The following is a 115,343-nucleotide window of genomic DNA, read 5'->3' as shown; positions in this document are numbered from 1 at the left end:
ATCGTGCCCGTCACGAAGGCTTCCTGACCGTCGCCCACGCCGGTGAAGAAGGCCCGCCGGAATACATCTGGGAAGCCATCGACCTGCTGAAAATCCAGCGCATCGACCATGGCGTGCGCGCCATCGAAGACGAGCGTCTGATGCAGCGGATCATCGACGAACAGATCCCGCTGACCGTGTGCCCGTTGTCCAACACCAAGCTCTGCGTGTTCGATCACATGTCCCAGCACAACATTCTCGACATGCTCGAACGTGGCGTGAAAGTGACCGTGAACTCCGACGACCCGGCGTACTTCGGCGGTTATGTCACCGAGAACTTCCACGCGCTGTATACCGACTTGGGCATGACCCAGGATCAGGCCAAGCGTTTGGCGCAGAACAGCCTGGATGCTCGACTGGTAAAGCCATAAGCATCACCGCATAACCATTGTGGGAGCGGGCTTGCTCGCGAAGGGGCCGTGTCAGTCAATATCAATGTCGACTGACACACTGCTTTCGCGAGCAAGCCCGCTCCCACATTTTTAGATCGGTGTCGCTTCAGTCAACTCTTCAAGCGTCTTGCCCCGCGTCTCCATCCCGAACACCCAAACCACCGCCGCCGCAATCGCAAAGCACATCGCCCCCAAGGCGAACACCCCGCCCTGCCCGGTTATCGGGAACACCAGCCCGGTCACCAACGGCCCAAGCAACGAACCGATGCGTCCAATCGCCGAGGCAAATCCTGAGCCCGTGGCCCGCGCCGAGGTCGGGTACAACTCCGGCGTGTAGGTGTAGAGCACCGCCCACATGCCGAACAGGAAGAATTGCATCAACAGCCCCGAGGTAATCAACAGGCTGACGTTGCCGCCAAATACCGCACTCTGGCCATAGAGAAACGCCATCACCCCGCCGCCCAGCAGCGTCACCACGCACACCGGTTTACGTCCCCAGCGCTCCACCAGCCATGCGGCCATGAGGAACCCGGGAATCCCGCCGAGGGAAATCAGCACCGTGTAATACACCGACTGGGTCACGGCAAAACCTGACTGTTGCAGCAAGGCGCTGAGCCACGACGTCAATCCATAGAAACCGAGCAAGGCGAAGAACCAGACGCTCCAGATCATCATCGTGCGCTGGCGGTACAGCGGCGACCAGATCTGCCGCAGCGCGGAAAAGAAGTGGCCCGGCGTACTTTCCACGCGCGGCAGGCGTATCGGCTCCGGCAAATCAGCACGCCCCAGCGACGCCCGGACTCGATCTTCAATGCGCAACAAAACCTTGTCCGCCGCCTCATGCCGCCCAGCCTGTTCCAGCCAGCGCGGGGATTCGGGAATGAAGAAGCGAATCGCCAGGACAAACACCGCCGGCACCGCCAACACCAGGAAGATGTCGCGCCAGCCGATCACCGGCAGCAAAAAGTACGACAGCACCCCGGCCGCGACAAAACCCAGCGGCCAGAACCCGTCCATCAACGCGATATAACGCCCACGCTTCTTGGCCGGAATCAGTTCCGAGAGCATCGACTGGGCGATGGGAAACTCCATGCCCATGCCGATCCCCAGCAGGACTCGGAACAAGGTCAGTGTTTCCACGTTTTGCGCCGTCGAGCACAAGTAACTGGCGATGCCCCACAACACGATGCTCCACTGGAACACCGGTTTGCGTCCGAAGCGATCGGCCAACATGCCGGACAACGACGCCCCCAGCACCATGCCAAAAAAGCTCGAACTGGCCAGCAACCCGGCCTGGGCGCTGCTCAGGCCGAACTCGGTTTTGATCGAGCCGAGCAGGAAGGTCATCATCGCCAGGTCCATGGAGTCAAAGAAAAACGCCAAGGCAATGATGATGAAAATGATGCGGTGATAGCCGCTGATGGGCAGCCGTTCCAATCGTTCTGCCGCGCTGAAGCCTCGTGTTTCCATGCCACATCCCCCCGTCCGAAAGTCCCCGGAACGAGTGTGCGCGATAGCGGCTGGGGGTTATTGCTGGATGCGACCTGCTCGCATCCCTGAACGACGCCCGAGACCTCAGACGTCGGTCTCGACGTGTCTAAAACGCCATTTCCAGCTCGGCCTCCTTGGCAAAGCGATGAACTTCACGCTGCCCGGCAGCGGTGATCTGCAACGACCGCGAGTCATTGGGCAGGCTCAACCAGCCAGACTGCATGAACAACTGCAACAACGCCGCGCCCAGCGAGCCTCCCAGGTGCGGGCGGCGTTCACTCCAGTCAGGGCAGGCGCAGGCGATTTGCGCGTTGCGGTGGGCCAGGGCCTGGATGAACACCCCCCGGCTGGCCAGTTGCGTGGCGCCCTTGTGGGTGACAACGACCCGCTGATCGAACTGCTCGATCCAGCCAGCATCCAGCAGACGCTGGAATAGATCGGCCGCCAACGTGCCACCCAAATGGTCATCGCAGAGCCGGGCCTGCAACAGCGACGACGGCGCCGCCTGGCGCTTGGCCATGAGGCTGCCACGTTTGATCGTCTGCGCAATATCCCGAGGCATGCTGGCCAGGGAAGCGCTGGCCAGCGCTTCGACCGCCGCGCCGACTTCGGGGGCCGCCAGGCGGAAGAACCTTTTTCGCCCGCGCTCTTCGACTTTCAACAGACCTCCGGCGGACAAACGCCCCAGGTGTGCACTGGCCGAAGACGGCGACAGCCCGGCTAGCAAGGCCAGCTCTTCGGTATGCCGCGCCGAGCCATCCATCAAGGCCCACATCATTGCGCTGCGCTTGGGGTCAGCCAGCAACGTGGCGATCTGGCTAATGCAAGGTGCATGTTCCATGTATTCACTCCCTGTTGAATCATTTCGTCTACTGCTCACAGACATCTTGACCAGTAATATGTCGTCGGCCAAGACGCGTAAACCGCCATGAACCGGGTCAGGCAAACCACCCTCGCAATGTGTTCTGTCGAACAACCCGGGCCGACTCCCGGGCAAGGACGACAGGATTGTGAACGCGTCAGGGCCGATTCGACCGTGCAGGCATGAAGCGGGCGCTAGTATAAGCGGGTTAACCGCTGGTTCCTGCCCTTGGGACGCTTCCGGTGCTGATAGTTCCTGACAGAAATTTCGCTATTTGCCTGCGACTATTGATCTACACCCGGTAGGGCTGGAAATTGACGCCCCAAATGCGCACATCGGCTGGCAAGCATTTCCCGCAAAAGGTTCACCGGCTTACTCAATTGCGCGCGATGAGCACACAGTAAATTCAGTGGTGCGCGCTCACAGAGCAACTCCGGCATCAGCACTTTCAAGCGACCGGCCAACACATCGGCAGCCACATCGAGCCAGGACTTGTAGGCAATCCCCGCCCCCGCAACGGCCCACAGGCGCACCACGTCAGCGTCATCGCTGAAACGGTCACCACTGACCGTCAACCCGACTTCGCGCTTGCCATCGTGGAAACTCCAGTGATCGTGAACCCGGCTGCCGAGCATGAACAACAGGCAATTGTGTTGCGCCAGTTGCTCCAGTTGGCGCGGCTCGCCGTGCCGGGCCAGATAACCGGGCGAGGCGCAGAGGACCCGGCGGTTTTGCGGGGCGATGGGCAGCGCCACCAGGCTCGAATCTTCTGGCTCGCCGTAACGCAGGGCAATGTCCACCGGTTGGCGGAACAGGTCGGCGATGCGATCCCCCAACAGTAAACGCACAGTGAGTTTCGGATGTTCACGCTGAAATTCATCCAGCCATGGCAGCAACAGGTTGCGTCCGAAATCCGACGGCGCCGACAGTTGCAGCACACCGCTGACCTGATCCTGTCCGCTGGCCAGCAGACGGCGGCCCTCATCCAGATTGCTCAGGGCCGCCCGGGCATATTCCAGAAAGCCTTCACCTTCGGCCGTCAGGCGCAGACTGCGGGTGGAACGGGCTAGCAACCGCGCGCCGAGTTGCTGTTCGATACGCTTCAGCGCCGCGCTGGCCACTGCCGCCGACATGTCCATCACCCGCGCCGCCGCCGACAGGCTGCCCAGGTCCGCCGCCCGGACAAACAACTGCAAGTCATCGAAACGCAGCATCTTCAGCCTCGATTATCAAAAAAATATTGAAAGAGAGTGCTCTTTTAGCGGGTTTTATCTTGCAGAGAAATAGCCAATCATCTGTCCCATCGAAATCATGCCTTGTTCATTCAGATTCTGGAGTCACCGATGAAAGCCATTGCCTATTACGCCGCCCTGCCGATCAGCGACGCAAAATCCCTGCAAGACATCGAACTGCCAGAACCGGTCCCCGGTCCCCGCGACCTGCTGGTGGAAGTCAAAGCCATCTCGGTCAACCCGGTGGACGCCAAGGTTCGGCAGAACGTCCAGCCTGAAGGCGGCGCGGCCAAAGTGCTGGGTTGGGACGTGGCGGGCGTGGTCAAAGCTGTAGGCAGTGAAGTGACGCTGTTCAAGACCGGCGACAAAGTGTTTTACGCCGGCTCCATCGCCCGGGCTGGCGGCAATAGCGAACTGCATGTGGTGGACGAGCGGATTGTCGGCCATATGCCGAAAACCCTCGGTTTCGCTGAAGCCGCCGCCCTGCCGTTAACCGCGATCACCGCGTGGGAATTGTTGTTCGAGCGCCTGCAAGTGCGCGAAGGCAAAACCGATGAAGGCCAGAGTCTGCTGATCGTCGGGGCTGCCGGCGGTGTCGGCTCGATCCTGACCCAACTCGCCAGGCAACTCACCGGGCTGAAGGTCATCGGCACCGCATCTCGCCCACAAACCCAGAGCTGGGTGCGTGAGCTGGGGGCCGATCTGGTGATCGATCACAGCCAGCCGTTGAGCGAAGAACTCAAGCGTGCCGGCGTTGGGCAGGTGACCCACGTCGCCAGCCTGACCCAGACCGATGAACACCTGGATCAACTGATCGAAGCCTTGGCGCCTCAGGGCAAACTGGCGCTGATCGATGATCCAAAGGCGCTGGACGTGACCAAGCTCAAGCGCAAGAGCATTTCGCTGCACTGGGAATTTATGTACACCCGTTCGCTGTTTGAAACGGCCGACATGATCGAGCAGCACAACCTGCTCAACCGCGTGGCCGAGCTGATCGATGCCGGCACGCTGAAAACCACAGTGGGCGAACACTTCGGCACCATCAACGCAACCAACCTGCGCCGCGCCCATGAACTGCTGGAAAGCGGCAAGTCCAAGGGCAAGATTGTGCTGGAAGGGTTCTAACCGCTCCCGCAGGAGCGAGGCTTGCCCGCGAAAGCGTTCTTGAGATCGCCATCGTGGGTAAGCCCGGCTCGACAAAAGGCTGCGATCTTTTGATCTTGCAAACCGTCAGTCCGAAGGTTGACCCTTGTCACAATTGCGATCGTATTCAGGTCTACAATCGAAACCTCTGCGACACCGTCTTTTACTGAAGGAGGTCAGCAATGAAGATCCTGATAAAAGAAGTGGCAACATCCCAATGGCAGGTCCGCCTGGACCAACACGCCGTCACGTTCCGCAGCGAAGCTGAAGCGCTCGCTTTCACCCGCACCCTTGAAGCGCGGCTTCTCGCCCCTCATAAAATCCCAGACCGCCAGCAGCGTGCCGCTGGCTGAGTCCTCATCACGCCTCTGCTTGGGCCAGCGCCCGGGCATTTTGCAAACGCCGGGTGAGCATCGCGACGCTCACCACCAGAATCCCGCACAGGCTGATGACCGTAGCCATCGGCATGGCGCTGCCATCGTGTAAAACGCCCACCAGTGCCGACGCCCCGGCGGCGATGCTGAATTGCAGGCAGCCGAGCAGCGCCGATGCACTGCCGGCGCGGGCGCCCTGTCCGTTCATGGCGCAGGCTGAAGCGTTGGGGAGGATGCAACCGAGGCTGGCGATGCAGACAAACAATGGAATCAGCAGCGGCCAAAGCTGTTCGGTGTGCAGTGAGCTGACAGCGAGCAATGTCAGGCCCGCGCCCAGATAAATCCAGACTGTGCGCGCCAGCAGGAACGCTGGGCCACGCTTGGCCAACAGTCGCGCGTTGACCTGCGCCACCAGAATGAAGCCCGCCGCGTTGGTGCCGAACAGCCAGCCGAAATGCTCGGCCGGCACGCCATAAAGCTTGATGAAGACAAACGGCGAACCAGAGATGTAGGCAAACATCCCGGCGACGGCGAGACCGCCGGTCAGGGCGTGGCCGAGGTAAACCGGGTCGGCTAATAAGCGACCGTACTGCCGCAATGCCCCTTTCAACGGTTGGCGCGGCACATAGTCCGGCAGGCTTTCCGGCAACCCGAGGGCCACGGCCAGGGCGGCCAAGGCGCTGAAGCAGGTCAACACCAGGAAGATCGACTGCCAGCCCGTGGTGTTGACCAACAATCCGCCGAGCATCGGTGCAAGAATCGGCGCCAGGCCCATCACCAGCATCAGTTGGGAAAAGACCTTCGCCGAGCCCACCGCATCACATTTATCACTGACCACCGCCCGGGAGATCACCATTCCCGCGCAACCGCCCAGCGCCTGGATGAATCGCGCACCCATCAGCCATTCCAGATTCGGCGCAAATGCGCAGGCCAGGGAAGCAGCGGTGAACAAGCCAACGCCAGTCAGCAACGGAATACGCCGCCCGAAACGATCCGCCACCGGGCCGTAGAGCAACTGACCAATGGACAAGCCAAGAAAATACGCAGCGAGCGTCATTTGAACGTGTTTTTCGTCGGTGCCGAACGCTTGCGCGATGGCCGGGAACGCCGGCAGATAGAAATCGATCGCCAGCGGACCGAAAGCGGTCAGGGCGCCAAGAATCAAAATGGTACGCAAGTTCATCGGGCATCCAGTTGGGCGTGGTTCGACAGCTCGACAGTCTAGCCGCGCGGGGACGCCTTGAACATTCCGATAGGTCGCTAACTATTAAAAACTGCTGGATGAACTCAAATCAATGTGGGAGCGGGCTTGCTCGCGATCGCGGAGTGTCAGTCGACATCGATGTTGAATGTGCCGGCCTCTTCGCGAGCAAGCTTTGCTCCTACAAAAGCAAATGTTTCAGGCGACTTTGGCTTCGTAGCCTTCTTCAGTGATCGCGGCGATCACCTGCTCGGTGGTCAGTGCGCTTTCGACGCCGACTTCCTTCGCCCCCAGATCCACGCGCACGCTGGCGGCCGGGTCCCTGGCTTGCAGGGCTTGGGTGATGGCCTTGACGCAGTGACCGCAGGACATGCCTTGAACGTTGAACACTTGCATGGGATGACTCCTGTAATGAGGCTTTTGGATGATCTGCCGGCAGTCTCGAGCTTGCCACCATGGCAAGGTCAAGTTCTGAAATAGACTGCCGGGCTGGCAATCGGCCGCGCGCTCGGCCAAGCTGCGTCCATCAATGACTCGACCTCTGGAGATTCAGCCATGCGCTGGTCAACTCTCAGCCTGTTTGGCTTCCTCAGCCTTTTCGCCGCCCTGCCTTCGGCCAACGCCGCCGGCGAGGATTACGCGGTTCTGATCATCTCGCGTGAGCGCCTGGAAGTGGCGACCTCCTGCGAGATTGGCGTGTACATACAGGACCAGCCTGTGGGGCGATTGCTGCAGGAGCAGACCATCTCGTTCAACCTGCCTCACGGCACGATTTCCGTACGTCTGAAGCTGGAACCCGGTCAAGTCCCGGGCTGCAGCCCTGGCATGCTGGCACCGCCCGCGCAGGAAATCACGCTCAAGGCCGGCGATGTCGTGAAGTACCGGATTGCGACGACGGCGAGAGGGATGTACCTGCGGCCGGCCGCTCTCGAGTATTGAGTCGCCTGTAAAAGATCGCAGCCTTCGGCACCTCCTACAGGATTGGGTTACCACACCATCAATGTAGGAGTTGCCGAAGGCTGCGATCTTTTGATCTATTGATCTGGAACATGGCGCTTGACCTTGCCAGCATGGCAAGGTTGATCCTGTAGACACTTTCTACAGGGAGCGTGACCGATGTCCGAATCCACCACTTTCGACCTGCCGATTGCCGGCATGACCTGCGCCAGTTGCGCCGGGCGTGTCGAGCGCGCCTTGAGCAAAGTCATCGGCGCCACAGCCGTCAGTGTCAACCTGGCCACCGAGCAGGCGCGTATCCAAGCGCCCAGCGACAGCTTGCCTGCATTGATGGACGCGGTGCAGCAGGCCGGCTACAGCGTGCCGCAGCAAAGTCTGGAGTTGAGCATCGACGGCATGACCTGCGCGTCCTGCGTCGGCCGGGTCGAACGGGCGCTGACCAAGGTGCCAGGGGTGAAAAGCGTCAGCGTCAACCTGGCCAACGAACGTGCGCACCTCGAACTGCTCGGCCACATCGATCCGCAAATCCTGATCGCCGCTGTCACCAAGGCGGGCTACAACGCCAGCGTCTGGGAAGTCGAACACCCCACCGACAATCAACAGGCCCGCCTTCATCGTGAGCGCTGGATCTTGCTCGCGGCCATCGCCCTCGCCCTGCCACTGGTGCTGCCGATGCTGCTGCAGCCCTTAGGCGTGCACTGGATGCTCCCGGCCTGGGCACAATTCGCCTTGGCCACGCCGGTGCAATTCATCTTCGGCGCAAGGTTTTACGTCGCTGCCTGGAAAGCCGTGCGCGCCGGGGCCGGCAATATGGACCTGCTCGTCGCCCTGGGCACCAGCGCCGGTTATGGCTTGAGCCTCTACGAATGGGCCACCGCCGCCGGGCGTATGCCGCATCTGTATTTCGAAGCGTCAGCGGTGGTAATCGCCCTGGTGCTGCTGGGCAAATACCTGGAAAGTCGCGCTAAACGCCAGACCGCCAGCGCCATTCGCGCACTGGAAGCCTTGCGTCCGGAGCGGGCGATTCAAGTCATCGACGGCCGTGAACAAGATGTCGCCATCAGCGCCTTGCGCCTGAATGATCTGGTCATGGTCAAACCCGGCGAACGCTTCCCCGTGGACGGCGAAGTGGTGGAAGGCCAGAGCCACGCCGACGAAGCGTTGATCAGCGGCGAAAGCCTGCCAGTGCCAAAACAACCCGGCGATAAAGTCACCGGTGGTGCGATCAACGGCGAAGGTCGGTTGCTGGTTCGCACCTTGGCGCTCGGCGCCGAAACCGTATTGGCGCGGATCATTCGTCTGGTCGAGGATGCTCAAGCCGCGAAAGCGCCGATCCAGAAACTGGTGGATAAAGTCAGCCAGGTGTTCGTGCCGACGGTATTGGTCCTGGCCCTGGCGACGTTGATCGGTTGGTGGCTATACGGCGCACCGATCGAAACGGCATTGATCAACGCCGTCGCGGTGCTGGTGATCGCCTGCCCTTGCGCCTTGGGCCTGGCCACGCCGACCGCGATCATGGCCGGCACTGGCGTGGCGGCGCGCTACGGGATTTTGATCAAGGACGCCGAAGCGCTGGAGCGTGCCCATGAAGTCAGCGCGGTGGTCTTCGACAAGACCGGCACCCTGACCTCCGGTACCCCGCGCATCGCTCATTTGAGCGCGGTTGACGGTAATGAAGCGCCGCTGCTGCAAATGGCCGGCGCGCTGCAACGGGGCAGCGAACACCCGCTGGCCAAAGCTGTTCTGGATGCTTGCGCCGAGCGTGGGTTGATCGTGGCCGATGTCAGCGACAGCCAGTCGCTGACCGGACGCGGGATTGCCGGCACCCTCGACGGGCGTCGGTTGGCGCTGGGCAATCGTCGTCTGCTGGAGGAAAGCGCTTTGAGCGCGGGCTCCTTGGCTGATTCCGCAAAAGCCTGGGAAACCGAAGGCCGGACGCTGTCCTGGCTGATCGAGCAAAGCCCCGATCCGCGCGTGCTCGGCCTGTTTGCCTTTGGCGACACCCTCAAGCCCGGTGCCTTGCAAGCGGTGCAGCAACTCAACGCACGCAATATCAGCAGCCACCTGCTGACCGGCGACAACCGTGGCAGCGCCAAAGTAGTGGCCGACGCTTTGGGGATTAAAGATGTTCACGCTGAAGTCCTCCCGGCGGACAAAGCCGCCACCGTCGCCGAATTGAAGAAAACCGGCGTGGTGGCGATGGTCGGCGACGGCATCAACGACGCCCCTGCGCTGGCCGCCGCGGATATCGGCATCGCCATGGGTGGCGGCACTGACGTGGCGATGCACGCCGCCGGGATCACCCTGATGCGCGGTGATCCACGGCTGGTGCCGGCGGCGCTGGAGATCAGCCGCAAGACCTACGCGAAGATCCGGCAAAATCTGTTCTGGGCCTTCGTCTATAACCTGATCGGCATTCCGCTGGCGGCGTTCGGCTTCCTCAACCCGGTACTGGCCGGCGCGGCCATGGCGCTGTCGAGCGTCAGCGTGGTGAGCAATGCGTTACTGTTGAAAACCTGGAAACCCAAGGATCTGGAGGACAACCGATGAACATCGGCCAAGCGGCCCGCCACAGTGGCCTGAGCGCGAAGATGATCCGTTATTACGAATCCACAGGCTTGCTCAAGGCTGCCCATCGCACCGACAGCGGCTACCGGGTCTATGGCGATGATGACCTGCACACACTGGCCTTCATCAAGCGTTCCCGGGACTTGGGGTTTTCACTGGAAGAGGTCGGTAAACTGCTGACCCTTTGGCAGGACCGCCAGCGGGCCAGCGCTGATGTGAAGGCACTGGCCCGTCAACACATCGACGAGCTGAACCAGAAGATCCGCGAACTCGGCCAACTGCGCGACACCTTGCAGGATTTGGTCGAGCACTGTCAGGGCGACCACCGCCCCGACTGCCCGATCCTCAAGGAGCTGGCGTCGGGTTGCTGCGCCGAGCCTGCTCGCGCCTGAGCGACAAGCCCTTCACCACCAGCAACGTGGTGAGGGGAATACCGTGGAACAACATCACCACCGCGCCGGGCGTCCACCAGGCATAGAACGGCGCGGCGATCAGCATGCCGATACCGAAGCCGGTCATTTGCAACAGCGTAAGGAAGCTGAAGATCGGCAGACGCAGGTGGTCCGGCTCACGTTGCAGGCGCGACATCAGACCGACTTCGGAAAAACCGTCGCCCAGCCCGGCCGGCAACGAGAACAGCAGCAAACCGTAAAGGGTCTGTTGCTGGAACATCAGGATGAAGCCGCAGGACATCAGCAGCACGCCGAAGAAAAACCGCCGCTCCAAATTGATGTTGTCCGAGCCTTTGAGACGGCTGGCAATCCGCGCGCCGATGAGTTTGCCGCTGGCCCAGACCGCCAGCATCAGACCCAACGTGGTACTGGCCGATTCCGGCGTCAACAGTCGGGAGATGATCGGGAACCCGACGTTGTGCGCCGCGCTGCCGAGGGTGTCGGCCATGGCGACTGCAAGCATCGCCGCCAGCACCGGAGCGGACCGTAACCCCTGAAGCAGCGCCGACCATTCCCCGCGTTCGGAATTCGATTCTGCAGCAGGAACGATTGCGCGAAATCGCAACGGCACAATCAACAACGCCGCCAGCAGATAGGTGACCACATTCAGTGCGAACACCGCTTCAAAGCCAAACGCCGCGACCACCAACCCCGCCACCAGACTGCCACCGACCATCGCAATGGACGCTGCCGAAGTGATCCAGGCGTTGGTCTTGAGCAAGTGTTCGCGGTCGATCAGGTTCGGCAATTGGCTGTTGAGGCCGATGGCGAACATCGAATTGCCAAACCCCAGACCAAACGCAATTACCGGCAGCAGCAATGCTTGCAGACTGACCGGCGTGATCAGCAGCAGGCCGAGCAAACCGGCGCGCAACAGATCGAACGCGATCAGCGGTACGCGGCCATTCCAGCGTCGGTAAAAGCGAGTGCCCACCAGACTGGCAAAAATCCCCCGCCGACGCGACTGGCGAGGAAAATCCCGACGCTCATGGCGCTGTTGCTCAGCAGGTAGACGTAGGTGGCCAGCGCAACCATGTTGAGGAAGGCGCCGAAATCGGAAATCAGCCGAGCGGTGATGATCAAGTGGGTGTTGCGTAAAGTACTCACATACGATCCTTGTAGGAGCTGCCGCGGGCTGCGATCTTTTGATCTGGCCCTTTTATATCCACTGCAGGAGCAAAGCTTGCTCGCGAAGGGGGCGTGTCAGTCACCATCATATTGGCAGACGAAGCGCTTTCGCGAGCAAGCTCTGTTCCTGCAAGGGATTTCTGCTGTTCTGCACACAAAAAACCCGGCCTGCGCCGGGTTTTTCGTTAACCGATCACTGCATCCAAGGTGGAGGCGGTTCTTCGGTTTTGCCCGGTGGCGCATCATCAGCCGCGCGCACCGCTTGTTTACGCTCTTCATCCAGGCGTGCGGCCTCGATTTCGCGTATGACGCCGCCAACGTCCGCCAGCTCTTCCGGCTCGTCGAACTCGCCGGTCAACACGCTGGCCGGGTGTAAGGTGCCGGCTTCGTAGAGCGCCCACATTTCCTTGGCGTACTTGGTCTTTTTCAACTCCGGCGCAAAACGCCCGAAGTAGGACGCCATGTTGCCCACGTCCCGCTCCAGCATGTTGAACGCGTGGTTGTTGCCCGCCGCATCCACAGCTTGCGGCAAGTCAATGATGACCGGGCCGGTCGGGGTCAACAGTACGTTGAACTCCGAAAGGTCACCGTGCACCAGACCGGTACACAACATCAGCACGATTTGGGAAATCAGGAACGCGTGATATTCACGGGCCTGATCCGGTTCCAGCACCACGTCGTTCAGACGTGGCGCGGCATCGCCGTATTCATCGGCCACCAGCTCCATGAGCAGTACGCCTTCGAGGAAGTCATACGGCTTGGGCACCCGCACACCGGCGCCGGCCAGACGGAACAGGGCCGCGACTTCGGCGTTCTGCCAGGCGTCCTCGGTTTCTTTCTTGCCGAACTTGGAGCCCTTGGCCATCGCCCGAGCCTGTCGGCTGTTGCGCACCTTGCGGCCTTCCTGGTACTCGGCCGCCTGACGGAAACTGCGTTTATTCGCCTCCTTGTAGACCTTCGCGCAACGTAGCTCATTACCGCAGCGCACCACATAAACAGCTGCTTCTTTACCACTCATGAGTGGGCGCAGCACCTCGTCGACCAGACCGTCCTCGATCAGGGGTTCAATGCGTTTTGGAGTCTTCATCAGCTTTTATTGTGGGTCCTTTATTACCAAACACGCGAAAGTCATTCGTTATACGGCAATCCTTGCGCGTCGGGGAGGGGTTGCCGACCTATGAACATTGCAGATGCACACAATGTGCCGAAAATCTGACCGCGGCGAATCATAGCCGAGGCGGTGGTAAATGTTGCTGATCGGTGTTGAGGGCATTTGCGACAGAATCTGACATCGGGTCAGAAAACACCCTCACCCCAGCCCTCTCCCTCCCGGAGGGGGTTAGGGTGAGGGGCTTTTCAGCGTTCGATGATGGCTGTTACGCCTTGGCCACCGGCGGCACAGATCGAGATCAACCCGCGGCCCTTGCCCGCCGCGTCCAGCAACTTCGCCAGGTTGGCGACGATGCGCCCACCCGTAGCCGCAAACGGATGCCCCGCCGCCAGTGAACTGCCCTTGACGTTGAGCCGGTTGCGGTCGATGGAGCCCAGCGGCGCGTCGAGGCCGAGGCGGGTTTTGCAGTATTCGGGATCTTCCCAGGCCTTCAACGTGCAGAGCACCTGCGCGGCGAAGGCTTCGTGGATTTCGTAATAGTCGAAATCCTGCAAGGTCAGGCCATTGCGCGCCAGCAAACGCGGTACGGCGTACACCGGCGCCATCAGCAGCCCTTCGGCGCCGTTGACGAAATCCACCGCCGCCGCTTCGCCGTCGCGCAAGTACGCGAGGATCGGCAAGCCGCGCTCTTTCGCCCATTCTTCACTGCCCAACAGCACCAGCGACGCGCCATCGGTCAGTGGCGTGGAGTTGCCCGCCGTCATGGTGCCCTTGGCGCTTTTCTCGAAGGCCGGTTTGAGCGAGGCGAGTTTTTCCAGGGTCAGGTCCGGGCGCAGATTGTTGTCCCGGGTCAGGCCGAGGAACGGCGTCATCAGATCGTTGTGCCAACCTTCGGCGTAGGACGCGGCCAGTTTCTGATGGCTTTCGAGGGCCAGTTGATCCTGCTCCTCGCGAGGGATGTTCCAGGTCTGGGCCATCAACTCGCAGTGCTGGCCCATGGACAGGCCGGTGCGCGGCTCACCGTTGCGCGGAAATTCCGGGATCAGGTGGTGCGGACGCAGTTGCAGAATCGTTTTCAGTTTGTCGCCTGTGGTTTTGGCGCGGTTGGCTTCCAGAAGGATTTTGCGCAGACCTTCGCTGACGCCAATCGGCGCATCGGAGGTGGTATCGACGCCACCGGCAATGCCGCACTCGATCTGGCCGAGGGCGATTTTGTTGGCCACCAATATCGCTGCTTCCAGACCTGTGCCACAGGCTTGCTGAATGTCGTAGGCCGGGGTGGTCGGCGACAGCCGCGAGCCGAGCACGCATTCGCGGGTCAGGTTGAAATCCCGCGAGAGCTTGAGCACCGCGCCGGCCGCCACCTCGCCCATGCGCAAACCGTGCAGGTTGAAGCGTTCGATCAGGCCTTCGAGCGCTGCGGTGAGCATCGCCTGGTTACTGGCGGTGGCGTACGGCCCGTTGGAGCGGGCGAAAGGAATACGGTTACCGCCAATGATCGCGACGCGGCGCAGCTGAGTCATGAAAAGCTCCTTTTCAAATTGATCGAATTCACCTGGATTCTCTGTAGGAGCCACTGTGGCGAGGAGATTTATCCCCGCTGGGCTGCGAAGCGGCCCCTTTCCATGCAGCGCGGTCTGTTTGAAATACCGCGTGTGCAGGTTTTACGACTGCTTCGCAGCCGAACGGGGACAAACCCCCTCGCCACAGAGGCTCCTACAAGGGTTCTGCTGTGTTGCTGAATTTGTGTTCGCCGACAAAACCTTCAGTCGCCAACTACTCTGTGTTCAAGCGTAGGCCTTATCTCGTGGATCGAACGACTGATCGCCATTCGTGGTCCACACTTTGAACCCCAGCTGCCGGAGAGCGTTCCATGTCAGACCGTTATATCGACTTCGCCAATTCGTCCATCGGCCACCGCCTGGTCGGGGCTTTGGGTCTGCCGTCGCCGGTTCGCCTGGAACGCTGGCAGGCCGGACGCCTGCGACCTGTCGAAGGGGCGCTGCTGATCGGCGGCGGCCCGCTGGCAGAAAATGTCAGCGTTTTCGCCAACCGCCTGACCGACGCGATTTACAGCTACGGCACCGAGCCGTCCCTGGCTACCGCATGGATTCCCGGCCATGGCCCGAAACTCAAAGCCGTGGTGTTCGACGCCAGTCACCTGGTGCAAACCGATCAGCTCAAACAGCTGCGCGAGTTTTTTCAACCGCTGATGAAAAACCTCGATAACAGCGCGCACCTGGTGATTCTGGGCCGTGCGCCGGAAACCTTGACCGACCCATTCGCCGCCAGCGCCCAGCGAGCCCTGGAAGGTTTCAGCCGTTCGCTCGCCAAAGAGCTGCGCAGTGGCGGCACCCTGCAACTGATCTACGTCGGCGATGGGGCCGAGGATCAACTGGAAGGTCCGCTGCGGTTTTTCCTCTCACCCAAAAGTGCTTTCGTGTCCGGGCAAGCGATTCGCCTGACCGCTTGCGACACGCCGGTGCAGGACTGGACTCGCCCACTGTCGGGCCGCAAAGCGCTGGTGACGGGCGCCGCTCGCGGGATCGGGGCCTCCATCGCCGAAACCTTGGCCCGTGATGGCGCAGATGTGATTCTGCTCGACGTGCCACCGGCCAAGACCGATCTTGAAGCCCTCGCCGCACGCCTCGGCGGGCGCGCCATCACCCTGGATATTTGCGCCGAGGATGCCGCCGCACAGTTGATCGAACACTTGCCCGACGGCATCGACATCGTGGTCCACAACGCCGGCATCACCCGCGACAAAACCCTGGCCAACATGACCCCGGAATTCTGGGACGCGGTGCTGGCGGTCAACCTCAATGCGCCGCAAGTGCTGACCAAAGCGCTGCTCGACGCCGGCACCCTGCGCGACAACGGCCGGGTGATTTTGCTGGCCTCGATCAGCGGCATCGCCGGTAATCGCGGGCAAACCAACTACGCCGCGAGCAAGGCCGGGCTGATCGGCCTCGCCCAAGCCTGGGCGCCGCTGCTGCATGAGCGCGGCATCAGCATCAACGCGGTGGCGCCGGGGTTTATCGAAACCCAGATGACCGCGCACATTCCGTTTGCCCTGCGTGAGGCCGGGCGCCGCATGAGTTCACTGGGCCAGGGCGGCTTGCCGCAGGACGTCGCCGAAGCGGTGGCCTGGCTCGCGCAACCAGGCACCGGTGCGTTCACCGGGCAAGCGTTGCGGGTCTGCGGACAAAGTGTCCTGGGGGCGTAGCGATGATCATCGACTGGCACACACTCAACCGAGAACCGAGCCTGCCCGAGTTGTACCTGCGGGCGGCCCTGCGCCGAAAAATCACCGGCACCACCCTGCCCGACTCGGGTTTACGCTGCTGGCTCACTGTCGATCCGAAACGCCTGGCGGACTATCGCAAGGTTTGTGGTTTCGCCGACAACGGTCTGTTACCGCCGACTTATCCACATATCCTGGCGTTTGCCCTGCAGATGCAATTGCTCACGGCCAAGGAGTTTCCATTTCCGCTGTTGGGGCTGATTCACCTGAGCAATCGCATTCGGGTGCTGCGCCCCATGGGCGGGGTGAATCGTGTGCGGGTCAGCGTGCAGGTGCAGAACCTGCAACCCCACGCCAAGGGCGCGACGTTCGATCTGGTCACGACCCTGGATGATCAGTTGGGCACGCTATGGGAGGCCGAAAGCCAGATGCTCTGTCGCGGGGTCAAACTCGAGGGCGAACCGGTTGAAGAGGTGCTGGCATCGACGCTGGCGCTGACCGAGGTGGCTCGCTGGAAAGCCCCGGCGGACATTGGCCGGCAATACGCCAAGGTGTCCGGGGACTACAACCCGATACACCTGAGTGCGGTCAGTGCCAAGTTGTTCGGTTTTCCTACGGCCATTGCTCATGGGCTGTGGAACAAGGCACGCACCCTCGCGGCACTGGCGGATCATTTGCCGACGGCGAATATCGAGATTGCGGTGCAGTTTCGCAAACCGGTGCGCTTGCCCAGCGAGGTGACGTTGCTGGCCAGTGCGGCGGCGTCCAGTGGCGAACTGCGCCTGATCGGCGCGAATGACCTGGAACACATGGTCGGGCAGTGGCAGCCGATCGGCTGAACCATCCCAGGCCACAGGGAGCGTGGCGAGGGGATTTATCCCCGTTCGGCGGCGCAGCCGTCGTAAGACCGGTGAACTCGATCTATCTGAAACGCCTGAGATCCTGGGGCCGCTGCGCAACCCAACGGGGATAAATCCCCTCACCACAGGGGGGTTGAGTTGGGTCAAAAAGCCACGGCAGGCCTGTTAATTGTGTGTACATCACCTAAGTTTTTTCCGCCCTCTTGCCCCGCAGACGCATACCAGGCCATAGGAAGATCCTGTGGCGAGGGGATTTATCCCCGTTCGGCGGCGCAGCCGTCGTAAGACCGGTGAACTCGATCTATCTGAAACGCCTGAGATCCTGGGGCTGCTGCGCAACCCAACGGGGATAAATCCCCTCACCACAGGGGGTTGAGTCGGGTCAAAAAGCCGCAGCAGGCCTGTTAATTGTGTGTACATCACTTAAGTTTTTTCCACCCTCTTCCCCCGCAGATGCATACCAGGCCAAAGGAAGATCCTGTGGCGAGGGGATTTATCCCCGTTCGGCGGCGCAGCCGTCGTAAGACCGGTGAACTCGATCTATCTGAACGCCTGAGATCCTGGGGGCTGCTGCGCAACCCAACGGGGATAAATCCCCTCACCACAGGGGGTTGAGTTGGGTCAAAAAGCCGCGGCAGGCCTGTTAATTGTGTGTATATCACTTAAGTTTTTTCCGCCCTCTTGCCCCGCAGACGCATACCAGGCCATAGGAAGATTCTGTGGCGAGGGGATTTATCCCCGTTCGGCGGCGCAGCCGTCGTAAGACCGGTGAACTCGATCTATCTGAACGCTTGAGATCCTAGGGGATGCTGCGCAACCCAACGGGGATAAATCCCCTCACCACAGGGGGGTTGAGTTGGGTCAAAAAGCCGCAGCAGGCCTGTTAATTGTGTGTATATCACTTAAGTTTTTTCCGCCCTATTGCCTCGCAGTTGAAAATTCCCGGCCTTGATTTTCAAGGCTTTTTTTGCGCCTCTATTACCTGGGTATTAGTCCTTAGGCGCTGCTTTGCGCCTTATATATAAAGGCGTTAATACCAACTTGAGAATGGTCGGAAACGCACCATCGACTGAGATTAGAGCCACGGACGAGGCATTGTCGGCGACAGATCGGCAAGCCATCGAAGGCAACGAACGTTGTGACAGGTGCAAGGAATCTCGATCATGAAAACTCAAGACGTGTGGTGCAAATCAGCAATCGCTTTGGCATTGATTCTCTCCCTCGGCCTCGCCGGTTGCAGCAGCGGCGGTGGCGGCCATCACAGCAGCTCCGGCAGTTCCTCGCCTACCAGTGGCACAAGCGGCACTGGTGGCACGGGCGGTACTGGCGGCACCGGTGATACCGCGGGTACAGGCGGAACCGGCGGTACGGGTGGTACGGGTGGTACTGGCACAACCGATCCGACCAATCCGACGAACCCTACAAATCCAACCGACCCAACCAACCCGACGAATCCAACCAATCCGACCACCACACCATTGGTGACCACTACCCTGGTGCAGGATGTCGGTAAAACCGTGGCTGGCGTCGGTGATGGCGTCGGCCAGATTGGCGACTCGCTGAGCACTGTTCCTGTGGTCGGTGGCGTGGTGCAAAGCGCGGCCAACACCGCCGGCAACGTGGTCACGACTCTTGGCGATGGTGTCGCCAATGGCATCGGCAAACTGTCAACCGATCCTAAAGGCCTGACCACCACAGTTGCCTCGGTTGGCGGCGTGGTCACGGATGTCGGCAATGGCGTGACTGACCTCAGTGGCAAACTGGTCACCGCCACCAACAGCGTTCCGGTGGTCGGCGGCGTGATCACCAAAGTGGCGCCATTGCTCGACGGTGTCGGCGCGAAAGTCACCATGCTCGGCAATACCCTCGACACCACCCTGACCAATGGCCCGACCAGCCAACTGACGGATAAAGTCGGCGCCGGTTTGGTGCCGGTGATCGCCATGGTTGAAAGCACCACCGACAAGATCGGCGATGCGACCGGTCTGGGTGATCCGCTCAAAGGAGTGATTTCGAAAGTCGGCGGTGCCGTCAACGGCCTGGGCGACAAGGTCACCGACGCTGGCAATGGTAATGCCGTGACCAACACGCTGGGCGACGCCTTGAGCAATACCGGGACAGCGGTTGGCAAGGCTGGCGGTCTGGTGTCCAACAGCAGCGGCTCCGGCACTGGCGGTGGTCTGGGTGGTGGTCTGGGTGGTGGTCTGGGCGGCGGCCTCGGTGGGACTGGTCTGCTGCAAACCGTCGGCGGCGCGGTGGTCAATGTCGGCGCCGGTCTGAACGCCGGCAACACCAACGGCGTCGTCAGTGCTGGTGGCGTCACTGCAGTCGGACTGGGCAACACCGTCGCCTCGCTCAACACCGTGCTGGGCGGCTCGGGCTCACCGATTACCGCAACGACCTCGCCACTGGCCACCGTTGGCGCCACCTTGGGCGCAGGCCTGAACCCGGTCACCAGCGCGGTCACCAACGTCACGCAACAAGTCGGCGCAGCCACAGGTTTAGGCTCGCCAGTCGCCGGACTCACCGGCCAGATCGGCGGCGCGGTCAGCGGTATCGGCAACAGCATTGCCGCCACCAACAACCCGGTGACCACAGCAGTCGGTGGTCTGGTCAACAACGTCGGCGGCACCGTTGCAGCGGTCGGCGGTCTGGTCAACGGCGGTGCCAGCGGGGGCACCACCGGTGGCGGTCTGGGCGGCGTACTCGGTGGGTTGACCGGCGCTCTGGGAGGCAACAAACGCTAAATTGCACCTGGCCGATTCGACGGCCTCACCTACAGCGCCTACGCTTGGTTGAGGGCGGAAGATTCCCACGAGTCTTCCGCTTTTTTCTTAGGAAAAACAGCCTTGAGCTGCGATCTGACCATGGAGTGTCCTATGCGCGTTATGGCGTCCCTGTTGTTCCTCAGTCTCAGTTCCGCTGCCCTCGCCGACACCCTGCCCAGCTTCCTCAATAGCAACGAAACCATTCGCAACCTGCCCGTGCCCAACTTGCCGGCCGATGCCTATCGCCCGAGCGCCGCGCCGGTGCAAGTGCCGGATGCCGGTGCGACCGCCGCGCAGCCATTGATGATGAGCACCAAGGTGAACCTGAAAACAGTGCAGATCGAAGGCGGCACCCTCTATCCGCTGACCGAACTCGCCGAGAATTACAAAGGCCTGATCGGCCGGCAAACCAGCCTCGCCGACCTGATCGAAGCCACGCGCAACATCACTCGTCGCTATCAGCAGGGCGGTTACCTGCTGTCCTACGCGTTTTTGCCGCAACAGAGTTTTGATGACGGTGTAGCGCGCGTGGTGCTGGTGGAAGGCTATGTCCGCGATATCCAGATGCAAGGCGACGTCGGCCGGGTCAAAGACCTGATCGACAAACTGGCCGCGAAAATTCAGGCCGAACGGCCGCTGACGCGCAAGACCTTCGAGCGTTACACCACCCTGATGACGCGCATTCCCGGCGTGACCATTCAGGCGCAGGTGCCGCCACCGGGCACTACCGACGGCGCGACCACGCTGGTGGCCGAAGCCAGCCGCAAGCCGTTCACCAGCTCGCTGAGCACCACTGAAGACAACCGCAACGGTACGCAGGCGCTGCTCGGAGTCAGTAGCAATTCGCAGACCTCGATGGGCGAGCAATTGTCCCTCAGCGGCCTCTTCCCACCGGGTGACGACAAAGAGCATTACTACCGTGTGGACTACAACCAGTTCCTCAACGCCGAAGGCGCGCAACTCGCCCTGTCTGCCTCACGCTACCGCGCCGATCCGGGCACCAACGTACAGCTCGACAACGGCCTGGAACTCAAACCGCATCGCGAGAATGACCGTTACTCGGTCGGTTTCACTTTCCCGCTGATCGCCGCCTCCAACGAGTTGTTGACCGCCGGTTCGCGGTTATATGCGGTCAACGACAAAACCCGCTACAACGTCGTCGGCTACCCGCTGAGCGTCGAAGAACGCACCGACATCCGCGCCCTCGCCTTCGAAAGTGACTGGCGCAAGGCTGATGCGCGGCAGCTGCGAATCCTCAGCGGCGGTGTCTATCAAGGCCTCGACAGCATGGGCGCGAAGACCAACAACAGCGCCATCGACCTGAACTTCTTCCGCGTGCGCCTTTCCGGAGTGCAGAGCGACAAGTTCTTCGATAACTGGCAAGGCGTGCTTTCGGCGGCGCTGTACTGGAGCGACGACACCTTGCCCGACAGCGAACGCGCGGTGTTCGGCGGGCAGAATTTCGGCCGTGGTTATCCCGACGATCAGGCGTCCGGCGACAAAGGCTGGGGGTGGCGTACGAGGTCAACTACAGCTTCAACCGCGACGGCAATTGGGTGCGGATTCTGCAACCGTATGTGGTGCTGGACCGCTCGCGCAGCTGGTTCAATCAACTGCCGGTGCAAGCCAACAGTCTGTCGTCGGCGGCGATCGGTTTACGATTCGGCGATGCCAAGTACTACAACATTGCGCTGGAGGCGGCGAAGGCAATGTCCGACGAAGCACTGGACACCTTCAACCGCCGACCGCGTTACAGCATCAGCTTCAGCTACCAACTGTAATCACCTGTAGGAGCTGCCGCAGGCTGCGATCTGTTGATCTTGTTTTTACGATCAACCTCAAAAGATCGCAGCCTTCGCCGGCGCCTACAGGAGTCAGAATGCGTAGCGCACTTTCGCGGTGAAGCCGTCGGAGTCAAAACCGCTGGCGGTCACGTAATTGTACGAACCGCCGACACTCCAGGCGCCCATCCGGTAGTTGGCACCCAGCCCCAGTTCATAACTGTCACGTACCGGTGTGGTGCCACGGCTGGTGAACGAATCACCACCCAACACAAACGATGATGTGGTGCCGACCTTGTCGCCGATGAAGTCATGCCACGCCATGACCTTCGCCTCAGGTTCAAGACTGCCGGTGCCGATCGCGAACGCGGCGGCCAGACGCGCGCCCACGCCCATTTCACCCACTTCGTAACGCTGGCTGCCGACATTCAACGAGGCCGAACTGCCCTTCTCGTGATACGCGTCCATGCTCACGTTGGCGTAACGTGCGCCGACTTGCGGCTCCAACACGACATCCGGCATCAGGCGCAGGCTGTAACCGGCCAATGCACTCACACCGAACACGTCACTGTCGTAGTCACCCTTGGCACGAGTACCGGCGATATAGCGTTTGGACTCGTTATCGTTCCAGCCGACCATCAACGACGAATCGACAAACCAGTTGTCGTGTACCCAATTGCTGTACACGGTCAGCGCGTGCCCGGTCACTTTGGTTTTGCTGCCAAGGTCGGATTTCACATCGCTGTCGAGGTAGCTGTACGCCAGACCCAACGTCGTGTCGGCGTTCAACTGGCCGTCGGCACCCACAGCGATGCCGTGGCTGTCGGCGTCGTAACCGGCAACGCCACGGCGCGCGTCCTGGTTGGCATCGCTGCTCAAGGCTTGCAGCCAGACGCCCTTTTCGCTCGAGCCGGCGGCTGTGCGGGCACGACTGGAGCGATCATTGATCACCCCCGAAACCAGCGTCTGGCTGTTGGTGGTGGCGTGAAGCACCCCACGGCTGACGTCCGGGCTGAGTGCCTCGGACAACCGCGCCAGCTCGGCATCGGTGCTGGCATTGGCGAACGCCTGAAACACCGGGTCCTGCTCATCGATACGTGACATCACACTGGCAAGACGCCCCACCGCCGTTGCCGCGTTACGACTGCCGCCCGCGGCCAGCGTGTTGACCGCCAGGGTTTCATCCGACTTGGTGGTCACCACGCTGGTGATGTCATTGCCTTCGACACCGAAGCTTTTCACGTCCAGCAACGCCGAGCTGGAGCTGACCGTCAGGTTGCTGCCACCGACCAGATTGCCCGAGCTGATCAAGGTGTAACGCGTGCCACCGGGAGTGACGCGGAAGTCGCTGGAGCGAGCCAGCAAACGCAACTGCCCGCCTGGCGCGATCTCGGTAGTCCCGGTGACTTTCAAAACCGGCAGCGCCGGATTGGTGTCATTGCCCAGGTACAGCTCCAGCACCGAATTGGCTTCTTCCATGTCGAAGTCGCCGATGATCGTGGTGTGCGGTCGCACCAGGGTCAGCGTGCCTTCTTCGATGGTGACGTAACCTGACTTGATCGTCGAACCATCGAACGTTGCGTCGCCGTCGACCCGCACGCCGGCCAGCCCGAGCAGATCACCCTTGACCGTACCGCCGAAGAAGTCGAAATACGTTTGCCCATCATCAACCTGGATCGCCGCCGAACCGCCCTCGATCGAGCCGCTCAGCTGATAAATTCTGAACAGGTTGCTGCCTGCTGTCTGGTCACTGATGTGAATGCCGATGGACTCACCGGAAATCGTGCCGCTGTTGGCCAGCAAACTGCTGGAGGTGAATTTCACTCCTTCCAGCGTCAGCGCCTCGGCATTGCTACCGCTGGCGCGAATCACACCACTGTTGTTAAGCGGATTTTTAAGCGTGGCACCGTCGAGAAACACCCCAAGCGCCTCTGCCCCGCTGGCACTGATAGTGCCCTCATTGCTGAACCCGCCCAACGTGGTATGCACCAGCATGACGCCGCTGGCGCGCTCGCCACTGACATCGATGCTGCCGGTGTTGGAAAGAGTGCCACCGATCGTACTGCCAATGTCGCCAATACCGGTGGAGTCACCCGAACCGGTCAAGCCGTGAACCGAGATCGAACCGTCGTTGATCAGACTATTGGTGATTTTGCTCGGCACTGCGCCAGAGGAGCCGAGGCTGATACCGACACTGTGATTGGCGCCATCGATGCGGATATTACCGTTGTTGCGTAACTGGTCAGCGGTCAGCCCCGCGAACTGAGCCGCGTAAGTAAAGGTCGACGGCGCCCCGGCAGCGATGGTGCCGTTGCCGTTCAAATCGACCAGCCCCCAGGTCTGCAGGTTACTGTTCAGCGGCCCGCCGCTGAGATCGTAATTCAGGTCGGCGCCCACAGCGGTCGAGGCGTGCAGCGTGGCAGCAGCGATGGACAGCGCCAACAACGAGTGGCGCAAACATGAGGTATTCAAACGAGATTCCCTTCCGAAAACTTGAAAAGTTTCAGCAGGGTTCACATTTACTCAGGCATCCCTACCGACCCCACCAGAAGGCCTGGTTGGAGTGCGGGGAATGTACAATAGCCATCATTTCGACACCATCAAAATGTCAAAATGATGGCGTCAATTTGACCAGCAGCATCAATGCACAAAGCAATCGACACAAGCTCAGGTTTGCGGATCAATCCGGTCCAGCGCCCGGCTCACTGCAGGTTCAGCCAGCATCACAATCTGCTGGATCGCCAGCGCCGTGTTGCGCTGCGGGCGACTGAGCTGGTCTGCAAAATCGCTCGGCATTACATTGGCCGAGGCCAGGGATTCACAGGCGTGGGCGAGCAACGTTTCGGTGTCGATGTTTGGCTGCACGAGAAACATCGTGCTGGGCTGGTAGGGTTTTGAAGGTGGCGGGCAAAGATAGAAGTCGAGGGCGCGCTTGATCGCTTCGCGGTTTTTGACTTGATCGTCGATGCGGATGGCGTCTTCGAGCGGGGAGCTGGATTCGGGGGGAGGGTCGCGAATTAGCTTGTCCATAAAAAACTCCTACTTGGCTGTGGGAGCCAGCTCTTGTCGTTTCCACACGACAAAAGGTGGCAGCTATGCGCAGGGTGGAAATACCGATAAGTAGGCAACCGGCCAGACCGAAGTCTGCCCACGCACAGCCGCCGCGACACAGTTTGCAGACGAAAGAAGTCGCCGACAACGATTACGGTGGTGGTGCTATGCATCTACTTAAATTTCAGGTTTCCACACCTGGTCGCTGAGTATTCAGCGACAACCCAAGCCTAGAGAGCGCACGTCCGACGGACAACCTGAAAACCTTGTGGGAAGGTTCCGTGGATTTGAAACACGTTTAAACAAACGCAAACAATGAAACCGGCGACGGCTCCTGCATTGGGAGAGGTGCATTCAGTTAGAGAATGGTCGGCTGTCAGGCCGCCATCGCTGGCAAGCCAGCTCCCACAGGGATCGCATCTGCTTCTCACCACTCAACACGATGAGCGCAAGCTCGGGTGAAGATCTTGATCTTGCTCTTGATCCACCGGCGACGTCGGAACGAAGGAACCCTGAGCAGCCGTTACCGCAGCAACGGATATGTACCCAGCGCCCCCCAAAAAAGACAAGATCAAAAGATCGCAGCCTGCGGCAGCTCCTACATTGGGAGCGGTGCATTCAGTTGGGGATTGATTGGCTGTCAGGCCGTCTTCGCGAGCAAGCTCAGCTCCTACAAGAGCAAGAGCAAGAGCAAGAGCAAGAGCAAGAGCAAGAGCAAGAGCGAAAGCCAAAGCCAAAGCCAAAGCCAAAACCAAAACCAAAACCAAAACCAAAACCAAAACCAAAACCAAAACCAAAACCAAAACCAAACTCGCTGTGCTCTTCACCACTCAACAGGCCGAGCGTTAGCTCGCCTGCAGCTTTTGATCTTGCTCTGCCCGCCCCTTCGGGAGGCTGAGTGGAGGTGTTCATCTGGGGGTGGGCGCGTAGCGCCGTGCGGCGAAGCCGCACACATCGAGAGGAGGTCGAAGCGAAGCAGACCGTAGGCGATGCCCCCAGATGAATACCGGAACGAAGGCACGCCGAGCCTAAGCGAGGGGCCGGACGCCGGGGCGAGACCTTTTGGTTACTTTTGGGGCGTTTGCCAAAAGTGACCCGCTGTAAGAGCGGAACCATAAGCAGCCGTTACCGCAGCAACGGATATGTACTCAGTCGACCAAAATCAAAAGATCAAAAGATCAAAAGATCGCAGCCTTCGGCAGCTCCTACAAAGGCATCAGCCCCCCGAACCGCTGTCAACTTTCCCCCCTGCTGCTGATCGAAAAACTGCGGAATCTCATGCTGATAACTTTTCAGCCAGCGTTGCATGGCCAACTCGCGCTCGGTCGGAGTGACCGTCTGCAGCGTCGGCGAGGCCACCTTGTTACGCGCCTGCAACTGCAACCAGCCCTCGGTTTCCTGCTGCTGAGCCGAAGCCGGGCCCGCATCAATGGCATGACTGGTCAACGGCAAGACCAGCAAGCCAAGACAGACAAGGATGGCTTTCATCATCGCTCTCCTCATTTGAGCATCGCCGTAACCGCAACAGTAGAGCGGTTCGGCAGTTTGAGTTTTTCCGCGCGGCCCTGCGCCTCACTGAACTGCGCAGGACTCAAACCGAGGCGGCTGACCAGTTCAGCGGCACGGCTCCAGTCGTCCTGATACAACAGCAACGTCACCAGATTCAGCGCCGCCAATTGATCACTCTGCTTGAGCTCCATAGCGGTGAGAAATTCGAAGCGCGCGTCGTCGATGCGCAACTGATTGAGGTAAACCACACCAAGATCATTGCGGATTTTTTCGTCAGTGGGCGCCAGACGCGCGGCGCGTTGCAAATGCGCCTGCGCCTGACCGTAGTCGGATTTGGCCGCGGCGAGCTGCCCCAGACCGTGTTCAGCCTGCGCCGCCAGACACGTGCCGAGCAAACTGCGATACAACGGCTCGGCCTCACTGCGACCGAGCAAGCGATAAACCTTGGCCTTGCGCAGCCGCACATCGGCGAGGTTATCCGGCAGGCTTTGCAGATTGGCGAGGCTGGCGTGCAGTTTGCCGTCATTGGCCATGTCATCGGCCAGGTTCAGCGACAGTTGTTGGTCGGAGCTCAACTTGCCACAACTGGCGGAATTCGTCAGTGCATCCCAGGGCGTTTGCCCGGTGTTGGCACAACCGCCGAGCAGCAGAAAACAGGCACCTGCAATCATTGCTTTCATCACGATCCCTCTAGGCTCCCAGCGCCTTCGCCAGGGCGGTGAAGCCCGGGCCGGCCAGGACAATCAATAACGCCGGGAAGAGAAACAGCATCATCACGACGGACATTTTTGCGGACATCTTGGAGATGTATTCCTGCAGGCGCGTCAGGCGCCGGTCATCGAGCAGTTGCTTGAGTGCCAGCAGCGACTTCATCGCCCCGCCGCCCTGGTACAACAACTGCTGGAGAATCACGCAGGTGTCGGTGAACTCGTCGACGCTGAGCAACTGCGTGGCTTTGTTGAGTTCTTCGCCCAGCTCAAGGCCGGAGTCGACGCGGCTCAATATCAGGCGCAACTCGTAGGTCAGCACCGGCAACAACGCCTGACCTTCTTGACTCAGTACGCGCAGCGCCTGCTCCACCGCCATGCCGGATTCGAAGAGGATGCGCAGCAGCGGAATGAACGTGCCGATCTCGCCGGCCAGTTGTTTTTGCCGGCGCGCCACGGCAATCACCAGCAGGCGTTTGGGCAACAGATAACCGACGCCGAGGGCGAACAACGGTGCGATCCAGTGCTTTTCCACGGTGGGGAAAAACACCGATTGCAGCAGCACCGTCAGCGCCAGCAACAGCAGCGGTGAACCGATCTGGCAAGCCGCGAACAACGAACGCTGACGAGCGCTGCGCCAACCAAGACGGTTGAGCAGCGACTGGGTTTCGTTGTCGAGCTTGACGCTGTGCTGGCCGACCTTGCTGTCGCCGAGTATTTGCAGCAAGTTGCCGAAGCGATTTTCGCGAAGCAGGTCACCTTCCAGTCGGCGGTTGATCTGGCGCGCGCGGCGACGCTGCTCCACTAGGCCGGCAAGCAGTAACAGTGCGGCACCGAGCAACAACAAGGCGCTGATCATCAAGGGCATGGTCATAGGCTGCGCAACATCCGCCAGAGCAACAGACTGCCGATCACCTGCATGCCGAACGCCGTGGCCAGCATTCGCTGCCCGGACGGGTCGTGCCACATGGCGACCAGATAAATCGGATTGGCCATCAGGAAATACCCGGCCATGACAATCGGCAGCAAACCCAGCACCCATGCCGTCATGCGGGTTTCCCCGGTCAGGGCACTCAGTTGGCGGGCGCCCTGGTCCCGTTCGCGGATCAGTTTGATGAGGTTCTCCAGCAGCTCGCTGGCGTTGCCGCCGTAGCGATGGTTGACCTTCAGGCCCAGGGCAAACATGCGCAATTCGTCCTGTTCATAGAGTTCGGCGAAATCGCTTACGGCGTCCGGCAAATTAACGCCAAGCTGCACGTTACGCTGCACCCGCCCCATGGCTTTTTTCAGCGGGTCTTCACTGGCCTCGATGCCGCCGATGATGGCATCGGTCAAGGTCCGGCCGGACTTGAGGCTGCGCACGCTGTGATCGAGCAATTGCGGCAGTTGTTCGATCATGCGTCGCAAGCGCCGTTGGTAACGCCAACTGACAAACACCCGCACCACCAGCGGCGGCAACACGATCAACACCAGCAAACCGATGACGCCGGCGAGAGCAAAACCGATCAGCATGCCAAACGCCCACAGCAGCAACCACAGGCCGATACGGTCGGTCGGTCGGCCGAGACCGGCACGCAAAAATGCACGCTCCAGGCCGGCCCAACGCGGCGCATCCACCACCAGTTGCGGCTGCCCCTGATTCAGCCGATCGAGCACACGCTCGGCACCGCCCTGACGCCAGCCGTTGTAGAACAGGCGCAGCGACAACCCGAGCAAGCCCAGGCAAATTAAGATCAACAGCAACGGTTTGAGCATGCCGTGGCCCTCAGTGCGCAAGCGTCGGTTCGCGGCGCAACTTGTCGCCGGCCGGGTTGATCGCTTCGCGCAGGAAGCCGAAACCCGTCTTCCGATTGAGGCGGAACAATGTGTTGGTGACGTAGATGCCTTCACGCACGCCGACCACTTCCACCACCTCGCTGACGCAGCGGCGGCCGTCGGGCAAACGCGTCAGTTGGATGATCACGTCCAGCGCTGCGCAAATCATCTGCCGCAGGGTGCGTTCGGCCACGGTGCGACCTGTCAGGCCGACCAGGGTTTCCAGGCGTAACAACGCGTCCTGGGCATTGTTGGCGTGCACGGTGCTCATGGAACCGTCGTGGCCGGTGTTCATGGCGGTGAGTACGTCGAGCACTTCGACCCCGCGAATCTCGCCGAGGATGATCCGGTCGGGGCGCATCCGCAGGGCGTTGCGGATCAGGTCGCTGGCTTTGACTTCGCCGTGGCCCTCGGCATTGGGCGGTCGGGTTTCCAGGCGCACGACGTGGGGGTGGCCCAACTGCAATTCGGCGACGTCTTCGATGGTCACCAGTCGTTCATGGGGGTTGATCAATTGGCTGAGGATGTTCAGTAAGGTGGTTTTGCCGGTGCCGGTGCCGCCGCTGATGAGGATGTTGCAGCGCTTGCCGACCGCTTCCTGAAAAAACTCGAAGATCGACTGATCGATGGTTTGCATGGCCATCAGGTCGGTGCTTTTGAGCATGTCCTTGCGAAATTTACGAATCGACAGACACGGCCCGTCCAGTGCAATTGGCGGGATGATCGCATTGACCCGACTGCCATCAGGCATGCGCGCATCGACCATCGGCGAAGACTCATCTAGCCGTCGCCCCAGCGGTGCAAGAATGCGTTGCATGACTCGCTCAACGTGATGCGCATCGATAAAACGCAGGTCACTTTGATGCAGCACGCCGTCCCGTTCGATGAACACCCGGTGCGGGCCGTTGACCAGGATTTCGGTCACGGACGGATCGCGCAGCAACACTTCGAGCGGCCCGAAACCGGTCAGTTCATCGACGATTTCTTCGGCCAGGCGCTCCATTTCATAGCGGGAAATCGCCAGGTGCAGGCGAGCAATGTATTCGGCGACCTTGTCGGTGACGAACTGCGCCAACAACTGCCGAGAACCCTCCAGCAGGTTTTTTCCGGATTCTTCGATGGCATCGATGATGTAGCGGTGCAGCACCAGTTTCAGGCCTTCGTGGTCGGTGTTGCCGACGGGGCCGCGCTGGGGTGAGCCGAACAGTTTTTCTACGGTCATGGCGTGCCTCGCAACCGGTTGAACCAGTTGACCTTCGGCTTGGCCAGGCTTTCAGAACGTTTGGCCAGACGCTCGCCGAGGGCGCGCAGGCTTTGTGTGAGTTTTTCCCTGGGGCCCAGTTCGAACAGGCTCAGGCCCTGGTTTTTCGCGTTCAGGCGCAGTTCCGGACTGTAGGCCAGCACCGCGATCACTTCCAGATTGAAGGTTTTGCCGAGGGTGTCCGAGTCTGGCGCAACGTTGTTCAAGTAGCGGTCGACCAGCAAGCGCCCGTGTTCGAGCTTCATGCCTTTTTCCCGCCACGAGTTGAGCACCGCCAGATTGCGGCGGCAATCGAGGACGTTCTGGTCGGTGTACCACAGCAGTTTGTCGCAGTGGCTGACAAAGGTGCGCAGCGCTTCGCTGTCCGGCTGGCCGGTGAGGTTCACCACGATGTGCTGGAAGTGTTGGCGCAAGGCGCTGAGCAACATGTACAGCTCGGCGGCGCTGGTGCCTTCCAGCGGTGCATCATCGCCGGCATACGCCAGAATCCGCAGGCCTGCCTCGGCGCTGGTGAAGGCGCTGTCGATCAGCGTGGCGTCGAGGCGGCGCAAGTGGCGCAGGGCATCGCCGAAATGAAACGAACTTTCCAGCCCCAGCAACTCCAGGCTGTCACCGCGCGGCAGGCCGAGGTCCAGCAACAGGGTTTGCTGCCCGCTCTTTTGCACCACCAGCGCCATGTGATTGGCCAGCAGCGCGCCGTCGGCGTTGCTCTGCACGCCATACAGCACGGTCAGGCCGCCCAGTTGCGTGTTCGGCGCCACCGGTGGCAGGCGTTTACTCAAGCGCCGCACCAGCCCGGCGACTTCACTGGATCGCGAGCCATAGGCGACGAAATCTCGCGCTCCGGCGCGCATCGCATTCAGTACCAGTTGATTGTCCATGCCGTCGCCGAGCGCGACGATGGCAAGCATCGGCTTGGCCTCCAGTGCGCCTTCGATCAACGCGCTCTGGGCCACCACATGCTCACGGTCGAGGCCGACGAACACCAGGCTGGCGAAGGTCACGTCGACCAGCGCCAGCAATTCGTCGAGGCTGCCTCCCCCTGCGCTCACCACCTGACCCAGCGGCGTGAGGGCACCTTGCAGCCATTCCAGATCAGTGCTGTTGCGGGTGATGGCGAGAAACGTCTGGCTCAGGTTCTGGCTCATTGCGAGAGCCCGCTGCGTTTGTCGAAGTTGCCGTTTTCGAGGAAGAACATGCGGTAGAAATTCGGGTCATAGTTGCGCAGTTTTTCGCCCGGCAGCGACGGCAGTTGTGCATCCGCCGCCAGCGGTTGTACCAGGTGCGGGGTGACGATCATCAGCAGCTCACGCTCCTGGCGGTTGATTGATGAACTGCGGAAAAACGCCCCGAGGATCGGAATGTCGCCCAGCCCCGGAAACTTGTTCACTTGCGAGGTATTGGTGGTGCTGATCAAGCCACTGATGACGAAGCTTTCGCCGTCAGCCAGGGAGACGCTGGTGTCGGTGCGGCGGATGGTCAGGGCTGGCACCTGGGCGCCGGCGATGGTGATCGCGTTGCTGTAATCGAGCTCACTGACTTCCGGTGCGACCTTCAGCGCGATGCGATTTTTACCGATGATGGTCGGGGTCAGGGTCAGGCGGATGCCGAATTCCTTGTATTCGATGGAGTAGCTGTTGCTGTTGGCGCTGGGCACCGGGATCGGAATCTCACCGCCGGCAAGGAAGCTTGCGCTCTGCCCGCTCAACGCCACCAGACTCGGCCGCGCCAGGGTGTAGGCGAAACCGCTGCCTTCCAGCGCGTTGACGATGCCTAGGAACTTACTGCTGCCCCCACCCCAGACGATGTTGAACACGTCATTGGCCAGCGGAATGCTCGGCGCTACGCTCGGCACCAAACCGGGCCTGACACCGCTGCCTGGCACCGTGCCCGGTGCGCCGAACAGAAAGTTGTTCGAGCCCTTGCCGTAAATCGAGGTGCCGGCCTCTTTGAGCTTGGTGCGGCTGACTTCGACAAAGCGAATATCAGTCTGCACTTGCGAAGGCAGAGTCGGGTCATCAGTCGCCGGCAACGAGACCGTCATCGCCGCACTGGCTTTGCCCTGCACGAACACCATGCTTTGCCGCGGCGCGCTGGCGCAGGCCGTCCAGATCATCAGCGTGGTCGCACCAGGCGCGACGCCGGTGAGTAATACGCCTTGATCGCCGGTCACGCGCACATCGGCAATTTTCGGATCGCCCACCGCCACGCGGGTGATCGCCACCGACGATTGCAGCGCTTGTTGCAGGCCTTCGCCGACTTCCAGTGTCGCCGGTAACGGGCCGAGCGCGGCACAGTTGCCGACAGCGGCGACGGCGCTGCCAATGGAGGCAACGCTCAGCAGCGAGGCCCGGAGCAAGCCGTTGAACAGGGGCGTGAAGCATTTGCGCATGTAAAGGCGTCCTTGCTCGAATCAGGGAGTGGGTTGAGCGTTTTCGGCACCACGGATGACTTCCACGGTCGCTTTGCGCGCCGTCGGCTGCCCCGCCACGGCGAGTGGTCTGGGCGGTGGCGAGAGTGACAGTTGGCTGAACTCGATCAACTCGCGACGCGGCGTATCGAGTTGTCTGGCGACATCGCTTTCGCCGGCCCAGTATTTGGCCAGGCGCTGCTCTTCACTGCTGCGCACGGCCAGGCGCAACGTGCCGACCTGAGTGGCGAGCATCAGCCGGCTCAAGAGTTGTTCGGGGACAGCCAGCACCACGGTGCGTGCGGTGATGCGGCGTTGGTCCTGTTTGAGTTTGTCGTCGCTGCTCAGGGCCGGTGTGGCGGGTTGACCGTCGTTGGTCAGGCCCATCTGGCTGCCGACACCGAGTACGCGCACCGCCGGCACGACCAACTGCGCCGAAGGCTGTGGATTGTTTTCGTCCTTGCGCAAAAACAGCAGCACATCGACGTAATCGCCCGGCGCCAGCTGCCCACCGGCATTGATCACTTCATCCACGGCCACCGCCAGCGCACGCTCACCGGGGCGAATCATTCGCGCCAGTTGGCTGCCCGGTGCAAAGCTTTCCTCACTCAGCCAACTGCCGGCGCTCAACGGCCGCCATGCCGAGCGACCGATGACTTGATCAACAGTGCTGAGGCTACCGGCGGGCGCGGTGCGCAGTTTTTCCACGGCGACATCGGCCGCGGTGATTTTGCCGAACGGCGCGATGTCGCGTAGCAACACCACCACCGGTTGGCGGGTCGGATCTTCAACGGGTGGTGCCGGAGCAGCGGCGGGTGCGACAGGCGTGACTGCAACCGGCGCGGCGACAGGCTCCACGGGCGGTTGCCGACTCAAGGTCAGCCCCCAATATCCGGCAATGATGGCACCCAGCAAAAACAAGCCTGCCAGGCCCAGAGTGACGCGACTGTTCATGACGGCTCTCCCTTTCCCGCTGCGCGTTCTGTCTTATGCAATGACCCGTTACTTGCAACGAGATAAATTCGCAATCAGGCAGCTATGAACAAGTAACTATTTCGCTATTTGACGGTAGTCCAGCGCGAACAAAACGCCATTAACAGCGATGAAATATCCAACGAAAGTAGGAGGCTAAAGCGCCAAACATGGTTTTTTAGTGTAATTGCGCCAACTAATACTTTCGGGTTAATGCGTTCTTACAGTTGTAGGCCCGAGGAATGCCGACAATGCTGATGCTGGCACAGGGAGATCATGTTGCGAACGCGCAACACCTGGCGTGCTCAAGGAGAATCCTCATGTCGTATTCCCACATTGCGCAAAAATCAAATCGCAGATCGCCTTCTTCAAAGACCTGGCCAAAGACACCGAAGGCGCCTCCGCCATCGAATATGCGCTGGTGGTCGGCCTCGTGGCGCTGGTGATCGCAGCCTTCGGTAACGGCATCGGCACTCAGGTCACCGCGATCCTGACCCGGATCCAGACTGCACTCACCTGATCGGACCGATAACTTGTCAATGCGGTCATTGGGTTCTAACGTCAGCACTCAGTCCATTGCAGGTGTTGCCTATGAACTCTCCACACACTTCTCGCCAACAGTTACTGCTGGTTGACGACGAAGAGGATGCGTTGCTGGAGTTGGCGGAATTGCTGGAGGGCGAGGGCTTCAGTTGCTTTACGGCCACTTCGGTCAAACTCGCCCTGCATCATTTGACGTGTCATCCAGACATTGCCTTGGTGATTACTGATCTGCGCATGCCGGAGGAGAGCGGCATGTCGCTGATCAAGCGATTGCGTGAGCACACCTCGCGCCAGCATTTGCCAGTGATCGTGACGTCCGGGCATGCTGACATGGAAGACGTCAGTGACATGCTGCGCTTGCAGGTGCTCGACCTGTTTCGCAAACCCATCTATCACGTGCGGTTGCTGGAAACGTTGAATAACCTGTTTCCGCAGGTCCAAGGCAAATAGCGGCTGAGGTGATTGACCCCGCGAATGGGCGGGGTCAGCAGAAGTCAGTGCGCGGTGACCCGCTGGCGCATGCCCGAATTGCTCGGCGACAACGCCAGGGCCAATTGGGTCCGATTATGCATATGCGTCAACCGCAAAACCTGCGACACATACAGCTTCACCGTGTTCTCGGTAATCCCCAACTCACAGGCAATCTGATAATTGGTCTGCCCCTTGCCCACCAACCGCGCCACATCCAACTGCCGAGGCGACAACTGATTGAAAATCGCCGGGATCTCCAACCGGTCCGTCTCGCCGACCTCTTCACCCGAAACACCACGAGAAGACGCAGCAGGACTACGCCGCACCTTGTCCAGGTCCTGGTAAAGATCATCAATGGATTCGGAAAGAAACTGCAGCTTCTGATTCAAATGCCCCAGTTGCACACTCTTCTGCCGTTCTTGCAGGACAACTTCCTGGCGCTGCAAACCCTCGAGCAACTCATTCAGATCAATCGGCTTTTGATAGTAATCAGCGATCCCGGCGCGCAACGCCTTGATCACGTCCTGCTTGTCGGCCCGACCGGTCAGCATGATCGCCTCGAACGCCCGCTCCTTGCCGGCCAGCCGCTGCAGTTCCAGCACCAGTTGAATGCCGTCCATGCCCGGCATGTGCAAATCACACAGCACCAGACCGATCTCGGCGTCTTCACTGAAGCGCTCGACCGCCTGCTGACTGGATTCGCACGGAACACAGCGATAACCGCAGCTCTCAAGGAATTCACACAGTTCCTCGACAATCAACGGCTGATCGTCGACCACAAGGACTTTTACCGCAGACGTCACTTTGTTCACGTGCCACTCCATGCCAAGGTCAAGCTGACCATTCCTGTACCGCCAGCCTTTGGCTGTATAACCAGTCATTTGAAAGTAGACGCACTTTCCGACTATGTACATAGGACTAGTGGCGCTTCACGACTAATGGATCCAGCACAGTGCTGCCAGAGCACCCGCGAACACGAACGGCGCAAATGGCGGCTTTTTTGACGCTCCAGGCGCCATATATCGAAGACGTTCTTTAAGTCCTTGACTCATATGCAACCAGACTCTTGGCGCCAGTAGCAACCAGACCACGCTGGCCACGGCGGCGCCAATAAATACGTAGAGGACGAAAATGCCGTCCGTCGCAAGGCCCAGAGCTGTCATAAGTTTCACATCCCCGGCCCCCATCCTGCCCATGACGTAGCCCGGCAAAGTGAATGCCAACGCCAGCAAAAAGGCCCAGCCACCCTGCCGCGCCTCGGCGCCCATCCAAGTGTTGCCGGTCCAAAGCAGGTACACCAGCGCCAGCGCACCGACCCCAAGGGTCAAGGAATTGGCGATGCGCCGCTCCCGTGCATCCTGCGTAGCGCACAACGCCAGCCATATCAATAGGACAAAACTCTGCATCCGGTAAAAACCGTCCGTTTTTGCTGAATGATTCTATGCTGATACTACGCAGTGCCAGTCAGGGTAGACGCAGTCATGAAAGCAGGCCTCCCTAAATCGCAGAAAGGCGCCGTGGCGATTGAATTCGCCTTGGTGTTCGTGGTTTTTTTTGCCGTGTTTTATGGCCTGGTCAGTTACAGCCTGCCGTTTGTGCTGATGCAGTCGTTCAACGAAGCCACCTCTGAAGCGGTGCGCCGCAGCGTGGCACTGGATCCGGCGACCGCCAATTACTCGACCGCCGTCACCGCCACTGCCAGAACCGAGCTGACCCGGCAATTGGCCTGGCTACCGGGGGCCCTGAACTTCAACGCCTCCACTGACAGTTCGATCACGTATGTCGGCGGCGTGTTGACGGTGACCATCAACTATCCCACGAGCAAACTGAATCAGGCGTTGCCGTTCCTCGTGCTCCCTGGCGTCGGCACTGTGCCGCGCCTGCCCGCGACCCTGCGCGCCTCGTCGAGCCTGCAATTTTGAGTTCCGGTGACACGCTGTTCAGTCGTCTGCTCAACCGCCAACCCGGCACGCCCCAGACCCGACAAAGTCCAGTGATACCCAGCGTCGGCTTGCAGCTGTATATGGATGACGACGGGCAGGTCAATCACCTGAGCGGGCCGATACGGCACTTGCTCGCGCAACGCCTGCCCAGCCTGCAACCCGCGCATCTGCTGGATTATCTGTTGCCACACAGCAGCCTTGCCGTGGAGGGCACGCCGGCCGACTGGCAAGGGCAAGTGCTTGATCTGGATTTCTTCAGCCTCGCCGGCCCGCCGCTGCATTTGCGCGGTTGGTTGCAAGCGCAGGGCGATGGCTGGCTGTTACAGATGCTCGATATCGGCGACTTGCTCGGAGAACGGCGCCAGGCACGCAGCCGCGAGCAATCGCAGTTACTGGCCACGCAGATTCGCGATCAATTGCGTTTGTGCAGCCTCGCGCGGCTGCCCGAGGTGCTGGGCGAACAACTGCAACGTTGCAGTCAGCAGTTACACATCCCTTGTCTGGCGGTGGCACTGCTCGATGAGCAAGGCCAGGGTTGGCAGGTTCATCAGCATTACGCGGCGTTGAACGCCCCTCGGCTCTGGCGGGATCAAGAGCATTTGGGCACAGGGCTCGACAGCCTCAACGGTGCATCGCCGCAACGCTTGCTGGCCAGCGAACAGCCGCGCCTGAGCGCGCTGTTCGGCCTGCATGAAGGTTTCGCCGTACCCTACCGCGACGCGCAAGGCGTAGCGGCGTGGTTGCTGTGTGCCGGCTATAACGCGCAGCAACAAGCGCCGGACCTCAGCGATCACGACTGGCTGCTGCTGGCCGCCGCCGTGGCCGCACCGTTATTGGAACGGCTGCGCGAGCACCGCCATCATCAACAGCTCGAACGCATGGAAACGCTGCAAGCACTGCTCGGCACCGGTTGGTGGGAAGTGTTCAGCGACGACAATCACGTGCAACTGGCCCCGACACTGGCGCAGGGCCTGGGTTTGACGGCCACGCGGCTGCCGATTCAGGACTGGTTCAATCAGGTACACCCAGCCGACCGTGATGAATTGCGCAGCCGCCTGCAAGCCTTGCAGGATGAAGGCACGCCGCTGGAACTGTGCGTGCGCTGGCAACCCGGCGAGCAAGCGATGCCGCTGTGGTATCGGCTGCAAGGTCGCTCTTTGGGCATCGGTGCCGAGCGACGGCTGGTGGGTTTCATGCTCGATATCAGTGACATCAAGAACCAGCAACAAATCGCCGCTGCCGCTCACGCCCGCCTCGATAACCTGATCGCCAGTTCGCCAGCAGTGATCTATGTGCAGCACTACGTCGAAGGCGCGCTGCAACCGGCATTTTTCAGTGCCAGCCTGCAACCTTTACTGGGCTGGAGTCTGGACGACTGCACCACTACCGCGTTGGTGGAGCGGGTCCATCCCGACGATCGCGACCTGTATTTCGAACGCACCCGACAGCTGCTGCGCGAGGGTTCGGTACGTGCCCGCTACCGACTGCGCGACAGCCGGGGCGATTACCACTGGCTGCTCGACGAAGCAAAACTATTGCGCGATGACCTCGGCCTGCCGGTAGAAGCCGTCGGGCTGTGGCTGGATGTCACCGAGGCGACCCTGGCCGCCGAGCAGGTCAGGCAAAGCGAAGAGCGCTACCGGATTCTGGTGGAAGACTCGCCGGCGATGATCTGCCGTTATCGCCCGGACCTGACCCTGACATTTGGCAATCGGCCGTTGGCGATGTACCTGGAGTGCGCCCCGGAGCAGTTGCCGGGGATTAATCTGGGCGAATGGATGTCCGACGAACAGCGCGAGACGTTCGTGCAGCGGCTGAGTTCGTTGACCCCGGAGCAGCCAGTCAGCACCGCCGAAATCAACCTGCAATTACCGGGGCGCGAGCACGCCTGGTGGGTCTGGTCGGATCGCGGGGTGTTCGATGAGTTGGGGCAACTGATCGAAGTACAAGCGGTGGGCCGCGACAACACCGAAGTGCGCCGCACGCAGCAGCAACTCACGCAAAGCGCAAAAATGGCCACCCTCGGCGAAATGGCCACCGGCCTGGCCCATGAAATCAACCAGCCGCTGAACGTGATGCGCATGGCCATCGTCAATGTGCTCAAACGCCTGAGTAGTGGCGACGTGCAGATTGATTACCTGACCGACAAGCTCAACCGCATCGACACGCAGGTCCAGCGCGCGGCGCGGGTGGTTGACCATATGCGGGTGTTCGGCCGGCGCTCAGAGGTCGAGCAGCAGCCGTTCAATCCAGCCACGGCCATTGAAGGCACGCTGTCGCTGCTGGCCGAAGGCATGCGCGGTAAAGGCGTGGAACTGCGTGTCAGCGAGACCGGATTCGAGGTCCAGGTGCGTGGCTATGTCGATCAGCTTGAACAAGTGTTGATCAACCTGATGGTCAACGCCCGGGATGCGCTGCTGAGCAAGCGCGACGCCGGCCGTGAGTTCAAACCGTGGATTTCGGTATACGCCGAACGCGACGAATGTTCGGTGCGACTGTGGGTCGAGGACAACGGCGGCGGGATTGACCCGCGCTTGCTGGAGCGGATTTTCGAGCCGTTCTTCACCACCAAACCGGTGGGCGTCGGCACCGGGCTCGGCTTGTCGGTGAGTTACGGCATTGTCGAGAACATGGGCGGACACCTGAGTGTTTCCAACTCGGTGGAAGGCGCACGGTTCTGTATCGAGTTGCCGATTGTGCTGATCGATTAGATCGCCAGCATCGGTTGTCCCGGTGGCCGGCAACTGAGGTTGGCGCCGACATCGACCTTGTTCAGGGTGATGCCGAGGTTGGCCAGCAAGCCGTCGAGAATCGGGTCGAGCACCGGGCTGAGCAAGTTATCGATGACCACACCCAACGTGCTGTTGACGCTGGCCAGCACGTCCGCGGTGGTGGTGAGCAAACCGCCCAGCAAACTCGAACCGGTAGGTTTGTAGGCCTGCACCTGAACCCCGCTCAATGTAGTTTTCAGGCTATTGACCACGCCTTGCGTGCCGAAACTGTAGTTCAGCGGGGGTTGTTTGATTTCCGGCGGCTGGTTGTAGGTATGGAGGTTCTGCATGCTCGCCACCGAGGTATCGACCATCACCCCGAGGCCGCCACCGTAAAACGGTTTGCGCGTGCTTTGATCGCAGGTCGCCGAGCCCAGCCCCAGCAGAGGAATGGTGCAGGTGATGACGCCGACATCGATCAACGCGAGTGGCTGCACGGTGACATCCGCCGAGGAGGAAAAGGCGTTGGTGGCGTCGATCTTGCCGATCTTGAGTTTGACCAGGGAGGAGTTGGTCTGGGTGGTCAGGCTTTTTGTGGCGTCGCTGACGCAGTTGAAATCGGTGACATGGCTGTCGGCGGCAGCGGCTTCGAGCAGGATATCGATGCTCGATGTCGGCAGAATCTGCAGGTTGGTGCGCTGACAGGTGCCGCCCAAAGTACAGAACAACGAGTTCAGCGTACCGGCGATGTTCAGGTGCAGCAGATTATTCAGGGTATCGGTCAGACCGCCCACCAGCGGCGTGCTGACGATCGCGTTAGCCAGGCCCGCCACACCGGACAGCAGCGGCAGATTCAGTGAGATCAGCGTGCGCACCTGTGCGGTTTTCACGTAGATCCGGTTGGCGCCCATGGGATCTGCCTTGGCCAGCGCCGGGTTGCCCACTGCCGATAACTGCGGCGGCTGGATGACTTTGACTTTGACCGAACCGTTGACCAGCCCCGGAATACTCAGCGGCACCGAGGCCGTCAGGGCGTTTTGACTGTTGGCCAGTTGCACCATAGCTTCCAGCAACTGGAAGACTTGCAGGTTGGCATTGAGCGCTGCCGACGTAGCGCCGGTTTGCAGTTGCAGCAACTGACCGAGCACCACCGATGTGTTGCCAACGATGGCCTTCAACCCGAGCAAGCCACTGACCGCGACGCTGGTGGTGGTGCCCCTTTGGTCAACACGGTAATGGCGGTGTCGATCAGTTGGTTGATCTGGATGCTTTGGCTCAGCACCTGAGTGTAGTTACCGGCGTCCACGTGCACATCGAGCGCCAGTTGGTTCAGGTAACTGAGCAGACTGATATTGGTGTCGACCAAACCCTGCCAACCGGCGACGCTGAGGTTAAGCGTGCCGCCCAGCAGTCCGCCCCATAGCGCATTCAATGCGGCCGACTTGCTGGCATCGATAGTCAATGCGGTGGTGCCGATGGTCAGTTGTGCCTGCGGCGGCAAAATCGCCGAAGTGCCGACCGCTGTGGCGTGCAGGCGTGTGGTCGGCGACACGCCACCCGGTCTGAACAGCGCGTACAGCGCGGCGCCAACGCTGGTGGTGACGACGCGCGTGGCAACAACGCTGATCGCTTCTTTCTTGCTGGCATCCAGGGTGAAGGCGCGCAGATTGTTTGCGCCGGTTTGCACGGTGCCGCAGGTCACGGCAAGGGTTGTGTCCGGCGCCACGGCAAAGCCATTGCGCGCGGCACTGGCGGTGGCATATGCCGCAGCACTGAGGCCTGTCAGGCAATCGCCACTGCGCGAGATCGCCTCCAGCGCGGCGACATCGACCACCCGCTGCAAGCGGCGTTGCTCCATGTACAGACGACCGCTGTCGATCACCAGCACCATGCACACCAGCGCCAGGCCGAGGGTCAGTGCTGCCATCAGACCGATCGCGCCGCGTTGCCGGGCCGGGCCTTTGAAATGCGAACGAGGCGACATGGCGCACTCCTTTGCCGTGACCTCCATTGATGCAACTGAGTGTAGACGCGCCCGGGGCTAACTGCTGGCAACACGCCAGCCATCAACACAAATCTTCTGAACAACTCAAAAACTGTGGGAACGGCCTTGCCCGCGATGGCGGAGTGCCGCCGTCATCGCGAGCAAGCTCGGCTCCTGCAAGGGAACGGCGTTTTTTGACCTGTAGGCGCTGCCGCAGGCTGCGATCTTTTGCTGTTGTCTTTAAAACAACATCAACAGATCGCAGCCTGCGGCAGCTCCTACGGGTGTTAGCGTGGCGGGTAGTTGGAGAGAATGCGGGTGACGGTTTCGCGGATGGCGTTGCTGCGATCGGCCGGGTTGGGCGTGCTGCTGAGCATTTGCTCGTCGCTGCCACGCCACACCAGTTTGCCGTCCTTGCCATCGAGCAGGTCGATCTGGATGGTTGCCACTTTGTAGGTGATGTTGCGGGTTTCGTTGTACATCGGCGCGGCCCAGTAGCCGTTCCATGGGCTACCCCAACCGCCGCCGTAGTTGGTAGTCACCTGTTGCTGACGGTCTTCGATGATCAGGTAGGCCTGCACGTTCACATCACCTTTGCTGCCCGCGGCGACCGGACGCAAGCCGCGCTGATCCAACTGATCGGCAACGGCCTGGCGAATGCGCTGTTCGGTCAGGTCGCTCTTGATCCGTGGATCATCGGGGCGGTATTGCAGGGCGGGTTCTTTCCAGCTCCAACTGCGATAAGCGGCGAAGTCGCGGCTGGCATCGAAGTCATGATTGACCTGGTGGGCGGCGCAGGCACTGAGCAACACGGCCATGGCCAGTAATGCGAGGCGGCGGAACATGCGTGTTCTCCGGTTGAAGAGATGAACCTATGGGAATTGTTCTCAACCAGGAGGATACGCCGACATCGCTTTTTCTACAGCTTCCCGTATCGCATCGGCGCGCTGACTTTGATTGCCCTGGTTAGCGGTTTCGGCGCTCGCGCTCCAGACCGGTTGACCGGTGCCAGCGTCAAACAGGTCGACACGCACCACCACAACCTGTTCCTGGTAAGTGCGAACCACCGGCACGGTTTCGTACATGCCGTAACCACCGCCATATCGGTTGTAGCCGCCATAACCGCCGCCGTAGTAACCGGCGTCGTCCTGAACCTGACGCAAACGGGTTTCCAGGTGCAGGTTGGCGCTGACCAACAAGTCAGGCGGGCGGTTTTCGTGCAACGGGCGCAAGCCGCGCTGGTCGAGGGCGTTGCTGACCGCTTCGGCCACTTGCGCCGAATCCGCCCAGGCCGAGCCCGGTGGCAATTGCCCGTTGAGCCAGGCCCAACTGCGGTAGCGCCCGTAGTCCCGAGGCGGCGCCGGGTAGGCGCTGCGGTCGAAGGTATTCGCCGCTTGTGGCGGCGCCGGCGGCAAGGGGTTGGACGTCGCCACATAAGGGTTGCTGCCCTGGCAAGCCACCAAACCCAGGCACATCAGCAGTAATCCTGAACGCGCTTTCATTTCGTTCTCCGATCAGACCGGCCGACAGATCCAGTGCAAGTAACGCCCAAGCCCGGCAAAGCTTGGGTGACGACGGTGGGCCAGTTCCATTTCCAGCAAGTCCACCAATTCGGCGCGGGCCTGGAACTCCACCGGCATGTAGTCGTGAAAAACCCGCACCCCGCTCTGGGTTTCGACCTGCCACATACCTTCAAGTTGCGCCGCCAGTTCCCGGGGATCGAGGGGCTGCTGCGGGGTCAGGCTCTGCTTCTCGCCGGCCATGTCGTTCTTGCGCATTTTGCGGAAGTGGCCCTTGAGCAGGTTGCGGTAGATCAACGCATCGCGGTTATAGAACGCCAGGGACAACCAGCCGTCCTTGGTGGTGAGTTGATGCAATACCGGCAGGATCGCGTGGGGTTCGGCCAGCCATTCCAGCACGGCGTGACACAGCACCAGGTCGTAGGGTTCGGTGAGTTGACCGAGCAATTCCTGCCATGGCGCTTGAATGAAGGTCGCCGTCTGACCTGCGTCAGCGAAGCGTTGGCGAGCGCCTTCGAGCATCGGTGCGGCCGGTTCGGCGAGGGTGACGTCGTGGCCGCGCTGGGCCAGCCACAACGACATGTGGCCAAGCCCGGCACCGATGTCCAGGACGCGCAGCGGCCGGTCCGGCAGGGTTTCGGCCAGGTCGGCTTGCAGCACCGCCAGACGAATCGCGCCTTTGGCCCCGCCGTAGATTTTTTCGGCAAACCGGGTCGCCAACTGATCGAAATGACGGTCGCTCATCAGCTGAACCGCCGTTCGCTGTCCGCAAGTTTGCTGCGCACTACTTCGTTCATGTCCAATCCCAACTCGCTGCACAGCAATAATAGATAGAGCACGATGTCACCGACTTCCTGCCCGGCGTGGGCGAGTTTGTCTGCCGGCAATTGCCGCGACTGGTCTTCGGTCAGCCACTGGAAGATCTCCACCAGCTCGGACATTTCCACGCTCGCGGCCATGGCCAGGTTTTTCGGGCTGTGAAATTGCCGCCAGTCATTGCGGTCACGGATGGCGTGCAGGCGTTCGGTCAGTTCAACAAGGTTCATCGGGCTCTCCTGAAGGCGTATAGCTTCGGGGGAAGTCCACCAAAGGCAAGCAGCGCAGGTGATCTCATGTGGGAGCGAGCCTGCTCGCGAATGCGGTGCGTCATCAACCATTGATGTCACTGACACAACGCCTTCGCGAGCAGGCTCGCTCCCACACAGGATTGGCGCAAACCTTCTATCATGCAGGGAACTCGGCCACCTGCGTTGTGGCCCAAGGCTCAGCTCTTTCATCAGGACACCCACATGCAGGTAGAAAGTTTTTTCGAATGGCTCGGCCAGGCACTCGGTTCTGTCATCCGTTTTATCGTCGACGGCCTCAGTGGCCTGTTCAATATCCTGAGCCATGCGGGCGGTAATTTTGTCGAAGGGCTGTCCCGGGCGCTGGGCATGGACACGTCGATCATCAGCATCATCGCGCTAATCATCGGGTTGATGCTGTTGTGGTCGGCGATTCGGGCGTTCATGAATGCGTCGATCATCGCCGGGATTATCTGGTTGCTGCTGGGGCTTTGGTTGTTGAGCTGGATTATTCATTAAGACAGCCCATAACCCTGTGGGAGCGGGCTTGCTCGCTAAAGCGGTGTGTCAGGCGACGTAAATGTTGAATGTCAGTCCGTCTTCGCGAGCAAGCCCGCTCCCATATTGGATCGCAGCACATTCAGATGTACCGCTACAATGCCCGCTCCCCAAGGAGCCCGCATGTCCAACCTGATCGCCGACTGGCGCGACCGCCCGACCCATCGCAAGGTCTGGGCACTCGCCGCGCCCATGATCCTCTCGAACATTTCCGTACCGCTGGTGGCGCTGGTCGACAGTACCGTCATCGGGCACTTGCCCCACGCCCATCAACTGGGCGCCGTGGCGGTCGGCGCCAGCCTGTACACCTTCCTGGCCTGGGCCATGGGCTTTCTGCGCATGGGCACCACCGGGTTTGCCGCGCAAGCTGCCGGGCGCAGCGATGGGGCGGCGTTGCGGCAGATTCTGTTGCAAGGCTTGCTGCTGGCGATGGGACTGGCGCTGGTGCTCGGCACTTTGGGGGTTCCGTTGAGCGGCGTGGCGCTGCACTTCATGCAACCCTCGGCAGAACTGGATCAACTGACCCGCGAATTTTTCCACACCCGACTGTTCGGCCTGCCCGCGGCGCTGGCCAGTTATGCGCTGGTGGGCTGGTTCCTCGGTACCCAGAACGCCCGGGCACCGCTGGCGATTCTGCTGAGCACCAACCTGGTGAACATCGCGCTGAACCTGTGGTTCGTCCTCGGGCTCGATTGGGGCGTGGTCGGCGCGGCCCGAGCGTCGGTGATCGCCGAATGGACCGGCGCCCTGATCGGCCTGTTCATGACCCGCAAAGCCCTGCGCGCCTATCCGGGCCACATCGCCTGGGCCGCCCTCGCGCTATGGCAGAGCTGGCGCCCGCTGCTGGCGGTCAACCGCGATATTTTCATCCGTAGCCTGGCGCTGCAATCGGTGTTTTTCCTGATTACCGTGCAAGGTGCGCGGCTGGGTGATGCCACGGTCGCCGCCAATGCGCTGCTGCTCAATGGTTTGCTGCTGACCGCCCACGCCCTCGATGGCCTCGCCCATGCGGTGGAAGCCCTGTGCGGCCACGCCATCGGCGCTGGCGATCGACAATCTCTGCGCCGTTCATTGGTGGTAGCCACCGGTTGGTCGTTGTTGGCAAGTCTGGGCTTTGCCGCACTGTTTCTGTTTGCCGGGCATTTGTTCATCGAGATGCAGACCAACATCCAGAGCGTGCGTGACACCGCATTCATCTACCTGCCCTACCTCGCCGCCCTGCCGCTGCTCGCGGTCTGGAGCTACTTGCTGGACGGGCTGTTTATCGGCGCCACCCGGGCCCGGGAAATGCGCAATGGCATGTTGTTGACGGTGCTGCTGTTGCTGCCGTTCGCCTGGGCGCTACAAGGTCTGGGCAACCACGGGCTGTGGATAACATTCCTGTTGTTTATGGTACTGCGCAGCCTGACCCTCGGCGCCTTTGCCTGGTACTTGCGCCAGAACGACGGCTGGTTTGCCGGTCGCGCTCACTGAGTTGGCGTGGCATTGACGAAGGACGTCACCTCATCGAGCACAGGCGCCAATCGGCGCATAGGCCGGGACAGCGTCGCCACCAGCGTGGCGTGGCTGGTGCGCGAATAGTACAGGTCCTGAACCGGCACCCCGGCGGCGCGCAGTTTGCTCGCCAGACCGCCAGTGTTGCGGGTTGGGTTGACCACGTCATCGTCCCTCGACGCCATCAACAAGGCTGGCGGCGCGCCGCGACTGACGTGATTGATCGGTTGGGATTGTGGCGGTGAGTCCGGCCAGAAAAACACCGGGCGCACCTCGGGATTCTTGATCGGCAGGAAGTCATACGGCCCGGCGAGACCGATCCAGCCACTCAGATCATGTGGCGACATCCCCACGGCCCCCAGCAATTGCGGCTCCAGCGCCAACATCGCGACGTTGTAGGCCCCGGAACTGTGGCCCATCAGGTACACACGTTGCGGGTTGCCGGCGTATTCGCCGATGTGCGTTTTGGTCCACGCCACGGCTCGCGCACTGTCTTCGAGAAACAGCGGATAGCGCACCTGCGGATACAACCGATAGTCCGCCAGCACCGCGACAATCCCACGGGACGCCAGCGCTTCGCCGACAAAGCTGTAATCGCTGCGAGAGCCGCTGTTCCAACTGCCACCATAGAAAAACACCACCACCGGAGCGTTTTCCACCGCGTGCCGGGGCACATACACATCGAGCTTCTGCCGTGCATCACTTCCATAAGCAATGCCTTCGGTCTTGTCGAAGGTGCCGTCGGGGGTCAACGCGTTGAGCATTTTCACCGGAGAACAACCACCAAGCCCCAATAGCAGAACGGCACCGATCAGTGCGCCAATGCATTGCCCAAGCGTACGAGCCATAGATACCGCACCTCTGTTTCAGGGTTGATCGTTCTGCCATTGGCGCCGTACATGCTCAAGACCGGCCTGCTGGGTCAGTCCCACAGGCGGCGGCACCAGCACCGCCCACGGGTGCAGCAAGCGTAGCCACAACCAGTCATCGAGCACGTGGCGATCGCTGAAACCCAGCGCCAGCCCTTGCTGAACATGGGAGGACAGCGCTGCATACTCGGTTCCAAACGATTGGCACCAACGCCAGATATGCTGCTCCAGCAAACAGGTTTGCAGGCGCTCGCGTTGCCGCCCCGTGAGGTTTTCTTCAACCGCCAGCGGTGCGACGGCCAAACCGGGATTACGCAGTTGCTGCCAGCCCTGACTGCCGATCGCCCGATCCGCCCAGGTGCCACCGTACCAGCGCAACTGGCTGATCGGTCCGAGCCAGCGGCTCAACTCCCGGGCATCACAGGCGTCGAAAAAATAGCTCGCCGTCTGCCGGTTGTAGTAGCCGAGCATGGCTCGGTGGTGCAGGCCGAACGAGACGGTGAGCATGCGCCGCAAATGCGCCAGCAGCGTCGGCGTCGAGGCCGTACTGTCCAGCAACAAGCCGCGCCAGACCTGCGGCTCGCGTTGACACAACGCTTGCAGCGCCTCGCTTTCGTGCAGTTCGATCAATAACGGCCCCTGCTCTCGCACCCCTTGAAATTCGGTGCTATCGAACAGCCAGAAATGCCGAAGCCCGGCGAACGTCTGCCGTAACACCTTCAGCGCCTGCGGCGCGTCCTGAACATCCAGCAGCAGCCAAGGCGACATCGGGTCAAACATTACGTCACTCATCCGCGGCCGCTCTGTTCAAGCGCACCGACCAACCGACAACTGCAAATCGCCTGCCGACAATGGCTGAAGCTGCCGCCGCCGGGCATCAGGCAGAGCAGCACCAGCGGCGGAGCGGATTTCAGCAGTTGCGGCAAGCCTTCACTGAGCAACTGCTCCGGCAGCGCGATCGGCTCCTGCGCAGGGTCCTGAGGGCCATCAGGCGCTTGCAACACACCACTGATCACTGGCTGATCGGGGTCGCCCTCAAGAAAACTCACCACCACTTCGTCCCCTTCGCGCAGCACCGCTTTGCCTGCCAATGCCGGCGCCAGTGGCAGCCAACAATGACTGGCGGCGGCGCCTTCGCCCTGATAAAGCCAATCGAATTGCACCGCCACCGGCCGTGAGCAATCCGGGCGCGGCTCGTCAACGGCGACCACCCAGGCGCGTTGCAAACTGTGCATCCGTGGCCGAACAGGGCTGCTGCCTGCCAGAGACGGGCCATTTTGCAGGACAGCAAAAATCCGATTGCGGTACGGTTGATCGAGGGACAGGTCGGCATGATGTTCAACCCGCGACAACAACCACTCACGATTGCATTCGGCGAAAGGATGTCCGGCCAACGGCAGCCATCGTCCACTGCGCAGGCTCGGCACAGCGGATTCGCCCTCGGCCCTGCGTGCCTGTTGCGCGCCATGGGCGCCGGGCAGCAACGCGTCCTGCAACCGCCATCGACGCACCGCCGGTGTGCCGTGATCGGCCTCGTCATCAAAGCGCGCGACCCCGGCGCGAGGCAGATGCGCGAGGTCGTCACCGAACACCAGGCAATGGCCATCGCTGCGGTGCTCGAAGTGATAATGAATGCCGGCGCGCGCACACAAGCGCTGCAGCAGTTGCAGATCGGACTCTCGGTACTGGGTGCAAAACGTCAGCTCTGGATAGTCGGCAACCAGTTCGAAGCGGCGCTGAGCCCCGGCGATGCCGTGCTCCTTGAGCACCTGCGCGAGAATTTGCGGCACGCTGCAGGCACTGAAAACGCGCTGACTGAAACGCAGATCGAGGCAGTTCAGTTTAGGTCCGAGTCGAGCCCGGCAGAGCCTCGAACCCTGGCCATGCTCCTGCTGGACAACGCTGTGCAGTTGCCCGTGAATACCGTTGCGCGAGGCGCCGAAATGCAAAAACACCGAGCGGTGCAACAGACCGGCCAGATCCAGCTGCGCATCCTCGATCAACACATCAATGTCGAAGGCGAAGGGCTCGCTGATGGCTTCATTACCGGTAAAGGCCAGGACCTCAAAGGCGTCGGGCAGGCCCGCTACGTCCAGACGAAATGACGGCTCGTTGACTGGATCGAACATCGGCGATTCTCTACAGGAGGGGCGGCCGGGGATTCTCGCTGAGAGACATGGCCGAGTAGAGTGCCGAAGTACAACTTAGGAAATGACCTACGAGAAAAGAAGACCATATGAGTTTGCTGACTGTGATAGCCAAGGATTTTGCGGGGAATTTAAGAGATGTCCCACCGAGTTATCCGAATTTCCCACAGCTTGCGGAGAAATTTCAGACAACCCGGCGAGATCACACCTGTTCTCAAGAAGACAGGTAAGACGAACGGGTCAGACCCAGGCGCAACGCGTCGAGGAACTGGGTACGCTCGGCGGCAGTGATGCGCGCACTCGCGCACTTGTCGCGGTAGTGGGTCATCAGTTCTTCCGGCGACAAGTGCACGTAGCGCAGCATGTCTTCGATGGTGTCGTGGGTTTCGATACCGGCGTGGTACACGGTGCCGTCGGCGTTCTGGTAGATGTTCACCGAATCGGTGTCACCGAACAGGTTGTGCATGTCGCCGAGAATTTCCTGGTAAGCGCCGACCAGGAAGATCCCCAGCAGGTAGTCTTCACCGTCATTCAACCCGTGTACCGGCAGACTGGTTTCGATGCTCTGCTCGTCGACGTATTGCTTGATCTTGCCGTCGGAGTCGCAGGTCAGGTCTTGCAGCACCGCACGGCGCATCGGCTCTTCGTCGAGACGGTGCAGCGGCAGGATCGGCAGTACCTGGCCGATGGCCCAAGTGTCCGGCAGGCTCTGGAACACCGAGAAGTTGCAGATGTACTTGTCGGCGAGCTTGTCGTTGAGTTCGTCGAGCACCTGGCGGTGGGAACGCTGACGGGCTTTCAACGAGTTGTGCAGGCGACGGCAGACGGCGAAGTAGCATTGCTCGGCCAGGGCTTTTTCTGCCAGGGTCAGCTTGCCATCGGCGTATTGGCTAGCGATGTCGCTCATGTAGTGCGTGGCGCGCCAGTAGGTCTCGGTGACCATCTCTATGTCGGTCGGGCCCAGCAGGTCAACCAGCCACTGCACGGTTTCCGGCAGTTCTTCCTTGTTGTCGATCTGCGGCACGTCGTCGTTATGCTTTTCGACGTCGGTCACCTGCACCACGAGCATCGCGTGGTGAGCGGTCAGGGAGCGGCCGCTCTCGGAGAAGATGTTCGGGTGCGGCAGGTTCTGCGCGTCGCAGAATTCCTTGAGCATCCCGACCACGACACCGGCGTAATCGTCCATGTCGTAGTTGATCGAACTGGCGTTACGCGAGTGCGTACCGTCGTAGTCCACGCCCAAACCGCCGCCGACGTCGATGTGATCCACCGGCAGGCCGAGGTTGCGCAGTTCGCCGTAGTAACGAATCGCTTCCTTGAAGCCATGCTGGTAGTCCGCCAGGTTGGCGATCTGCGAACCCATGTGGAAGTGCAACAGGCGAATGCCTTGATCCAGGCCCGCTGCGCGGAAACGCTCGACCACCGACAGCAGTTGCGCCGCCGACAGACCGAACTTGGATTTTTCGCCACCGGTGTCAGCCCACTTGCTTGAGGCCAGGGACGACAGACGCACGCGCAGGCCGACTTGTGGCTTGACCTTCAGCGAGGCCGCTTCTTCGATCACCAGGCCAACTTCGGATTCTTTCTCGATCACGATGAACACGTTGTGACCGAGCTTCTGGCCCATCAGCGCCAGACGGATGAACTCGCGGTCCTTGTAACCGTTGCAGACGATGGTGCCGCCCTTCGGTGCCAGGGCCAAAACGGCGAGCAGCTCAGGCTTGGAGCCGGCTTCCAGGCCGATGGACACGTCCTGGGTGGCGATGATGTTCTCGATCACCGCTTCTTGCTGGTTAACCTTGATCGGGTACAGCGCGGTGTACTTGCTCTGGTATTCCAGGCGTTCAATGTTGGCATCGAAGGCGCCGGTCAACTGACGCACGCGGTCTTGCAGGATATCGGGGAACCGCACCAGCAATGGCAAGGACAAACCGCTTTTGCGCAGTTGGTCGACTTGCTCGAACAGGTCGATAGGCGAACTGGTCGGACCGTTCGGACGAACTTCGACGCGACCGGCGTCATTGATCGCGAAATATCCGGCCCCCCAATGGCGAATCCCGTAAACACTGCGGCTGTCCGCAACTGTCCATTGGCTGCCATCGTCTTTGCGTGTGCGTCTTACGGACATTGAAGTCCCCTATAAAGAAGTCATAGAGCGTCGCCTGGGTTCAGGCCGGCGCAGTCTAAAGAATGAAAATGACGGTTCGTCAACGAGGGGATAGACCTCGCTGACCGCAGTGAGTTTAGAAACCGGTCAGAACAGGCTCTGTGAAAACCATGTTGGCGACGCCAGGCCAGAATGAAATCAGGACTGGATCAAGCCGAGGGTGGTTTTCACAGAGGCTGCTAGCCGCCGGACTTCTTCGCCTTGAAACCAAGTTTGATCAGCTCGGCCAAGAGTAGCTCGACATGATCGCCCTGGATTTCAATGATTCCGTCTTTCAACGCCCCGCCGGTGCCGCAACGTTTCTTCAACGTGGTGGCCAGGGCCGTGAGCGCATCAAGGGCCAGCGGCACGCCGGTGATGGTGGTCACCGTCTTGCCGCCACGGCCCTTGCTTTCGCGACGCACGCGAGCAATGCCGTCGCCGGCAGGGATCACGGTTTGTTTGCAGATACAGGCATCCACCGGTTTGCTGCAATCCGGGCAATGACGACCTGCGTCGGTGGAAAATACCAGGCCACCAAGGGCGGCGAAGGATGCGGCTTTTTTGGCCACCGGCAATCCTCTTGGGAGGACAAAGACTGGTCGCAGCACTTAGGCAAGGCTATCGACCGCGAAGCCCCACTCAGGCAGGGGCAGCGCTACTGAAACAGTACAGACCTGTAGGAGCGAAGCTTGCTCGCGAAAGGACGTCAACGATAACGCGCGGCATCAGACAGAACGAGTCGTCCATGCATCCTTCGCGAGCAAGCTTCGCTCCTACAAAAGGTCGCGCAGTGTAACGGCAAAAAGCCGACTTGCTAAGAGCCAATCGGCGCCAATTTATGCCTTCTTTGCGACGTCGGTTTGCTGAGCCTTCAGATAACGCTTCAACGCGGCCAAAGAGTCCGGGCAGTAAGGCTTTTGGGTGATTTCCTGCATCACCTGATCAATCGGAATAAAGCGCGCTTCAAGCACTTCTTCCGGCTGCAGGATCAACGGACCGTCCCACACGGCCGAAAACGCCGAACACCACAGCCGGTTGCCGGTGTCCTCGAAGAAAAAGTGATCATGAGCGCTCAGTTCCACACCACTCACGCCCAATTCTTCTTCCAGCTCACGGGCGGCCGACTCGGCGTAACTCTCATCAGCCTGCACCATGCCCCCCGCCGCCACGTCCCAATAACCGGGATAAATGGCTTTGCTGAGGGTGCGGCGGTGCACGCAGAGCTCACCGGCCGAGTTGAACAACATGATGTAGGTGCCGCGCCCGATCAGCCCGCGCTCACGCAGGTCGCTGCGGACCAGGGCGCCGAGCAGGTTGTCCTGCTCGTCGACCCAGGCGATGCGTTCGGCATCCGAGGCCGCGCGGTGGGCGGCCTCTTTGGCGCTATCGACCATGACTCAGCCCTGATTGAGCAGTTGACGCAGATCGATCACTGCAGCGTTGGCCCGGGAGATGTAGTTAGCCATGACCAGCGAGTGGTTGGCCAAAATCCCGAAGCCGCTGCCATTGAGGATCATCGGGCTCCAGACCGGTGCTTGCGAAGCTTCCAGCTCACGAATGATCTGGCGCACGCTGACGGTGGCGTTTTTCTTGGCCAGCACATCGGCGAAGTCGACTTCGACGGCGCGCAGCAGATGGGACAACGCCCAGGCCTGACCGCGGGCTTCGTAGAATACGTTGTCGATCTGCATCCACGGAGTTTCGACGATTTCTTCGTCAACCTGCGGCACCTGGCCCGGCATCACCACTTCGGTTTTCAGCGAGGTGTTGAGCTTGACCCGGCCAACGCTGGCCGACAGGCGTTGCGACAACGAACCCAGACGGGTGCCGACATCGCCCAGCCAGTTGTTCAGGTTGTCGGCGCGGGCATAGAACAACGCATTCTTCTGCGCCGGATCAGACAGGCGAGCCTGGTAACGGCTCAGGGAATTGATGCCTTCCTGGTACTCCGATTCGCTGGATGGCAGGACCCAGCTCTTGTTATCGAAGTTGAAACGCGGCTCGGCCTTGGCCAAATCCGAGTCTTCGGCCGATTGTGACTGCGAGCGCGCAAAGTCTTTACGCAGGGCGCGGGTCATGTCGCGGACCTGGACCAGCACGCCATATTCCCAACTCGGCATGTTGTCCATCCACAGGCCCGGCGGGAAGCGGTCGTTGGAAATGTAGCCGCCCGGCTTGTTCAGCAAGGTGCCGGCGACGGTCTTGAGGGTTTCCACCATGGTGTAGCCGACGACCATCTGCTTGCCTTCTTTCTCGGCAGCGACCTGGGCGTTTTGCTGAACCGGGAACAAGTCAGGCTCTTCACTCCAGTACCAGCCCAGGCCGATGGTCACCAACAGGTACAGACCGATCAAAGTGGCCAGCGCCCGGCTGAACAGCAGGCCGCCGAAATAACTGCGGGTGGCCGATTTCGGTTCAGCGGCACGTTCGGGTGCGCTGCCCGCGCGGTTCTTCCAGTCCAGCATGGCGATATCCTTTCAATCACTTGAGTTCATCGGTTCGACCACAACCCTACGCCATCGTGCCTCAATTTGCCGCGCATTAATCTGCGCGAAACAACGAGCCATGCAATCGCATCGGTCGAGGCGACACTATAAATGAAGCATAGCCTTCGAGCCTATGCGACCAGTCGGTCAGAAACTGAATGATGTCGCTTTGCAGATTATTGACATACGACACTGATGTGACTGAAAAGAGGTGCTAGCATAGAGCCACCAGTCGATCTCAGCATGCACCCTAACTAGTAGTCAGGATATGACCGAGCCAGAAGACCCCAGCCGTGAGCGCCTCAAGCACCACTTTGCCCAGCGGGTAATTCATCAGGCACGTCAAATTCTTGAGATATGGCAGCGCCTGCAACGCAGCGAGTGGTCCACTACCGATTTGTCCGAGCTGAGCGAGGCCAACCTGCGCCTGCTGCGCTTTGCCGAACGCTTTGAACAACCGGAACACTCGCAATTGGCGCGCCACATCGGCCAGTCGCTGGAGGCGGTCGATGCTAATCGCGGACGCCTGAGCAGCGGCCTGATCACTGACCTCAACCGTTTGATGCAGCGCCTGTCCCGCACCGGCCTGCGTCACGGCGACCAACTGGACCAAACCTTCCTGCCGCCACTGCGCAAGCCAATCTACGTGATGCTGCAAGATCACGATCGTGCCGAACGCTTGGCCAAGCAACTGGAATTCTTCGGGCTCAGCGCCCAGTCGCTGGACAGTGTGTCGGCGTTTCGCTCCTCGATGGTCGAGCGACTGCCGGCGGCGATTGTCATGGACGTGGACTTCAGCGGCCCGGGCATCGGCTTGAAACTGGCCGCCGAAGCCCAGGTTGGTCTCGATGAACCGTTGCCGCTGCTGTTCTTCAGCCTGCACGAAACCGACACCCCTACCCGCCTCGCCGCCGTGCGCGCCGGTGGCCAGGAATTCCTCACCGGCACCCTCGAAGCCTCGAGCCTGCTGGAGAAGATCGAAGTCCTGACCTGCGTTGCCCAGTACGAACCGTATAAAGTGCTGATCATCGACGACTCCCGCGCCCAGGCCTTGCACACCGAGCGTCTGCTCAACAGCGCCGGCATTGTCACGCGCACGCTGATCGAGCCGATCCAGGCCATGGCTGAACTGGCGGACTTCCAGCCCGACCTGATCATCCTCGACATGTACATGCCGGCCTGCACCGGTACCGAACTGGCCAAAGTGATCCGCCATAACGACCGTTACGTCAGCGTGCCGATCATTTACCTGTCGGCCGAAGACGACCTGGACAAGCAACTCGACGCCATGAGCGAGGGTGGCGACGACTTTCTGACCAAACCGATCAAGCCGCGGCACCTGATCACCACCGTGCGCAACCGCGCGGCCCGGGCACGCAACCTGAAAGCGCGGATGGTCCGCGACAGCCTCACCGGTTTGTACAACCACACCCACATTCTGCAATTGCTCGAAGACTGCTCGTTCCGCGCCCGCCGCGAGAGCAAGCCGCTGAGCTTTGCGATGCTCGACATCGACCACTTCAAACGGGTCAACGACAGCCACGGCCACCCCATGGGCGACCGGGTGATCAAGAGCCTGGCGCTGTTCCTCAAGCAGCGACTTCGCAAGACCGATTTCATTGGCCGTTACGGCGGCGAAGAGTTCGCGATTGTCATGCCGGACACTGATGTCGAATCAGCGCACAAGGTGCTCGACGAAATCCGTCAGCGCTTTGCCGAGATTCACTATCCGGCCCAGCCGCAAGACCTTTGGTGCACGTTCAGCGCTGGCGTGGTCGAGCTGCGCGAAGATTCCGACAGCCTGATGATGGCCAGCCAGGCGGACGAGGCGCTGTACCGCGCCAAGGACGCCGGACGCAATCGCGTGCAAGCAGCGCGGGAGTCAAAGCAAAGTGCCACTTTTTCATCGGAATCCACCGATTCGGTCATAACGCTGTAATACAAACGCAATAAATTCAGGCGCTTACCATTCTGCCGTTGGTAGACCCGTTATGCGCCTGAAGCTGCTGACCAACCTCAATACCCTCCTGCTGGTCGCCGTGTGCGTCGCCCTCGGTGCCACGCTATGGTGGTCGCAAAAAGCCCTGGAGCGGCCCTATCTGTTGATGGAGCGCTACCTGGGACTGTCCCAGCAATTTCAAAATGAAGTGGCGCGTAACGTCGAGGATTATCTGTCCAGCGGCGATGCCCTGCGCCTGAGCAGTGCCAGCCAGGCCATCGACGGCTTACAAAAAGAACTCACCGAACTGCCCCCGGCATTGGCCGACACGTTGCGCCCGAGCCTGTCCAGCCTCGAAGAATTCAGCAAGTCCGACCTGCTGGCCGCCGGCAAACTCGCGGGGGATCCGCAGGCGCTGTTGCTCCAGGCCGAACGGGAGTTGGGCGCCAGCCTCGACCAGCTCAGCCAATACGCCAGCACCAATGCAACCTATCTGACGCCGCTGCTCGCCGCCTCCCAGCACTTGGGCAAACTGTCCCTGGCCCGGGACAAACTGGTCAGCAGCGGTCGCAGCGAACTGGCTGCCGATGTCGAGCGAGAAGTCGCCAGCATCCGCGCCCAAGCGACGCAACTGGATGCCTTGCCGCTGCTCGGCGTGGCCGCCAGCACGGAGTCGAGCACCGACGATTTCGCCTCGATGATGGGCCTGGAAAACACCGAAAAAGCCGCGACCGAAGATGCCGGGGTCGGCCTCAAGCGCGAACTCAACAGCCTGCTCACGCGCTACCCGGCTGAGCTTGCGCGCACCCGCGATCAAATCCAGAAGCGCGCCGACCTGAGCGCCGCGACACACCTGAAAATCACCGCCGTGCAGCAGGCCATCGCCGGGCTGGAACCGGTGGTGCGCGCCCAGCACGGGCAGATCCAGGGCGAAGTGCGATTGATGCAAGGGCTGATGATCGGCCTGATTCTGCTGATCGCGCTGTTGATCGACACCTTGCAACGACGCCTGGCCCGAACCCTGACCAACCTGGCGCCGGCGCTGTCGACCTGGGCCGAGGGCGACTTCAGCCAGGACATTCAGTTGGGCAAGACCAACCGCGAGTTGCATGACATCCAGGCTTCGCTCAACCGATTGCGCGCCTATCTGGTGGATTTGGTGGGGACCATTCGCCTCAATGCCGAACAAGTGGCCGGCAGCAGTCGGACATTGGCCGAGCTTAGCAACGACTTGCACACTGGCGCTGAACATCAGGCCGGCGACACGGCGTTGATCCGCGATTCCCTCGGTGAGCTGGAAGCCACCATTCAACAAGTGGCCGGCGACGCCAGCCAGGCTGCAGATGCCAGTCGCAACGCAGGATTGGCGGTCGAGCATGGCCAGAAAGTCATCGGCCTGAGCCTCACCGGGCTGCATGCGCTGGTGGGCGAAGTACAAAGCAACGCGCAGATGATTGAACACCTCGCTGAAGAGTCCGCGACCATCGGCGGCGTGCTGACAGTGATCCGTTCGATTGCCGACCAGACCAACCTGCTGGCCCTGAACGCCGCCATCGAAGCGGCCCGGGCCGGGGAAATGGGTCGAGGTTTTGCGGTGGTGGCCGAAGAAGTGCGTTCGCTGGCGCAACGCACCGCTGGCGCCACGGCAGAGATCCAGACCTTGATCGCCGGCCTGCAAACCGCGGCACGGCAATCGGTGGAAGGCATGCGCGCCCAGGTCGAGCACGCCGAAGCCACTGCCAATCAGGCTCAAGACGCTGATGGAGCGCTGGATAAAATCGTCGGGGCGATTCAGACCATTGCCGACACGGCGGTGCGCATTGCCGATGTCACGGCCCAGCAAAGCGGCGCCGTCAGCGAGATCCGTGATCACAGTGAGCGGATTCACCAGTTGGGTGGGGATAACTTGCTTCGTATCGGTCGCGGGCGCGAACAGGGCGAGAACCTGCTGGTATTGGGAGGCCAACTGAATACAGCCGTACAAGCCTTCCGCGTCTGACAGAGCGCTTTCGCGAGCAGGCTCGCTCCCACAGGGGTATGCATTCCAATGTGGGAGCGAGCCTGCTCGTGAAGGCGCCAGTCCAGACACCACAAATGACCGGATTTAATCACTCGGTCACATATTTCGCGCAAACATCGGCCATCGTGCTGGCTATTGCATAGAACTGGACAGTCACAAAGGCTTTGCGGCATAGTCGCCGGGTTCTGACAATTGCACACAGATAACAAGGAACAGCAGATGGCGACGCTACTGGTTCTGCACGGACCCAACCTGAACTTGCTCGGCACCCGCGAGCCGGGCACCTATGGCGCTACGACACTGGCGCAGATCAACCAGGACCTGGAACGCCGTGCCCGTGAAGCCGGTCATCATTTGCTGCACCTGCAAAGCAACGCCGAGTATGAATTGATCGACCGCATCCACGCCGCACGTGGCGAAGGTGTGGACTTCATTTTGATCAACCCAGCAGCTTTTACGCACACAAGTGTCGCATTACGTGACGCGCTGCTGGCGGTGAGCATCCCATTCATCGAAGTGCATTTGTCTAACGTGCACAAACGCGAACCTTTCCGCCATCACTCTTACTTCTCCGATGTAGCGGTGGGAGTGATCTGCGGCCTTGGCGCCAGCGGTTATCGACTGGCCCTGGAGGCTGCCCTGGAACAGCTTGAACAACAAGCTATACGCCCCTGACCGACCCTTGGGAGTTGATGATTCATGGATATCCGTAAAGTTAAGAAACTAATCGAATTGCTGGAAGAGTCCGGCATCGACGAGCTCGAGATCAAGGAAGGCGAAGAGTCCGTACGCATCAGCCGTCACAGCAAGACCCCGGCTCAGCAGTACTACGCTCCGGCTCCGATGCACGCTCCGGCGCCTGCGCCAGTTGCTGCAGCTCCCGTTGCTGCCGCTCCTGCAGCTCCAGCCGCACCTGTTCTGAACGGCACCGTTGCCCGTTCGCCTATGGTCGGCACCTTCTATCGCAAATCTTCCCCGTCCTCGCCGTCCTTCGTTGAAGTTGGCCAGACCGTGAAGAAAGGCGACACCCTGTGTATCGTCGAAGCCATGAAGATGATGAACCACATCGAAGCTGAAACCAGCGGTGTGATCGAATCCATCCTCGTCGAAGACGGCCAGCCGGTTGAGTACGACCAACCGCTGTTCACCATCGTTTGAACCGCGGAGAGACTTTGATGACTGCGAAGTTGGAAAAAGTTCTGATCGCCAACCGCGGTGAGATCGCCCTGCGGATCCTGCGTGCCTGCAAAGAGATGGGCATCAAGACCGTCGCCGTTTATTCCACGGCTGACAAAGAGCTGATGCACCTGGGTCTGGCGGACGAATCCGTCTGCATCGGTCCGGCATCGGCTGCAAAGTCTTACCTGCACATCCCTGCGATTATCGCCGCTGCTGAAGTGACTGGCGCTACCGCCATTCACCCAGGCTACGGTTTCCTCGCGGAAAACGCCGATTTCGCCGAACAGGTCGAGAATTCCGGCTTCGCCTTCATCGGCCCGAAAGCCGACACCATTCGCCTGATGGGCGACAAGGTATCGGCCAAGCACGCCATGATCGCTGCTGGTGTTCCAACCGTTCCGGGCTCTGACGGTCCACTGCCGGAAGACGAAGAAACCGCTCTGCGCATTGGTCGCGAAGTCGGTTACCCGGTGATCATCAAAGCCGCTGGCGGCGGTGGTGGTCGCGGCATGCGCGTTGTGCATAAAGAAGAAGACCTGATTTCTTTCGCAAAACTGACCCGCACCGAAGCAGGCGCGGCGTTCGGCAACCCGATGGTCTATCTGGAAAAATTCCTGACCAACCCACGTCACGTGGAAGTCCAGGTTCTTTCCGACGGCCAGGGCCACGCCATCCATCTGGGCGACCGCGATTGCTCGCTGCAACGTCGTCACCAGAAGGTTCTCGAAGAAGCGCCAGCACCGGGCATCGACGAGAAGGCACGGGCTGAAGTCCTCGCACGCTGCGTCAAGGCATGCATCGACATCAACTACCGTGGCGCGGGCACTTTCGAGTTCCTGTACGAGAACGGCGCGTTCTATTTCATCGAAATGAACACCCGCGTTCAGGTTGAGCACCCGGTTTCGGAAATGGTTACCGGCATCGACATCGTCAAGGAGATGCTCAGCATCGCCGCTGGCAACAAGCTGTCGTTCACCCAGGATGACGTCGTCATCCGCGGTCACGCGCTGGAATGCCGGATCAACGCCGAAGACCCGAAAACCTTCATGCCAAGCCCAGGCACGGTCAAGCATTTCCACGCTCCAGGCGGCAACGGCGTTCGCGTCGATTCGCACCTGTACAGTGGCTATGCTGTTCCGCCGAACTACGATTCGTTGATCGGCAAGCTGATCACCTACGGCGCAACCCGTGACGAAGCCATGGCGCGCATGCGCAATGCGCTGGACGAAATCGTTGTCGACGGGATCAAGACCAACATCCCGCTGCACCGCGATCTGGTCCGTGATGAAGAATTCTGCAAAGGCGGAGTCAACATCCACTACCTGGAACACAAGCTGGCTGCTCAGCATTAAGATGTGATCCGAACCAACAAAGCCGCTTTCGAGCGGCTTTGTTGTTTCTGGCGTAAAGAAAATCAAAAGATCGCAGCCTGCGGCATCTCCTACATTGGAATGCGAACTCCTGTAGGAGCTGCCAAAGGCTGCGATCTTTTGATCTTCGGCCATGGTCGTCTTCTGCCGCGCGCTCGCGTAAACTTGCGCGCTTCTCGCAGCCCGCTAGGCTGCAATCAATATTTTTCAAAGGTGCCCGCCATGCCTTGGCTGCAAGTCCGTCTCGCCATCAGCCCAGAACAAGCCGAAACCTACGAAGACGCTTTCCTTGAAGTCGGCGCCGTATCGGTGACTTTCATGGACGCTGAAGATCAGCCGATCTTCGAACCGGAACTCAACACCACGCCGCTGTGGTCCCACACCCATCTGCTGGCCCTGTTCGAGGACGGCACCGAAGCCGCCAGCGTGCTGGCCCACATGGAATTGCTGACCGGCGGTCCACTGCCCGAGCATCACAGCGAAATCATCGAAGACCAGGACTGGGAACGCAGTTGGATGGACGGTTTCCAGCCAATGCGTTTCGGTGAGCGCCTGTGGATTGTCCCGAGCTGGCACGCCGCGCCCGAACCTGACGCCGTGAACCTGCTGCTGGACCCGGGCCTGGCGTTCGGCACCGGCACCCACCCGACCACCGCGCTGTGCCTGGAATGGCTCGATGGCCAGGACCTGAAGGACTGCAACGTGCTGGATTTCGGCTGCGGCTCGGGGATTCTGGCAATTGCCGCCCTGCTGCTGGGCGCCAAGGAAGCCGTCGGCACCGACATCGACGTGCAAGCGCTGGAAGCCTCCCGCGACAACGCCGGGCGCAACAACATTGCCGAAGCGCTGTTCCCGCTGTATCTGCCAGAAGACCTGCCGCAGGTTCAGGCCGACGTGCTGGTCGCCAACATTTTGGCCGGCCCGCTGGTGTCCCTGGCACCACAACTGTCCAGCCTGGTCAAGCCGGGCGGCCGTCTGGCGCTGTCGGGCATCCTCGCCGAGCAAGGTGAAGACGTCGCCAAGGCCTACGCTCAAGACTTCGATCTGGACCCGATTGCCAATCGCGATGGCTGGGTGCGCATCACTGGCCGTCGGCGCTAGAATGAGCACCTGCATAATCCGGATCGCCGCATGACCGACAGCTTCGTCACCCAGTGCCCGCATTGCCAAACCAGCTTCCGCGTCAGCCACGCTCAATTGAGCGTGGCCCGTGGAGTGGTTCGCTGTGGCTCCTGCTTGCAGGTGTTCAACGCCGCCAAGCAACTGCTTGAGCAACGGGCCGGCCAGGAATCGGTCAAACCGGTCGCCCCGCCGATTGCCGAACTGCCCAGCGAAGCGCCGACGGGCATTGCCTCGCCACCGGTCGTTGAAGCGCCGGCCAGCGTCGAATCACCCGCACCGCGCGCCATCAGCCAAAAGCAGTGGAGCGCCTCGGAACTGGATCTCGACAGCCTAGATCTGGACGAAGAACTCGCCCGCCTCGAACAACGGGAAATCCAGCCAACCACTGAATTCGGTCGTCCGCGCGAAGATTCCCTCAGCGCACGCCGCGACAGCCCGGAACCTGATGAAACGGTCTGGCGCGATAGCTTGTTCAGCGAACGCTCCAATGAGCTCACCGTCGAGCCCGAAGAAGACGAGCCGGAAACCGTCGACATCGAGCCGGTCAAATCCGCGCGAACCGAGCCTTCGTTGTCGCTGGAGCCGGTGGATCTCGACGATGAACCACCGATCCCGCAACTGCGCCTGCATGACCCGATCGATCCGAATGCGCGGCGTGAACGCTTCTCCGCCAGCGACGAAACCGATGACGACGATCTGCCATCGATCGAACCGTTGCGCAAAAAACGCGAGCGCGCCGAGCCCGGTGTCCGCGCCGAAGCCTTGCAAGACCTGACTGACGACCCGCTGCAACTGGACTGGCAGAAACGCCGCTCGCCCTGGGGCCGCCGGTTTTTCTGGCTGTTGCTGATCCTGCTGGGCGCCGGCGCCCTCGTCGGGCAATACGTCGCTTACCATTTCGACGAGTTGGCCCGTCAGGATCAATACCGTCCGTGGTTCCAGGAGTTGTGCCCGCAACTCGGCTGCACGGTGCCGTCCAAAGTTGACATCGCCAAAATCAAAAGCAGCAACCTGGTGGTGCGCAGCCATCCTGATTTCAGCGGGGCACTGGTGGTGGATGCGATCATCTATAACCGCGCGGCCTTCTCCCAGCCCTTTCCGCTGCTGGAGTTGCGCTTTGCCGACCTCAACGGCCACCTGATCGCCAGCCGTCGCTTCAAGCCCGGCGAGTACCTCAACGGCGACCTCGAAGGCCTGGCGGAAATGCCCCCGCAAACGCCGATCCACATCGCGCTGGATATCCTCGATCCAGGCCCTAAAGCGGTGAACTACAGCCTGAGCTTCCATTCGCCCGAGTGAAACGCTTCAGTGCTCAGGGATTGACGGCGGTTTTCTGACTTTGCCTGTACGGACCAAACCGCTGGCGATAACAGAATAACTGTTCAGATTTTGTTCAATTCAGCCTTTATCCAGTCATCGAGAGCGGGTATCATGCCAACCCTTTTTCGAACTCTCATGATCCGGCCCCACAACAGGGAAGTCCTATGTCGGCGGTACGCATCGGTCCATATACATTGCACAACGGCTTGATTCTCGCCCCCATGGCGGGTGTCACCGACCAGCCCTTTCGTCAGCTGTGCAAGCGACTGGGCGCAGGGCTTGTAGTCTCGGAAATGGTCACCAGCGATATGAGCTTGTGGAACACCCGCAAATCGCGGATGCGCATGATCCACGAAGGTGATCCCGAGCCACGCTCGGTACAGATCGCCGGCGGTGATGCGCAGATGCTGGCGGATGCGGCCCGGGCCAACGTGGAACTGGGCGCACAGATTATTGATATCAACATGGGCTGTCCGGCGAAGAAGGTCTGCAACAAGGCCGCCGGTTCGGCGCTGTTGAAAGATGAAACATTGGTGACCGAGATCCTGCAGGCCGTGGTGGCTGCGGTTGATGTGCCGGTCACCCTGAAGATCCGCACAGGCTGGGACCGGGACAACAAGAACGGCCTGACCGTGGCGAAGATTGCCGAACAGGCAGGTATTACGGCGTTGGCGGTCCATGGCCGCACCCGTGCCGACCTGTACACCGGCGAGGCCGAGTACGACACCATTGCCGCGATCAAGCAGGCGGTGTCGATCCCGGTTTTCGCCAATGGCGATATCGATTCACCCGAGAAGGCCCGGTACGTGCTCGACGCGACCGGTGCCGATGGCCTGTTGGTAGGCCGGGCTGCCCAGGGGCGGCCATGGATTTTTCGTGAGATCGACCATTTCCTGCGTACTGGCGAAAAATTGCCGGCGCCGGAGCTGATCGAGGTGGAACGTATTCTGCTTGAGCATCTGGCCGCGCTGCACGCCTTCTATGGAGACGTGATGGGCGTACGCATTGCTCGCAAGCATGTGGGCTGGTATCTCGCAACCCTGCCGGGCGCCAGGGAGTTCCGCGCCCACTTCAATCGTTTGGATGGTACGGAAACACAATGCGCCAACGTTCGGGAGTTCTTCGCCGAGCGTTACAAGAGCCTGACAGGGGACGGAGAAGGGGTGGCCGCATGACGATGATGACCGAGACTTTAGTGAGTGGAACAACACCCGTGAGCGACAACGTGAATTTGAAACAGCACCTCAATACGCCGAGCGAAGAAGGTCAGACCCTTCGCGGGAGTGTCGAGAAGGCGCTGCACAATTATTTCGCCCACCTTGAGGGCGCTGCCGTCACGGATGTGTACAACCTGGTGCTCTCCGAAGTCGAGGCTCCCCTGCTCGAGTGCGTGATGAACTACGTCAAGGGCAACCAGACCAAGGCCAGCGAGCTGCTCGGGCTGAACCGGGGCACGCTGCGCAAGAAACTCAAGCAGTACGATTTGCTGTAAGCATTCAATCAAACCAGAAAGGCGCCCGCGTAAAACCGGTCGCCTTTTTTGCTGACTCCTTTGCTTTTGATGGAAATTGAAATGACCGACCAGACTACCCGCCTGCCGATCCGCCGCGCCTTGATCAGCGTCTCTGACAAGACCGGGATCCTCGAATTCGCCAAGGAGCTAGAAGCCCTGGGCGTAGAGATCCTCTCCACCGGCGGGACGTTCAAGCTGCTGCGCGACAACGGTGTTGCCGCAGTGGAAGTCGCGGATTACACCGGTTTCGCTGAAATGATGGACGGTCGGGTCAAGACCCTGCACCCGAAAATCCATGGCGGGATCCTCGGTCGTCGCGGTATCGACGACGCGATCATGAACGAGCACGGCATCAAGCCGATCGACCTGGTTGCGGTCAACCTGTACCCGTTCGAAGCCACCATCAACAAGCCAGGCTGCGACCTGCCGACCGCGATCGAGAACATCGACATCGGCGGCCCGACCATGGTCCGCTCGGCAGCAAAAAACCACAAAGACGTGGCCATCGTGGTGAACGCCAGCGACTACGCCAACGTGCTGGACGGCCTCAAGGCCGGCGGCCTGACCTACGCTCAGCGTTTCGACCTGATGCTCAAGGCCTTCGAACACACCGCTGCCTACGACGGCATGATCGCCAACTACATGGGCACCGTGAACCAGGCTGCTGAGACTCTCAGCACCGAAGGTCGCAGCGAGTTCCCGCGCACCTTCAACAGCCAGTTCGTCAAGGCTCAGGAAATGCGCTACGGCGAGAACCCGCACCAGAGCGCGGCGTTCTACGTGGAAGCCAAACCTGCCGAAGTCGGTATTGCCACCGCAACCCAACTGCAAGGCAAAGAGCTGTCGTACAACAACGTGGCCGACACCGACGCCGCGCTGGAATGCGTGAAGAGCTTCGTCAAGCCGGCCTGCGTGATCGTCAAGCACGCCAACCCATGCGGCGTCGCCGTAAGCCCGGACGCCGAAGGCGGCATCCGTCAGGCCTACGAACTGGCTTACGCCACCGACACCGAATCGGCCTTTGGCGGCATCATCGCCTTCAACCGCGAACTGGATGCTGAAACCGCCAAGGCCATCGTCGAGCGTCAGTTCGTCGAGGTGATCATCGCCCCATCCGTCAGCGCAGAAGCCCGCGCCATCGTGGCAGCCAAAGCCAACGTGCGCCTGCTGACCTGCGGCGAGTGGTCGACTGACCGCGCCGCTGCCTGGGACTACAAACGCGTCAACGGCGGTTTACTGGTACAGAGCCGCGACATCGGCATGATCAGCGCCGATGACCTGAAAGTCGTGACCAAGCGTGCCCCGACCGAACAGGAAATCCACGACCTGATTTTCGCCTGGAAAGTCGCCAAGTACGTTAAGTCCAACGCCATCGTCTACGCCAAGAACCGTCAGACCATCGGTGTCGGCGCAGGCCAGATGAGCCGCGTGAACTCCGCCCGTATCGCCGCAATCAAGGCTGAACACGCCGGTTTGCAGGTGGCAGGATCGGTGATGGCCTCCGACGCGTTCTTCCCGTTCCGCGACGGCTTGGACAACGCGGCCAAGGTCGGCATCACTGCGGTGATCCAGCCAGGCGGCTCGATGCGTGATAACGAAGTGATTGCTGCAGCTGATGAAGCCGGCATCGCCATGGTATTCACCGGCATGCGCCACTTCCGTCACTGATTAACTCGATCAACTGTGGGAGCGGGCTTGCTCACGAAAGCGGTCTTTCAGTCACATTGATGCTGGATGTGCCGTCGTCTTCGCGAGCAAGCCCGCTCCCACAGAAAAGCAGCTTCAGTGCTGCCTCCAGAATTAGCGTCATCCGAGGTTTTTGAAATGAATGTTTTGATCATTGGCAGCGGTGGCCGTGAACACGCCCTGGCCTGGAAAGTGGCTCAGGATCCGCGCGTGCAGAAGGTTTTCGTTGCTCCGGGCAACGCCGGCACCGCCATTGAAGCCAAGTGCGAGAACGTCGCCATCGACGTGCTCGCCCTCGAGCAACTTGCGGATTTCGCCGAGAAAAACGTTTCCCTGACCATCGTCGGTCCGGAAGTGCCATTGGTTGCCGGCGTCGTCGATCTGTTCCGCGCGCGCGGCCTCGATTGCTTCGGTCCGACCGCTGGCGCTGCTCAGCTGGAAGGTTCGAAAGCGTTCACCAAGGACTTCCTGGCTCGCCACAAGATCCCGACTGCCGACTACCAGAACTTTACCGAGATCGAGCCGGCCCTGGCTTACTTGCGTGAGAAAGGCGCACCGATCGTGATTAAGGCCGATGGCCTGGCCGCCGGTAAAGGCGTGATCGTCGCGATGACTTTGGCTGAAGCCGAAGACGCCGTGCGCGACATGCTGGCGGGCAACGCTTTCGGCGAAGCCGGTTCGCGCGTCGTGATCGAAGAGTTCCTGGACGGCGAAGAAGCCAGCTTCATCGTCATGGTCGACGGCAAGAACGTACTGCCGATGGCCACCAGCCAGGACCACAAACGCGTCGGCGACGGCGACACCGGCCCGAACACCGGCGGTATGGGTGCCTATTCCCCTGCCCCGGTCGTAACAGCCGAAGTCCATAAACGTGTCATGGACCTGGTGATCTGGCCAACCGTGCGTGGCATGGCTGACGAAGGCAACGTCTACACCGGTTTCCTGTATGCCGGCCTGATGATCGACAAAGCCGGTAACCCAAAAGTTATCGAGTTCAACTGCCGTTTCGGCGACCCTGAGACCCAACCGGTGATGCTGCGTTTGCAGTCGAGCCTGGTATTGCTGGTCGAAGCGGCCCTGGCGCAAGCCCTGGACAAAGTCGAAGCACAATGGGATCCACGTCCAAGCGTCGGCATCGTGCTGGCCGCCGGCGGCTATCCTGGTGACTACGCCAAAGGCGTGGCGATCAACGGTCTGGACGCAGCCGCCGGTCTGGAAGGCAAAGTCTTCCACGCTGGCACTGCGCTCAAGGACGGTCAGGTTGTAACGGCCGGTGGTCGGGTGCTGTGCGCTACGGCGATGGGTACCAGTGTTGATGCTGCCCAGCAGCAAGCTTACAAGCTGGCAGCCAAGATCGATTGGGAAGGTTGCTTCTATCGCAAGGACATCGGCTACCGCGCCATTGCCCGCGAGCGTGGCGAAAATCAGGAATAAGCCCTCCATTCGGCCAGGCAAGGGCGTGATGCCCTTGCCGGACTATTCCGGCGCCGCGCATAGTTATATTCTGGCATCAACCTACGAAGGGATTTCGCCGTGCGCTGGCTCAGGATTGCCATAGGTCTTACCGTCACTCTGTTGACCTTGCTCTGCATGCTCCCGGCCCAAGCCGCGCAAGGCAGTGGCTGGTCGGTTTTGCTCGACGAACAGGGCGACCTGCAACTGAGCGATATCCGCTCCACGCGCTTCACCAATCAATTCAGCCCCATCGAACTCGACCGCCTCACGGCCGCCGAGCCCGACGGCGCGTTATGGCTGCGCTTCAGGCTGGCCCCCGGCAAGCACGAACAAGTGCTGCGCGTGTTCGCCCCCGACCTGTCGCACCTCAATCTGTATGTGCTGGACGGCGAAAAGCTGATCGAGCAACTGAACACCGGCACCCAGCAGCCTCAGGCTGAGCGGCCACTGCCCAGCAGCGACTTCATGTTGCCGCTGCCCCAAAGCGATAAAACCCTCGACGTTTACTTGCGACTGGTTTCCGAGCACCAGCTGCGGCCTTACATCACCCTGCAATCGGCGGTGATGACGGCGGCCAATCAGAACCTCACGCTGATCTACGGCCTACTGTTCGGCTGCATCGGCATGCTGATCCTGCACAACGTCGTTCGTTACGCCTACACCCGTTCGCGCAGCAGCCTCTGGCTGGCGGCCTGCGAGTTTCTGCTGCTGCTCAGTCTGGTTCTGCTGCTTAACCTGGCCGGACCATGGCTGCCGAACTGGCACGCCATCCAGACTCCCGGTGCGTACCTCGCCCTGTTGCTGACGGCACCGTGCGGCCTGATGTTCGCCTACCGCTTTTTTGCCCCGCTGGGCCCGCACCCACTGAACAAGCTGCTGCTTGGCGACATCCTGTTCACGGTGGTCGCCGGGCTGCTGCTGTTGTTCGTCAACACCCTGCCGTTGAACATCATCACCTACGTCCTGGTCGCACTCGCGGGCCTGAGCATGTTGTTCGTCAGCGGTTACCACTGGCAAAAAGGCTATCGTCCGGCCCGGCTGTTCGTCGCCGCCATGGTGGTGTTCAACATCGGCGCGCTGATCATCCTGCCGGCACTGCTGGGGCTGACCCTGGTGGCACCGCAAGGCCTGATCATCACCCTGCTGGCGTTCATCTGCATCAGCGGCCTGTTGATGAGCATCGCTCTGGGCGAGCGCCAGCGCAGCATCACCGAAGACCGTTTCAGCGTCAGCCGCGACCTGGCGGCCAGCAATGCCGAGATCAACGCCAAGGCTGAATTCCTGGCGAAGATCAGCCATGAAATCCGCACGCCGATGAATGGCGTACTGGGCATGACCGAACTGCTGCTGGGCACGCCATTGTCGGTCAAGCAACGTGATTACGTGCAGACCATCCACAGCGCTGGCAACGAACTGCTGACCCTGATCAACGAGATTCTCGACATCTCCAAGCTCGAGTCCGGGCAGATTGAACTGGACGACGTGCAATTCGACCTCAATGCCCTGATCGAAGATTGCCTGAGTATTTTCCGCGCCAAGGCCGAACAGCAAAACGTCGAGCTGATCAGTTTTATCCAGCCGCAAGTGCCACGGGTGATCAGCGGTGACCCAACCCGTTTGCGTCAGACCCTGCTGAGCCTGCTGGAAAACGCCCTGAAAAAAACCGACGAAGGCGAGATCCTGATTGTCGTCGCCCTCGACGAACGCAGCGCCAAACCACGCCTGCGCATCGCCGTGCAGGACAGCGGCGTGCCGATGGAACCCGAAGAGCGCGATGCGCTGATGCACGCCGAACTGCACAGCAAACACTTCCTGTCGGCCACTCGCCTGGGCGGTAATCTGGGGCTGGTGATCGCTCGCCAACTGATCCGCCTGATGCAAGGTGAGTTCGGGATCAAAAGCGGCGCCAATCAGGGCAGCACCCTGTGGCTGACCTTGCCGCTGGACCCCGACCGTCTCGAACACCCGACTTCCGACCTCGACAGCCCGTTGCAAGGCGCGCGCGTACTGGTGGTGGACGACAACGACACCTGCCGCAAAGTGCTGGTACAACAGTGCAGCGCCTGGGGCTTGAATGTCAGCGCGGTGCCTTCCGGCAAGGAAGCCTTGGCGCTATTGCGCACCAAGGCTCATTTGCGTGACTACTTCGACGTGGTCCTGCTGGACCAGAACATGCCCGGCATGACCGGCATGCAACTGGCGGCCAAGATCAAGGAAGACCCGAGCCTCAACCACGACATTCTGTTGATCATGCTCACCGGCATCAGTAATGCGCCGAGCAAGATCATTGCACGCAACTCGGGGATCAAGCGCATCCTCGCCAAACCGGTGGCCGGCTACACCCTCAAGACCACATTGGCGGACGAGCTGAACCAGCGCAACAAAGGCCTGGCCGTGTCGCATCACCTGCCCTCCGGCCCGCCCCTGCCGGTCAAGGTGCCCAGCGATTTCCGCATCCTGGTGGCCGAAGACAACAGCATCTCGACCAAGGTCATTCGCGGCATGCTGGGCAAGCTCAACCTGCAACCGGACACCGCCAGCAACGGCGAAGAAGCCTTGCAGGCGATGAAGGCCCAGCGCTACGACCTGGTGTTGATGGACTGCGAAATGCCGATTCTCGACGGTTTCTCCGCCACCCAGCAATTGCGCGCGTGGGAAGTTGGCAATCAGCGGATTCGCACGCCGGTGGTAGCGCTGACCGCACATATTCTCGCCGAGCATAAAGAGCGCGCGCGACAGGCTGGTATGGACGGACACATGGCCAAACCGGTCGAGCTGTCGCAGTTGCGCGAGTTGATCGAGCACTGGGTGGCTCAGCGTGATCAGCAAAACCGCGCCTCCACCCAACCGTCGTAACGCCTGATAGACTCCCCCACGACTACCCTCGCCAGTGAGCCAGCACCATGCTCCACGTGTTGTTCAGCGTTTACCTGAAGATGCTGGTGCTCTACAGCCCGTTCTTCGTGTTGTCCTGTTTCATCAGCCTGACCCGTGGCTACTCGCGCAAGGAACAACGCCGTCTGGCCTGGAAAGTGGCCGTCGCGACGCTGGTGTCCAGCGTTTTGCTGTACCTGTTCGGGCGAGTGATTTTCAGTGTGTTCGGGATCACAGTGGATGCGTTCCGCATTGGCGCCGGCAGTGTGCTGTTCATCTCGGCGCTGGGCATGGCCCAAGGCAAGTCCGCGGTACAGACCGACAACGTGCAGCAAGACGTGACGATCGTGCCGCTGACCATCCCCCTGACGGTCGGCCCCGGCACCATCGGTGCGCTACTGGTGATGGGCGTGAGCCAGCCACACTGGGACGACAAGCTCACCGCCATCCTCAGCATTGCCCTGGCCAGTTTCACGGTGGGGGTGGTGCTTTATCTGTCCAACCGCATCGAGCGGATTCTGGGCGATCAGGGGTTGCAGATTGTCAGCCGGTTGATGGGTTTGTTCGTGTGTGCCTTGGCGGCGCAAATCATCTTTACCGGGGTCAAGGGCTACCTGGTGCCATAAGGCCCAGGCACTGATCTGTACCGCTACGCGACAGGCGGGAGCTTTGCGCTGAACAACGAACCGATTTCGATAGACGGTGCGTGAAGCTCCGTTGCCAGCCATTCCCGGGTGTCGGCTCTGAACTCGTCGTATCGAGCTTGGTTGAAACGGGCCGAATAACCACGCCTGATGACGTTGCCGACAGGCTTGTGCCGCGCTGCCCCGCTCTCGAAATAACACTGATCGATTGTCCCGTGCGTGACGAATGACACCGAAACCATGCCAAGAAAACCACCTTCCTCGACCACACCGGCCATCGCCCTGAACCGTGTGCTCCCGGCATCACCCGACAGGCAATGACGCTTGAGCTTTTGCAACAGCGCCGCGTCACGGGATGCTGACTCCAGCTTGCGCAAAGCCGCCGAAATCAACAGGCCTTGCCCGGATGACAGGTTTGTTTCAGCCAACGCGACCACTTCCTCTTCGCCTGAAACAGTCGATTGCGGGCCACGCAGGGGTAGATCCGTGTGCTGTTCGGCAAAGAAATGCCAGCCACAGGCAGACAGGATTCCCGAGTAGATGTCGAACCATTGTGAATCCTGCAAGCCCTGCGGCACATCTTCGTCAGCTGCCAGCCGGGCAAATGCCAACGTATCCAGCACATCCTGTTTGATCGTCGACGACAAGGCGCTGGATAACACCAGCAGCACGCCCGCGTGAAAATAAACCGAGTAATTCATCTGTTTGCTCCGGTCACTGCCGGCAATATTGCCGGCAGCCTGTTTCTACGGATTACTTGGTTTTGCGGCGCTGGAAGCGTTTGCTCAGCGCGGCCTTGAAGTGCTCGCCGAGATACTCTTCAAAACTGTCTTTCAGCGCTGCATAACGCAAAGGATTGAAGGTGATGTAAGCGCTGCCGCGAAAGATACTGCGATTGGTTGTTTTCCAGTTAAAGAACAAAGGCGAAGTTTCATTATTACCGCCGATACTGTCGATCGACGACAGCGACGCCAGAATAATTCCGTTCTTCAGTTGATCACACGGCAACACTGCCAGCCGCACACCTTTATCCTGGACAGCTTCTCGGTTCAGCAGATTGATGGCCTCAGGCTCTTTCTTCAAGGCATCCAGCGTCGAGTCGGCAATTGCCGAGAGCACTGTCGCACCCGGAATAGCCGCTTTAGCCGCTGCAACGCCGGCCTGGACGATATCCACAACAATATTATTCATGGTCAGTTGCATGGTGCTCTTTTTATAGACCGAATAACCGGAGTCGGCAATGAAGCAGCCGGCATCTTCCATGCATTTCACAAAGGCGCGGTACCACGCTTCAGGCTCATTACCCGGAACTTCATAGTTGGCTTCGAGTTTTGCAAACTTGATGACGTTTTCGATGATCACCATGTTCTCGAGGGAAATATTTTCACCGTAACCCACCAGGGTATTGGCCAACACCACCGCATCCAGAGCCCTGGTCGGACTGCTTTCATCCACGGCGCCGAATGCCCGTACACGGGCGCTTCGGATTAATTCCGCAGGCAGCGACTGGCGTTTGGCGATACGTGCCTTGACCAGGGTGGTGCTTTCTTCAACAGATACTTTACATTCCATTTTGTTAATCTTCCTTGCGTTCAATGTTGAGGTGCCGACATGGCAACACCCCAACAAACTAACGCACAAACTTAGAACAGCCAACTACAACTTGATTCAATATATTTTCAATCAGCACAGATAACCAAAGACAACTTAAACACTTACAACTGCTCTTACCCCATCGTTCTTTTTGCTCTATAAGCTGCAACATCAACTTATTTATCAAGGAGCACTCTATGAGCAACGAACATCCATCTGGGGCACTTGCCAACCACAACCTTATTTCCTGCATCGACAACTTGTCCCTGCAGGATTTCGATGACTTGACCGACTGTACGCGCCTCGCAACAACGTCAGCCGACCTGGCCCACAATCGCTTTGCCAGTACTGATTTGTGGATGGAGGAATATGCTGTAACCCTGGGATTTCTTGGTTGGACACTTCATGAAAACGCGATCAGGACCCGAAAGCGTACAAACATTAACGGCAGTATTGCCGAGCACTTGGTACGCAGTGCGGAAATTTCCAGGGACCCACAACAAGGCAACGCCATGATCGACACGCTGGATGCCTTGCGCTCAGACAAACCTGCGTTGTTTTCGCTGGATAACGAGAGTGTGATGGGTCGGCGCTTTCAGGTGGCCCCCGTACGTTACGACGCCAAGGGCGATCTGCACATGGCGTTGTTCAATCTGGAGCTGGTCGCCACCGTAACCAAGAGCAGTTTTCTGTTCTGGTCGTGGCAGGAACAGTCGGCAACGCTGCTTCAGCGCAGCGCTTTTTTCAAACTTGATCGACAACGCCTGCACAGCCAAAGACCGCTGATTGAAAAGCGCCTCCGTGACATCACCACGCAGCGCTTTGCCCTGCGCAAAAAGCGCTCATAAACCGGGTCAGAATGGAGATGCGGCCCAGCACGGGCCGCTTGGTCTCAGGAGGCAGGCTTGTCGCCATACCACCGCGGCGTATACACCCACTCGCCTCCCTCGGCACGAGGGAACACACAAGTGGTTGACGAACCGACCAGCACCATCGTGCGCATGTCGACCTGATCCGGGGTCAACTGCCCCAACGTGGTCACGCGCAGAGTCTGACCCGGGCGGCCAATGTCACGTCCCAACACCACAGGCGTTTCGGCGGTACGGTGCTGCGCGACGATCTCCAGCGCGCGACCCAATTGCCATGGCCGAGAACGGGAGATCGGGTTGTAGAAGGCCAGGGCCAAATCCGCCTGGGCGGCCAGATCAAGACGCTTCTCGATAATCGACCACGGCTTGAGATTGTCCGAGAGCGACATCACGCAGAAGTCATGGCCCAACGGCGCTCCGGCCTGAGCAGCCGTGGCCAGCGATGCGGAAACGCCGGGGAGAATTTCCAGGTCGACGTTGTGCCAGTTCGCATCGCTCGATTCGTGCAGGGCTTCGAGCACCGCAGCGGCCATGGCAAACACGCCCGGATCACCGGACGACACCACCACCACCGAACGCCCCTGGGCCGCGAGTTCGAAAGCGTGGCGGGCACGCTGCATCTCTTCGCGGTTGTCGGTGCAGTGCATCACCTGATCGGCGCGGAACGGGCCGGCCATGCGCACGTAGGTTTCATAACCCAACACGTCGTTGGCTCGAGCCAGTTCGGCCTTCACCGCAGGCACCATCAATTTAGCCGCGCCGGGGCCTAGACCGATCACCGCCAGCCGTCCGCGAGGACGGCCGATCAGCATCGGATCAAGCGGTTCGGCAGCGACCGCGATGGTCATCGAGTCATTGACCTCGATCGTTGTGAGCAGCGATGGTGCGGCACTCCGGGCCTGTTCAAACACACTGCCGGACCGAGCGCCAAAACGCAGCGGCACGGCCAGTTCAAGCGCGGCCTCGCGCAATGCGCCGTTGGCCATGTCGCTTTCATCCGCCAACAGGCAAGCAAGCGACTGCAACGCGATGTTCGCTTCATGCAACGCCGCGCGAATGACGCCAGCGAGATCAGCCGTTCCCGCCGTCACCGCCACCAGCACATTGCGCGGATAAATCAGCAGTTCATTGGCACTCGGCTGACGCTCGGCATGACCGACATGAATCGCCAATCGCGCCTGTTGATCTTCCGGCAATTGCGCCTCGGCCAACCACGGGGCCAGACCTTCGATGCGCACCGACTCACCCGAGAGCAAATCCGAAACGAAGCGTTTGCCCAGTTCCAGATCGCCGAGGGCATAGCCGCTCGGTGGATTGAGCAGGCAGGTGCCGAAACGCAATTCACCACTGGTGGTAATGGCTGCTGCGACGTCCAGCGCTGCGGCGATCTCTCGCGCCAACACATTCACTCCGCCCAGGCCACCGAGCAGCGGCACCACGGCGCTGCCGTCTTCGGCGACGGCCAGCACCGGCGGCTCGGCGCCTTTTTCCAGCAACAACGGCGCCAGGGTGCGAATGACAATGCCGGCCGCGCACAGGGCGATGATCGGCGTGTCCTGTTGATAGAGCTCGCGCAGGGTCACGCCGAACTCTTGATAGGTACGGTCAGCGCCTTCAACCCGCTCGGCCAAACCGTGGATCAACGCGTCCGGGTAGCGCTGCTGAATCCGCTGCGCCGTGGCGAGGCTACCATTGCCCAGAATGACAATCGCCGGAGCAGGACGGCCCTTCAACCTTGCCACCGTTCGCCGGGTACGATGATCAGCGAGAAGTACGGCGAGGACATCGGCTCGACTTCATCCAGCGGGACGATTTTCTGATTGGCCATGGTTGCGCGTTCGACGTACAGCGCGCGCCCGGCCATACCGAGTTCTTCCAACACCTGACGAACCTTGGGGAAGTTGCGCCCCAGCTTCATGATCACCGCCGCATCGGCATCGGCCAGACGTCGTTTCAGTTCTTCATGAGGCAACACGCCGGACAACACCGACAGGCTCTGATTGCGATACACCAGCGGCGAACCCAGCACCGAAGCGCCGCCGAGCATCGAGCAGACGCCCGGCACCACTTCGGCGATGTAACGCTCGGCCAGGCGATCGTGCAAGTACATGTAGGAACCGTAGAAGAACGGGTCACCCTCGCAAATCACCGCCACATCGCGGCCGGCATCCAGATGCTCGGCAAGCTGCTCGGCAGCGGTGTCGTAGAAGTCGCTGATTACTTGTTCATAAGACAGCGGCGCCGGCAGCGCTTCGGTGGTCACCGGGTACACCAGCGGCAACAGGTTTTGCGCTTCTTGAAGGTGCGCTTCGATGATGCCGAACGCATTGCCTTTTTTGCCCTTGGCAACGAAGTACGCCACCACCGGCGATTCGCGCAGCAAGCGCAGGGCTTTGACGGTAATCAGTTCCGGATCACCGGGGCCGACGCCCAGGCCGATCAAGCGTCCAGGTTGCTGCATCATTCGATCTCCGTGGCGAGGGCGTTGACGGCGGCGGCGGCCATGGCGCTACCGCCGAGCCGGCCTTGCATGATGACAAACGGCACACCGCGGCTGTCCGCCGCAAGCATCGCCTTGGATTCGGCGGCGCCGACGAAGCCCACCGGGAAGCCGAGGATCAGTGCCGGTTTCGGGGCGCCCGCGTCGAGCATTTCCAGCAGATAGAACAACGCGGTCGGCGCGTTGCCGATGACCACCACGCTGCCTTCCAGATGCGGACGCCACAGTTCCAGCGCGACGGCGGAACGGGTGTTACCCAACTCGCGAGCCAGCTCTGGCACGCTGTCGTCGCGCAGCGTGCAGATCACCTGATTGTTCGCAGGCAAACGCGCACGAGTCACGCCTTCGCTGACCATCCGCGCGTCGCACAGGATCGGCGCACCGGCCGCCAACGCATCGCGCCCGGCCTTGCCGGCGCCTTCGGAGAATTGCAGACCGTCGATGGCCTCGACCATGCCGCACGCGTGGATCACCCGCACCGCGAGTTTTTCCAGGTCAGCCGGGATGCGCGAAAGGTTAGCCTCGGCACGAATGATCGCGAAGGAGTTGCGATAGATCTCCTGACCGTCGCGGATGTAATCAAGCATCTAGGGGGCTCCGTGAGCGGGCGTCGAGCAAGGCTGCGACCGCTTCAATAGTAAGATTGCGTGCGTGCAACGCGCCGAAACCCGGCAGCGTGGCATCGCGAAAATAAAGGTCGTAGTAACCGGGCGAAACCGCCAGCAAAGTGACGGGTGCGATGTGCGCAGCGGCGCAGGAACGCGGACAGCCGGACAGATGCACATTCAGGATTTGGCCGTGGCGTTGCAGCAGCGCCGCCAGTTGCAGCGCATCGCCCTTGGTGTCGGACAGGCCTTTGCCGCAACCGGCGGAACCGGTACAGGCAATCAGGTGCGCCAAGGCATCGTCCGCCGAACAGTGCAGGCCCAGATTTTCCAGGTTGTGGATAACTTGAGCGGCATCGTGTTTCTGGACACCGGGCAGCAACAGGCTTTGCCACGGTGTGAAACGCAGGCTGCCATCGCCGTGTTCAAGGGCCAGTTTGGCGGCGCCTCGGAGCATGGCGGGATCGAGTCGGCCCAAGGGCGGCACCGCGCCGATGTAAACGCGAGCAGTTTCCCGCTGCGGATGCGCGCCGATGTGCAGGGCCTCCGAGGACGCTGAACGCAACCAATAAGCGAGGGACACCAGCGGCACCCGCTCAGCCAGTTGCGCGACAAACGCTGCCACCGGAATTTCTTCCAGCAGATGCCGCATGCGTGTCTGCTCGGGACGTGCCAGATCGAGGAACAATTCCAGCACTGCGATCACCAGCGCGTGGCCATCCCTCAGCCGCACCGCACTGATCGGCGCATCCGTCGGGCAACCGGCCAGACCGAAAGCCAGCACGTACTCGTCATCCTGTTCGCCGACGCTCAACCACAGGTCGTGGTGATGTTCGAGCATCGCCAGGGCTTCGCCGCCATCGAGTTGCACGGCGAACTTGGCGCTCAACTCGTGGAAACGCGGGTGGCTTTGCAGGCTGTCGAGGATCTGGCCCGCCAGCGGACGCGTATCGAGCAGCATCTGCCGGTCGATCCCGGCGCTAGGACTGAGCATCAGGTTGCGCACATCGTCGCCCGCCGCCGTCCTTGGCCCCAACCCGGCGGCCAGCAGGCTGTCGATCAAGGCCGACTGCTCGCTGCCAATCCCGCGAATTTGCAGGTTGGCGCGGTTGGTCGCCTCGATCACCCCGCCAGCAAAGCGTTCAGCCGCATCGGCGACGGCGACGGCCTGATCGGCACTGATCGAGCCGCCATTCAACTTGATCCGACAGATCCCGCCATCCAGCGCCGGGACGATACGCAGCAACCCCGGGCAGGCCGAGGGGCGTAGGGCGGTGGACATCGGGCGTTCGTTCAAGGGGGCGACCGGCAGAGTGGGAAAGGCGCTTCGCGGGCGAAGGCGCGGTATTATGCCTGCTTTGTCAGGCGGCATGAAAAGCCTGCCCGTCGGAACAGTCCGTTTGAGGACTATTTTTGAGGACTGTAGATGTCACCCTGGCTGACAGTAGTAGGAATCGGTGAAGACGGCTTCAAGGGCCTGGGCAAAAACGCCCGACGGGCTCTGCTGGGCGCTTCGCGGATCATTGGCGGCCAGCGCCAACTGGATTTGTTGCCGGTGTGTATTCGCGGCGAGCGGCAGTTGTGGCCGAGTCCGTTTTCCCTGGCCCCGGTGCTTGAGCGCCATGGCGAGCCTGTTTGTGTGCTGGCCAGTGGCGACCCGATGTTCTTCGGCGTCGGCGCCAGCCTCACGCGGCAAGTGCCCGCCGAGCAGATGCTGATCCTGCCGGCGCCCTCCTCTTGCAGCCTCGCGGCGGCGCGCATGGGCTGGCCGTTACAGGAGGTGGTGACGCTTTCGGTGGTGGCGCGCCCGGTCGCCGCGCTCAATGCGCACGTGTCCAGTGGCATGCGGTTGCTGGTGCTGAGCAATGACGGACAGAGCCCGGCGGCGATTGCGGCGTTGCTGCGTGAACGCGGTTTTGGACCGAGCCGGCTGAGCGTCCTGGAACATTTGGGCGGTGATACCGAACGGCGAATCAACGGCGTTGCCAGCGACTGGACCTCATCAGCCGTTGCCGATCTCAACGTGATCGCCATCGAATGCATCGCCGAACCCGGCACCGCGCGGCTTTCACGCCTGGCCGGTCTGCCGGATTCAGCTTTCCAGCATGACGGCCAACTGACCAAACGCGACGTGCGTGCCATCACCCTCGCCCGCCTCGCACCGACACCCGGCGAACTGCTGTGGGACATCGGCGCCGGCAGCGGCTCGATCGGCATCGAATGGATGCGCGCTCACCCGAGTTGCCGGACATTGGCCATCGAGGCCGATGACGGTCGGCAACTGTTGATCGAACACAACCGCGATGCCCTTGGCGTTCCAGGCCTGCAATTGATTCGCGGCAGCGCGCCGCAAGCCTTGGCCGGGCTCGAACGGCCGGACGCGATTTTCATCGGCGGCGGCGTGACCCGCGACGGCGTGCTCGACACCTGCTGGACTGCGCTGAAACCCGGCGGTCGACTGATCGCCAACGCCGTCACCCTGCAAAGCGAAATGACCCTGATGGCTTGGCGCGAACTGCATGGCGGTGAGCTGACGCGCATTCATATCGCTCAGGCGCAACCGCTTGGCGAGTTCGACACCTGGCGCCAGGCGCTGCCGATCACTTTGCTCGATGTGACGAAGCCGCTCGATGCGTGACGAAACCGCCGAACAACCCGCGCCCTTGCGCAGCGGCCTGACCACCGGCAGTTGCGCCACGGCCACCAGCCTCGCCGCTGCACGTTTGTTGCTGAGCGGCTCTTATGCGGACGCAGTCGAGATCATCCTGCCCAAAGGCAAGCAGGTGCAGATGCGCCTGGAATTCTGCCGATTGATCGATGACGGTGCCGAGGCTGGAACGATCAAGGACGCCGGTGATGACCCGGACGTAACTCACGGTGCGCTGCTCTATTCGCGCGTACAGCTCAAAGACGAGCCGGGGATTCGCTTCAATGCAGGTTCTGGCGTCGGCACCGTGACCCGGCCGGGTTTGGTGTTGGGCGTCGGCGAACCCGCGATTAACCCGGTGCCGCGCAAAATGATCACCGATCACCTGACCTTGCTGGCCGAAGAACTCGATTACCGCGGCGGTTTCGAGGTCACGGTCAATGTCGAGGGCGGTGAAGCCCTGGCGCTGAAAACCATGAACCCGCGCCTCGGGATTCTCGGCGGACTGTCGATCCTGGGCACCAGCGGCATCGTCCGGCCGTTTTCCTGCGCGGCCTACATCGCCTCGATCCACCAAGGCATCGACGTCGCCAAAACCAACGGTTACCTGCACATCGCCGCCTGCACCGGCAACGCCAGCGAAGACACCATGCGCCGGGTCTACAACTTGCCGGAAATCGCCTTGATCGAAATGGGCGACTTCGTTGGCGCCGTGCTCAAGCACCTGCGCAAAGTACCTGTGGATAAACTCAGCATTTGCGGCGGCTTCGGCAAGATCAGCAAACTGGCGGCGGGGCATATGGATTTGCACAGTCGGCATTCGAGCATCGACTTGCCGCAACTGGCTGAGTGGGCGGCGGCGATTGGGGCTGATGCCTCTTTGCAGCAATCGATCCGTGAGGCGAATACCAGTCAGCAGGCGTTGGCGATGGCCAGCGCTGTCGGGATCGCGCTCGGGGATGAAGTATGTCGGCATGCCCTGGAGTTTGCTCGCAGCGTGGTGCCGGCGCAGGTTCAGGTTGAGGTGTTTGCGATTGATCGCCAGGGTGGGATTGTTGGCCATGCCGAACCCCCTGTGGCGAGGGAGCTTGCTCCCGCTTGAGTGCGCAGCACTCACAAAATGGGTGGCATTGCGTGAATTTTGGGGCCGCTGCGCAGCCCGACGCGAGCAAGCTCGCTCGCCACAGGTGATGTGGTTGGCCTTAGCTTTTTTAACTGACCGGGAGACTTTCAATGAAGCGCGTGTTGTTGCTGGGTGGCGTGACGGAAGCTTTGGCCATTGCCCGGACGCTTGGCCCGGAACACATTTACAGCCTGGCCGGTGTCGGTCGAGTGCCGACGGATCTGACCTGTCAGGTTCGCGTCGGCGGTTACGGTGGCGCTGAAGGCCTGGCTCAATTCATTCGCGATCAAGGCATTGAACTGCTGCTGGACGCTACTCACCCCTACGCCGCACAAATCAGCCAAAACGCTGCGACCGCCGCGCAACTGACCAACATTCCCTGCTGGGCCTTGCGTCGCCCTGCCTGGCAGCCGCAACCCGGCGATGACTGGCGGGAAGTCAGCGACTGGGCAGAATTGATCGAAGCGCTAAAACCATTCCGACGACCGCTGTTCACCCTCGGTCGCGAGCCCTTGCAGCACCTGCACGAAATCCCGCAGGAGCAATTCTGGACCTTGCGCGCACTCGACGTTTACCCCGGCAACGAACGCTGCGAAGTCATCGGCGCCCGCGGGCCATTTCTGCTTGAGGATGAACGCGAACTGTTCGAACGGCGACAGATCGATGTGCTGATCAGCAAAAACAGCGGCAGCACCGCTACCGAACCGAAACTGGAAGTGGCGCGGGAACGTGGGGTGCCAGTGTTGGTGTTGAAGCGGCCGGTGTTGGCGGGGGTTGAGCGGGAGTTTGCATCAGCGTCTGAAGTCCTTAAAGCCCTGGCGGCGTCAGATTTTTCCTGACTTCGAATTTATCTGCGAATTTGCCTGCATATTTTGAAGACGCAGCCGACTTTTCTTCACTACCCCTCACTCCAATACTTCGATTCCTTTTATCCAGACAAGCAGGCAGCCAGGAAAAGCAGCTTGTCAGCTTGTATCCCAAGGAATACGATTCCGACATGATCGCCATTAAACGATCTCGCCTATTTTCCGAATGGCTCGACGCCTTAAAAGACATCACCGGTAAAGGTCGAATCATCTCCAGGCTTAAGGCAGCCGAACATGGCAACTTCGGCGACTGCGGGTTCGTCGGTGATACCGTTTATGAAATGCGAGTTCATTACGGCCCCGGTTACAGGATGTATTTCACACGTCGAGGTGAGGTGATTTATCTGCTGCTGATTGGGGGCGACAAATCGACACAAAAGCGAGATATCAAACGCGCCGTGCAGATGGCACATAGCATCGGTAATGAGGAGTAAGTCATGACCGAAAAATTTACCCGGTTTGACGCCGCCGAGTACCTCAAAACTCCTGAGGACATGGCGGCATATCTGGACGCTTGTTTTGACGATGACGAAGGCGATGGGGTTCTGATCCGTGCCGCGCTCAATGATATCGCTCGGGCCCAAGGCATGACTCAAGTGGCGCGAGATGCCGGCCTGGGTCGGGAAAGTCTTTACAAAGCGCTGAGCAGCACTGGCAATCCCGAATTCGCAACTATCATGAAAGTCATGAAAGCATTGGGTTTGCGATTGCATGCAGTCACGATTTGATTGATCTGCGACACCAAACCGCACGCCGCTTTTTTACTTATCGGCCCTGATCAGGCTAAATAGCCGCGCCTGATCGCCCACCCAACCGGATTTATCCCATGTCCCGACAACGGCTCGCATTTGCCTGGATCGCCTGCTTCGCAGTGCTGTTCAACATGCTCGCCATGCCGTTGACCGGAGCGATGGCGCAGTCGGCGAAATCACCCGCCGAGCAATTGCTGTGGGGCAGTTTCTGCACGTCCAGCGGCACCAAGATGGTGGCGATTTCCCTGGGCACTTTTGAGCAGAAAGCCCCGCAAAACGACGATCACTCCAACATGCAACATTGCTGGTGCTGCTCGGGCTCTGCGCCGTTGGTGGCGCTGCCGGGGCATGTGCCGCAGCTGTATTTCGCGCGGTACGAGGCCAATCGAAGCCTGCCTGCCGCCTCTCTCGATACGCCGACACCGCGCCAGCAATGGCCGAGTCTCAACCCCCGCGCGTCCCCTCTGGTGTGATTCCTTCTCGCAATTGACCTGCGTATTGAATCGTTCTGGAGAACTGCCATGTTGAACAAACTCATCGTTCTGGCCGCATTGCTGCTGCCTGCCTGTTTTGCCAATGCTCACGAATACAAGGCCGGCGAGCTCGAAATCGCTCACCCGTGGTCGCAAGAGTTGCCACCGAACGCGCCGACCGTGGCGGCTTACTTCGTGATTCACAACAACGGCAAAACCGCTGACCGTTTGCTGAGCGTCGACTCGCCGATTTCCAGCGAAGCCCAATTGCATGAGCACATCATGCAGAACGATTTGATGAAAATGCAGCAGGTGCCAAGCGTCGAAATCCCTGCCGGCGGCAACGTTACTTTTGCGCCGATGGCCTATCACGTAATGCTGCTGAACCTGAAAGATCGTAGCCTGCTGAGCGACGGCAAACGCTTCCCGCTGACCATGCATTTCGAGAAGTCCGGCGACGTGACGGTTGAAGTCGCGGTGCAGAAAAAGGCCCCGGACGGCATGCAAGAGCATATGCACGCCCAGTAATCGCCAACCCAAAAAACGCCCGTGCGCGCCCCTAGCGCCAGGTTATCCGTGCGCCGCCGTCAGCCCTTGAGCCTGACCCGTGGCAGCTGGATCAGCCTGTTCGCCATGCTGATGATCTTTATCGGTCCGCTGATTTCTCAGTCGATGCCGATGGATCAACGCGCCTCAATGTCTATGAGCATGTCGATGGACATGAGCATGGACGGCCACGGCGAACACGCTGAAGAACAAGCCGCCGAACATTGCCCACCCGCCGCAGAGCACCACGCGCTCTGGGAAAAATGCGGCTATTGCAGCCTGCTGTTCAACTGCCCGGCGCTTACGGGTGGGCAGTCTTTCGCCGCATTCGATACACCGCACGCCACCACCTTCACCGCACCCGCCACTCGCCTGGGCCACGCCCGGCAAACCTTCTTCCCCGGCGCTCGAACCCGCGCCCCGCCTGTCGTTTCGTAAACACGCACCTTGATCTCACACGGTTTAGAAGACAGCTTCAGGCTGCCGGCCGTGTCGTTTACGACTGTTCGATGGAAATTGTCATGTCCCGCTTTTCTGCTGACACACGCTTGAGCTGCACCCCGACCTCCTTTGCCCTGAACGAATCCCGACTGCGTTTCAGGCACGCTATTGCCGTCCTTTGCGGCGTTTTGCTGACCCCGATAGTGCTGGCTGATGAACATGCCGAGCACACCGAAGAACTGAGCCCAACCGTGATCACCGCCATCGCGCCGAGCTCGCCGCTGACCATCGCCACCAACCCCAAGGACCCGCGCCAACCGGTGCCGGCCAGTGACGGTGGCGATTACCTGAAGACCATTCCCGGCTTCGCTTTAGTCCGAAATGGCGGCACCAACGGCGATCCGGTGCTGCGCGGCATGTTCGGCTCGCGGCTGAACATCCTTACCAACGGCAGCATGATGCTCGGCGCCTGTCCCGGCCGGATGGACGCGCCGACCTCGTACATCTCGCCGGAAACCTACGACAAACTCACCGTCATCAAAGGCCCGCAAACCGTGCTTTGGGGACCGGGCGCATCAGCCGGCACAGTCCTCTTCGACCGCGAACCGGAACACTTCGGTGAACTCGGCACCCGCGTGAACGCCAGCGTGCTGGCCGGCTCCAACGGCCGTTTCGACAAAGTGGTGGACGCCGCTGCCGGCGGGTCGTTGGGCTACGTGCGGGTGATCGGCAACACCGCGCATTCGGACGACTACAAGGACGGCAACAACGACACCGTAGCGTCGCGTTACGACAAGTGGAACGGCGACGTGGCGGTGGGCTGGACCCCGGACGCCGACACCTTGCTGGAGCTGACCGCCGGCAAGGGCGATGGCGAAGCGCGTTACGCCGGGCGGGGCATGGACGGTACGCAATTCAAGCGCGAAAGCCTGGGCCTGCGGTTCGAGAAATCCAACATCGGCGACGTGCTGGATAAGGTCGAGGCGCAGGTCTACTACAACTACGCCGACCACGTGATGGACAACTACACCCTGCGCACACCGTCCGGCACCGGGATGATGTCCGGGCCGATGGCCTCCAACGTCGACCGGCGCACTCTCGGCGCACGGATCAAAGCCACTTGGCACTGGGCCGATCTGCAACTGATCAGCGGCCTCGACGCGCAGACCAACGAACACCGTCAACGCAGCGCCATGGGCGTCGACGCCTACAAGGAACAGCCATACACCAAGGACGCCGACTTCCATAACTATGGGGTGTTCAGCGAACTGACCTGGTACGCCGCCGACCGTGATCGGCTGATTACCGGCGCGCGGGTGGACCGTGCTTCGGCCAAGGATTATCGGCAGACCATCGGCTCCGGGATGATGAGCATGCCGAACCCGACCGCCGACAAGACCCGCGCCGACACCCTGCCGAGCGGCTTCGTCCGTTATGAGCATGACTTGGCCAACAGCCCGACCACGCTCTACGCCGGCCTCGGCCACAGCGAGCGCTTCCCGGATTACTGGGAGCTGTTTTCGCCCAAGTCCGGCCCGGCCGGTTCAGTGAATGCCTTTGATTCGATCAAACCGGAAAAAACCACCCAGCTCGACTTCGGCCTGCAATACAAGACCGAAGACCTCGAAGCCTGGGCATCGGGTTATGTCGGCCAAGTGCGCGACTACATCCTGTTCAACTACACACCGGGGATGATGGGCACGACCTCGCAAGCGCAGAACATCGACGCGCGAATCATGGGCGGCGAACTCGGTGCGGCTTACAAGTTGACCTCCAACTGGAAGGCCGACGCGACCCTGGCCTATGCCTGGGGCAAGAACAGCAGCGACGGTAAAGCGCTACCGCAAATGCCGCCGCTGGATGCGCGCTTCGGCCTGACCTACAGCGAAGACAACTGGAGTGCTGGAGCCTTGTGGCGTGTGGTTGCGGCGCAAAACCGCATCGACCAGAACAAGGGCAACGTGGTCGGCAAGGACTTCGACAAGAGCGCAGGGTTCGGCGTGTTCTCGCTTAACGGCGCGTACCGCATCAACAAGAACTGGAAGGTCAGCAGCGGCGTCGACAACCTGTTCGGCAAGGCGTACGCCGAGCATTTGAACCTGGCCGGTAACGCCGGTTTCGGCTATCCGGCCAATGACCCGCAAGCCATCAACGAACCGGGGCGCACGCTCTGGACCAAGGTCGATATGAGCTTCTAACCCCCACCCAATGTGGGAGCGGGCTTGCTCGCGAAGGCAGTATCTCAGGCGACATCGATGTTGGATGTGCCTCCGTCTTCGCGAGCAAGCCCGCTCCCACAGGTGATGCGATGTAGCAACCTGAATGAACAACTAGAAGATCCAAGCCAAGCGGAGCACCTGATGAAACAACCCAAACCGAATTTCTACAACCTGGCCTGGCGTTGGCATTTCTATGCCGGGCTATTCGTCGCGCCATTCATGGTGATGCTGGCCCTGACCGGCACCCTTTACCTGTTCAAACCGCAACTCGACCCGCTGATGTACGCCAGCCTGATGAACGTCCCGGCCGGGCATCACACGGTGTCCGCCGATGACCTGGCCAAGCGGGTGAAAGAGGCCTATCCACAAGGCCAGATCAAACAATACCTGCCGCCGGTCAACGCCGAACGCAGCGCACAGTTTGTCGTGATCAATGCCGGTCACGAGCTCAACGTCTTCATCGACCCGTACCACGGCGACATCCTCGGTGAGCAAGACGCCAAGAAAAACCTGCAAGCCCTCGCCCGGGCAATTCACGGCGAGTTGCTGATCGGCACCGTCGGTGATCGACTGGTCGAACTCGCCGCTGGCTGGGGCGTAGTGCTGGTGGTGTCCGGGGTATTTCTGTGGTGGCCGCGCGGTCAGTATGCTGGCGTGTTGTGGCCACGTTTCAGCCGTCGCGGTCGTGTGCTGTGGCGCGACCTGCACGCCGTAACCGGGTTCTGGGGCGCGGCATTCTTGCTGGTGATGCTGCTCAGCGGCATGACCTGGACCGGTTTCTGGGGCAAGCAATACGCCGAAGTCTGGAACCGCTTCCCGGCGGCAATGTGGAACGACATGCCGAAGTCCGACGTCGAGGCCCGCAGCCTCAACAGCGCCACCCGCCAGACCGTGCCCTGGGCCATGGAAAACACGCCGATGCCAATGTCCGGCGACCACGCCGAGCACATGGCTCACGGTGCCGCGCCGGCCGGTCCTGCGGCGCCGACCATCAACCTGCAAGACGTACAAAACCTAGCCGTGCAACGCAAGGTCGAACCGGGTTACAGCATCACCTTGCCGACCACCGCCACCGGCGTGTTCACCATCGCGGTGTTCGCCGACGACCCGCGCAACGACGCCACCCTGCACGTCGATCAGTACACCGGCAAGGTTCTCGCCGACGTGCGCTACGAGCAATACGGCGCCGTCGCCCGAGCCACGGAAATTGGCGTGATGCTGCATGAAGGCAAGATGTTTGGTGCGTTCAATCAGATCATCGTGCTGCTGATTTGCCTGATGATTCTGCTCAGCGCGGTCAGTGGCGTGGTGATCTGGTGGAAGCGTCGGCCGGACGGCCAGTTCGGTGTTCCGCCGCTGCGCCACGACCTGCCGAAATGGAAAACCGGCGTAGCTATCATGCTGGTGCTGGCGGTGATTTTTCCGCTGGTGGGCGCCTCGTTGATTGTCGTGTGGGTGCTGGATCGGCTGCTGCTGTCGCGCTTCAATCGACAAACTGAATCTGCTTCATCTTCATCATGAGTGAGGCGAGATGCGTGCGTTAGAGGGATCTGTAGACTTCGCGCGCTTATCTCCCGGTCACTTTTGGTGTTACTGTATAACGCACACATGCCGTATTAATCGCAGCCTAAAAGCCCTCATCGCGAGCAAGCCCGCTCCCACATTGGAATGCGATCAAATGTGGGAGCGGGCGTGCTCGCGAAGGCGTCATCAGCAACACCAAAAATCTTAGAGTAAACGCATGACCTCGCTGAACCTCACAAACCTCGCCTGGACCCCCCTGGGCCTCGGCCACTGCCATCACCAGTTCCAACTGCGTGACGCCTCGTTGCACGTGGCCGCCGGTGAGTTTGTCGGGTTGATCGGCCCCAACGGCAGTGGCAAGACCAGCCTGCTGCGTTGCGCCTATCGCTTCAGCAAACCCGACAGCGGCGAGGTTCAACTCGAGCATCACAACGTCTGGAAGCAATCCTCGCGCTGGTGCGCGCAACGCATTGCCGTGGTCCTGCAAGAATTCCCCGACGCCTTCGGCCTCACCGTCGAGGAAGTGGTCGCCATGGGCCGCACGCCGCACAAAGGCCTGTTCGACGGCGACACCATCGAAGACCGAAATCTCGCCACTCAGGCGCTGGAATCGGTCGGCCTAAAAGGCTTCGAAGACCACGCCTTCGCCACCCTTTCCGGCGGAGAAAAACAACGCGTGATCCTCGCCCGCGCCCTGGCCCAGCAACCGCAACTGCTGCTGCTCGACGAGCCGACCAACCACCTCGACCCGCGCTATCAGCTCGAACTGCTGCAACTGGTCAAACGCCTGAACATCGGCACCCTGGCAAGCATCCACGACCTCAACCTGGCTGCTGCTTTTTGTGATCGTTTGTACGTGATCAACCACGGCCGTATCGTCGCCAGCGGCACACCGAAAGAAGTCCTGACCGCGCTGCTGCTGCGCGAAGTTTTCGGCGTCGAAGCGCTGATCGACGAACACCCCCTCCACGGCTACCCCCGAATCACCTGGATAACCCAATAATGACTGTGCGTTCCCTGCTCTGTGTCGCTCTGTTGCTGGGCAGTGCCCACGCCGTTGCCGAGGCGACGAAATACCCGCTGACCGTTCAGAGCTGCAACCGCGACGTGACGTTCAAGCAAGCGCCGAAACACGCGGTCAGCCACGACATCAACATGACCCAGATGATGCTCGCCCTCGGCCTCAAACCGCACATGGCCGGCTACAGCGGCGTGACCGGTTGGAAGTCGGTGACGCCCGAGATGCAGACCATCCTCGACGGTCTGCCGGAACTGGCGGCGAAGTACCCGTCGGTGGAAACCCTGCTCAACGCCAACGTCGATTTCTTCTTCGCCGGTTGGGATTACGGCATGCGCGTCGGCGGTGACCTGACGCCGCAGACGCTGCAACCGCTGGGCATCAACGTCTACGAGCTGACCGAATCCTGCGCCTTCGTCATGAAGCGCCCGGCGGCCAGCCTGAACGACACCTACAACGACCTGCGCAACCTCGGCAAAATCTTCGACGTGCAGGACCGCGCCAACGCCTTGATCGCCGAGATGCAGGAACAAGTCGCCGAGGTGCGCAAGGATCTGCCGGCGGACAAACCACGCGTCTTCCTCTACGACAGCGGCGAAGACCGGGCCATGACCTCCGGGCGCCTCGGCATGCCACAAGCGCTGATCGATGCGGCGGGAGGGCAAAATATTCTGGATGACGTCGAGGCCAGTTGGACGCGGGTTAATTGGGAGAACGTGGTCGAGCGCAATCCGCAGGTGATCGTGATCGTCGACTACGGCGAAGTTACGGCCGAGCAGAAAGAGCAATTCCTGCTGAACAACAAAGCCCTGCAATCGGTGGACGCGATCAAGAACCAGCGCTTTATCGTCATTCCGTACGTGCAAGCCACGCCGGGGATCGACAACGTGCTGGCGGTGGAAACCCTGGCCAAAGGGTTCCACGGCGAATGATCGACCGTCGCTATGCCTTGTTGCTGACCGCCCTCGGCGCACTGTTGCTGGTGTCGTGCGTGGTGTCGCTGGGCTTTGGCCCGGCGCGGGTGCCGGTGGACGTGGTGTGGCGGATTTTGCTGCACAAGATGTTGGGAGTCGGCGCTCCGGACTGGGCTACCGGGCAGGAACATATCGTCTGGCTGATCCGCGTGCCGCGCATGTTGCTCGGGGCGTTGGTCGGGGCCGGGCTGGCGTTGATCGGCGCGGTGTTGCAAGCGGTGACGCGCAATCCGCTGGCTGATCCGCATCTGCTTGGCGTCACTTCAGGTGCGACCCTTGGCGCGGTGATTGTGGTGCTGCATGTCGGGGAAATCGTCGGCCTGCTGACCTTGCCGATTGCGGCGTTTATTGGCGCGTTGGCGAGCATGTTGATCGTGCTGATGATCGCCAATCGCAATGGGCGGCTGGACAGTGATCGGTTGCTGTTGTGTGGTGTGGCGGTGTCGTTTGTGATGATGGCGATTGCCAATTTGCTGCTGTTTCTGGGGGATCATCGCGCGAGTTCCGCGGTGATGTTCTGGATGCTTGGCGGGCTCGGGTTGGCGCGCTGGGAATTGCTGGCGGTGCCGGCGGCCAGTGTGTTGCTCGGATTGGTTTTGTTGCTGGGGATGGCACGGCCGTTGAATGCGTTGATGGCGGGTGAGCAGACTGCCGTGACGTTGGGTTTGAATGCTCGCACGGTGCGGTTGCGGGTGTTTTTGATTGCTTCGCTGATGACCGGCGTGCTTGTTTCGATCAGTGGGTCGATTGGGTTTGTCGGGCTGATGGTGCCGCACATTGCGCGGCGGTTGGTCGGCGCGGAGCATCGCAGATTGTTACCCGTCTGCGTGTTGCTCGGCAGCCTCTTCCTCGTTTGGGTCGACGTCGCCGCCCGTACCCTGATCGCCCCCGAAGATTTGCCGATTGGCGTCGCCACCGCCGCCATCGGCGGCCTGTTCTTCATCGGCCTGATGCGCCGCCGCTAATCCCACAAACACACCCCAAAACCCTGTGGGAGTGAGCCTGCTCGCGATGACGGCGGCACATCCAACATCTCTGTGACTGACCCACCGCGATCGCGAGCAGGCTCGCTCCCACAGTGGATTTGTAGTGAGCGTAAAATTGCGCCCCAATCTGGCGCGGCCACCTGCACCAACGCGCCAGCAGCGTTCCTTCATGGTGCATCGTCTACAGCCGCGACCGCTCTAATACGACATTTCCTTACCTTTTGCCGACCGGGCACAGCCCTTGCAAAACAGCTTTCAGTAGTCCGCATCTGCCAATCAAAAAAAAATTAAACGTTCATGGAGATCGCACAATGAAGCGTCGCAGCTTGATCAAGGCTTTCACACTCACGGCATCCATTGCCGCGATGGGCATGACCTGGACTGTCCAGGCCGCAGAGACCATTAAGGTCGGCATCCTGCACTCCCTGTCCGGGACCATGGCGATCTCCGAAACCTCCCTCAAAGACATGGCGTTGATGACCATCGACGAAATCAACGCCAAGGGCGGCGTCAACGGCAAGATGCTGGAACCGGTAGTCGTCGACCCAGCCTCGAACTGGCCGCTGTTCGCCGAAAAGAGCCGTCAGTTGCTGACCCAGGACAAAGTGGCCGTGGTGTTCGGTTGCTGGACCTCGGTGTCGCGTAAATCGGTGTTGCCGGTGTTCGAAGAGCTCAACGGCTTGCTGTTCTACCCGGTGCAATACGAAGGCGAAGAAATGTCGCCGAACGTGTTCTACACCGGCGCCGCGCCGAACCAACAGGCAATCCCGGCGGTGGAATACCTGATGAGCGACGAAGGCGGCAGCGCCAAGCGCTTCTTCCTGCTGGGCACCGACTACGTTTACCCGCGCACCACCAACAAAATCCTGCGCTCGTTCCTGCACTCCAAAGGCGTAGCGGACAAGGACATCGAAGAGGTCTACACCCCCTTCGGCCATGCCGATTACCAAACCATCGTGGCCAACATCAAAAAATTCTCGGCCGGCGGCAAGACTGCCGTCATCTCGACCGTTAACGGCGACTCCAACGTGCCGTTCTATAAAGAGCTGGCCAACCAGGGCCTGAAAGCCACCGACGTTCCCGTCGTGGCGTTCTCGGTAGGCGAAGAAGAACTGCGTGGCATCGACACCAAACCGCTGGTGGGTAACCTCGCGGCGTGGAACTACTTCGAATCGGTCGAGAACCCGGTGAACAAGAAGTTCGTAGCGGACTGGAAAGCCTACGCCAAGAAACACAACCTGCCGGGCGCCGACAAAGCGGTGACCAACGACCCGATGGAAGCCACCTACGTCGGCATCCACATGTGGGCGCAAGCGGCTGAAAAGGCCAAGTCCACTGACGTCGACAAGGTTCGTGAAGCGTTGGCCGGGCAGACGTTTGCCGCGCCGTCGGGTTACACCCTGACCATGGACAAGACCAACCACCACCTGCACAAGCCGGTGATGATCGGCGAGATTCAGGCCGACGGTCAGTTCAACGTGGTGTGGCAGACCGAAGGGCCGATCCGCGCCCAGCCGTGGAGCCCGTTTATCGATGGCAACGACAAGAAGCCGGATTATGCGGTGAAGAGCAACTGAGTCTGACTTGGGTTTTGGGGTGGGGCGAAGATCTTTTCACCCTCACCCCAACCCTCTCCCCCAGAGGGGGCGAGGGGGAAGGGAGCAGATCTCTATGGCTTGCAGAACCTGAGTTCGACGCAGGAATGTCAGGTCGATGCTGGATGACCTGACAACTCGGTCAGTCCCCTCTCCCTCTGGGAGAGGGTTAGGGTGAGGGGCGGATTCACAGCCGGACACCGCTCCATCGGCCACCGCAAGAAAGGACACACCACTAATGCCCACCGCCCTTTACCGCCTCATCCTCGCTATCGCGCTTTTATTGCCGATGGCAGCCCACGCCGGCGACGCCGAAGATTTCATCGCCGCCAATCCCGTGCAGCAAGCCAAGCTTCTGGAAACCTGGGCCGCGCAGCCCGATCCGGCCCGTGTCGAACTGATCAACGCCCTGCAACAAGGCGAACTGACTGTCGACGGCCAAGCCAAAACCCTGCGCCTGAACAACCGCCTGCGGGGTCTGATCGACACCGCCATGGCCAGCCACCAATTGCTCGCCGCCGACGCCAAAATCCGTCTGACTGCCGCGCAGCAATTGCAGAAAAGCGCGAAACCCGCGCAGCTGAAATTCCTCGACCAGCAACTCGCCGGTGAAAAAGATGAAAACGTCCACGCCGCGCTGAGCCTGGCCCTGGCCAATCTGCAACTGGTCGACACGGACCCGGCCGTGCGCCTCGCCGCTGTGCGTCTGCTTGGCGAAACCGGCGATCCACTGGCACGTACGCGCCTCGAAGGTTTGCTCGAACCTGGCGTCGAAACCGATACCAATGTGCGCACCGCCGCCGAGACCAGCCTCGCCCAGGTCAAACGCAAACTGCTGATCGGCGAGATCCTCGGCCAAGCCTTCAGCGGCATGTCGCTCGGTTCGATCCTGCTGCTGGCTGCGCTCGGTCTGGCGATCACCTTCGGCCTGCTCGGCGTGATCAACATGGCCCACGGCGAGATGCTGATGCTCGGTGCCTACTCGACTTACGTAGTGCAACTGATGTTCCAGCGCTTCGCCCCGCAAGCCATCGAGTTCTATCCGCTGATCGCGTTGCCGGTAGCGTTTTTCGTCACCGCCGCCACCGGCATGGCGCTGGAGCGCACGGTGATTCGTCACCTCTACGGCCGCCCATTGGAAACATTGCTCGCGACGTGGGGCATCAGCCTGATGCTGATTCAGCTGGTGCGCCTGGTGTTCGGCGCGCAGAACGTTGAAGTGGCCAACCCAGCCTGGCTTTCGGGCGGGATTCAAGTGCTGCCCAACCTCGTGCTGCCCTACAACCGCATCGTGATCATCGCCTTCGCGCTGTTTGTGGTGGTGCTGACCTGGTTGCTGCTGAACAAGACACGGTTGGGCCTGAACGTGCGCGCCGTCACTCAAAACCGCAACATGGCCGCCTGCTGCGGCGTGCCGACCGGGCGGGTGGACATGCTCGCCTTCGGCCTCGGCTCAGGCATCGCCGGGCTCGGTGGCGTGGCGCTCAGCCAGATCGGCAACGTCGGCCCGGACCTCGGACAAAGCTACATCATCGACTCGTTCCTGGTGGTGGTGCTCGGCGGTGTCGGCCAGTTGGCCGGTAGTGTGTTTGCCGCGTTCGGCTTGGGCATCGCCAACAAAATTCTCGAACCGCAAATCGGTGCCGTACTCGGCAAAATCCTGATCCTCGCGCTGATCATTCTGTTTATCCAGAAACGTCCGCAAGGCCTCTTCGCACTGAAAGGACGGGTGATCGACTGATGAACCAACCTCTTCTAGTCACGGCCACCCAAAAGGCCGGCCCAAAAATCACCTTCGCTGTCGGCGCCGTCATTCTGGTGTTGCTATTGGCGATGCCGCTGATGTCGCTGCTCTCGCCCGTTAGTGTTTTTCACGTCTCGGCCTACACGCTGACGCTGGTGGGCAAGATTCTTTGCTACGCCATCGTCGCCCTGGCGCTGGATCTGGTCTGGGGTTATGCCGGGCTGTTGTCGCTGGGTCACGGTCTGTTTTTCGCCCTCGGCGGCTACGCCATGGGCATGTACCTGATGCGCCAAGCCTCGGGCGATGCCTTGCCGGCGTTCATGACGTTCCTGTCGTGGACCGAATTGCCGTGGTACTGGACCGGCACCAGCAGCTTCCTCTGGTCGATGTGCCTGGTGGTGTTGGCGCCGGGGTTGTTGGCCTTGGTGTTCGGCTTCTTCGCCTTCCGCTCGCGGATCAAAGGCGTGTATTTCTCGATCATGACCCAAGCCCTGACCTTCGCCGGAATGCTGCTGTTTTTCCGCAACGAAACCGGGTTTGGCGGCAACAACGGCTTTACCAATTTCCGCACCATTCTCGGGTTTGGCATTACTGAACCTGGGACGCGGGCGGTGTTGTTTTTCGCCACGGTGGTGTTGCTGGTGGCGAGTCTGTTTATCGGTTGGCGCTTGGCGCAGAGCAAGTTCGGCCGGGTGTTGACCGCGTTGCGCGATGCCGAAAACCGGCTGATGTTCTGCGGTTACGACCCACGCGGTTTCAAGTTGTTTGTCTGGGTGCTGAGCGCGGTGTTGTGTGGTTTGGCCGGTGCGTTGTACGTGCCGCAAGTGGGGATCATCAACCCTAGCGAAATGTCGCCGACCAACTCGATTGAAGCGGCAGTGTGGGTGGCGTTGGGCGGTCGTGGCACGCTGATCGGGCCGTTGCTCGGAGCGGGCGTGGTCAACGGCATGAAGAGCTGGTTCACCGTGGCGTTCCCGGAATACTGGCTGTTTTTCCTTGGCGCGCTGTTCATCGTCGTAACCCTTTACCTGCCTAAAGGCGTGATCGGGCTGCTGAAAAAAAGAGGTGAACAATGAGAGTCACTGCGACGGCGGAATTCATGCTCGAACCGGTCTTTTTTCCGCCAGAACCGAACAAGGACGCTGGCACCAGCCGCGACAGCATCGGCCTCGGCCAAAGTGCCGGCCCCGGCCTGGACACTCGCCACGGCACGATCCTGACCCTGGAAGACATCAGCGTCAGCTTCGATGGCTTCAAGGCGCTGAACAATCTGAACCTGTACATCGGCGTCGGCGAACTGCGCTGCATCATTGGCCCCAACGGCGCGGGCAAAACCACACTGATGGACGTGATCACCGGCAAGACTCGCCCGAGTCACGGCAAGGCCTGGTTCGGTGAAACCATGGATTTGACGCTGATGAGCGAAGTGCAGATCGCCCAGGCCGGCATCGGGCGCAAGTTTCAGAAACCGACCGTGTTTGAAGCGCTGAGCGTGTTCGAAAACCTGGAACTGGCGCAGAAAACCGACAAGTCGGTTTGGGCAAGTTTGCGGGCGCGACTGAGCGGCGAACAAAGAGATCGCATCAGCGAAGTGCTGGAAACCATACGCCTGAGCGCCTCGGTCAATCGCCCGGCAGGCCTGTTGTCCCACGGGCAGAAGCAGTTCCTGGAAATCGGCATGTTGCTGATGCAGGACCCGCAATTGCTGTTGCTCGACGAACCAGTCGCCGGCATGACCGACGCCGAAACCGAATTCACCGCTGAGCTGTTCAAGAGCCTGGCCGGCAAGCATTCGCTGATGGTGGTGGAGCACGACATGGGCTTCGTCGGCGCCATCGCCGACCACGTCACCGTGTTGCACCAGGGCAGCGTGCTGGCGGAAGGGTCGCTGGAACAGGTGCAGGAAAACGAGCGGGTGATCGAGGTTTACCTCGGTCGCTAGGCCTGAAAACACCTATCCAATGTGGGAGCGGGCTTGCTCGCGAAAGCGGTGGATCAGCCAGCATCAATGCGGAATGACACACCGCATTCGCGAGCAAGCCCGCTCCCACAAGGGGATTTGAGGAGATTCTGGAAATGCTGCAAGTCGACAAGCTGCACCAGTATTACGGCGGTAGCCACATCCTGCGCGGTCTCTCGTTTGAGGTGAAGGTCGGCGAAGTCACGTGCCTGCTCGGGCGCAACGGCGTGGGCAAGACCACGCTGCTCAAATGCCTGATGGGTTTGCTGCCGTCCAAGGAAGGCGCGGTGAATTGGGAAGGCAAACCGATCACCACGTTCAAGCCGCACCAACGGGTGCACGCCGGGATCGCCTATGTGCCCCAGGGCCGGGAGATTTTCGGCCGCCTCACCGTGGAGGAAAACCTGCTGATGGGCCTGTCGCGATTCCCCGGCTCCGAAGCCAAGGAAGTCCCGGCGTTCATCTACGAGTTGTTCCCGGTGTTACTGCAAATGAAGCAACGACGCGGCGGTGACTTGTCCGGTGGTCAACAGCAGCAATTGGCAATCGGTCGCGCACTGGCCAGCCGTCCGCGCTTGCTGATCCTCGACGAACCCACCGAAGGCATCCAGCCCTCGGTGATCAAGGAGATCGGCGCGGTAATCAAGAAGCTCGCGGCTCGGGGCGACATGGCGATTTTGCTGGTAGAGCAGTTCTACGATTTCGCCGCCGAACTGGCCGATCAGTACCTGGTGATGTCCCGGGGCGAGATCGTGCAACAGGGTCGCGGAGAAAATATGGAAGCCGAGGGTGTGCGCGGGCTGGTTACGATCTAGTCTGTAGCGTCCTAACGATAATTAGAACTTATGAATTTACCTGCCCCTATCACGCTGTTCACCCCAAGTTGGCACGCCGAACTGGAGCTGGGCTACGCCCGTTTTGGCGACAGCACGCGCCCAGTCCAGCGCCGACACAAAGGCCCGCTGCGGGTGCAAAAGCACCTGTACGCCGAAGGGCCCGAGGTGTGCCAGCACATCATCGTTCACCCGCCGGGCGGGATTGCCGGGGGGGATCGGCTGGACATTTCGGCCAGTGTCGGCAGCAATGCCTGGGCGCAAATCACCAGCCCCGGTGCCGCCAAGTGGTATCGCGCCGCCGGCCCCGCTTATCAGCAGCTGGAATTGAAAGTGGCGACCGGTGCGACACTGGAATGGCTGCCCCAGGAGACGATCATTTTCAGCGCGGCCCAGGCTGAACTCAGCACCTCGATCGACCTTGAAGGCGACGCCCGGTTGTTCTACTGGGACGTGGTGGCGTTGGGTCGCCCGGCCAGTGGCGAACGTTTTGACCTTGGGCATTTCCAGGCACGGCTGGATATCCGTCGCGACGGCCAGTTGCTCTGGCACGAACGCCAGCGCATTGTCGGCGGTGATGGATTGCTCGACTCGCCGATCGGGCTGGATGGGCAACCGGTGTTTGCGACGTTGTTGGTGACCGGGGAAATCGACAGCGCACTGCTGGAAACCTGTCGCGCGCTGCCCAATGACGTGCGCGGGGATTTGACTCAGTTGCCGGGACTTTTAGTCGCACGATGCTTGGCCAGTGAGGCGTTGTTGGCACGGGGTTGGCTAATCGATTTGTGGCGACTGCTCAGGCCGGCGTTGCTCGGCCGAGAAGCCGTGCCCCCAAGAATATGGAGCACCTGAAACACGATCCAATGTGGGAGCGGGCTTGCTCGCGAAAGCGGTGTATCAGACAACGCAAATGTTGAATGTAAGTCCGCCTTCGCGAGCAAGCCCGCTCCCACAGGGGTTATGTATTCACAGATCCGAATACTTTTTTATCTGCCGATATGGATTCCAACGATGGACCTGACCCCACGCGAAAAAGACAAGCTGTTGATCTTCACCGCCGGCCTAGTCGCCGAGCGGCGTTTGGCTCGCGGCGTGAAACTCAATTACCCGGAAGCCATGGCCTACATCTCCGCGGCGTTGCTCGAAGGCGCCCGTGACGGTCGCACCGTGGCCGAGTTGATGCATTTCGGCACCACCCTGCTCAGCCGCGAACAAGTGATGGAAGGCATCCCGGAAATGATCCCGGAGATCCAGGTTGAAGCGACGTTTCCCGACGGCACCAAACTGGTCACCGTTCACCAACCCATCGTCTGAGGTCGCGTCATGACTTATCTCATTCGCGATGCGCTGCACGCCGACCTGCCCGCGATCCGTGACATCTACAACGATGCGGTGCTCAACACCACGGCGATCTGGAATGAACAAGCCGTGGATCTGGGCAATCGCCAGGCGTGGTTTAGCGCCCGGCAGTCCCAGGGTTATCCGATTCTGGTGATCGTCGACGGCGACAACGCAGTGCTGGGCTACGCTTCATTCGGGGACTGGCGGCCGTTCGACGGGTTTCGCCACACCGTCGAGCACTCGGTGTATGTGCGCAGCGACCAGCGCGGCAACGGCCTCGGCCCACAACTGATGAGCGTGCTGATCGAGCGCGCCAAAGGCTGCGACAAACACATCATGGTCGCCGCCATCGAAAGCGGTAACGCCGCTTCTATTCGTCTGCATGAGCGCGCCGGTTTTGCGATCACCGGGCAGATGCCCCAGGTGGGCACCAAGTTCGGGCGCTGGCTGGACCTGACCTTCATGCAACTGACCCTCAACCCAGGCGCGGAGCCGCCAATCGCCAACAAGGAGTGACACCCGATGAACGCCGCCCAACTGCGCCGCGTGAATGTTGAAAGCTTTGCGCACTATCGCCAGGGTTTGATTGATTTGCTGTTGGACGCCGTGGGCTATGGCGCCAGCGTTGGTTTCATGGCCGATCTGGATGCGACCCAGGCCCGGGCCTATTTCGATGACGTCCAGGCCAACCTGAACCTTGGCAATGTGTTGCTGTGGGTGGTGGTCAAGGACGAGCAGGTGCAAGCCAGTGTGCAACTGACCCTGTGCCAGAAAGCCAACGGCCTGAACCGTGCCGAAGTGCAGAAACTGCTGGTGCGCGAACACGCCCGCCGTCGCGGCCTTGGCCAGCAATTGATGAGCGCCCTGGAGCTCGCCGCCCGCCAACACAAACGCGGCATGCTCTACCTCGACACCGAGGCCGGCTCCCCCGCCGAAGACTTCTACAAGGCCCTGGGTTACACCCGCGCCGGTCAAATCCCCGACTACGCTTGCGACCCGGCCGGCAATTACCGGCCAACCGCCCTCTACTACAAGATTTTGCAAGGAGTGAATGGATGATTCCCGGTGAATACCAGATCCAGCCCGGCGACATCGAACTCAACGTCGGCCGCCGCACTGTCAGCCTGAAAGTGGCCAACAGCGGCGACCGGCCAATCCAGGTCGGCTCGCATTACCACTTTTTCGAAACCAACGACGCCCTGACCTTCGACCGCGCCGCCAGCCGTGGCATGCGCCTCAATATCCCGGCCGGCACTGCCGTGCGCTTCGAACCGGGGCAGAGCCGCGAGGTCGAGCTTGTGGATTTGGCCGGGCATCGCCGAGTGTTCGGGTTTGCCGGGCGGATCATGGGCGACCTCGACTGACGCCGGTCCTTGTGGCGAGGGGGCTTGCCCCCGTTCGGCCGCGCAGCGGTCGTAAAACCTGCCACCTCGGTTCATCAGATAAACCTCATCAACCAAATTGCGGGCGCTTCGCACCCGAACGGGGGCAAGCCCCCTCGCCACAATAAATTTGTGCAAGGAATTCCGATGAAGATTTCCCGTCAAGCCTACGCCGACATGTTCGGCCCCACCGTCGGTGACAAGGTCCGCCTGGCCGACACCGAGCTGTGGATCGAAGTGGAAAAAGACTTCACCACCTACGGCGAAGAAGTGAAATTCGGCGGCGGCAAAGTCATCCGCGACGGCCAGGGCCAGAGCCAATTGCTCGCCGCTGAAGTGGTCGACACTGTCATCACCAACGCCTTGATCGTCGACCACTGGGGCATCGTCAAAGCCGATGTCGGCCTCAAGGACGGGCGCGTCGCCGGCATCGGCAAGGCCGGCAACCCGGACGTGCAGCCGAACGTCACCATGGCCATCGGCGCCAGCACCGAAGTCATCGCCGGTGAAGGCATGATCCTCACCGCCGGCGGCATCGACACCCACATTCATTTCATCTGCCCGCAGCAGATCGAAGAGGCGCTGATGAGCGGCGTCACCACCATGATCGGCGGCGGCACCGGCCCGGCCACCGGCACCAACGCGACAACCTGCACCTCCGGGCCCTGGCACCTGGCGCGGATGCTTCAAGCGGCGGATGCGTTCCCGATGAACATCGGCCTCACCGGCAAGGGCAACGCCAGCCTGCCGGAGCCGTTGATCGAGCAGGTCAAGGCCGGCGCCATTGGCCTCAAGTTGCACGAAGACTGGGGCACCACGCCCGCCAGCATCGACAACTGCCTGAGCGTGGCCGACCAGTACGATGTGCAGGTGGCGATCCACACCGACACCCTCAACGAATCCGGCTTCGTCGAAACCACCCTCGCCGCGTTCAAGGGCCGCACCATCCACACCTACCACACCGAAGGTGCGGGCGGCGGTCACGCCCCGGACATCATCAAGGCCTGCGGGTTTGCCAACGTGTTGCCGAGTTCGACCAACCCGACGCGGCCGTTCACCCGCAACACCATCGACGAACACCTCGACATGCTGATGGTCTGCCATCACCTGGACCCGAGCATTGCCGAAGACGTGGCGTTCGCCGAAAGCCGCATTCGCCGCGAGACGATTGCTGCCGAAGACATCCTCCACGACCTCGGCGCGTTCTCGATGATCAGCTCCGACAGCCAGGCCATGGGCCGGGTCGGCGAAGTGATCACCCGCACCTGGCAGACCGCCGACAAGATGAAAAAGCAGCGCGGCCCGCTGCCTCAGGACGGTGAAGGCAACGACAACTTCCGGGCCAAACGCTACATCGCCAAGTACACGATCAACCCGGCGATCACCCACGGCATCAGCCATGAAGTGGGCTCGATCGAAGTGGGTAAATGGGCCGATCTGGTGCTCTGGCGCCCGGCATTCTTCGGGGTCAAACCGACGTTGATCCTCAAGGGCGGCGCCATTGCGGCGAGCCTGATGGGGGACGCCAATGCCTCGATCCCAACGCCACAACCGGTGCACTACCGGCCGATGTTTGCCAGCTACGGTGGCTCGCTGCACGCCACCAGCCTGACCTTTATCAGCCAGGCCGCGCAGGACGCCGGTCTTCCCGAGGCGTTGGGTTTGAAGAAGAAAATCGCTGTGGTCAAAGGTTGCCGCGAGGTGCAGAAAACCGACCTGATCCACAACGACTACCTGCCGAACATCGACGTTGACCCGCAGACCTACCAGGTCAAGGCCGATGGCGTGTTGCTGTGGTGTGAGCCAGCCGAAACCCTGCCGATGGCCCAGCGCTATTTCCTGTTCTGAGTGGCTGAGTAAAAAGCCTGGAGGCGTTCGCGCGCCTCCAGGTCTGTTTACGGCGCGACAGTGAACGGTGGGTAAACCCTTTGCAGTTTCGCTCGCTCAATGGCTTGTTGCGTCAGGTTTTTCTCCAGCGTCCGCAAAGCCTCAAACCGGGTGATGTCATCCTCATGCTTGAGAGACTCCAGCAGTTCGTCGAACTCCTTGCGAAAGGTTTTCTCGAGGAAGCGCTGCCACAATGGCTGCTCCAGAATCCGCGGCGCCAGCAACTCCCCTCCTCCAGCGCGACCACTCGCTGGTACGCCTCCTCGATCATTTTTTCGGAGACCCCTGCGATTTTCCTGAACAACATGCCACGCGATTGCCACGGTAAATCCAGGCGTTCGCCCAGATCGGTCATGTAGGCCAAGTGGACTTCCACCTCATCGATGGTGCCGGTAACACCGTCGGCCCCCTCGCGTCGAAACGTCTCCCCTGCTTTCAAGCGATCCGCCACATGCTGCCGGGCGATCTGCCCCAACTCGTCAAGGCGCGACTTGCCGCGAGCCAGCGCCACCAGCTCGGCCTCGACCAGATCAGTGTTGATCAACCCGTACGCTTCATGCACCAGCACTTCGACGCCCATCGCGTTGAAAAATTGTGCACCGGCATCCGCGCAAGTCGTCGAGGCAACCGCCTCGGCGAAGATTTTCTCGCGCAATGCGGTGTTCTCGTACATGGCGAAAATCATTCGCCAGACCTTGGCCGTGAGGTCGGTTCGGTAACTCGGATCAGTGGCCTGGAAGTCGGCCGACGCGGTCAATTTGCGCAGTTCTTTGAAAAACGGCTCGGAGTCGAACTCGTCTTCAACCTCGTCCCAAAATGGCAGGCGCGCATTCCATTCGGCCTCGCTGAGGCCCTCATCCCAGAGCGAGTTGTCGATGGTCCCGCGAGACGGATAAGGTCGATCCGGATCGAGCCCGACTGACTCAATGTATTGCTTGAGTTTCTCGAGATTCTGCGCGGAAAGATAAAACGGCGTGCGAGTCACATTGGTTCGCGCGATCAATTCGGCAGAGGCTGAACCCGGCGCGACCTCCGGCAGTTCGCTGATCTGGTTGAAGCGCAGGTCCAGGTACAGGTTGCGCGGACGCTGTTTGGCAAACAAGCCAATTGGCCACTGATCGATGCCCGTATTGTCCAGCGTCAGAATCGCCAAGGCAGGCATCTGACTGATGTCGGGCACTTGACCGAGAGGGTTGCCGTCGAGCTTGAGTACTTGCAGCCGGCTCATCGCACGCAGCCGAGCGACGCTTTCGGCGGTCAGCGTTATCTGATTGTCCGAGAGCGTCAAAACACGCAGATAAGGCATGTGACTGATGTTTTCTGGAAAGTCGCTCAAGCGGTTCTTCCACAGATCGAGTTCGCGTAACTGCCGAAAGTTGCCGAGAAAAAGCTGTTGGTCACTGAGTATCTGACCGTTGCGCAGGCTCAGCGCGGTGACATGGTCAAAACTGCCGCTCAGGAGTGGCATGTTCAACAGATGGCGATCCATTGGCAGGCCATCGAGATCCAGCCTCTGTGCCCGGATCACACCTGGTGCCGGCGGCCCCTCAGGACCGGTGCGCTGCCAGCACTGGCGCAGCATCCGATAGATCTTGTTGCGTGCTGTCCATTCGGCGACCCCTTCAGGGCTGAAACGATACCTTAGGCTCATGTCATTCAACCAGCGCTGGAAGTCCAGGTTGAACAGGCTGAATTCACGCTCCAACGCCGCCACGCGTTGCTCCATGGCGGTCTCGCCAAAGCTGCGAAGCAGCGCCTCCACCTCGGCATTGCTAAAGGCAGGATACAAAGAACCCACGCGACGCTTGAGCGCCGACCAGCCTTCGGGGCGTAGCGGATAGCCTCGCATGCCGCCGCGCAGGCGCATGTGTTCGGGGTCATAAGCGGGCTTGCGAATCGGATGATCCAGCAAAACCTTGTCGAACTGCTCGTGGCTCAGCGGTGCACGGAGAATCGCTTTTTTAAGCAGATCGCCCTGAAAAATTTCAAAACCCAGCGCTTTTCGCTGTTCATCGGGCAACGCATGCAACACCGCGCTGTAGAGATCCTCGGCGCTGTGCAGATGCAACCCTTGGTCATCGCGCGCGTTGAAGAGCCCGTCCTCATCAGCGATCAATACTTTGCGGATCGGCGCATCCGGGGCACCAATACTGGCCCGCAACTGACCGGTGAAGGACAGGTCGCGAATTTCGATGCGAACGTCAGGCGACCAGCCAGGCAGGTTCGCCATCGAGCCCAGCGCCAGACGTTGGCTGTCAGACGTCTCCAGATGTTCAAGGTACAGGCCTTCGAAAGCACGACTCAGGCGAACCCTGGTGGCTGCCGCACGCAGTTGCTGACGTAGTTCGAGGACGACCTTGCCGCTGTTGTCCAGCCTGTCCAAAACCTGCGGGTCGGCCTCATTGAGCACTTGCTCGATCACACTGCACGGCAATCCGGGATTATCGCCTTTCAACCTGCGCACGCGGCTATCGGCGGAAACATCCGCGTTGGAGTATTGCGATTCGAACACCTGCGAACTGCGTTTGGTCGCACGCTGCACCAGGACCTCGCGCAGCGCCTGAATACGTACCGCGCGATCGCTGGAGATCCCATGGCCGAGCAGTGCTCCGATTTGCGCCTCGTTCAAAAACCCCAGCACCCTGCTTTCAAGCTGTCCGGTCTGGAGCTCCCGCTGGGTGACCGTCAGTATGTTGGCCGGTGTGGCGTCCGCGTTGCCGTAGGTGACAGCGTCTCGATGGGCCGGCAACGGGTCTTTCAAGGTGATGGCTTTTTCCTCGGGCCAATGCGGTAGCTCAGTCATCAACCCTGGCAGGTAACCGGCCAGATGATTGCTGATGTTGCCGCTACGGATCTGCTCGTCGAACTGGCTGACCGAGGCATGCAGTTCGAAGCGCTGGAGGGTGTCGGTCAGTAACGATGGCGGCAAATCATGCTCGACATGCAGACGCCGCAGCACACCTTCATCGATGTTGCTGACTGTGAGCACCTGCTCCAGCGTGGACTCGCTGAAGGTAGCGGCCAACGCGTTGACGCGGCGCAACAGTTGGGTCTTCTGCCACTCGAGCGGCTGCTCGGTTTCGCTCTTCCAGGCGCCCGCCCGATTATGCTCGACCTTTGGTGCATAGGCGTCGGCGCGAGTCGGGTGTTGCATGCGGAACTGGTCGCTGAGCGGATTCTGCGTCAGGACGTACTGTTTTCCCTCAAGGTGCAGCAGCTTTTTACCCTGATGCGGATACAAGCCGACGTCATCAGCCGAGGTGCCACCAGGCAGCACGACTTTATGTTCGTACGGCGTCAGATCCGGGTTCCACATTTTGCTGCGGCCATCCTCCAGCGAAACCGCTTTGAGGTTGTCGACAAAGGGCGAAGGTTTGATCGCTGCGGCACCTTTGGGCAGAACATGGCCGGCGCTCATCAGCGCCAGTTGCGCAAAGTTGAGGATGACGCTGTTGATGTGCGCGCACGCCTCTTCTTTGTCACCGTGACTCCAGTCTTCGATGCCTTCGGCAAACTCCGCGAGCAATTGCGCGACCATCACGCCAAGCATCACCTCACCGACCCCAGGCACCAGCATCACGGCGAAGTTAAAGATGTTCCAGCCAATATCCAGATAGCTGATCAGCCGATTCCAGCGGCTTTTGGCGTCTTCATCGCCGGTCGGCACGGCGATCAGTCGCGCATCACTGAGCGCCTTATCGCGCTTGCGCCGATACAGGTAATCCCAGAGATCACCCGGGATCGGCACCGTGATCGGTTCGACGTGAGGATTCTCAACCGGCGTCTCGCGCCACCAAGGCCCCATGTCCAGTGGTTCACGCTGGTGCCAGGTGATTTCCTTGAGGCGCTCGTTGGCCCTCTGGAAGAATGTCGGCTTGTCTCTTTGGGCCACAAACCGGCTGAAAAACTGTTGATAGGAGGTGTCCAGCAACTTCGTCGCCAAGGCTTTCATGAACGCCGTCAGCGATGGATATTCTTTCAGCGGATGAAGTGGATCATCCGGGATGTAGGCGATTAACCGCCCGTTCAGAATACTTTGATCATAAAAGTCATTACGCCGCGCCATTTCAGCCGTTACAGCACTCGGCCCATTGGCGAAGACATCCGTGAGGATCTTGTACTTCTCATAAAGATTGTCGTTAAGCCAGGGAGTACGCCGTGACCAGTCAAACAAAAACTTCAATTCTTCGGGTATGAGCCCTGACAGAAATTTTTCTATCTCGCTTTTTTCTGCCACAGCACTGAACAGCACAATGCCGGACAACTCCAGCCCCAATATCCGCAATCGATGCGCCTGCAATGGGCGACCGTGATAGCTGACTGGGCTTTGCCCGCTGATCACATCGTTGATGACGGCCTCAGCGTGAATGCTCAGGTCAGCGTTGATCCCGGCGACAGCCGCAGCCACTTTCAGCGCGGACTGTTCCACCGCCATTGATTGCGTCTTCAGCGTCGCCTGCTTCGCCGGTTCACCGGGGAGCAACAACGCCTTGAGGTGTTGCTGATAGAGCGCGCCGACGTCCAGCGAGCGGCAGACGCTGGCGATTTCACCCACCGTGGTGCCGTGCTGCACGGGCGTCCCGTCGGCATCGGCAACATACACACCGGAACCACTGCGAAAGTAGCCGTCCTCGGTCTCTGCCGGTTCGAAGTTATGCAACGCCGCCGCCAGCAACGACGAATGCCGTGAGCGCGTCGCGCCCCGGTCGATGCCGAAAATGATCTTGTCCGGGACATAAAGCCTGAGCATCGCCTTGTCGACATCCAGATCGACATTGAGCTGGCTTTTGAGTGCCTCGATCAGTAATGGTCGAGCAAACGCCTCAATATTCTGCTCGAGCGTACTCAAGGTCGAATCGACTTCGCCCTGCAGTTGCCAATGTTTTTGCACAAGTACTTTCAAACGCTGATGCGCCGCTGGCGCCTCTGCCGCAAATGCCTGCGCAACATTCAGATTCGCTTCAAGCGTTTCCAGTCGATGGGGTGGGGCTTGTTTGATCGCCTCAGGAATAAGCCCGGTTATCACGCCATGGTGCGGGCCTTCATTGATCGACACTTTATTTGTAACAACGTCCATATGCACAATCTCGTCATCCAATAACTTGAGCTCAGATTACGGATGACTGAGAAAAACAAAAAACCAAAATCCTGTTGAAGAACACGCTGAAAAACCCATAACTTCGCAGTAATTAGAGAGCCGAAAATACATATGTACCGCACCCAAAAAATCCCCGGGAACCGGGCATCAGCGGTCGCGTATTTCTCGCCAGAGGGGCTAATATTCGAATCGCTGTCCATCGATTCACCCTCAGGTAACCGCTCATGCGTCTTTGCGAGTTCATCGTCTGCAACGTTGACCCGATCATCGCGGAATGGGAGCAGTTCGCCGCCACCATCACACCCGCTGCCGAACATATGGACGCCGAGGCCTTGCGCGATCATGCCCGCGCCATCCTGCTGGCCGCCGCGCGGGACATGACCACCGTCCAGACCGCCCATGAGCAGGCCGCCAAGGCCAAGGGCGACGGTCCGGAAAAATCTCCAAGCCTGGATCAGGCCGCCGCCAGCCATGGCGAGTTGCGGCACACCTTCGGTTTTGATCTGGTGCAGATGACCTCCGAGTTCCGCCACTTGCGCGCCTGCGTCATTCGTCTGTGGGTCAACAGCCTGCAGACGCCAGAGCTGGCTCACTTCCAGGACATGATCCGGTTCAACGAAGCCATCGACGAAGCCCTGGCCGAGTCGACCGCCGCCTATGCCGAGCAGGTCAACCACTCGCGGGACATCTTCCTGGCCATCCTCGGCCACGACCTGCGGGCGCCCTTGCAGGCGGTGAGCATGTCCACCGAACTGCTGCAGCGAAAAATACATCTGGAAGGCGACGCCCTGACTTGCGTGCACCACATCCATCGTGGCACGCGGCATATGGCGGTGATGGTCGGTGATTTATTGGAGTTGGTGCGCAGTCGCCTGGGCAAGAGCCTGCCGATCGAACCGGTGCCGATGGACCTGACCGACGCGGCGCATGAGGCGATTGCCCTGGCCTGTGCCGGCAACCCGAATTGTTCGCCGGTGCTGCACATTCACGGTGACACGCGAGGCGTATGGGACGCGGGCCGTATCGATCAATTGCTGCAGAACCTGATCGGCAACGCGCTGCAGCATGGTTCGACCACTCAACAGGTGACGCTGACGTTGCAGGATGAGGCGGACGCGGTGTGCCTGTCAGTGCACAACTTCGGCACACCGATTGCCGAGGAGGCGTTGGGGACGATTTTCGATCCGTTGGTGCGCAGCGCCGATGAAGAACTCGGACAGCCTTCGACCAGCCTGGGGTTAGGCTTGTTTATCGTCAAAGAAGTGGTCAACGCTCATGGCGGGACGATTGAAGTCAGCTCGAATGAGGCTGACGGCACACGATTCAGCGTGGTCTTGCCGCGAACCTTGTAGGAGCTGCCGAAGGCTGCGATCTTTTGATTTTGTTTTAAAAAGACAAGGTCAAAAGATCGCAGCCTGCGGCAGCGCCTACAGGGGCTCATTCGATTACCAGGCGTGCCAGGCGTTGTCTGAGCATCCGGTTCTCGGCCCGCAGTTGCTGGACTTCTTCAAGCAGGTCCAGTGCCAGGGCGACACCTTCCCATTCCAGTTCCAAATCGCGCCGCAGTTTGGCGGCGCGCTTGGCCAGGGCCAATTCGTAATCGTTGAAACGCCAGTCCTTGGGCAGTGCACCCTGAGGTTCGAGGATGCCGTGTTCGACGATTTCGATCACGTAGACGTCCGACAAGTCGGTCGCCTCACAGAATTCTGCCATGTCCAGTTGAACGATCAGGGGACTGCTCATAGTCAGTAGCTCCAGGGTTCTAGCGGATCAAAAGTTTTCTCTTGGGTCGAAAGCGGCTTTCTTCGCCAGCTCTTGCCACAACGCCTTGACCTCATCGTCCGAGGTTTTCGGCATGACGGCTTTAAGTTGCACGAACAGGAAGCCCCGTTCGCCCTTCTTGTTCAGCAGACCGTGGCCCTTGGCGCGCATGCGCTGGCCGTTCTGGCTGCCGGCCGGGACCTTGAGGTTGATCTTGCCGGTCAGGGTCGGCACGGCCACTTCGGCGCCCAGCGCCAATTCCCAAGGTGCCAGCGGTAAAGTGATTATCAGGTTTTCGCCTTCAATATCGAATTTCGGGTGCGGCGCGAAGCGGATGATCAGGAACAGGTCGCCATTGGCGCCGCCACCGATCCCCGGAGCCCCTTGGCCCTTGAGGCGAATACGCTCGCCGTCGGTCACACCGGCCGGGATCTTCACGTTCAGGCTTTTGCTGGTATTGCTGACATGCTGGCCGGCAGGGTTGTACTGCGGCACCTGGAAGGTGACCTTCTTCGATTCGTTCGAGAGGGTTTCTTCCAGAAAAATCCCAAGTTCCATTTCCACGTCTTGCCCTCGACGTCCAGCACTGCGACGCGACTCTCCACCACCAAAACCCGGACCCCGGTTGCCGAAGATCGAACTGAAGAAGTCCGAAAAATCGCCCGAGTCCTGACCACCACCGAAACCACCGCCGCCACGACCCTGCCAGCCTGGCGGGCCCTGGAACGGTTGGCCGTGCTGGCCGTATTTGCGCAAGTCGTCGTACTCGGCGCGCTTGTCGGCACTTTTCAGCGCTTCATAAGCTTCCGAGGCGTCCTTGAACTTTTCCTCGGCGTCTTTTTCCTTGCTGACGTCCGGGTGATATTTGCGCGCCAGCTTGCGATAGGCGGCCTTGATCGCCTTATCGTCTGCGGTCGGCTCCACACCGAGAATCTTGTAATAGTCTTTGAAGTCCATCTAAGGATCACCATCCGTTATCAAAATCGCGCCACCACCGGCAGCATGCACGCATTGGCAGCCGCCAGGTTGACCGATCTCAAGGTTGTGACCGGGCAGCGCATCAGAAGTTTATCGGCAGCGGTAGTCGGTTCTTGCGACCGCCGATTGGCTGCCAGGGTCGATGCAGACAAGTTTGGGGCATCCGGCCAGCTTATCAAGGCGTTATTCGTGGCGATTTAGCGGATAGTCGGCCTTCGATTCTGCGCCGCACTGGCATACACTGCGCGGCCGTTTTTTAACCGGAACTTGAAAGACATGAAAAACGCATCCCCAGCCCGTGCCTGTGGTATCGACTTCGGCACGTCCAACTCCACCGTCGGCTGGCTCCGCCCCGGCATGGAAACGCTGATCGCGCTGGAGGACGACAAGATCACCCTGCCCTCGGTGGTCTTCTTCAACATCGAAGAACGCCGCCCGGTGTACGGCCGGCTGGCGCTGCACGAGTACCTGGAAGGCTACGAAGGCCGGCTGATGCGCTCGCTCAAAAGCCTGTTGGGTTCCAAGCTGATCAAGCACGACACCAGCGTCCTCGGCACGGCGATGCCGTTCAAGGACCTGCTCGGCTTGTTCATCGGCCAGTTGAAGAAGCGCGCCGAAACCGCCGCCGGTCGGGAATTCGATGAAGTGGTGCTGGGCCGCCCGGTGTTTTTCGTCGACGACGATGAAATGGCCGACCAGGAAGCCGAAAACACCTTGGTGGATGTGGCTCGCGCTATTGGCTTTAAAGACGTGTCGTTCCAGTACGAGCCAATTGCGGCCGCGTTCGACTACGAGTCGACCATCGAAAAAGAAGAACTGGTGCTGATTGTCGACATCGGCGGTGGTACCTCCGACTTCTCGCTGGTGCGCCTGTCGCCTGAGCGTCGCGACCACGACAATCGCCACGATGACATCCTCGCCACCGGCGGCGTGCACATCGGCGGGACCGACTTCGACAAGCAACTGAGCCTGCAAGGCCTGATGCCGCTGTTCGGCTACGGCAGCCGGATGAAGAGCGGCGCCTACATGCCCACCAGCCACCACATGAACCTGGCGACCTGGCACACCATCAACTCGGTCTACTCGCAGAAATCGACCCTGTCCCTGGGCAGCATGCGCTACGACATCGAAGACACCGGCGGCATTGATCGCCTGTTCAAGCTGATCGACCAGCGCGCCGGCCACTGGCTGGCCATGGAAGTGGAAGAAACCAAGATCCAGCTGACCCACGCCGACAGCCGTCACGTGCCGCTGGACCGCATCGAGCCAGGCCTGAGCGTTGAACTGACCCGAGCGCTGTTCGAGTCGGCCATCGACAACCTGCTGGAGCGGGTGCGCAACAGCGTCACGCAATTGCTGAACGATGCCAACGTGCGCGTCGATCAGGTTGATACGGTGTTCTTCACCGGCGGTTCGAGCGGGATTCCGGCGCTGCGCAACAGCATCTCGGCAATGCTGCCGAACGCGCGGCATGTGGAAGGGAACATCTTTGGCAGCATCGGCAGTGGTTTGGCAATTGAAGCCATGAAGCGTTACGGCCCGATGGACTGATCTGACACCTTGTGGTGAGGGGGCTTGCCCCCGTTCGGGTGCGCAGCAGCCGCAAAACCGGCACATGCGGTGTGTTGGAGAATTGAGGGCTGCTTCGCAACCCAACGAGGGCAAGCCCCCTCGCCACAATAGATCAACAGCGAATCAAACCATCCCGATCTGCTTCAACTCACTCTTCAAATACGCGTAATAAATCGGCCCCGCCACCACCCCCGGCAGGCCGAACGCGGCTTCGAACACCAGCATCGCCAGCAGCAACTCCCACGACTTGGCACTGATCTGCCCGCCGACAATGCGCGCGTTGAGGAAGTACTCGAGTTTGTGGATAAACATCAGATAACCCAACGCGGCCACCGCGACCCAGATCGACAGTGACAAGCCGACGATGGTGATCAGCGTGTTGGACATCAGATTACCGATCACCGGCAGCAAACCGAGCAGGAAAGTCAGCACGATCAGGGTTTTGGTCAGCGGCAGTTTGATCCCGAACATCGGCAGGACCAGCGCGAGGAAAATCGCGGTGAAGAAGGTGTTGAGCAGGGAAATCTTGATTTGCGCGAACACGATGTTGCGAAAGGCTTGCACCAACAGATGCAAACGGTCGAACAGCGCGGCGGCCAGCGGCCGGCGTTTAGTCACGTCGGGCACACGCTGCAAGGCGATGATCGCCCCCAGTACCATGCCGATCAGCAGCGTCACAAACATGTGCGCCGCGTCCTTGCCCACTAATTGCAAATCGCTGAGGTGTTTGGTCATCCATTCGCCGATCGCCACGCGGAACTCGGCCGCGCTGGCCGGCAGGTAAACATCGATGAACGGTGGCAATTGCCCGCGAGCGCGGTCAACCACGTGCATGAATTTGTCGAGGGAAGCCCCGGGATTTTCCGCTTCATGCAGCAGAAAACTGATAGCACCAGCAAAGATCAGCGCCAGCACGCTGACCACCAAAGTGCCCAGCAGCGCCACCGCCAGCCAACGGGCGCGGCGACCTTCGATCAGCCGCTGCAGTTGCGGCGTGAGCATGTTGACCAGTTCGAACACCAGCAACCCGGCCAACAGGCTGGGCAACAGGCGCAGAGGGATGACCAGTAGCAAACCACCGAAGATGATGACCCAACTGATTAACAGCAAGACGTGACGTTGAGAAAACGTTGGCATACAGCCTCAAAACGAACGGCGTAAAAGGATGGGCAGTCTGCCAGCGATCCGAGGTCAGCACTAGGTATATGCGGTTCGCCCCATCGGGCCTCATCGCTGGCAAGCCAGCTCCCACAGGCTAAGCGTTGAACACAAATTCAGGGAACAGCCGAAATCCCTGTGGGAGCGGGCTTGCCCGCGAAGAGGCCAGCCCAACCGCCACAGATTCAGATGATCACTTTTTCTTCAGGCAATCACTCATGAAGGTTTTCCGCGCATCGCCCTTCAGCGCCTGGGTGGCGGCGGTGGCGTTGCAGGTTTTCATTTTCTCTTGCTGCGGGGTCAGGACTTTGGCGTCATTGGCCGCCGGCGTGGCTTTGAGGCATGTGCTCATGAATGCTTTGCGCTCATCGCCCTTGAGGCTTTTCGCTTGAGGGTCGGCATTGCAGGCGGTCATTTTGTTCTGTTGGGCCGTGGCGGCGAAGCCTTGGGAACAGAGCAACAAACCGATCATCAACAAAGGGACACGCAACATCTTCATGGAGTTTTCTCCTTGTTACCGCACCGATGGATGCGGCCTCGCCCTGAAGTGTAGACAAAGCCTGTAACACCTTCACCTGCCCTCAAGATGACTGCGTCGATACTGCTCCGGCGTGCACCCGGCCTGACGCTGAAACATCGCGATAAACGCCGAACCGGTGCTGTAACCCATGTCGAAGGCGATGTCCTGAATGCTGCGCTGACTGTCCAGCGCTTCGATCGCCGCCAGAAACCGCAGGCGTTGCCGCCATTCGCCGAAGCTCATGCCCAGCTCACGAACGAACTGCCGGGCCAGGGTCCGTTCGCTGACGTGTATCTGCGTCGCCCAATCGGACAACGGCCGGTTATCCCCAGGCTCGGCCTGCAAGGCTTCGAGTATCCCGAGTAGCCCAGGACTGCTGGCGTAGGGCAAATAACAGGCATGCTCCGGTGCTTGTTGCAACTGATCCACCAACACCTGGGCCAGGCGCACGTCGGTTTCCCGCTCGGGAATCTTCACGTCCCGGGCAGCGAAGTCCTTGAGAATCGCTTTGAGGATGTCGCTGATGGCCAGGGTGCAGGCCTGTTGCGGCAGATCCCGACACAGCGACGGTGCCAGGCACACCGCGCGGTAGTTGATCGGCTGGTTGCTGTAGAAGCTGTGCTCGGTCTGCGGCGGTACCCAAACGGCGTACTGTGGCGGCGACATGAAGCGACTGCTGCCGATTTCCATGTGCAACACACCGTTGGCCGAATACTCCAGCGTGCCCCACGGGTGGCGGTGGGCCGAAGCGTATTCGTGGGTGTCGAAGTCGGCGTATCGGAAGTACACCGGGGCCGGCAGTTCGCTGAAATCCAGCAGATCGATGTGTTTACTGCTCATGCTGTCCGTCATCAAGGGCCGATTGTCTGGATCGAAGTATAGGCTTGTATCCAGACAAGCGGATAATTGCCCCTCATCAACGTTCTGGTTTCTCTCTCATGCAATATGCGTTTCCCCTGCTGGCCATTTTCATTTGGGCCGGCAACACCGTGATCACCAAAATGTCGGCCGGCGCGATATTCCCCGCCGAGATCGGTTTCTACCGCTGGCTGCTCGCCGGGATTTTGTTCACGCCGTTCATGCTTAAACCGGTGATTGCCCACTGGCCAATGATCCGCCCGAACCTGGGCAAGATTTTCGTCCTCGGCGTGCTCGGCATGGCGGTCTATCAAAGCCTGGCGTACTTCGCCGCGAGCCTGACCACTGCCACCAACATGGGCATCATCCTGTCGCTGATGCCGTTGATGTCCCTGGCGATGGCGATCGTCAGCCTCGGCCAACGCCTGACCGCCGGCGCGCTGGCCGGTGCAGTGCTTTCCTTTGCGGGTGTTTTGGTGGTGGTGTCGTCCGGCAGCCTCGGCGCATTGCTCGAGCACGGGGTGAATCTGGGTGATGCGATGATGCTGATCGCGACCCTGGCCTATGCGATCTACAGCACGCTGCTGAAAAAATGGCAGCTGCGCCTGCCACCGCTGGTGTTGCTGTATTTGCAGGTGTTGGTGGCGGTGGTGGTATTGTTTCCGCTGTATGCCGCTTCGCCGAAAACCGGTTTGACCGTGCAGAATATTCCGCTGGTGCTGTATGCCTGCCTGCTGGCTTCGATGATTGCGCCGCTGGCGTGGATGCAAGCCGTGGTACGCCTGGGCCCGAGCCGGACCACGCAGTTTTTCAATCTGCTGCCGTTGATTACCGCGCTGATTGCGGCGGTGGTGCTGCATGAGCAGTTGGCGATGTATCACCTGGTTGGCGGTTTTTTGACCTTGGGTGGGGTGATTCTTTCGGAGCGTTGGACCACGGTGTTGGGCCGCAGACCAAGCATCGCCTGATCGGGCCTCGTCGCTGGCAAGCCCACCCACCAGGATTCACTTGTTCGCAAAATCTGTGTTCAACACAAAACCTGTGGGCTTGCCAACGATGAACGATGACTCGATCTGAAGGTTAAAGGCCGGCAGCCTTGAGGCGCGCCGCATGCTCGACAAACAACCGCACCGGATCCGCGCCCTTCCCCACCAGCCCCAGCGACTGGTTGACGATGTCGAAGTGATCCATCGGATATTCGTCACCAATCACCGTCCCCAGATGCGAGCTGTAACGCCCGACCATCCCGTCGCAATGCCCGACTTCGCGCACGAAGGTCGTGGCAAACAACCGGCAACTGCGGTTGGTCCCGTCGAACAGATTGCCGCCGCGATCCGTCTTGCCCGGCTGCAAGGTCCCGGACCAGGAGTAATAGCGCACGCCGTTAACCTCTTCCGGCCCGTGCCCGCCCCAGGTTGGCGGCAAGCCCTGTGGATAACGCTGGTTGAACAGCGCCACGCCGTCAGTGGTCAGGGATTCATGGGAGGCGTGAATATCCACCGGCAGTTTCGGCCCGCGATAACCGGTTTCCAGCAGGCTCATCAAGGCGCCGATTATCCGCAGCAAAACCGCAAGCAACCGCCCTTTCGCGCTGTCTGCCGGGTAATGCTTGTGCAGGTAGTCCGCCAGCTCCGACCCGTGATTCGGCCCGGCCACCGAGGTGACTGAAGCCACCCGATCCGGGCGTTTGGCGGCCGCATAACGCGCCGTTAGCGAACCCTGGCTATGGCCGATCAGGTTGACCTTCTCGGCACCGGTCTCGCGCAGGATTTCATCGATTCGCGCCAACAACTGCTCGCCCCGCACTTCCGTGGAATTGAGCGGCGACACCTGCACCGCCACCACGGTCGCCCCACCCCGGCGCAGTGCCGAGATAATCCCGTACCAGTACGGGTACAGCAGCAAGCGGATAAATCCGAGCATTCCGGGGACCAGCACCAAGGGGTAACGCGTCGACATGAGCAGACATCCTTAAGTTCGGTGAATAGAGGCAAGGCCTGCAAAACCCCCGCCAAGCATCCCTGCTGAACATGACAGCACAACCATCAGCCTGCTTCGACGATCTTTTCGCCCCTCCAGATCCGATAAAACTTTTTGCAATGCTCATCACTCACACCTTAGGTAGCGATCACGTCCCCAGAGGCGTGACGTCAACCGGATTAGCTTCCAGGAGATTGAGATGAGCGACATGCATTTGTCTGATGTAACCACCCTGCGTGAGCGGGCCCGCAAGAACGTCGAGAACGGTGCCGTGACCGAAAGCTACAGCGCCGACATCAATGAAGTGCTGCGCCTGCTCAACGAATCGCTGGCCACCGAACTGGTCTGCGTGTTGCGTTACAAGCGCCACTACTTCATGGCCACCGGCCTGAAAGCCCATTTTGCCGCCGACGAGTTCCTCGAACACGCGAACCAGGAAGCCGAACACGCCGACCGTCTGGCCGCGCGCATCGTGCAACTGGGCGGTGAGCCGGAGTTCAACCCCGACCTGCTGTCGAAAAACTCCCACGCCCAGTACGTGGCCGGCAACAACCTCAAGGAGATGGTCTACGAAGACCTGGTCGCCGAGCGGATCGCCATCGACAGCTACCGCGAGATCATTCAGTACATCGGCGAAAAAGACCCGACGACCCGGCGCATCTTCGAAGACATTTTGGCGCAGGAAGAAGAGCATGCGGATGATATGGCTGACATTCTGAAAGACCTGTAGCGCCTGATAGACCGCTATCGCGAGCAAGCTCGCTCCCACAATGGATCTGCGTTCACAGGCCCCATGTGGGAGCGAGCTTGCTCGCGATGGCGTCTTCAAAGACGCCACAAATTACTTGGTTGGTTTAACGGTCACCGGCGCCTTGCCCGACTTCATCTGCGCCAACAACGGCACACACTGGTTCGGCTCGCCACCACTCGGCGCGATCAGCGCCAACAACCCCGCCGCTGGCGCCGCGATCACGCCCAACGCCACCATACCGGCCCCACGCAACAACAACGGCACCGCTTTCACGCCCGCATCCGGCTTGATGAACTTGCCCCGCACGTACAACGGCGAACGCAACGAAATCAAACGCCAGCCCTTGGATTCCGGCGTAACGGTCAAGTCCAGTTGCTCAGTCGCCATGTTCGCGGTGCCA

101 protein-coding genes and 4 pseudogenes (2 of these 105 running past the window's edge) are annotated in these 115,343 nt (G+C 60.5%); 58 read left to right on the top strand and 47 right to left on the bottom strand.

The features are described 5' to 3' along the window. Positions 1-410 carry the 3' portion of an adenosine deaminase gene (locus JFT87_RS08210; protein ID WP_201200324.1) on the top strand. The gene continues 544 nt to the left of window position 1, outside the view, so only the last 410 of its 954 coding nucleotides appear in the window; its start codon lies beyond the left edge, outside the window; its stop codon occupies positions 408-410. 111 nt (positions 411-521) lie between these two features. On the opposite strand, the gene JFT87_RS08205 is transcribed toward JFT87_RS08210, so the two are convergent. The 3 genes from JFT87_RS08205 to JFT87_RS08195 form a co-directional block, all read right to left on the bottom strand. Beyond that, positions 522-1,901, bottom strand: a complete 1,380-nt coding sequence (locus JFT87_RS08205; protein WP_201200322.1) for an MFS transporter — start codon at positions 1,899-1,901, stop codon at positions 522-524. A gap of 127 nt (positions 1,902-2,028) precedes the next feature. Next, entirely contained in the window at positions 2,029-2,763 is a 735-nt protein-coding gene (locus tag JFT87_RS08200; protein ID WP_201200320.1) for an ArsR/SmtB family transcription factor, read from the bottom strand. Positions 2,764-3,068: 305 nt separating this feature from the next. Next, a complete protein-coding gene (locus tag JFT87_RS08195) occupies positions 3,069-3,998 on the bottom strand; it encodes a LysR family transcriptional regulator (RefSeq protein ID WP_201200318.1) in 930 nt (309 codons plus the stop codon). Positions 3,999-4,127: 129 nt separating this feature from the next. Here JFT87_RS08195 and JFT87_RS08190 point away from each other — a divergent pair, with 129 nt between their 5' ends. Both JFT87_RS08190 and JFT87_RS08185 read left to right on the top strand, forming a co-directional pair. Next, positions 4,128-5,141, top strand: a complete 1,014-nt coding sequence (locus JFT87_RS08190; RefSeq protein ID WP_201200316.1) for a zinc-binding alcohol dehydrogenase family protein — start codon at positions 4,128-4,130, stop codon at positions 5,139-5,141. 200 nt (positions 5,142-5,341) lie between these two features. Continuing rightward, positions 5,342-5,512, top strand: coding sequence for a hypothetical protein (locus tag JFT87_RS08185; RefSeq protein WP_201200314.1), 171 nt, complete (start codon positions 5,342-5,344; stop codon positions 5,510-5,512). A 7-nt stretch (positions 5,513-5,519) separates the two neighbouring features. Here the strand turns inward: JFT87_RS08185 and JFT87_RS08180 are convergent, their stop codons facing one another. Both JFT87_RS08180 and JFT87_RS08175 read right to left on the bottom strand, forming a co-directional pair. Continuing rightward, positions 5,520-6,716 (bottom strand): multidrug effflux MFS transporter, encoded by a 1,197-nt coding sequence (locus tag JFT87_RS08180; RefSeq protein WP_201200313.1) that lies wholly within the window; start codon positions 6,714-6,716, stop codon positions 5,520-5,522. Positions 6,717-6,932: 216 nt separating this feature from the next. Next, entirely contained in the window at positions 6,933-7,130 is a 198-nt protein-coding gene (locus JFT87_RS08175; RefSeq protein WP_201200311.1) for a heavy-metal-associated domain-containing protein, read from the bottom strand. A 159-nt stretch (positions 7,131-7,289) separates the two neighbouring features. Here JFT87_RS08175 and JFT87_RS08170 point away from each other — a divergent pair, with 159 nt between their 5' ends. The 3 genes from JFT87_RS08170 to cueR all read left to right on the top strand — a co-directional run bounded on the left by JFT87_RS08170 (position 7,290) and on the right by cueR (position 10,651). Then, entirely contained in the window at positions 7,290-7,673 is a 384-nt protein-coding gene (locus tag JFT87_RS08170; RefSeq protein ID WP_201200309.1) for a hypothetical protein, read from the top strand. Between the two features lie 177 nt (positions 7,674-7,850). Continuing rightward, the gene (locus JFT87_RS08165) at positions 7,851-10,241 is read left to right on the top strand and encodes a heavy metal translocating P-type ATPase (RefSeq protein WP_201200307.1); all 2,391 of its coding nucleotides are present in this window, start codon (positions 7,851-7,853) and stop codon (positions 10,239-10,241) included. Next, complete coding sequence (gene cueR, locus JFT87_RS08160) at positions 10,238-10,651, top strand: Cu(I)-responsive transcriptional regulator (protein ID WP_123598926.1); 414 nt, start codon at positions 10,238-10,240, stop codon at positions 10,649-10,651. Before JFT87_RS08165 ends, cueR begins: the two co-directional genes overlap by 4 nt. Here the strand turns inward: cueR and JFT87_RS08155 are convergent. The 3 genes and pseudogenes from JFT87_RS08155 to JFT87_RS08145 all read right to left on the bottom strand — a co-directional run bounded on the left by JFT87_RS08155 (position 10,605) and on the right by JFT87_RS08145 (position 14,473). Continuing rightward, positions 10,605-11,746: pseudogene (locus JFT87_RS08155) on the bottom strand (MFS transporter). The gene cueR and the pseudogene JFT87_RS08155 overlap by 47 nt on opposite strands. Positions 11,747-12,032: 286 nt before the next feature. Further along, on the bottom strand, positions 12,033-12,926 hold the full coding sequence (locus JFT87_RS08150) for a PA4780 family RIO1-like protein kinase (RefSeq protein WP_201189303.1): 894 nt from the start codon (positions 12,924-12,926) through the stop codon (positions 12,033-12,035). Between the two features lie 269 nt (positions 12,927-13,195). Next, complete coding sequence (locus tag JFT87_RS08145; RefSeq protein ID WP_201200305.1) at positions 13,196-14,473, bottom strand: acetyl-CoA C-acetyltransferase; 1,278 nt, start codon at positions 14,471-14,473, stop codon at positions 13,196-13,198. 350 nt (positions 14,474-14,823) lie between these two features. On the opposite strand from JFT87_RS08145, the gene JFT87_RS08140 reads away from it, so the two are divergent. From JFT87_RS08140 to JFT87_RS08125, 4 genes and pseudogenes are all read left to right on the top strand, one after another. Continuing rightward, the gene (locus tag JFT87_RS08140) at positions 14,824-16,176 is read left to right on the top strand and encodes a 3-oxoacyl-ACP reductase (RefSeq protein ID WP_201200303.1); all 1,353 of its coding nucleotides are present in this window, start codon (positions 14,824-14,826) and stop codon (positions 16,174-16,176) included. A 2-nt stretch (positions 16,177-16,178) separates the two neighbouring features. After that, on the top strand, positions 16,179-17,033 hold the full coding sequence (locus JFT87_RS08135; protein ID WP_201200301.1) for a MaoC family dehydratase: 855 nt from the start codon (positions 16,179-16,181) through the stop codon (positions 17,031-17,033). A 1,184-nt stretch (positions 17,034-18,217) separates the two neighbouring features. Beyond that, on the top strand, positions 18,218-19,801 hold the full coding sequence (locus tag JFT87_RS08130) for a collagen-like triple helix repeat-containing protein (RefSeq protein WP_201200300.1): 1,584 nt from the start codon (positions 18,218-18,220) through the stop codon (positions 19,799-19,801). A gap of 132 nt (positions 19,802-19,933) precedes the next feature. Then, positions 19,934-21,603, top strand: a pseudogene (locus JFT87_RS08125) (ShlB/FhaC/HecB family hemolysin secretion/activation protein). 93 nt (positions 21,604-21,696) lie between these two features. Here the strand turns inward: JFT87_RS08125 and JFT87_RS08120 are convergent. From JFT87_RS08120 to cpaB, 11 genes are all read right to left on the bottom strand, one after another. Beyond that, positions 21,697-24,075: an autotransporter family protein gene (locus JFT87_RS08120; protein ID WP_201200299.1), complete on the bottom strand. Its 2,379-nt coding sequence runs from the start codon at positions 24,073-24,075 to the stop codon at positions 21,697-21,699. A gap of 195 nt (positions 24,076-24,270) precedes the next feature. Further along, a complete protein-coding gene (locus JFT87_RS08115) occupies positions 24,271-24,633 on the bottom strand; it encodes a DUF6124 family protein (RefSeq protein ID WP_201200298.1) in 363 nt (120 codons plus the stop codon). Positions 24,634-25,088: 455 nt separating this feature from the next. After that, positions 25,089-25,457: a hypothetical protein gene (locus tag JFT87_RS08110; protein WP_201200297.1), complete on the bottom strand. Its 369-nt coding sequence runs from the start codon at positions 25,455-25,457 to the stop codon at positions 25,089-25,091. 367 nt (positions 25,458-25,824) lie between these two features. Next, a complete protein-coding gene (locus JFT87_RS08105; RefSeq protein ID WP_201200296.1) occupies positions 25,825-26,142 on the bottom strand; it encodes a DUF3613 domain-containing protein in 318 nt (105 codons plus the stop codon). An 11-nt stretch (positions 26,143-26,153) separates the two neighbouring features. Then, positions 26,154-26,843 carry a tetratricopeptide repeat protein gene (locus JFT87_RS08100; RefSeq protein ID WP_201200294.1) on the bottom strand — a complete coding sequence of 230 codons (690 nt, stop codon included), beginning with the start codon at positions 26,841-26,843 and terminating at the stop codon, positions 26,154-26,156. A gap of 10 nt (positions 26,844-26,853) precedes the next feature. Next, a complete protein-coding gene (locus JFT87_RS08095; RefSeq protein WP_201200292.1) occupies positions 26,854-27,744 on the bottom strand; it encodes a type II secretion system F family protein in 891 nt (296 codons plus the stop codon). Then, complete coding sequence (locus JFT87_RS08090) at positions 27,741-28,625, bottom strand: type II secretion system F family protein (RefSeq protein WP_201200290.1); 885 nt, start codon at positions 28,623-28,625, stop codon at positions 27,741-27,743. The genes JFT87_RS08095 and JFT87_RS08090 overlap by 4 nt, the downstream gene beginning before the upstream one ends. A 10-nt stretch (positions 28,626-28,635) precedes the next feature. Further along, entirely contained in the window at positions 28,636-29,907 is a 1,272-nt protein-coding gene (locus JFT87_RS08085; RefSeq protein WP_201200288.1) for a CpaF family protein, read from the bottom strand. Next, positions 29,904-31,094 carry an AAA family ATPase gene (locus tag JFT87_RS08080; RefSeq protein WP_201200287.1) on the bottom strand — a complete coding sequence of 397 codons (1,191 nt, stop codon included), beginning with the start codon at positions 31,092-31,094 and terminating at the stop codon, positions 29,904-29,906. The genes JFT87_RS08085 and JFT87_RS08080 overlap by 4 nt, the downstream gene beginning before the upstream one ends. Further along, the gene (locus JFT87_RS08075; RefSeq protein WP_201200286.1) at positions 31,091-32,338 is read right to left on the bottom strand and encodes a type II and III secretion system protein family protein; all 1,248 of its coding nucleotides are present in this window, start codon (positions 32,336-32,338) and stop codon (positions 31,091-31,093) included. Before JFT87_RS08075 ends, JFT87_RS08080 begins: the two co-directional genes overlap by 4 nt. A gap of 21 nt (positions 32,339-32,359) precedes the next feature. Then, positions 32,360-33,310 carry a Flp pilus assembly protein CpaB gene (gene cpaB, locus JFT87_RS08070; RefSeq protein ID WP_201200284.1) on the bottom strand — a complete coding sequence of 317 codons (951 nt, stop codon included), beginning with the start codon at positions 33,308-33,310 and terminating at the stop codon, positions 32,360-32,362. Positions 33,311-33,629: 319 nt separating this feature from the next. Here cpaB and JFT87_RS08065 point away from each other — a divergent pair, with 319 nt between their 5' ends. Both JFT87_RS08065 and JFT87_RS08060 read left to right on the top strand, forming a co-directional pair. Further along, a complete protein-coding gene (locus JFT87_RS08065) occupies positions 33,630-33,848 on the top strand; it encodes a Flp family type IVb pilin (RefSeq protein WP_201200280.1) in 219 nt (72 codons plus the stop codon). A gap of 71 nt (positions 33,849-33,919) precedes the next feature. Continuing rightward, the gene (locus tag JFT87_RS08060) at positions 33,920-34,321 is read left to right on the top strand and encodes a response regulator (RefSeq protein WP_201200274.1); all 402 of its coding nucleotides are present in this window, start codon (positions 33,920-33,922) and stop codon (positions 34,319-34,321) included. Positions 34,322-34,365: 44 nt separating this feature from the next. Here JFT87_RS08060 and JFT87_RS08055 read toward each other — a convergent pair whose 3' ends face one another. Both JFT87_RS08055 and JFT87_RS08050 read right to left on the bottom strand, forming a co-directional pair. Then, positions 34,366-35,154 carry a response regulator transcription factor gene (locus tag JFT87_RS08055; protein WP_342367169.1) on the bottom strand — a complete coding sequence of 263 codons (789 nt, stop codon included), beginning with the start codon at positions 35,152-35,154 and terminating at the stop codon, positions 34,366-34,368. Positions 35,155-35,277: 123 nt separating this feature from the next. Next, entirely contained in the window at positions 35,278-35,748 is a 471-nt protein-coding gene (locus JFT87_RS08050; protein WP_201200272.1) for an A24 family peptidase, read from the bottom strand. A 75-nt stretch (positions 35,749-35,823) separates the two neighbouring features. On the opposite strand from JFT87_RS08050, the gene JFT87_RS08045 reads away from it, so the two are divergent. Both JFT87_RS08045 and JFT87_RS08040 read left to right on the top strand, forming a co-directional pair. Then, complete coding sequence (locus tag JFT87_RS08045) at positions 35,824-36,264, top strand: TadE/TadG family type IV pilus assembly protein (protein WP_201200270.1); 441 nt, start codon at positions 35,824-35,826, stop codon at positions 36,262-36,264. Further along, on the top strand, positions 36,261-38,996 hold the full coding sequence (locus tag JFT87_RS08040) for a PAS domain-containing sensor histidine kinase (RefSeq protein WP_201200268.1): 2,736 nt from the start codon (positions 36,261-36,263) through the stop codon (positions 38,994-38,996). Before JFT87_RS08045 ends, JFT87_RS08040 begins: the two co-directional genes overlap by 4 nt. Here the strand turns inward: JFT87_RS08040 and JFT87_RS08035 are convergent. The 5 genes and pseudogenes from JFT87_RS08035 to JFT87_RS08015 form a co-directional block, all read right to left on the bottom strand. Then, a pseudogene (locus JFT87_RS08035) lies at positions 38,993-40,980 on the bottom strand (hypothetical protein). The gene JFT87_RS08040 and the pseudogene JFT87_RS08035 sit on opposite strands and share 4 nt — an antisense overlap. A 287-nt stretch (positions 40,981-41,267) precedes the next feature. After that, positions 41,268-41,825 carry a DUF4136 domain-containing protein gene (locus JFT87_RS08030; RefSeq protein WP_201200267.1) on the bottom strand — a complete coding sequence of 186 codons (558 nt, stop codon included), beginning with the start codon at positions 41,823-41,825 and terminating at the stop codon, positions 41,268-41,270. A 42-nt stretch (positions 41,826-41,867) separates the two neighbouring features. Continuing rightward, complete coding sequence (locus JFT87_RS08025) at positions 41,868-42,482, bottom strand: DUF4136 domain-containing protein (RefSeq protein WP_201200265.1); 615 nt, start codon at positions 42,480-42,482, stop codon at positions 41,868-41,870. Between the two features lie 12 nt (positions 42,483-42,494). Next, complete coding sequence (locus tag JFT87_RS08020) at positions 42,495-43,244, bottom strand: methyltransferase domain-containing protein (RefSeq protein WP_201200263.1); 750 nt, start codon at positions 43,242-43,244, stop codon at positions 42,495-42,497. Further along, positions 43,244-43,546 (bottom strand): MazG-like family protein, encoded by a 303-nt coding sequence (locus JFT87_RS08015; RefSeq protein WP_007951009.1) that lies wholly within the window; start codon positions 43,544-43,546, stop codon positions 43,244-43,246. Before JFT87_RS08015 ends, JFT87_RS08020 begins: the two co-directional genes overlap by 1 nt. 243 nt (positions 43,547-43,789) lie before the next feature. Between JFT87_RS08015 and JFT87_RS08010 the strand changes: the two genes are divergently transcribed. Both JFT87_RS08010 and JFT87_RS08005 read left to right on the top strand, forming a co-directional pair. After that, complete coding sequence (locus JFT87_RS08010; protein WP_201200261.1) at positions 43,790-44,083, top strand: hypothetical protein; 294 nt, start codon at positions 43,790-43,792, stop codon at positions 44,081-44,083. A 162-nt stretch (positions 44,084-44,245) separates the two neighbouring features. Continuing rightward, positions 44,246-45,595 carry an MATE family efflux transporter gene (locus tag JFT87_RS08005; protein ID WP_201200259.1) on the top strand — a complete coding sequence of 450 codons (1,350 nt, stop codon included), beginning with the start codon at positions 44,246-44,248 and terminating at the stop codon, positions 45,593-45,595. Here JFT87_RS08005 and JFT87_RS08000 read toward each other — a convergent pair. From JFT87_RS08000 to JFT87_RS07970, 7 genes are all read right to left on the bottom strand, one after another. Further along, positions 45,589-46,464 carry an alpha/beta hydrolase gene (locus JFT87_RS08000; RefSeq protein ID WP_201200257.1) on the bottom strand — a complete coding sequence of 292 codons (876 nt, stop codon included), beginning with the start codon at positions 46,462-46,464 and terminating at the stop codon, positions 45,589-45,591. The two genes, JFT87_RS08005 and JFT87_RS08000, sit on opposite strands and share 7 nt — an antisense overlap. An 18-nt stretch (positions 46,465-46,482) precedes the next feature. After that, positions 46,483-47,277 carry a DUF4123 domain-containing protein gene (locus tag JFT87_RS07995; RefSeq protein ID WP_201200255.1) on the bottom strand — a complete coding sequence of 265 codons (795 nt, stop codon included), beginning with the start codon at positions 47,275-47,277 and terminating at the stop codon, positions 46,483-46,485. Beyond that, the gene (locus tag JFT87_RS07990) at positions 47,274-48,614 is read right to left on the bottom strand and encodes a type VI secretion system Vgr family protein (RefSeq protein ID WP_201200254.1); all 1,341 of its coding nucleotides are present in this window, start codon (positions 48,612-48,614) and stop codon (positions 47,274-47,276) included. The genes JFT87_RS07995 and JFT87_RS07990 overlap by 4 nt, the downstream gene beginning before the upstream one ends. 232 nt (positions 48,615-48,846) lie before the next feature. Beyond that, complete coding sequence (speA, locus tag JFT87_RS07985) at positions 48,847-50,760, bottom strand: arginine decarboxylase (RefSeq protein WP_201200253.1); 1,914 nt, start codon at positions 50,758-50,760, stop codon at positions 48,847-48,849. Between the two features lie 218 nt (positions 50,761-50,978). Then, positions 50,979-51,350, bottom strand: coding sequence for a translation initiation factor Sui1 (locus JFT87_RS07980; RefSeq protein ID WP_123599678.1), 372 nt, complete (start codon positions 51,348-51,350; stop codon positions 50,979-50,981). Positions 51,351-51,617: 267 nt separating this feature from the next. Beyond that, positions 51,618-52,175: an NUDIX hydrolase gene (locus JFT87_RS07975; RefSeq protein WP_201200252.1), complete on the bottom strand. Its 558-nt coding sequence runs from the start codon at positions 52,173-52,175 to the stop codon at positions 51,618-51,620. Positions 52,176-52,178: 3 nt separating this feature from the next. Then, on the bottom strand, positions 52,179-53,246 hold the full coding sequence (locus JFT87_RS07970) for a DUF2333 family protein (RefSeq protein WP_201200251.1): 1,068 nt from the start codon (positions 53,244-53,246) through the stop codon (positions 52,179-52,181). Between the two features lie 289 nt (positions 53,247-53,535). On the opposite strand from JFT87_RS07970, the gene gcbA reads away from it, so the two are divergent. The 13 genes from gcbA to JFT87_RS07905 all read left to right on the top strand — a co-directional run bounded on the left by gcbA (position 53,536) and on the right by JFT87_RS07905 (position 70,371). Beyond that, positions 53,536-55,206, top strand: a complete 1,671-nt coding sequence (gene gcbA, locus JFT87_RS07965; RefSeq protein ID WP_201200250.1) for a diguanylate cyclase GcbA — start codon at positions 53,536-53,538, stop codon at positions 55,204-55,206. Positions 55,207-55,258: 52 nt separating this feature from the next. Continuing rightward, on the top strand, positions 55,259-57,205 hold the full coding sequence (locus JFT87_RS07960) for a methyl-accepting chemotaxis protein (RefSeq protein ID WP_201200249.1): 1,947 nt from the start codon (positions 55,259-55,261) through the stop codon (positions 57,203-57,205). Positions 57,206-57,445: 240 nt separating this feature from the next. Next, positions 57,446-57,901, top strand: coding sequence for a type II 3-dehydroquinate dehydratase (gene aroQ / locus JFT87_RS07955; protein WP_007947649.1), 456 nt, complete (start codon positions 57,446-57,448; stop codon positions 57,899-57,901). A gap of 24 nt (positions 57,902-57,925) precedes the next feature. Further along, the gene (gene accB / locus JFT87_RS07950) at positions 57,926-58,384 is read left to right on the top strand and encodes an acetyl-CoA carboxylase biotin carboxyl carrier protein (protein WP_140669630.1); all 459 of its coding nucleotides are present in this window, start codon (positions 57,926-57,928) and stop codon (positions 58,382-58,384) included. Positions 58,385-58,401: 17 nt separating this feature from the next. After that, entirely contained in the window at positions 58,402-59,757 is a 1,356-nt protein-coding gene (gene accC, locus JFT87_RS07945) for an acetyl-CoA carboxylase biotin carboxylase subunit (protein ID WP_201200248.1), read from the top strand. Between the two features lie 240 nt (positions 59,758-59,997). Then, positions 59,998-60,876, top strand: a complete 879-nt coding sequence (gene prmA / locus JFT87_RS07940) for a 50S ribosomal protein L11 methyltransferase (RefSeq protein WP_201200246.1) — start codon at positions 59,998-60,000, stop codon at positions 60,874-60,876. A gap of 30 nt (positions 60,877-60,906) precedes the next feature. Continuing rightward, entirely contained in the window at positions 60,907-62,196 is a 1,290-nt protein-coding gene (locus JFT87_RS07935; protein ID WP_201200244.1) for a DUF3426 domain-containing protein, read from the top strand. A 185-nt stretch (positions 62,197-62,381) separates the two neighbouring features. After that, entirely contained in the window at positions 62,382-63,392 is a 1,011-nt protein-coding gene (gene dusB, locus JFT87_RS07930) for a tRNA dihydrouridine synthase DusB (protein ID WP_201200242.1), read from the top strand. After that, complete coding sequence (fis, locus tag JFT87_RS07925) at positions 63,389-63,709, top strand: DNA-binding transcriptional regulator Fis (protein ID WP_007907419.1); 321 nt, start codon at positions 63,389-63,391, stop codon at positions 63,707-63,709. The genes dusB and fis overlap by 4 nt, the downstream gene beginning before the upstream one ends. Before the next feature lie 81 nt (positions 63,710-63,790). Next, complete coding sequence (purH, locus tag JFT87_RS07920) at positions 63,791-65,398, top strand: bifunctional phosphoribosylaminoimidazolecarboxamide formyltransferase/IMP cyclohydrolase (RefSeq protein WP_201200240.1); 1,608 nt, start codon at positions 63,791-63,793, stop codon at positions 65,396-65,398. A 156-nt stretch (positions 65,399-65,554) separates the two neighbouring features. Further along, positions 65,555-66,850, top strand: coding sequence for a phosphoribosylamine--glycine ligase (gene purD / locus JFT87_RS07915; RefSeq protein WP_201200239.1), 1,296 nt, complete (start codon positions 65,555-65,557; stop codon positions 66,848-66,850). A gap of 99 nt (positions 66,851-66,949) precedes the next feature. Continuing rightward, positions 66,950-69,727: a response regulator gene (locus tag JFT87_RS07910; RefSeq protein ID WP_201200238.1), complete on the top strand. Its 2,778-nt coding sequence runs from the start codon at positions 66,950-66,952 to the stop codon at positions 69,725-69,727. Between the two features lie 47 nt (positions 69,728-69,774). After that, positions 69,775-70,371 carry a MarC family protein gene (locus tag JFT87_RS07905; protein WP_054044032.1) on the top strand — a complete coding sequence of 199 codons (597 nt, stop codon included), beginning with the start codon at positions 69,775-69,777 and terminating at the stop codon, positions 70,369-70,371. A gap of 23 nt (positions 70,372-70,394) precedes the next feature. On the opposite strand, the gene JFT87_RS07900 is transcribed toward JFT87_RS07905, so the two are convergent. Both JFT87_RS07900 and JFT87_RS07895 read right to left on the bottom strand, forming a co-directional pair. Further along, complete coding sequence (locus tag JFT87_RS07900; protein WP_201200237.1) at positions 70,395-71,090, bottom strand: hypothetical protein; 696 nt, start codon at positions 71,088-71,090, stop codon at positions 70,395-70,397. A gap of 52 nt (positions 71,091-71,142) precedes the next feature. Next, positions 71,143-71,961, bottom strand: a complete 819-nt coding sequence (locus JFT87_RS07895; RefSeq protein ID WP_201200236.1) for a hypothetical protein — start codon at positions 71,959-71,961, stop codon at positions 71,143-71,145. 218 nt (positions 71,962-72,179) lie between these two features. Here JFT87_RS07895 and JFT87_RS07890 point away from each other — a divergent pair, with 218 nt between their 5' ends. Then, entirely contained in the window at positions 72,180-72,830 is a 651-nt protein-coding gene (locus tag JFT87_RS07890; RefSeq protein WP_201200235.1) for a hypothetical protein, read from the top strand. Positions 72,831-72,874: 44 nt separating this feature from the next. Here the strand turns inward: JFT87_RS07890 and cobJ are convergent, their stop codons facing one another. The 4 genes from cobJ to cobG are packed head-to-tail and all read right to left on the bottom strand — an operon-like array spanning position 72,875 to position 77,238. Continuing rightward, the gene (cobJ, locus tag JFT87_RS07885; RefSeq protein WP_201200234.1) at positions 72,875-74,584 is read right to left on the bottom strand and encodes a precorrin-3B C(17)-methyltransferase; all 1,710 of its coding nucleotides are present in this window, start codon (positions 74,582-74,584) and stop codon (positions 72,875-72,877) included. Then, positions 74,581-75,312, bottom strand: coding sequence for a precorrin-2 C(20)-methyltransferase (locus tag JFT87_RS07880; protein ID WP_201205118.1), 732 nt, complete (start codon positions 75,310-75,312; stop codon positions 74,581-74,583). Before JFT87_RS07880 ends, cobJ begins: the two co-directional genes overlap by 4 nt. Next, positions 75,312-75,938, bottom strand: coding sequence for a precorrin-8X methylmutase (locus JFT87_RS07875; protein WP_201200232.1), 627 nt, complete (start codon positions 75,936-75,938; stop codon positions 75,312-75,314). Before JFT87_RS07875 ends, JFT87_RS07880 begins: the two co-directional genes overlap by 1 nt. Next, positions 75,931-77,238: a precorrin-3B synthase gene (gene cobG, locus JFT87_RS07870; RefSeq protein WP_277952867.1), complete on the bottom strand. Its 1,308-nt coding sequence runs from the start codon at positions 77,236-77,238 to the stop codon at positions 75,931-75,933. Before cobG ends, JFT87_RS07875 begins: the two co-directional genes overlap by 8 nt. A 144-nt stretch (positions 77,239-77,382) precedes the next feature. Here cobG and cbiE point away from each other — a divergent pair, with 144 nt between their 5' ends. From cbiE to ureC, 24 genes and pseudogenes are all read left to right on the top strand, one after another. Then, complete coding sequence (gene cbiE / locus JFT87_RS07865) at positions 77,383-78,594, top strand: precorrin-6y C5,15-methyltransferase (decarboxylating) subunit CbiE (RefSeq protein ID WP_201200229.1); 1,212 nt, start codon at positions 77,383-77,385, stop codon at positions 78,592-78,594. Further along, a complete protein-coding gene (locus JFT87_RS07860) occupies positions 78,587-79,705 on the top strand; it encodes a cobalt-precorrin-5B (C(1))-methyltransferase (RefSeq protein WP_201200227.1) in 1,119 nt (372 codons plus the stop codon). The genes cbiE and JFT87_RS07860 overlap by 8 nt, the downstream gene beginning before the upstream one ends. Before the next feature lie 131 nt (positions 79,706-79,836). Continuing rightward, positions 79,837-80,565 (top strand): cobalt-precorrin-6A reductase, encoded by a 729-nt coding sequence (locus JFT87_RS07855; protein WP_201200225.1) that lies wholly within the window; start codon positions 79,837-79,839, stop codon positions 80,563-80,565. A 158-nt stretch (positions 80,566-80,723) separates the two neighbouring features. Next, complete coding sequence (locus JFT87_RS07850) at positions 80,724-81,026, top strand: type II toxin-antitoxin system RelE/ParE family toxin (RefSeq protein ID WP_201200223.1); 303 nt, start codon at positions 80,724-80,726, stop codon at positions 81,024-81,026. Between the two features lie 3 nt (positions 81,027-81,029). After that, positions 81,030-81,320: an addiction module antidote protein gene (locus tag JFT87_RS07845; protein ID WP_201200221.1), complete on the top strand. Its 291-nt coding sequence runs from the start codon at positions 81,030-81,032 to the stop codon at positions 81,318-81,320. Between the two features lie 98 nt (positions 81,321-81,418). Continuing rightward, on the top strand, positions 81,419-81,817 hold the full coding sequence (locus JFT87_RS07840; protein WP_201200220.1) for a DUF2946 domain-containing protein: 399 nt from the start codon (positions 81,419-81,421) through the stop codon (positions 81,815-81,817). A gap of 48 nt (positions 81,818-81,865) precedes the next feature. Then, positions 81,866-82,345, top strand: a complete 480-nt coding sequence (locus tag JFT87_RS07835) for a copper chaperone PCu(A)C (protein WP_201200218.1) — start codon at positions 81,866-81,868, stop codon at positions 82,343-82,345. Positions 82,346-82,366: 21 nt separating this feature from the next. Continuing rightward, complete coding sequence (locus tag JFT87_RS07830; RefSeq protein WP_201200217.1) at positions 82,367-82,801, top strand: DUF2946 domain-containing protein; 435 nt, start codon at positions 82,367-82,369, stop codon at positions 82,799-82,801. A gap of 83 nt (positions 82,802-82,884) precedes the next feature. After that, positions 82,885-85,002, top strand: coding sequence for a TonB-dependent copper receptor (locus JFT87_RS07825; RefSeq protein WP_201200216.1), 2,118 nt, complete (start codon positions 82,885-82,887; stop codon positions 85,000-85,002). A 162-nt stretch (positions 85,003-85,164) separates the two neighbouring features. After that, positions 85,165-86,544 (top strand): PepSY-associated TM helix domain-containing protein, encoded by a 1,380-nt coding sequence (locus tag JFT87_RS07820; protein ID WP_201200215.1) that lies wholly within the window; start codon positions 85,165-85,167, stop codon positions 86,542-86,544. A gap of 220 nt (positions 86,545-86,764) precedes the next feature. After that, positions 86,765-87,301, top strand: a pseudogene (locus JFT87_RS07815) (ABC transporter ATP-binding protein); the annotation flags it as partial. Positions 87,302-87,549: 248 nt separating this feature from the next. Then, positions 87,550-88,497 (top strand): ABC transporter substrate-binding protein, encoded by a 948-nt coding sequence (locus JFT87_RS07810; RefSeq protein WP_201200213.1) that lies wholly within the window; start codon positions 87,550-87,552, stop codon positions 88,495-88,497. Further along, complete coding sequence (locus JFT87_RS07805; protein WP_201200211.1) at positions 88,494-89,504, top strand: FecCD family ABC transporter permease; 1,011 nt, start codon at positions 88,494-88,496, stop codon at positions 89,502-89,504. The genes JFT87_RS07810 and JFT87_RS07805 overlap by 4 nt, the downstream gene beginning before the upstream one ends. A 332-nt stretch (positions 89,505-89,836) precedes the next feature. Then, positions 89,837-91,102 (top strand): urea ABC transporter substrate-binding protein, encoded by a 1,266-nt coding sequence (gene urtA / locus JFT87_RS07800; protein ID WP_201200210.1) that lies wholly within the window; start codon positions 89,837-89,839, stop codon positions 91,100-91,102. A gap of 256 nt (positions 91,103-91,358) precedes the next feature. Continuing rightward, positions 91,359-92,861 (top strand): urea ABC transporter permease subunit UrtB, encoded by a 1,503-nt coding sequence (urtB, locus tag JFT87_RS07795; RefSeq protein WP_201200209.1) that lies wholly within the window; start codon positions 91,359-91,361, stop codon positions 92,859-92,861. Continuing rightward, positions 92,861-93,940 carry an urea ABC transporter permease subunit UrtC gene (gene urtC / locus JFT87_RS07790; protein ID WP_201200208.1) on the top strand — a complete coding sequence of 360 codons (1,080 nt, stop codon included), beginning with the start codon at positions 92,861-92,863 and terminating at the stop codon, positions 93,938-93,940. Before urtB ends, urtC begins: the two co-directional genes overlap by 1 nt. Beyond that, complete coding sequence (gene urtD, locus JFT87_RS07785; RefSeq protein ID WP_446739717.1) at positions 93,937-94,806, top strand: urea ABC transporter ATP-binding protein UrtD; 870 nt, start codon at positions 93,937-93,939, stop codon at positions 94,804-94,806. The genes urtC and urtD overlap by 4 nt, the downstream gene beginning before the upstream one ends. A gap of 134 nt (positions 94,807-94,940) precedes the next feature. After that, positions 94,941-95,639, top strand: coding sequence for an urea ABC transporter ATP-binding subunit UrtE (urtE, locus tag JFT87_RS07780; protein ID WP_169371835.1), 699 nt, complete (start codon positions 94,941-94,943; stop codon positions 95,637-95,639). 30 nt (positions 95,640-95,669) lie between these two features. Then, positions 95,670-96,509, top strand: coding sequence for an urease accessory protein UreD (locus JFT87_RS07775; protein ID WP_201200207.1), 840 nt, complete (start codon positions 95,670-95,672; stop codon positions 96,507-96,509). 159 nt (positions 96,510-96,668) lie between these two features. Next, complete coding sequence (gene ureA, locus JFT87_RS07770) at positions 96,669-96,971, top strand: urease subunit gamma (RefSeq protein ID WP_008085431.1); 303 nt, start codon at positions 96,669-96,671, stop codon at positions 96,969-96,971. Between the two features lie 9 nt (positions 96,972-96,980). Then, positions 96,981-97,514: a GNAT family N-acetyltransferase gene (locus tag JFT87_RS07765; RefSeq protein ID WP_201200206.1), complete on the top strand. Its 534-nt coding sequence runs from the start codon at positions 96,981-96,983 to the stop codon at positions 97,512-97,514. A gap of 6 nt (positions 97,515-97,520) precedes the next feature. Beyond that, positions 97,521-98,057: a GNAT family N-acetyltransferase gene (locus JFT87_RS07760; protein ID WP_201200205.1), complete on the top strand. Its 537-nt coding sequence runs from the start codon at positions 97,521-97,523 to the stop codon at positions 98,055-98,057. Beyond that, positions 98,054-98,362 carry an urease subunit beta gene (locus JFT87_RS07755; protein ID WP_109627750.1) on the top strand — a complete coding sequence of 103 codons (309 nt, stop codon included), beginning with the start codon at positions 98,054-98,056 and terminating at the stop codon, positions 98,360-98,362. Before JFT87_RS07760 ends, JFT87_RS07755 begins: the two co-directional genes overlap by 4 nt. Positions 98,363-98,527: 165 nt before the next feature. Then, complete coding sequence (ureC, locus tag JFT87_RS07750) at positions 98,528-100,228, top strand: urease subunit alpha (RefSeq protein ID WP_201200204.1); 1,701 nt, start codon at positions 98,528-98,530, stop codon at positions 100,226-100,228. 112 nt (positions 100,229-100,340) lie between these two features. On the opposite strand, the gene JFT87_RS07745 is transcribed toward ureC, so the two are convergent. After that, complete coding sequence (locus tag JFT87_RS07745; protein WP_201200202.1) at positions 100,341-105,344, bottom strand: NEL-type E3 ubiquitin ligase domain-containing protein; 5,004 nt, start codon at positions 105,342-105,344, stop codon at positions 100,341-100,343. 245 nt (positions 105,345-105,589) lie between these two features. Between JFT87_RS07745 and JFT87_RS07740 the strand changes: the two genes are divergently transcribed. Continuing rightward, complete coding sequence (locus JFT87_RS07740) at positions 105,590-106,717, top strand: sensor histidine kinase (protein WP_201200201.1); 1,128 nt, start codon at positions 105,590-105,592, stop codon at positions 106,715-106,717. Between the two features lie 85 nt (positions 106,718-106,802). On the opposite strand, the gene JFT87_RS07735 is transcribed toward JFT87_RS07740, so the two are convergent. Together JFT87_RS07735 and JFT87_RS07730 are read right to left on the bottom strand one after the other, a co-directional pair. Further along, entirely contained in the window at positions 106,803-107,108 is a 306-nt protein-coding gene (locus tag JFT87_RS07735; protein WP_201200200.1) for a chaperone modulator CbpM, read from the bottom strand. A gap of 27 nt (positions 107,109-107,135) precedes the next feature. Then, positions 107,136-108,083: a DnaJ C-terminal domain-containing protein gene (locus JFT87_RS07730; RefSeq protein ID WP_201200199.1), complete on the bottom strand. Its 948-nt coding sequence runs from the start codon at positions 108,081-108,083 to the stop codon at positions 107,136-107,138. A gap of 297 nt (positions 108,084-108,380) precedes the next feature. Between JFT87_RS07730 and JFT87_RS07725 the strand changes: the two genes are divergently transcribed. Next, on the top strand, positions 108,381-109,655 hold the full coding sequence (locus tag JFT87_RS07725) for an Hsp70 family protein (protein WP_201200194.1): 1,275 nt from the start codon (positions 108,381-108,383) through the stop codon (positions 109,653-109,655). A 144-nt stretch (positions 109,656-109,799) separates the two neighbouring features. On the opposite strand, the gene JFT87_RS07720 is transcribed toward JFT87_RS07725, so the two are convergent. The 3 genes from JFT87_RS07720 to JFT87_RS07710 all read right to left on the bottom strand — a co-directional run bounded on the left by JFT87_RS07720 (position 109,800) and on the right by JFT87_RS07710 (position 112,194). Then, positions 109,800-110,813 carry an AI-2E family transporter gene (locus JFT87_RS07720; protein WP_201200192.1) on the bottom strand — a complete coding sequence of 338 codons (1,014 nt, stop codon included), beginning with the start codon at positions 110,811-110,813 and terminating at the stop codon, positions 109,800-109,802. Positions 110,814-111,027: 214 nt separating this feature from the next. Continuing rightward, positions 111,028-111,333: a PsiF family protein gene (locus JFT87_RS07715; RefSeq protein WP_201200190.1), complete on the bottom strand. Its 306-nt coding sequence runs from the start codon at positions 111,331-111,333 to the stop codon at positions 111,028-111,030. A gap of 72 nt (positions 111,334-111,405) precedes the next feature. After that, positions 111,406-112,194, bottom strand: coding sequence for an AraC family transcriptional regulator (locus JFT87_RS07710; RefSeq protein WP_201200188.1), 789 nt, complete (start codon positions 112,192-112,194; stop codon positions 111,406-111,408). 98 nt (positions 112,195-112,292) lie between these two features. On the opposite strand from JFT87_RS07710, the gene JFT87_RS07705 reads away from it, so the two are divergent. Further along, positions 112,293-113,180 (top strand): DMT family transporter, encoded by an 888-nt coding sequence (locus tag JFT87_RS07705; RefSeq protein WP_201200187.1) that lies wholly within the window; start codon positions 112,293-112,295, stop codon positions 113,178-113,180. Positions 113,181-113,292: 112 nt separating this feature from the next. Here the strand turns inward: JFT87_RS07705 and JFT87_RS07700 are convergent, their stop codons facing one another. Then, positions 113,293-114,171, bottom strand: coding sequence for an esterase/lipase family protein (locus JFT87_RS07700; RefSeq protein WP_201200186.1), 879 nt, complete (start codon positions 114,169-114,171; stop codon positions 113,293-113,295). Between the two features lie 220 nt (positions 114,172-114,391). Between JFT87_RS07700 and JFT87_RS07695 the strand changes: the two genes are divergently transcribed. Beyond that, positions 114,392-114,922: a ferritin-like domain-containing protein gene (locus JFT87_RS07695; protein WP_201200185.1), complete on the top strand. Its 531-nt coding sequence runs from the start codon at positions 114,392-114,394 to the stop codon at positions 114,920-114,922. A 111-nt stretch (positions 114,923-115,033) separates the two neighbouring features. On the opposite strand, the gene JFT87_RS07690 is transcribed toward JFT87_RS07695, so the two are convergent. Further along, positions 115,034-115,343: the final stretch of an AsmA family protein gene (locus JFT87_RS07690; protein WP_201200184.1), read on the bottom strand. Its footprint extends 1,766 nt past the window's final position; only the last 310 of its 2,076 coding nucleotides appear in the window; the start codon falls outside the window, past its right edge — the gene reads right to left on this strand; it ends in the stop codon at positions 115,034-115,036.

It is taken from the genome of Pseudomonas sp. TH15 (assembly GCF_016651105.1).
Lineage (GTDB): Bacteria > Pseudomonadota > Gammaproteobacteria > Pseudomonadales > Pseudomonadaceae > Aquipseudomonas.
This window is presented reverse-complemented; position numbering and strand designations above follow the sequence as displayed.

Excerpts from the sequence above, each read along its gene's own strand:
- JFT87_RS07705 (WP_201200187.1), top strand. The coding sequence starts at position 112,293 with ATGCAATATGCGTTTCCCCTGCTGGCCATTTTCATTTGGGCCGGCAAC.
- JFT87_RS07890 (WP_201200235.1), top strand. The coding sequence starts at position 72,180 with ATGAGCAACGAACATCCATCTGGGGCACTTGCCAACCACAACCTTATT.
- JFT87_RS07810 (WP_201200213.1), top strand. The coding sequence starts at position 87,550 with ATGACTGTGCGTTCCCTGCTCTGTGTCGCTCTGTTGCTGGGCAGTGCC.
- JFT87_RS07895 (WP_201200236.1), bottom strand. The coding sequence starts at position 71,961 with ATGGAATGTAAAGTATCTGTTGAAGAAAGCACCACCCTGGTCAAGGCA.
- JFT87_RS07745 (WP_201200202.1), bottom strand. The coding sequence starts at position 105,344 with ATGGACGTTGTTACAAATAAAGTGTCGATCAATGAAGGCCCGCACCAT.
- JFT87_RS08090 (WP_201200290.1), bottom strand. The coding sequence starts at position 28,625 with ATGCTCAAACCGTTGCTGTTGATCTTAATTTGCCTGGGCTTGCTCGGG.
- JFT87_RS08015 (WP_007951009.1), bottom strand. The coding sequence starts at position 43,546 with ATGAACCTTGTTGAACTGACCGAACGCCTGCACGCCATCCGTGACCGC.
- prmA (WP_201200246.1), top strand. The coding sequence starts at position 59,998 with ATGCCTTGGCTGCAAGTCCGTCTCGCCATCAGCCCAGAACAAGCCGAA.
- JFT87_RS07990 (WP_201200254.1), bottom strand. The coding sequence starts at position 48,614 with ATGTTCGATCCAGTCAACGAGCCGTCATTTCGTCTGGACGTAGCGGGC.
- JFT87_RS08185 (WP_201200314.1), top strand. The coding sequence starts at position 5,342 with ATGAAGATCCTGATAAAAGAAGTGGCAACATCCCAATGGCAGGTCCGC.
- JFT87_RS08000 (WP_201200257.1), bottom strand. The coding sequence starts at position 46,464 with ATGGCTCGTACGCTTGGGCAATGCATTGGCGCACTGATCGGTGCCGTT.
- accB (WP_140669630.1), top strand. The coding sequence starts at position 57,926 with ATGGATATCCGTAAAGTTAAGAAACTAATCGAATTGCTGGAAGAGTCC.
- JFT87_RS07740 (WP_201200201.1), top strand. The coding sequence starts at position 105,590 with ATGCGTCTTTGCGAGTTCATCGTCTGCAACGTTGACCCGATCATCGCG.
- JFT87_RS08200 (WP_201200320.1), bottom strand. The coding sequence starts at position 2,763 with ATGGAACATGCACCTTGCATTAGCCAGATCGCCACGTTGCTGGCTGAC.
- JFT87_RS07880 (WP_201205118.1), bottom strand. The coding sequence starts at position 75,312 with ATGCAGCAACCTGGACGCTTGATCGGCCTGGGCGTCGGCCCCGGTGAT.
- JFT87_RS07860 (WP_201200227.1), top strand. The coding sequence starts at position 78,587 with ATGCGTGACGAAACCGCCGAACAACCCGCGCCCTTGCGCAGCGGCCTG.
- JFT87_RS07970 (WP_201200251.1), bottom strand. The coding sequence starts at position 53,246 with ATGCTGGACTGGAAGAACCGCGCGGGCAGCGCACCCGAACGTGCCGCT.
- JFT87_RS07715 (WP_201200190.1), bottom strand. The coding sequence starts at position 111,333 with ATGAAGATGTTGCGTGTCCCTTTGTTGATGATCGGTTTGTTGCTCTGT.
- JFT87_RS08095 (WP_201200292.1), bottom strand. The coding sequence starts at position 27,744 with ATGACCATGCCCTTGATGATCAGCGCCTTGTTGTTGCTCGGTGCCGCA.
- JFT87_RS08150 (WP_201189303.1), bottom strand. The coding sequence starts at position 12,926 with ATGAAGACTCCAAAACGCATTGAACCCCTGATCGAGGACGGTCTGGTC.
- aroQ (WP_007947649.1), top strand. The coding sequence starts at position 57,446 with ATGGCGACGCTACTGGTTCTGCACGGACCCAACCTGAACTTGCTCGGC.
- fis (WP_007907419.1), top strand. The coding sequence starts at position 63,389 with ATGACGATGATGACCGAGACTTTAGTGAGTGGAACAACACCCGTGAGC.
- JFT87_RS07820 (WP_201200215.1), top strand. The coding sequence starts at position 85,165 with ATGAAACAACCCAAACCGAATTTCTACAACCTGGCCTGGCGTTGGCAT.
- JFT87_RS08195 (WP_201200318.1), bottom strand. The coding sequence starts at position 3,998 with ATGCTGCGTTTCGATGACTTGCAGTTGTTTGTCCGGGCGGCGGACCTG.
- JFT87_RS07695 (WP_201200185.1), top strand. The coding sequence starts at position 114,392 with ATGAGCGACATGCATTTGTCTGATGTAACCACCCTGCGTGAGCGGGCC.
- JFT87_RS08030 (WP_201200267.1), bottom strand. The coding sequence starts at position 41,825 with ATGTTCCGCCGCCTCGCATTACTGGCCATGGCCGTGTTGCTCAGTGCC.
- JFT87_RS08165 (WP_201200307.1), top strand. The coding sequence starts at position 7,851 with ATGTCCGAATCCACCACTTTCGACCTGCCGATTGCCGGCATGACCTGC.
- JFT87_RS07845 (WP_201200221.1), top strand. The coding sequence starts at position 81,030 with ATGACCGAAAAATTTACCCGGTTTGACGCCGCCGAGTACCTCAAAACT.
- ureC (WP_201200204.1), top strand. The coding sequence starts at position 98,528 with ATGAAGATTTCCCGTCAAGCCTACGCCGACATGTTCGGCCCCACCGTC.
- cobG (WP_277952867.1), bottom strand. The coding sequence starts at position 77,238 with ATGTCCACCGCCCTACGCCCCTCGGCCTGCCCGGGGTTGCTGCGTATC.
- JFT87_RS07850 (WP_201200223.1), top strand. The coding sequence starts at position 80,724 with ATGATCGCCATTAAACGATCTCGCCTATTTTCCGAATGGCTCGACGCC.
- JFT87_RS07765 (WP_201200206.1), top strand. The coding sequence starts at position 96,981 with ATGACTTATCTCATTCGCGATGCGCTGCACGCCGACCTGCCCGCGATC.
- urtD (WP_446739717.1), top strand. The coding sequence starts at position 93,937 with ATGAGAGTCACTGCGACGGCGGAATTCATGCTCGAACCGGTCTTTTTT.
- JFT87_RS07755 (WP_109627750.1), top strand. The coding sequence starts at position 98,054 with ATGATTCCCGGTGAATACCAGATCCAGCCCGGCGACATCGAACTCAAC.
- cueR (WP_123598926.1), top strand. The coding sequence starts at position 10,238 with ATGAACATCGGCCAAGCGGCCCGCCACAGTGGCCTGAGCGCGAAGATG.
- ureA (WP_008085431.1), top strand. The coding sequence starts at position 96,669 with ATGGACCTGACCCCACGCGAAAAAGACAAGCTGTTGATCTTCACCGCC.
- JFT87_RS07805 (WP_201200211.1), top strand. The coding sequence starts at position 88,494 with ATGATCGACCGTCGCTATGCCTTGTTGCTGACCGCCCTCGGCGCACTG.
- JFT87_RS07725 (WP_201200194.1), top strand. The coding sequence starts at position 108,381 with ATGAAAAACGCATCCCCAGCCCGTGCCTGTGGTATCGACTTCGGCACG.
- JFT87_RS07960 (WP_201200249.1), top strand. The coding sequence starts at position 55,259 with ATGCGCCTGAAGCTGCTGACCAACCTCAATACCCTCCTGCTGGTCGCC.
- JFT87_RS08025 (WP_201200265.1), bottom strand. The coding sequence starts at position 42,482 with ATGAAAGCGCGTTCAGGATTACTGCTGATGTGCCTGGGTTTGGTGGCT.
- JFT87_RS08075 (WP_201200286.1), bottom strand. The coding sequence starts at position 32,338 with ATGCGCAAATGCTTCACGCCCCTGTTCAACGGCTTGCTCCGGGCCTCG.
- gcbA (WP_201200250.1), top strand. The coding sequence starts at position 53,536 with ATGACCGAGCCAGAAGACCCCAGCCGTGAGCGCCTCAAGCACCACTTT.
- speA (WP_201200253.1), bottom strand. The coding sequence starts at position 50,760 with ATGTCCGTAAGACGCACACGCAAAGACGATGGCAGCCAATGGACAGTT.
- cpaB (WP_201200284.1), bottom strand. The coding sequence starts at position 33,310 with ATGAACAGTCGCGTCACTCTGGGCCTGGCAGGCTTGTTTTTGCTGGGT.
- JFT87_RS07825 (WP_201200216.1), top strand. The coding sequence starts at position 82,885 with ATGTCCCGCTTTTCTGCTGACACACGCTTGAGCTGCACCCCGACCTCC.
- JFT87_RS08100 (WP_201200294.1), bottom strand. The coding sequence starts at position 26,843 with ATGAAAGCAATGATTGCAGGTGCCTGTTTTCTGCTGCTCGGCGGTTGT.
- urtC (WP_201200208.1), top strand. The coding sequence starts at position 92,861 with ATGAACCAACCTCTTCTAGTCACGGCCACCCAAAAGGCCGGCCCAAAA.
- purH (WP_201200240.1), top strand. The coding sequence starts at position 63,791 with ATGACCGACCAGACTACCCGCCTGCCGATCCGCCGCGCCTTGATCAGC.
- JFT87_RS08205 (WP_201200322.1), bottom strand. The coding sequence starts at position 1,901 with ATGGAAACACGAGGCTTCAGCGCGGCAGAACGATTGGAACGGCTGCCC.
- JFT87_RS08130 (WP_201200300.1), top strand. The coding sequence starts at position 18,218 with ATGAAAACTCAAGACGTGTGGTGCAAATCAGCAATCGCTTTGGCATTG.
- JFT87_RS08170 (WP_201200309.1), top strand. The coding sequence starts at position 7,290 with ATGCGCTGGTCAACTCTCAGCCTGTTTGGCTTCCTCAGCCTTTTCGCC.
- JFT87_RS08135 (WP_201200301.1), top strand. The coding sequence starts at position 16,179 with ATGATCATCGACTGGCACACACTCAACCGAGAACCGAGCCTGCCCGAG.
- JFT87_RS08020 (WP_201200263.1), bottom strand. The coding sequence starts at position 43,244 with ATGAGCGACCGTCATTTCGATCAGTTGGCGACCCGGTTTGCCGAAAAA.
- JFT87_RS08145 (WP_201200305.1), bottom strand. The coding sequence starts at position 14,473 with ATGACTCAGCTGCGCCGCGTCGCGATCATTGGCGGTAACCGTATTCCT.
- JFT87_RS07720 (WP_201200192.1), bottom strand. The coding sequence starts at position 110,813 with ATGCCAACGTTTTCTCAACGTCACGTCTTGCTGTTAATCAGTTGGGTC.
- JFT87_RS07760 (WP_201200205.1), top strand. The coding sequence starts at position 97,521 with ATGAACGCCGCCCAACTGCGCCGCGTGAATGTTGAAAGCTTTGCGCAC.
- JFT87_RS07905 (WP_054044032.1), top strand. The coding sequence starts at position 69,775 with ATGCTCCACGTGTTGTTCAGCGTTTACCTGAAGATGCTGGTGCTCTAC.
- JFT87_RS08115 (WP_201200298.1), bottom strand. The coding sequence starts at position 24,633 with ATGGACAAGCTAATTCGCGACCCTCCCCCCGAATCCAGCTCCCCGCTC.
- JFT87_RS08190 (WP_201200316.1), top strand. The coding sequence starts at position 4,128 with ATGAAAGCCATTGCCTATTACGCCGCCCTGCCGATCAGCGACGCAAAA.
- JFT87_RS07730 (WP_201200199.1), bottom strand. The coding sequence starts at position 108,083 with ATGGACTTCAAAGACTATTACAAGATTCTCGGTGTGGAGCCGACCGCA.
- dusB (WP_201200242.1), top strand. The coding sequence starts at position 62,382 with ATGTCGGCGGTACGCATCGGTCCATATACATTGCACAACGGCTTGATT.
- JFT87_RS08140 (WP_201200303.1), top strand. The coding sequence starts at position 14,824 with ATGTCAGACCGTTATATCGACTTCGCCAATTCGTCCATCGGCCACCGC.
- JFT87_RS07775 (WP_201200207.1), top strand. The coding sequence starts at position 95,670 with ATGAATTTACCTGCCCCTATCACGCTGTTCACCCCAAGTTGGCACGCC.
- cbiE (WP_201200229.1), top strand. The coding sequence starts at position 77,383 with ATGTCACCCTGGCTGACAGTAGTAGGAATCGGTGAAGACGGCTTCAAG.
- JFT87_RS07710 (WP_201200188.1), bottom strand. The coding sequence starts at position 112,194 with ATGAGCAGTAAACACATCGATCTGCTGGATTTCAGCGAACTGCCGGCC.
- urtB (WP_201200209.1), top strand. The coding sequence starts at position 91,359 with ATGCCCACCGCCCTTTACCGCCTCATCCTCGCTATCGCGCTTTTATTG.
- JFT87_RS07900 (WP_201200237.1), bottom strand. The coding sequence starts at position 71,090 with ATGAATTACTCGGTTTATTTTCACGCGGGCGTGCTGCTGGTGTTATCC.
- JFT87_RS08175 (WP_201200311.1), bottom strand. The coding sequence starts at position 7,130 with ATGCAAGTGTTCAACGTTCAAGGCATGTCCTGCGGTCACTGCGTCAAG.
- JFT87_RS08005 (WP_201200259.1), top strand. The coding sequence starts at position 44,246 with ATGTCCAACCTGATCGCCGACTGGCGCGACCGCCCGACCCATCGCAAG.
- JFT87_RS08050 (WP_201200272.1), bottom strand. The coding sequence starts at position 35,748 with ATGCAGAGTTTTGTCCTATTGATATGGCTGGCGTTGTGCGCTACGCAG.
- JFT87_RS07875 (WP_201200232.1), bottom strand. The coding sequence starts at position 75,938 with ATGCTTGATTACATCCGCGACGGTCAGGAGATCTATCGCAACTCCTTC.
- JFT87_RS07855 (WP_201200225.1), top strand. The coding sequence starts at position 79,837 with ATGAAGCGCGTGTTGTTGCTGGGTGGCGTGACGGAAGCTTTGGCCATT.
- urtE (WP_169371835.1), top strand. The coding sequence starts at position 94,941 with ATGCTGCAAGTCGACAAGCTGCACCAGTATTACGGCGGTAGCCACATC.
- urtA (WP_201200210.1), top strand. The coding sequence starts at position 89,837 with ATGAAGCGTCGCAGCTTGATCAAGGCTTTCACACTCACGGCATCCATT.
- JFT87_RS08180 (WP_201200313.1), bottom strand. The coding sequence starts at position 6,716 with ATGAACTTGCGTACCATTTTGATTCTTGGCGCCCTGACCGCTTTCGGT.
- JFT87_RS07700 (WP_201200186.1), bottom strand. The coding sequence starts at position 114,171 with ATGTCGACGCGTTACCCCTTGGTGCTGGTCCCCGGAATGCTCGGATTT.
- JFT87_RS07995 (WP_201200255.1), bottom strand. The coding sequence starts at position 47,277 with ATGAGTGACGTAATGTTTGACCCGATGTCGCCTTGGCTGCTGCTGGAT.
- JFT87_RS08010 (WP_201200261.1), top strand. The coding sequence starts at position 43,790 with ATGCAGGTAGAAAGTTTTTTCGAATGGCTCGGCCAGGCACTCGGTTCT.
- JFT87_RS08085 (WP_201200288.1), bottom strand. The coding sequence starts at position 29,907 with ATGACCGTAGAAAAACTGTTCGGCTCACCCCAGCGCGGCCCCGTCGGC.
- JFT87_RS08045 (WP_201200270.1), top strand. The coding sequence starts at position 35,824 with ATGAAAGCAGGCCTCCCTAAATCGCAGAAAGGCGCCGTGGCGATTGAA.
- JFT87_RS08060 (WP_201200274.1), top strand. The coding sequence starts at position 33,920 with ATGAACTCTCCACACACTTCTCGCCAACAGTTACTGCTGGTTGACGAC.
- JFT87_RS07835 (WP_201200218.1), top strand. The coding sequence starts at position 81,866 with ATGTTGAACAAACTCATCGTTCTGGCCGCATTGCTGCTGCCTGCCTGT.
- JFT87_RS07935 (WP_201200244.1), top strand. The coding sequence starts at position 60,907 with ATGACCGACAGCTTCGTCACCCAGTGCCCGCATTGCCAAACCAGCTTC.
- JFT87_RS07735 (WP_201200200.1), bottom strand. The coding sequence starts at position 107,108 with ATGAGCAGTCCCCTGATCGTTCAACTGGACATGGCAGAATTCTGTGAG.
- JFT87_RS07840 (WP_201200220.1), top strand. The coding sequence starts at position 81,419 with ATGTCCCGACAACGGCTCGCATTTGCCTGGATCGCCTGCTTCGCAGTG.
- JFT87_RS07975 (WP_201200252.1), bottom strand. The coding sequence starts at position 52,175 with ATGGTCGATAGCGCCAAAGAGGCCGCCCACCGCGCGGCCTCGGATGCC.
- JFT87_RS08105 (WP_201200296.1), bottom strand. The coding sequence starts at position 26,142 with ATGAAAGCCATCCTTGTCTGTCTTGGCTTGCTGGTCTTGCCGTTGACC.
- JFT87_RS08080 (WP_201200287.1), bottom strand. The coding sequence starts at position 31,094 with ATGAGCCAGAACCTGAGCCAGACGTTTCTCGCCATCACCCGCAACAGC.
- accC (WP_201200248.1), top strand. The coding sequence starts at position 58,402 with ATGACTGCGAAGTTGGAAAAAGTTCTGATCGCCAACCGCGGTGAGATC.
- purD (WP_201200239.1), top strand. The coding sequence starts at position 65,555 with ATGAATGTTTTGATCATTGGCAGCGGTGGCCGTGAACACGCCCTGGCC.